Consider the following 112,777-nt stretch of genomic DNA (forward strand, 5'->3'; position numbering starts at 1 on the left):
GATCCTGACCACGGTCGGCATCGTCGCCTCGCTATTGTACGAATCCGCACGGTTCTTCAGCATCGTGCCGATCGGCGAATTCCTGTTCGGCACGCACTGGAGCCCGCAGGTGATCGACGCGCGCGATCCCGGCGCCAGCCTCGGCGCGGTGCCGCTGTTCTGGGGGACGTTCTTCATCGGCGCGGTCATCGCCATGGCGGTCGCGATCCCGTTCGGGCTAATGAGCGCGATCTACCTCACCCAATATGCCCGCGCCGCGACCCGCCGCTGGATGAAGCCGGTGCTGGAGATGCTCGCGGGCGTGCCGACCGTGGTCTACGGCTATTTCGCCGCCCTGACCGTCGCTCCCGCGGTGCGCGAACTGGGGCTGACGCTCGGCATCGCCAACGCCTCGTCGGAAAGCGCGCTGGCGGCGGGTGCGGTGATGGGGATCATGATCATCCCCTTCGTCTCGTCCATGGCCGACGATTCGATCGCCGCCGTCCCCGCCGCGATGCGCGACGGCAGCCTCGCGATGGGCGCGACCAGTTCGGAAACGATCCGCAAGGTCATCCTGCCCGCCGCCCTGCCCGGCGTCGTCGGCGGCATATTGCTCGCGGTGTCGAGGGCGATCGGCGAGACGATGATCGTCGTCATGGCGGCCAGCGGCGTCGCGACGCTCACCGCCAATCCCTTCGCCAGCACCACCACCGTCACCAAGCAGATCGTCGACCTGCTGACCGGCGAGGCCGAGTTCGACAGTGCCAAGACGCTCGCCGCCTTCGCGCTCGGGCTGACCCTGTTCGTCATCACGCTGGCGCTCAACGTCGTCGCGCTGACCGTCGTCAAACGCTATCGGGAAGCCTATGAATAGGACGCGCCAGCCGACCGACTGGAAGGGTGCGGCGGTCCAGCGCCGCACCCGCCGTCGCTATGCCGCGGAGCGCCGCTTCCGGTTGCTGGGCCTCGCCGCGGTATGGCTGTCGGCGGGCTTCCTCGCCTTCCTGCTCGCGAGCATGCTGTGGCAGGGCGCCAGCGGCTTCCGCCAGACCCGGGTTGCCCTGCCGATCGACCTCGCCGCGGCGAAGCTGGCGGTGACGCCGGCGCAGCTCAGGGGCCGCGGCGCCGACCTCGCGCTCGCCGGCGCCGGGCTGGAAGGCGTCGTCGATCGCGCCGCGACCCAGGCCTATGGCGGCGCCGGCACCGACCTGCTGTCGGACGGCGCATGGCTGGTCGTGCGCGACGCGATCAAGCGCGACCCCGCCATGCTCGACCGCCGCGTCACGATTGCCGTCCCCGTCGACAGCGCGCTCGACGTCGCCGCCAAGCATGACGGCAATCCGCAGGCCGAGGCGACCGTCGCGCGGCTGCAGGCGCAGGGCGTGCTCACCACCGGCTGGAACCTCGGGTTCCTCACCGCCGCCGATTCGACCGATCCGACCCGCGTCGGCATCTGGGGCGCGTTCAAGGGCTCGCTCCTCACCATGGCGGTGACGATCGGCCTCGCCTTCCCGATCGGCGTGCTCGCGGCACTCTACCTCGAGGAATATGCGCCGCGGAACCGCTGGACCGACCTGATCGAGGTGTCGATCAACAACCTCGCCGCGGTGCCGTCGATCATCTTCGGCCTGCTCGGCCTCGCGGTGTTCCTCGGCACCTTCCATTTGCCGCGGTCGGCGCCGCTGGTCGGCGGGCTGACGCTCGCGCTGATGACCATGCCCGTCATAGTCATCGCCGGGCGCAACGCGATCAAGGCGGTGCCGCCGTCGATCCGCGATGCCGCGCTGGCGGTCGGCGCCTCGCCGGTGCAGGTCGTGTTCGACCACGTCCTGCCGCTCGCGCTGCCCGGCATCCTCACCGGCACGATCATCGGCATGGCGCGCGCGCTGGGCGAAACCGCGCCGCTGCTGATGATCGGCATGCGCGCCTTCATCGCCGCGCCGCCCTCGCGCCTGACCGACCCCGCCACGGTGCTGCCGGTGCAGATCTTCCTGTGGTCCGACGACGTCGACCGCGGCTTCGTCGAGAAGACGTCGGCGGCGATCATCGTGCTGCTCGTCTTCCTGCTCGCGATGAACGGCCTCGCCATCTACCTCCGCAACCGTTTCGAGACCCGCTGGTGACCCACAAGATCTCTGCCAAGGACGTCAGCGTCTTCTACGGCGCCAAACAGGCGATCGATCACGTCTCGATCGACGTCGACCAGGACAATGTCGTCGCCTTCATCGGCCCGTCGGGCTGCGGCAAATCGACCTTCCTCCGCACGCTCAATCGGATGAACGACACCGTCGCCAATGCGCGCGTGACGGGCGAGATCCTGCTCGACGGCGAGGATATCTACGCATCGTCGATGGACGTCGTGCAGCTGCGCGCGCGCGTCGGCATGGTGTTCCAGAAGCCCAATCCCTTCCCGAAGTCGATCTACGAGAATGTCGCCTACGGTCCGCGCATCCATGGCCTCGCCACCGCGCGGGCGGACCTCGACCTGATGGTCGAGCAATCGCTGCGCCGCGCCGGCCTGTGGGACGAGGTGAAGGATCGCCTGTCGGACAGCGGCACCGCGCTGTCCGGTGGCCAGCAGCAGCGGCTCTGCATCGCCCGCGCCATCGCGGTCGATCCGGAGGTCATCCTGATGGACGAACCGTGCAGCGCGCTCGATCCGATCGCGACCGCGAAGATCGAGGAGCTGATCCACGGGCTCAAGGGCCGCTACGCGATCGTCATCGTCACCCACAACATGCAGCAGGCGGCGCGCGTCTCGCAGCAGACCGCCTTCTTCCACCTCGGCCAGCTGGTCGAGTTCGGCCGGACGGGCGACATCTTCACCAACCCGCGGGAGGAACGCACCCGCGACTATATCACCGGGCGGTACGGCTAATGGTAGATCATACGGTCAAGGCGTTCGACGCCGACATCGGCCAGCTGCGGGGTATGATCTCGCAGATGGGCGGGCTGGCGGAGGATGCGATCGCGCAGGCGATGAAGGCGTTGCAGCGCCCCGACCCGGCGCTCGCCGCACGCGTTCGCGCCGACGACAAGGCGATCGACGCGATCGAATCGGAGGTCGAGCGGCTCGCCGTCCGCATCATCGCGCTGCGTGCGCCGATGGCGGTCGACCTGCGCGAGGTGGTGGCGGCGCTGAAGATCGCCGCGGTGGTCGAACGCATCGGCGATTACGCCAAGAACATCGCCAAGCGCGTGCCGATGATAGACGGCGAACACCGGATCGAACCGATCTCGCTGCTGCCGTCGATGGCGCGGATGGCGAGCGACATGGTCCGCGCGGCGCTCGATGCCTTCGCGGCGCGCGATCCCGAGGCGGCGATGCGCGTCGTGGAAAGCGATGCCGCGCTCGACGATTTCTACGACAGCATCTTCCGTACGCTGGTGACCTATATGGTCGAAAATCCGCGCACGATCAGCCAGGTCGCCCACCTGCTGTTCGTCGCCAAGAACCTCGAGCGGATCGGCGATCACGCCACCAACGTCGCCGAGATGGTCTATTTCGCCGCAACCGGCACCCAGATGGCCGACCGCGATCGCGGCGGCGCAACTTCCGAGGACAAACGCTGATGGCACGCGCATCCATGCTGCTGGTCGAGGACGATGCCGCCCTCGCCGAACTGCTGATCTATCATTTCAAGCGCGAGGATTTCGAGGTCGCGCACACCCCCGACGGCGAGGAGGCGTTGCTGCTCGCCAAGGAAAAGGCGCCCGACATCGTCCTGCTCGACTGGATGGTCGAGGGGCTGTCCGGGATCGAGGTCTGCCGTCGCCTGCGCCGCATGACCGAGACGCAGAACGTGCCGATCATCATGCTGACCGCGCGCGGCGAGGAAGAGGATCGCATCCGCGGCCTCGAGACGGGCGCCGACGATTACGTCACCAAGCCCTTCTCGCCCCGCGAGCTCGTCGCCCGCGTCAGCGCGGTGCTGCGCCGCGTCCGGCCGGCGCTGGCGGGCGAGGCGCTGACCTATGACGACATCGAGATGGACACGGTCGGCCACAAGGTCCGCCGCTCGGGCGAGGTCGTGCCGCTGGGGCCGACCGAATTCCGCCTGCTCAAGCATTTCCTCGAACATCCCGGCTGGGTGTTCAGCCGCGAACGCCTGCTCGACGCGGTTTGGGGGCATGACAGCGACATCGAAAGCCGCACCGTCGACGTCCACATCCGTCGCCTGCGCAAGGCCATCAATATCGGCGACCGCCCGGATCTGATCCGCACCGTGCGCTCGGCCGGCTATTCGCTCGATTCGGGCGCATAATAGAATCGGGCGCGAAACGAAGGAGAAAACTTTGGCTTGGGGCGTTGGGCTGGGGCGCTGACGTATTTCAGTGCATGAGATTCCAAAGGAGACTCCGCGATGAAGCTCATCTTGCTGGCCGCCACGGCCCTGATCGCCGCCCCCGTCATGGCGCAGACGACCCCGGCGCCTGCCGACGCACAGACTGCACCGGCCGGAACGCCCGATCAGACCATGACGCCCGCACCGGCCGATCCCGCCGCAGCGCCGGCCGATCCGGCATCGGCACCGCCGCCCGCCGACGCCGCCAGCGCACCGGCACCGCAGGCGTCCGCGCCCGCGCCGATGGCGACCGGTTCGGGCACGCCGGCAGGCGGCTATGCCCCGACGGGCTCGGCACTGAGCGGCGGCACCCCCGGTGCGACGCTGCCCCCGGTCTTCCGTCCGGCGCCGACCCCGGATCAGGCCTATCCGGCCCCGGCACCGCTCGCGAAGTATCCGGTCTGCAAGAAGGGTCAGTACGACCAGTGCATCCAGCGCGGCGGCAAGTAAGCCCCGCGCATCGGCGGCCGGCATGACCGGTTGCCAGATGCCACTTACCGTTTAGGGAAAGGCGCTCCAACGATAGAGAGGAGCGCCTTTTTCATGTCCCCCATTCGCTTCGACGGCAAGGTAGCGATCGTCACCGGTGCCGGCGGCGGTCTCGGTCGCCATTACGCACTCGAACTCGCCCGCCGCGGCGCGCGGGTGGTCGTCAACGACCTGGGCGGTGCGCGCGACGGCACCGGCCATTCCGACGCCGCACTGGCGGTGGTCGAGGAAATCCGCGCGGCGGGCGGCGAGGCGATGTCGAACGGCGGCAACGTCGCCGACTTCGACCAGATGGTCGACATGGTCGCCGCGGCGAAACAGGCATGGGGCGGCGTGCACATCCTCATCAACAACGCCGGCGTCCTCCGCGACAAAACCTTCGCCAAGATGGACCCGGCCGATTTCGAATTCGTCGTCCGCGTCCACCTGCTCGGCTCCGCCATGGCGACCAAGGCATGCTGGGAGACGTTCCGCGAGCAGAATTACGGCCGCGTGCTGATGACCGCCTCGTCCACCGGCCTGTTCGGCAATTTCGGCCAGGCGAATTACGGCGCGGCGAAGATGGGCCTCGCCGGCCTTACCAAGACGCTGGCGATCGAGGGCGCCAAGAACGACATCCGCGTCAACACGATCGCCCCCACCGCGGGCACGCGCATGACCGAGGACCTGTTCCCCGCCGCCGCGTTCGAAGCCTTCGCGCCGGAAAAAGTCGCCCCCGGGGCGCTCTACCTCGTCAGCGAGGACGCGCCGACCAACGTCATCCTCGGCGCGGGCGCCGGCGCGTTCCAGGCCTCCTACGTCACGCTTACCCCCGGCACGCTGCTGACCGGCGACGATCTGTCGCCCGAGGGCGTCGCCGCGCATTGGGATGCGATCACCGACCGAACCGGCGAGATCGTGCCGAAGACGGGCGCGGAACAGGCGATGACGGTGGGCAAGCTGCTGCAGGGCGGCTGAGGTCGCACGGGGTGTATTGATTAAACAATACACCCCTGATACCCTCCCGGCGTCAACAGGGAGGATCACCATGTACAGCGAAAGCGACATCGATGGCGCGGTGACGGCGGGGGCGATATCGCCCGCCGCCGCCGCGGCGCTGCGCGCCCACGTCGCGACCAGCCAGGCGGCCCCGGCGGTCGACGAGGAGCATTTCCGGCTGCTCACCGGCTTCAACGACATCTTCGTCGGAATCGCGCTGGTGCTGCTGCTCGTCGCGGTCGGCCAGATCGGCATGGCGATCACGCCGGCCGCGGGCGGCGGGTTGGTCGCCGCCGCATCCTGGGGCCTCGCCGAATATTTCACCGCGCGCCGCCGCATGGCCTTGCCGAGCATCCTGCTGCTGATCGCCTTCGTCGGCGGCGTCGCGGGCGCGCTGTTCGGCCTAGTCGAGACGGTCGCGCCGCATATCGACGGCCGCGCCGGTGCACTGGCGGCGGCGGGGGTCGCCTTCGCCGCAGCGGGGGCGGCATGGCTGCACTGGCGGCGGTTCATGGTGCCGATCACCGTTGCCGCGGGGGCAGCGGCGCTGGTCGGAACCGCAATCGGCCTCGCGGTCGCCGCCGTTCCGACGATCGAGCAGGCGGTGTGGCCGCTGCTACTGGTCGGCGGCCTCGCGGTCTTCGCCACCGCAATGCGCTGGGACATGAGCGACACGCAGCGCCGCACCCGCCGCTCCGACGTCGCCTTCTGGCTGCATCTCGCCGCCGCACCGATGATCGCGCATTCGATCTTCCAGATGCTCGGCGTGTTCCGTGGCGAGATCGGCGCCGGCATGGCGCTGGTGGTGCTGGCGCTCTACGTCGGCTTTGCCGCGATCGCGCTGGCGGTCGACCGGCGCGCGTTGCTGGTCAGTGGCCTCGCCTATGTGCTGGCCGCGCTCTACGCGCTGTTCCGCAGCGCCGGCGCGATCGAGCTGGGCGCGGCGCTGACCGCCTTCGTCATCGGATCGGCGCTGCTCAGCCTGTCGGCCTTCTGGCAGCCCATGCGTCGCGCCGTAGTCACCACGCTGTCGCAGTCGCTGCGGCATCGCCTGCCCGCGGTGGCATAGACCCGACCGATCGGCGGCGGGCTTATCCCTGCCGCCATTTCGTCCACAGATGCCGCGCCAGCATCGCCGGCGGCATGCGCAGCCAGTGCGAACGGATATAGAAGACCAGCCGCGTCAGCGGGCGGATCGGCCGGCCCCAATCGTCGCGTGCGAGCAGGCGTCGCAGATAGAGCCGGTCGATCCAGCCCGGCGGCTCGACCGGTGCCGGCGTCCCGAACAACCGCCGGCTCAGCCGCAGCGCCCGCGCCATCTCGCGTGCCAGTCCGTGATGCCGCGCCCGCGCCGCCAGCCCGTCGCTGCCATGCTCCCCGATCAGGCAGTGGATATCCCACAGGTTGCGCAGCCCTCCTGCCAGATCGCCGTCCGCGAACAGATGCGCCGCCGCATGGACCGCCATGTCGTTAGGAGACAGCAGCGACAGGCCGTTGCCCAGCGGCTGCGCGTCGGCCAGCAGCGCCGGAGCGTCCGGCCGGATCCGCGCGGTCAGCGGCAGGATCGTATGGTGGACGTCGATCATCCGGTCGCGCTCGCGGTGGATTAGCGGCGGCAGTTCGTGCATCCAGCGACGGTAATATACATCGTCATAGGGATCGGCCTTCACCCCTTCCCATCCCGCCGCGAGCAGCGCCGCCTCCACCGCATCCAGCGTATCCCGCGGCACCAGGATGTCGAGATCGCCGATCGATCGCCCCCGCCCCGCCGACAGCCCGCCCGCGACGAAGGCGGTGCCCTTCAACAGCACTACCGCACATCCCAGCGGCGCCAGCGCCCGCCGAGCCATCTCCGCCTCCCACAAAGCGGCACGGCGGCCGTTCTCGGCGGCGATCCGGGCGTCCGCCAGCAGCAGCGCGACATCCTCGGGCAGCGGCAGTCCGTCGAGCCGATAGGCCAGCGTCCCCAGCAATTGCTCGGCACGGGCGGTGGTGATGAGCCCGATCCAGTCGGTATCGAGCGTCAGCGACTGCGGGTCGGCAAGCGCGCGAGCGAGGGTCAGAGCGTCCGCCACAGCGCCTCCACCTGCGCCACCGCCGCCGCGCCGGCGGGATAGTCGATCGCATGCGCCGGCACCGCCCGCACCAGCCGGGTGAGCGCGCCGAACCCCGCTTCGCCCATCGCGACATAATTGGTCGACGCCTGGGTGAGCCGGACGAACGCCTCGCTGGCGCGCACCGGAAGCGTCTCCGCCGCGAAGCCGTAACGGGGGAAGAGCAGCAGCGCCGGCCGTGCCGGTTCGTCCATCGCCCCCACCGCCAACCCGTCCGGCACCATATGGCGGATGTCGCCCTTAGGCGTCCCCGCGAGCAGTGGCCCAAAGCGCGCCTCCGGCTGCGCCGCCATCGCCGCCGCGATCCCCGCATTCTTGAGGCTGATGAGCCGGGGAAAGGCGTGGACGAGTCCGGACTCCGGATCGATCAGCGCGAATTCGTCGCCCATGAACCGCCAGCCCTTCGCCGCGAGCAGCGTCGCCAGCGTCGATTTGCCCGCGCCCGATTCACCCGTCATCAGCAATGCGCGCCCGTCGCGCTCGACGCAGGACGCGTGGAGCAGCAGGTAGCGCCGGCCACCGAGCGCCAGCTGCAGGTTCATCGCCATCTCCGCGGCGAGCAGCCCCTGCGCCAGCGGCAGCGGTGCCGCCTCCGGCAGGGTGTAGTCGCCAGCGATGCGGATCGACGGGCGCACCCAGCGCCGCCACGGTCGCGTCGCCTCCAGCCGGACGGTGAAATCGGGCAGGTTGGGCGAGGGATAATAACGGTATAATTCCCGCAGCTGGTCGATCGGCGCGCGCCAGTCGCTGCCGACGCGAAAGCCGATCGGTCCGATCCGCACCGAGAAGACGTGCCTCATGCTGCCTCGACCAGCCCGGCGACCATCAGTTCGTCGAGCCGCGCGGCCAGTGCCGCATCGTCCGCATCGGCAAGGTCGAACCGGTCCGACAGCCTCGCGAGCAGTCCGTCGAGGTCGAGCGGCGCGTCCGCCAGCGCCGTCAATATCTCGGGCGCGGGGCTGGCAAGCAGGTGCGTGATCCCCGACGGGCGATGGAATATTGCCGTAAACGAGTCGAGCTCGGCGGTGAGCAGCGCCTCGGCGGGCGGGGCGCGATAGCGCATGCCGTCAGGCGCGGGGCATCTGCAACGAGGCGAAGCAGGTGAAGCCGCCCTGCCCGCGCTGCAACCGGCGGATATAGCTGACATAGGCGCGGTTGCTGTCATAGGTCGTGCCGGGCAGCTGGCCGCCGGCGAGCGCGCGCTTCACCTCCTCACCCTTGAACGGGCGCGGAGCGGGCGGGAATGCGCCCTTGGTGCCGGGGGCGACGACCTTGCCGGCAGGATCGATGAAACGCCCCGCCCGCCCCAGGTCGGGCACCGGGATCTGGCAATTCATCACCGAACCGGCGGTTTGCGCCAGCGCCGGACGGATCGAGACGACCGCACCGGCCGTCACCGCGCCGAGCATCAGCACGCGGCGCCGGGTCGAGACAGAATCGTCCCCGGCTTGCGCTTCGTCCTGGCCGTCGATCGGCGTCGCGTCGTTCATGGCACCCCTGCTAGACGACGCTGAGTTTCACATTCGCTAACCACTGGCAAGCGCCGCAACGCGTGCCATCGCGAGACGACGGGCGCGCCCGCCGCCTCGCTATCGGCTTGGGATTACAGCACGAAGCGGCTGAGGTCGGTGTTGCGGGCGATCCCGGCAAGCTGGCGATCGACATAGGCGGCGTCGACGATCACGCTCTCGGTGCGATCCTCGGCGTCGAAGCTCACCTCTTCGAGCAGCTTCTCCATCACCGTCTGCAACCGCCGTGCGCCGATATTCTCGACCTGCCCGTTCACCTCGGCGGCGATGCGTGCGATCGCGGCGATACCGTCCTCGGTAAAGCTGACCTCCGCACCCTCGGTCGCCAGCAGCGCCTTATATTGCAGCGGCAGCGACGCCTTGGTGTCCGACAGGATCGCGATGAAATCCGCCTCGGTCAGGCCCTTCAGCTCGACGCGGATCGGCAGGCGCCCCTGCAATTCAGGCAGCAGGTCCGACGGCTTGGCGACGTGGAAGGCGCCGCTGGCGATGAACAGGATATGGTCCGTCTTCATCGGGCCGTATTTGGTCGCAACCGTGGTGCCCTCAATCAGCGGCAGCAGGTCGCGCTGCACGCCCTCACGACTGACCGATCCGCCACGCACGTCGCTGACCGCGATCTTGTCGATCTCGTCGAGGAAGACGATGCCGTTGGCCTCGGCATCCGCCAGCGCGGTGCGGCTGACCTCGTCCTGGTCGAGGCGCTTGTCCGCCTCTTCTTCGACCAGCTTGTCCCACGCCGCGCGCACGCCGATCTTGCGGCGCTTCAACTGCTGGCCGCCACCGAACGATTTCATCATCTCGCCGAGGTTTATCATCTGCGGCCCGGCGCCCGGCACCTCGAAGGGCGTTGCGGGCGCCTGTTCCAGCTCGATCTCGATCTCGGTCGCATCGAGGTGCCCGTCGGCGAAGCGCTGCTTGAAGCTTTCGCGCGTCGCCTGGCTGCTGTCCTTGCCGACCAGCGCGTCGAGCAGGCGCTTCATCGCGGCCTCCTCGGCCTTGTCCTTCACCGCGACGCGACGACGCTCCTTCTCCAGCCGGATCGCCTCCTCGACCAGATCGCGCGCGATCTGTTCGACGTCGCGACCGACATAGCCGACCTCGGTGAACTTGGTCGCCTCGACCTTGACGAACGGCGCATCGGCCAGCTTGGCGAGGCGACGGCTGATCTCGGTCTTGCCGCACCCCGTCGGCCCGATCATCAGGATGTTCTTGGGCGTCACCTCGTCGCGAAGGTCGGCGGACAATTGCTGGCGGCGCCAGCGGTTGCGCATCGCCACCGCAACCGCGCGCTTGGCGTCGGCCTGTCCAATGATGTGGGCGTCGAGAGCGGCGACGATCGCCTTGGGGGTCAGGTTCTGGTTCATGTCACAATCTCTCCCCTCCTGCGTGCGGGAGGGGTCGGGGGTGGGAAAGCAACGGGCGGCAGGGGAAGTGGACAGGGCCACTCCCGGCCCCTCCCGCAAACGGGAGGTGCGTTACGTATCGCTGTCCATCAATTCGATCGTGGTCCGGTCGTTGGTGTAGACGCAAACCTCGGCGGCGATCGCCATCGCCTTGCGGCACACCGTCTCGGCATCCGCCTCGTAATCGACCAGCGCCCGCGCCGCGGCGAGCGCGTAATTGCCGCCCGATCCGATCGCCGCGACGCCATTCTCGGGCTCCAGCACGTCGCCGTTGCCGGTGAGGATCAGCGTCACGTCCTTATCGGCGACGATCATCATCGCCTCCAGATTGCGGAGGAATTTGTCGGTGCGCCAGTCCTTGGCCAGCTCGACCGCGGCGCGCATCAGCTTGCCCTGATGCCGCTCCAGCTTCGCTTCGAGCCGCTCGAACAACGTGAAGGCATCCGCGGTCGCTCCGGCGAAGCCGCCGATGACCTGCCCGTCCGCGCCGAGGCGGCGGACCTTCTTGGCATTGGGCTTCATCACGGTCTGGCCCATCGAAACCTGGCCGTCGCCGATGACGACGACCTTTCCGTTGCGCCTGACCGAAAGAATGGTGGTGCCATGCCAGACCGGCATGGAATGTGAATCGTTCCCGCTCATGCCGCGCGATGTAGGGTGGCGGGTGGCGGGGTGCAAAGGGTGCGCTCAAGAGAGGGCGCGAAGTCGGTTGGATTCACGCTGGAGCCGCGGAACGGGTTTTGTTGCGCAGAGGTGCGGAGAGCGCGGAGGAGCGTCCAGCGGCACAACCGCTTACCGGCTCTCTCCTAGGTCGCGGTGAAGCGGGGAACCTGCCTGCGGCGCCGACCCTATGCGTCCTCCGCGCCTCTGCGCGCCAAAACCCACTCCGCGTCTCCGCGTGAGTCAGACCTTCTTCGCGCCCCCCACACGAACAAACCTACTCCACTCCCCGGGCCTTCCCCCACGCCCGGGCCGCGGTGTACCCCAGATAACCCGTCCCGAACAAAGCGTACAAAGGCTCCGGGATCGCCGCCAGATACGCCCCCATCCCCCGCGCCATCGCCGCCGCGGTCGCCGGGCTGATCGCGCCGATCACGCTCATCGGGATCGCCCACAACAGCAACGCGTACATCACGTAGAGGAACATCGGCCGCGCCCGCCGCACCCACGGATCGGGCGTCACGACAACCGCTCCGCCAGCCAGCCATACAGGAACGCCTCGTTCGCCGGCCGCCGTTCGGCGAGCGCGACATAATACTCCCCCTGCAAGGCATCGACCGCGCGCACCAGCACGCGCTCCCCCGCCGCCCCGCGCCGCGCGAAGAAGGCATCGAGCGCCGCCAGCGTCCGCGCGCCGATCGCCCGGTCGAGCACGAGGTCGGCATAATCGCTCGCCCCGCGGTTGAGCGCATTGAGCGCACGCTGGAGGAACCCGATCGCGACCGGAGTCCCCATGTTGACGCCGGTATCGAACATCTCGGCCGCCAGCAGGGGCGCGCGCGTCGCGATGCGATCGAACCCCGGCGCGCGCCAGTAGACGTTCTCATAGATCGCCGCCGCCACCGCTTTCGGCATGTCCCGGATCGGCCCGTGATAGCCGTTGGCGCGCGCGACCGCGACGGTGATCCCCCATCGCGTCGCCCCGCCGCGGTCCGCGGGATGATCGACATAGCTGCCCTCCCGCGCGATCAGCCCCTCGATCAATGCAGCCGGATTCATCGTCCCTTCCCCCCGTCGTTCCCGCGCGAGGGATCATGCCGCATGCGAATAGGACAGCGGATTCTGGTGAGCGGTCGGGAATGCCCGTCCCACAGACGGTTAGGCGCATCGGTGCTCGCCACCGGTCCATCACGCCGACCCGGCTGTTGCGCTGCAGCACGAACCGCGGTACCCCGTCGCCATTCGCAAGGACCCGGTGTAATTCCGGGTGGCTATTCCGGCCGCCGATCCGCCGGACAACATGAAACCGCGCCTGACATCCTCCCATCGCAGTCGCTGCGATGCCCGTTCGCGCGGTCCATGCGGACCTGTTCATGACCCTATCCCTCTCCCGCTACCGCGCCGAATGGTACAGCGGCGGCGCCAATGCCCGCCGTGACGTCCTCGCCGGCATGGTCGGCACCTTCGCGCTCATCCCAGAAGTCATTGCCTTCTCCTTCGTCGCCGGCATCGATCCCGAAGTCGGCCTGTTCGCCTCGTTCGTCATCGGCATCGTCATCGCGATCTTCGGTGGACGACCGGCGATGATCTCCGGCGCGGCCGGTTCTGTCGCGCTGGTCGCCGCCGCGCTCGTCCACAGCCACGGCCTGTCCTATCTGCTCGGTGCGACGATCCTTGCGGGGGTGTTCCAGATCGTCTTCGGGTTGTTCAAGCTGGACGTGCTGATGCGCTTCGTGTCGCGATCGGTACGCACCGGCTTCGTCAACGCACTGGCGATCCTGATCTTTTCCGCGCAGGTGCCGCAAATGGTGGGCGTCAGCTGGCATACCTACGCGATGATCGCTCTGGGCCTCGCGATCATCTACTTGCTGCCCCGCGTCAGCGATGCGATCCCGTCGCCGCTGATCTGCATCGTCGTGCTGACCGCGATCAGTATCGCCTTTCCGATGCCGCTGCACACCGTCGCCGACCTCGGGCGGTTGCCGGCGTCGCTGCCGCATTTCGCCCTCCCCGCGCTGCCGCTCGAATGGCGGACGCTGGGGATCATCGCGCCTTATGCGCTGGCGATGGCCGCGGTAGGCCTGCTCGAATCGCTGATGACCGCGAGGGTCGTCGACGACCTGACTGAGAGCAACAGCGACAAGGCACAGGAAAGTACCGGCCTCGGCCTCGCCAATGTCGCGGCGGGCCTGTTCGGCGGCATCGCGGGGTGCGGGATGATCGGCCAGACCGTCGGCAACGTCCGCTATGGCGGGCGCGGGCGGCTGTCGACCCTGGTCGCGGGCGTGTTCCTGCTGGTCGTGATGGTGCCGCTGCGGCCATGGGTCGCGCAGGTGCCGGTCGCCGCGCTGGTCGCGATCATGATCATGGTGTCGGCGAGCACCTTTTCCTGGGGCTCGTTGCGCGACCTCGCCCGGCATCCCAAAGTGTCCGGCGCGGTGATGCTGGCGACCGTCGCGGTGACGGTGGCGACGCACGATCTGTCGATGGGCGTCGCCGTCGGCGTGCTGATGAGCGGCGTGTTCTTCGCGTTCAAGGTGACGCGCCTGATGCAGGTCGCCACCGGCTATGACGCCGCCACGGACACGCGTACCTATGACGTGTCGGGTCAGGTGTTCTTCGCCAGTGCAGAGATCTTCGCCGACCGCTTCGACCTGCGTGATGTGGCCAGACGAGTACGGATCGACCTGACGCAGGCGCATCTGTGGGACATCACCGCCGTCGGCGCGCTGGAGGACGTGGTGTCCAAACTGCGTGCGCATGGCATTGCGGTGGAGGTGGTCGGGCTGAATGCGGCGAGCAGCGTGCTGGTCGACCGTCACGCGCCGCTGGTGCTGGGCTGATCCTGCGATAGCCCCTCCCCGTCGGGGAGGGGCTATCGCAGGATCAATACACCCGCTTCTTCGGCTTGATGTACTCGACGTCGTCGGTCAGCGTATAGTCGTGCACCGGACGGTAATCGATCGCCGTCGCACCGCCGACGCCGCCCCAGCCGGTGAAGGTCGTGATGGTGTGCTTCATCCAGTTCGCGTCGTCGCGATCGGGGTGATCCTCGTTCACGTGCGCGCCGCGCGATTCCTTGCGGTTCGCCGCCGAATCGATCGTCACCACCGCCTGCGCGACCAGATTGTCGAGTTCCAGCGTCTCGATCAGGTCGGTGTTCCAGATCAGGCTGCGGTCGTTGACCTGCACGTCCTCCATCTTGCGATAGATGCCCGTCATCAGCGACTGGCCCTCGGTCAGCAGCGCATTGTCGCGGAACACCGCGCAATGCTTCTGCATCGTGCGCTGCATCTCGCCGCGGATCTCCGCGGTCGGGGTGCTGCCGGCGGCGTTGCGGAACTTGTCGAGACGGGTCAGCGACAGCTCTTCCGAACCCTTGGGCAACGGGTTGTGCGTGCCGTTCGGCTTGCAGATGTCGGCGATCCGCTTGCCGGTCGCACGCCCGAACACCACTAGATCGATCAGGCTGTTCGAGCCAAGGCGGTTGGCGCCATGGACGGAGACGCACGCAGCCTCGCCCACCGCGAACAGGCCGGGGACGACCGTGTCGGGGTTGCCGTCGACCAGGTTGACGACCTCGCCGTGGAAGTTGGTCGGGATCCCGCCCATGTTGTAATGCACCGTCGGCGTCACCGGCAGCGGCTGGCGCGTCAGGTCAACGCCCGCGAAGATCTTGCCCGTCTCGGTGATGCCCGGCAGCCGCTCATGCAGCACCTTGGGATCGATATGGTCGAGATGCAGGAAGATATGGTCGCCGTTCTTCCCGACGCCGCGGCCTTCGCGCATTTCCATCGCCATCGAACGGCTGACGACGTCGCGCGAGGCGAGGTCCTTCGCCGACGGGGCATAGCGCTCCATGAAGCGCTCGCCCTCGGAGTTGGTCAGGTAACCGCCCTCGCCGCGCGCGCCTTCGGTGATGAGTACGCCCGCGCCGTAGATGCCGGTCGGGTGAAACTGGACGAACTCCATGTCCTGGAGCGGCAGGCCGGCGCGCAGCACCATGCCGCCGCCGTCACCCGTGCAGGTGTGCGCCGAGGTCGCCGAGAAATAGCAGCGCCCGTAGCCGCCGGTCGCGAGCACGGTATTGTGCGCGCGGAAGCGGTGGATCGAGCCATCCTCCATGCACAGCGCGACGACGCCGCGGCACTGGCCGTTCTCCATGATGAGATCGAGCGCGAAATATTCGACGTAGAAGTCGGCGTCGTAACGCAGCGACTGCTGGTAGAGGGTGTGCAGCATCGCATGGCCGGTGCGGTCGGCGGCGGCGCAGGTGCGCTGCGCGGGGGGACCTTCGCCCATGTTCTGCATCATGCCGCCGAACGGGCGCTGGTAGATGCGGCCCTCGTCCGTGCGGCTGAACGGCATGCCGGCATGCTCCAGCTCGTACACCGCGGCGGGCGCCTCGCGGACCATATATTCGATCGCGTCCTGGTCGCCGAGCCAGTCCGAACCCTTGACGGTGTCGAACATGTGCCACGTCCAGTGATCCGGCCCCATATTGCCGAGGCTGGCAGCAATCCCGCCCTGCGCCGCGACGGTGTGGCTGCGGGTCGGGAACACCTTGGTGATGCAGGCGGTCTTCAGGCCGTTCTGCGCGCATTCCATGACGGCGCGCAGGCCCGAGCCGCCCGCGCCGACGACGACGGCGTCATAGGTATGGTCGATGATCTTGTAGGCGGCGCTCATGCGGCGGCTCCGAAGGCGACCTTGAGGATCGCGAAAATGGCGGTCGCGGCGGTCGCGACGGTGAAGAAGTTGAGCAGCAGCATATAGGCGACGCGCTTCTCGCCGTGCTGGTAATCCTCGATCACCACCTGCAGCCCGAGGCGGAAATGATAGAAGACCGACACGATCAGCAGCAGCATCGGCACCGCCGCCCAGCTGTTCTGCAACCAGCTGTGGACGCTGGCATAGTCATAGCCCGGCATGCGTAGCAGGGCAAAAACGAACCAGAGCGTCAGGAACAGGTTGGAGCCCGCGGTGACGCGCTGGCGCCACCAGTGATGTGCGCCTTCCTTGGCGCTGCCGAGGCCGCGAACGCGGCCGATGCTGGTGCCCGAACCCATTACTTCATCCCCAGGTAGAGCCAGAAGGCCGCGGTCAGGACGAACCCGCCGGCGATCACGATCAGGCTGAACATCTTGTTGCGCTTCAGTTCGAAGGCGGCGCCCGCATCCATGACGAGGTGGCGGATGCCGTTCAGCATGTGCGTGAAGAAGGCATAGGTGACGCCGATGCCGACCACCCAGCCTATCACGTTGAGATTGCCCGCATCGGTGGTGAAAACGTCGCGGAACGTCGCATAGGCCTCGGCGCCCGACGCGATCGCGGCGAGCCACCAGACCAGCAGGACCGTACCGACGGTCGCCATGCCGGATCCGGTCGCGCGATGAAGGATGGAGACCAGCATATGCGGCCCCCAGCTGTAGTGGAGCTTCAGGAAGCCCGAAAAGAGATGCGGGCTGCGCGGACGCGCCGGTGTGCGGGATGCCATGAACGGTCCTCGGGCAAAATCGAATGCATTGCCTATTAGGCCGCCAGTGCTGCGATGCAACCCATCGCTTCGGCTTACCGCAGTGACCGCCGGCGGATCGCTTCTCTAGAACCCTTCGGGCAGGTCTATCGCGCCGACCAGTTCGCGATAGCGGGCGATGGCGTAGCGATCGGTCATGCCGGCGATGAAGTCGGCGATGTGGCGACTGCGCTGCGGCTCCTCGGTCGGCACGTCGACTGACCAGTCCGCGCTCATCGCCGTCGGATCGGCACGATAGGCGGCGAACAGCCCGCTGACGATGCCGTGCGCCGCGTCGGCGGCCTCGAGCTGGCGGGGGTGATGATAGAGGTTGGCGTACATGAAGCGTTTAAGGTCGCGCTCCTCCTCGCGCATCGCCGGCGAGAAGCCGCACAGCGCCTCGCCCGCCTGCCGGACGTCGTCCGCGCTGCCGACGCCCGATGCGGCGACGCGGCGGCGCGTCTCCTCGATCAGGTCGTTGACCATCGTGCCGATCTGGCTGCGGACGAGTTCGCTCGCCAGCCGCTTGGGCGCGACCTCCGGAAAGCGCGCGCAGGCCGCATCCCAGCCGCGCGCGACGATCGGCACCGCGAGCAGCTGGTCGAGCGTCAGCAGGCCGGCGCGCAGGCCATCGTCGATATCGTGATTGTCATAGGCGATGTCGTCGGCGATCGCCGCCACCTGCGCCTCGAGGCTGGCATGCGTCGCCAGATCGAGCGGGAACGCCGCGTCCGCTTCGCGCAGCGCCCAGCCGGGATGGCGGACGGGGCCATTGTGCTTGGCCAGTCCCTCCAGCGTCTCCCAGGTCAAATTGAGCCCGTCCCAGCGCGGATAGGGCCGCTCGATATGGGTCAGCGCCCGTAGCGTATGGCCGTTGTGGTCGAAGCCGCCGACATCGGCCAGCGCCACCTTCAGCGCGTCCTCGCCGGCATGGCCGAACGGCGGATGGCCGATGTCGTGCGCGAGGCACAGCGCCTCGGTCAGATCCTCGTTCAGCCCCAGCACGCGCGCGATCGTCCGGCCGATTTGCGCGACCTCGAGGCTGTGGGTCAGGCGGACGCGGAAATGATCGCCGTCGGGCGACATGAACACCTGCGTCTTGTGGCGCAGGCGGCGGAAGCTGATCGAATGGATGATGCGGTCGCGGTCGCGCTGGAAATCGTCGCGGGGGCCACGGACCGCGAGTGGCGCGGTCCCTGTCTGTTCCTCGTGAAGACGACCTTTGCTGCGCGCCGGGTTCGAGGCCCAGGGCGCGCGCACGCTCACTTGGCGGGCAATTTGGTCACGGCCTGCCCGGCGTCGCTGCTGAAGGTGAAGGCCGACACGCCCGCCTTGGCGAGCTGGTTGACGAAGCCGCGCGCCTCCGCATCGGTCTTGAACGGGCCGGTCAGCACGCGGTTGGTCGCGCGCAGCGGCGTCGACCAGCCGCCGCGGCTGCCGAAGACCGTCGGCGCCTTTGCCTTCACCGCGGCATAGGCCTTGGGCAGATCGCCTTCATAGGCGCCGCCCGCGACCTGCACCCAGATCCTCGCCGGATTGGCGCGCGCCGCCTTCTTCTCCTCGGCCGCCGCCTTGGCCTCGGCGAGCTTCTTTTCGTCGGCGAGTTTCTTCGCGGCGAGCGCCTTCCTGTCGGCGACCGCCTTGCGATCCGCGGCGCGTTTCTCCGCCGCGGTCTTGATCGCCAGCGCCTTTTCGGCGGCGGCGTCGCGTTCTTCCTTAGCCTTCGCCTCCGCCATGACCCGCGCGGCGGTGTCGACCGGCGGCACCGCGGCGACGGGCGCGGCCCGGATCGGCTCGACGACACCGAGTTCCGACGCCGGGATCGACAGGCCGGCAACGATCCGCGCAAGCACCGAATCGGCCTCGGCACGCGACGGCGGCGCGGTGAAGTTCGCGGGTGGCGCCGCAGGGGCCGGCGACACCGCCGCGACCTGAACCAGCGGCGTCGGCGCGATCACCGCAGGCGTCGGGGCGGCGGTGGTGACCGTCGGCTGCGTCGGCGAGGACGTGAAGCCCGGCGTCGGCGCGGCTGACGGGCGCGGCTGTGCGGGCACGGACTGGACGACCGTCGTTGCGGCGACCTGCGTCGGCGTCGCCGGGGCGATGACGGCGGTTGCGGGTGGCGGCGTAGGGGCCTTCGCCAGCACGGCGAGATTCGCGGCCTCGGCCGTGGTCGGTGCCAATGCCGGAGGACGGCTCGCGGGGTTCGACACGGGCAAGGGTGTCGGCGCGATGGTGGCGGGCAACGGATTCGACGCCGCGCTCACCAGCGTCACCGGCGCGGCGGATGCCGGCAGCGGCTGGACGCGCGCGAGTGCCGCGGTCGCCGCCTGATAGGAGGGTGCAGCCGGCGTCGGCCGCGATGGCTGCGTCGTCGTCGCGGCGAGCGCGACCGCTGACGCGGCAACGGATTCGCGACCGCCCCGACGCCTGCGATCCTTCCTGCCCGGCAGCGCCGCGGGCTGCACCGCCGCCAGCGCGACCGGCTGCTGTTCGGGCGCCAGCTGCGGCAAGTTCGGCGCCAGCCGCGCGTCGGCGAGCCGCTCGGGCGTCGCATGCACCTCGCCGAAATGCACGGCGAAGGCGCGGTCCGCGGCGGGCAGCGCGGGCAGGCGCTGGAAGAACGGCTGCAATCCCTGCGCCATGCCGACCGGCAGCATCGTCGTCGCGATCTTCTCGGCGCCGGCCTGATCGCCGCCCATCGCCAGCACGAAGGCGCGGATGCGCCACGCGCTGCGATCCGATTTGCGCAGCAGCGGATCGAGCTGTTCGAGCGCCGCATCGCGCTTGCCGGAAATGCCGAGCGACAGCGCATAACGCTTGACGATCTCGTCGTCCGGCCGCGCCTTCAGCGCCAGCCGATAGTCGCGCTGTGCCCGCTCCTGCTGGCCGATCAGGTCATAGGCGAGACCACGGTCGGCGGCGAAGCCGCGCGCGTCATAGCCCGCCGCCTCGGCCTGCGCGAAATAGCGCAGCGCCTCGCCAGGCCGTTCGGAGCGAACGAGGATCGCCCCCTCGCCCGCCTTGATCCGTGGATCGCTCGCCGACACCTTCTCGGCGCGGGCATAGAGCGAGGCGGCACCGCTGAGGTCGCCGAGCGACAGCGACAGGTCGGCCGCCGCGATCAACGCATTAAGATCGCGCGGGTTCGCCGCGAGCGCGCGCATCTGCTCGGCCAGCCGATCGGCATCGGTGGTGCCGGGCAGCGCCTGCACCACCTCCTGCGCCAGGAGGGCGGCGGGCGCACTCGCCGCCAGAAGAGCGGCGGGCGCCAGAAAAGCGGAGGTCAGGAAACGCATGGGGTCCCGGCGACTAGAGCCCAGCCAAGCCGAACCGGCAATGTCCGATTTGGCGTCGCGCGGTGAAACGGGGCTGGACGGCGACGAACATCGTTGCTGGCTCGGGCTGCGGGTTGGATCGACATGCGGCGTCCGCGGGCATGGAAGCCACGACGGCCGGACACGGTGACCAATGGATGCGCCCGTCACCCGAACGCCACCCTTTGGCCGGCATCGTCCCCTCCCCGACAGGGAGGGGTATACGCCGGTTTGAACCGCTGCCACCGCGCCAAAGCGGCGTAACGCCGCGCGGCGCGAAGGCAGCATCGACACGACTGCTCCTCCCCGCTCAGGGAGGGCTCGCGGTTTACTGGTTGTTCTGGCGGTGCAGGAAACGCGGGATGTCGATCGGCTCCTTGCCGTCGCCATCCGCCTCGTCGCGAGCCGGGCCGCGTGCGGCGTTCGACATGCGCTCGAACAGCGTGCCGCCAAGCTTTACCCGCGGCTGCGGTGCCGCGTCGGGGGCGGCTGCCTCGCTACCGGGGGCGATCCACGGCCGGCGCCCTTCGACGGCCGGTGCCGGGGCACGCGGGGTCGGTTCGTCGGCATAGGTCCTGGGCGGCTGCGGCACGATCGTCTCGGCGCCGAGCACCAGTTCGTCGTCCGCTGCATCCGCGGTCTGCGGCTGCGCATCGGCCTGTACCGCATCGGCCTTGTCGAGGTCGAGCGGTGCGGGGGCTGCGGCCGGCGGCGCGGCGAAGGACACCGACGGGGCGGGCGCCGCCGCTTCAGTGGCCGGGGCGCTGGGACGGAAGGAGGTGCTGTCGTCGGTCTTGCGGCCCATGCCGAAGCTGAACGACTTGGCCGCTTCCGGAGCGGGCGCGGCGGCACCGGGCTTGGCGTCCGAATCGATACCAGTGGCGACCACCGACACGCGGATGCGGCCTTCCAGCTCGGGGTTGAACGCCGAACCCCAGATGATGTTGGCATCGGGATCGACCAGGTCGCGGATATGGTTGGCGGCCTCGTCAACCTCGAGCAGGCGCATGTCGTCGCCGCCGGTGATCGAGATGATGACGCCCTTGGCGCCCTGCATCGACACGCCATCGAGCAGCGGGTTGGCGATCGCCTTCTGCGCCGCTTCCAGCGCGCGATTGTCGCCGCTCGCCTCGCCGGTGCCCATCATCGCCTTGCCCATCTCCTGCATCACCGAACGGACGTCGGCGAAATCGAGGTTGATGAGGCCAGGCATAACCATCAGGTCGGTGATGCCGCGCACGCCCTGCTGGAGGACCTCGTCCGCCATCTCGAACGCTTCCTTGAACGTCGTGTTGGCATTCGCGATCAGGAACAGGTTCTGGTTGGGGATGACGATGAGCGTATCGACATATTTCTGCAGCTCCTCGATGCCGCCGTCGGCGCTCTTGGCGCGACGATTGCCCTCGAAGCTGAACGGCTTGGTGACGACACCGACCGTCAGGATGCCCATGTCGCGCGCCGCCTTGGCGATCACCGGCGCCGCACCTGTGCCGGTGCCGCCGCCCATGCCGGCGGCGATGAAGCACATGTGCGCGCCCTCGAGCCGCTTGGCGAGATCGTCGATCGTCTCTTCCGCTGCGGCACGGCCGATCTCCGGCCGCGACCCCGCGCCGAGACCTTGGGTGATCTTCGCACCCAGCTGGATGCGGTGCGGCGCGATCGACGACTTCAGCGCCTGCGCATCCGTGTTGGCGACGAGGAAGTCGACGCCCTGCACGTCGGCGCGCATCATGTTGGCGATGGCGTTGCCGCCGGCGCCGCCGACACCGATGACGGCGATACGCGGGGTCAGCTCGTCGACCTCCGGAGTGATGAATTCGATGCTCATGACCTGACTTTCTCCGCCCCTACCGGTGAACGCGCCGGGACCTTGATTAACCTTTTGCCTCAACGACTCGCAACGTTCCACAGAAAACGGAGACGAGTCGTCGCGGACACTCAATAATTCGCGCGCGCCGCCTGGATCAGCTTGCGCATCATGCCCATGCCCTTCTGGCGATGAACGGTGGTTTGCTGCGGCGCCACCCCGCGCAGATCGATCGGATCGGTCGCAGCATAGAATGCCAGCCCCGCCAAGGTGGCGAACGCCGGTCCGCCATGCGCTTCGGGCAGAGCGGTCAGCCCGCGCGGCCGGCCGATGCGCACCGAACGGCCGAGCGCCTGCTGCGCATAGTCGGCGATGCCCTTCAGCTCGGCGCCGCCGCCGGTCAGCACGACCTGCCGCCCGACCGGGCCTTCGAACTTGAGGTGGGCCAGGGCTTTGCGGATCTCGTCCATCTGATGTTCGAGCCGCTGGCGGACGATGCCGATCAGCTGCGCCTTGGTGATCTGCATACCGCCATGGACGTCGTCCTCGGCGGCGATCGGCATCACCGGGATCATCTCGTGATTGTCGCGCGGAGACGCGTTCGCCGATCCGTGGAAGCATTTCATCCGCTCCGCCTGCGCCCGGCGGGTACCGAAGGCGCTGGCGATATCGTCGGTGATGTCCTGCCCGCCAAGCGGGATCGAATGCAGCCCGACCAGCATGCCGCCCGCGAACAGCGACACGTTGGTGATCCCCGCGCCGATCTCGACCAGTGCGACGCCCAGCTCGCGCTCCTCCTCGGACAGGCAGGCGAGCCCGGTCGCGACCGGCGAGGCGATGATCGACTTCACCTCCAGATGCGCCGAGCGCACGCACAGGTCGAGATTGCGCACCGGTGAGCCGTCGGCGGCGACGACATGGATGTGCACGCCCAGCCGGTCGGCGTGCAGCCCGAGCGGCTTCTTCACCCCGGTCAGCCCGTCGAGCGTGTAGAGCGCCGGCTGCGCATGGAGCACCATGCGGCCCTGCGGATCGATCGAATTGCGCCCCGCCGCGAGCAAGGCGTCGATGTCCTGCTGTTCGACGCGATGGCCGCCCAGCTCGAATTCGACCTCGGCGACGTCGCTGACGAGGCCGCCGGCCGAAAAGCCGACCCAGACGTTCTCGATGTTGATCCCGGCGATCCGTTCAGCCTGTTCCACCGCCTCGCGCACCGCCGCCTCGGTCGCCGCCATGTCGGCGATATAGCCGCGCTTGACTCCGCGGCTCTCGCGCTGGCCGGTGCCGAGCACGATCAATTCGCCGCCGTCGCCCTTTTGCGCGATCATCGCCGACACCTTCGACGACCCGATGTCGAGCGCCGTAATCAGCCCCTCCGGTGCAACCTTCGCCATCAGCCCTCAGCCCCCGCTTGAGAATCCGCATCCCCGGTCGAGGACGGCGGTGTCGTGACTTCGCTCGGGTCCGGCACGTTATGCGCCATGCTCGCCCCCGGTTTGCGTGCGACCAGCTTGCTCGGATCGCGCATGTCGAACCGGATCCAGCCGCGGCCGAGCAGCGGCCGCGCGCCGTCCAGCTCGGCGAATCTGAGGAGCGCCCCCGGCGCGCCGTCCTCGGGCAGCGCCAGCGTCTCGCCGCTGTCGAAGGTCAGGTCCCAGCGCCGGTTGCCGATCCAGGTCGCCGCCTTCACCCGCGGTTTCAGTGCCGGTGCGGCGGCGAGCAGCGCCTGATAGCCCGCCTCCTGCCGGTCCGCTCCCGGCCCGATCACCAGCGGCAGGTCGGGAATCGCCTCGGTCCGCACCGGCTCGAGCAGCACGCCGTCCTTGTCGATCAGCGTCAGCTGGCCGTTGTCCTGCCACACCGCCGCCGGGGTACGCTCGACGATATCGACCAGCAGCGTGTCGGGCAGCCGGCGCGAGACGTGCGCATCCGCGATCCAGCCGTAGCGCAACAGCTTCTCCCGCACCGACTCCAAATCAACGAGCGGCATCGCCCGGCTCTGCTGGTCAAGCGCCACCGCATAGACGCTCATCCGGTCCATCCGCTTGAGTCCGGTGACCTCGATCTGCTCGACGCGAAAGCCCGCCTGCCCCGCGCCCTCGGCGATCGCGGTGCCGATCATGCCGGGGATACCGATCCACGTCACCACCGCGAGCGCGCCGGCGATCCCCGCACCGGTGATCGTCCAGGTCGCCGCCTTGCGGACCGTATCCTCGCTGACCGGCACGGCGGCCATCGCGCGTTCGAACAGGCCGGCCTTGCGCACCGGCTGCTTGCGCCGCGCGCCCGGCCGCTTGGGCGGCGGCCCGCGCTTGATCGTGCGGCTCATCCCGCCTTCGCCTTCGCGTCGGCCAGCGCCTCGTCGACGATCGCCTGCACCAGCTCGGGATAGCTCATCCCCAGATGCCGCGCCTGTTCGGGAACGAGGCTGAGCGGGGTCATGCCGGGCTGGGTGTTCACCTCGAGCAGGAAGAGGCCGTCGACGTCGCGCTCGTCGTCCCAGCGGAAGTCGGAGCGCGACGCGCCCTTGCAGCCGAGCAGCCGGTGCGCCTCGAGCGCGAGGCTCTTGCACGCCTCGGCGATGCGATCGGGGATGTCGGCGGGGCAGACGTGTTCGGTCAGCCCGTCGGTATATTTCGCGTCGAAATCGTACCAGCCGTTCTTGGGCTTCAGCTCGGTGACGCCGAGCGCGCGGTCGCCGAGCACCGCGGTCGTCAGCTCGCGGCCGCGGACATAGGGTTCGGCGAGCAGTTCGTCGAACTCCGCCCACGGTCCCGCCACGTCGCGGCCGATCGGATTGCCGTAATTGCCGTCGTCGGTGACGATCGCCACGCCGACCGACGATCCCTCGTTGATCGGCTTGAGCACATAGGGGCGCTGCAGCGGATCGCGCTCGTGGATGTCCGCCGACCGGACGATGCGACCGCCCGGCATCGGAATGCCGGCGGGGACCAGCACCTGCTTGGTCAGCACCTTGTCGATCGCGATCACCGACGTGGCCAGCCCCGAATGCGTATAGGGAATGCCCATCAGGTCGAGCAGGCCCTGCACGCTGCCGTCCTCGCCGGGGGACCCGTGCAGCGCGTTGAACACCAGATCGGGCTGCGCCTCGGCCAGCCGCGCCGCGACATCGCGACCCATGTCGATGCGCGTCACGCGATGACCGAGCGATTCGAGCGCCGCGGCGCAGCCCTCGCCCGACATCAGCGACACTGGCCGTTCGGCGGACCAGCCGCCCATCAGCACGACGATCTGCAGGCCGCTCATGCCGTCACCCCGACCCGCTGGATTTCCCATTCCAGCGTCACCCCCGAATGCGCCTTCACTGTCTCGCGTACCTCTTCGCCCAGCGCCTCGATCTCCGCGGACGTCGCCGCGCCGAGGTTGAGCAGGAAATTACAATGCTTTTCGGATACCTGCGCGTCGCCGCGGGTCAAGCCGCGACAGCCGGCAGCATCGATTAGCGCCCACGCCTTGTGCCCCGCGGGATTCTTGAAGGTCGATCCGCCCGTTTTGCTCCGCAGCGGCTGCGACGCCTCGCGCTCGGCGGCGATCCGGTCCATCTCCGCGCCGATCGCCGCGGGGTCGGCCGGATGCCCGCGGAACGTCGCCGACACCACCACCGCGCCCTCGGGCAGCAGGCTGTGGCGATAGGTGTAGCCGAGCTCGGCCAGCGCCAGCGTCCGCCGCTCGCCCGACCGCAGCACGACGTCGCAATCGACCAGCACGTCCTTGACCTCGCGGCCATAGGCCCCGCCGTTCATCCGCACGAAGCCGCCGACCGTACCGGGGATCGAGCGCAGGAATTCGACCCCGCCGATCCCCGCATCGCGCGCGGACGAAGACACGAGAATACCGCTCGCCCCGCCGCCACAGCGCAGGGTGACGTCGCCCAGTCCCTGGACCTGCGCGAACGCCTTGCCGAGCCGGACCACGACGCCCGGCACGCCGCCGTCGCGGACGATCATGTTCGATCCCAGCCCCAGCGCCATCACCGGCACGGCGGGGTCGAGGTCGCGAAGGAACGCAGCCAGATCGTCGGCATCCTTCGGCTCGAACAGCCATTGCGCCGCCCCGCCCGACTTGAACCAGACCAGCGGCGCCAGCGCGGCTCCCGCGGTCAGGCGCCCGCGTACCGTCGGCAGCAAATCGAGCACGGCAGCGCTCACCAAGGCCCGACGCCCCACAATCGCGTCCACGCCTGAAACGCCGCCAGATTCGCCTCGGCCGCCTTGCGCGTCGCCTCCTGCGCCTGCACCATCGCCTCGCCCGCATTCGCCGCATGGCCGCCCGCGTCGAGCGACTGGCGCTGCGCGTCGAGCATCTGCTTCTGCAGCTTCAGGCTTGCATCGAACCAGTCGTTCATCGCCGTTCTCCGATCGCGGTCGCCAGCCCGGCGGCCCATCTGGTGATGTCGCCCGCGCCCAGGCAGACGATCATGTCGTTCGGCTGCACGGTCGCCGCCAGTTCGTCAGCGAGCCCGTCCGCATCGGCGACCGTCGCCGCGGAACGATGCCCGCGCCGCTTCAGCCCGTCGACCAGCGCCTGCGCATCGACGCCCTCGATCGGCACTTCGCCCGCGGCATAGACTGGCGTCACCAGCACGCGGTCGGCATCGTTGAACGCGGTCTGGAAATCCTCCATCAGATTGCCGAGTCGCGAGAAACGATGCGGCTGCACGACCGCGATCACACGCCCCTCCGCGCCTTCGCGCGCGGCGGCGAGCACCGCGCGGATTTCAACCGGGTGATGGCCGTAATCGTCGATGATCGTCACCGCCCCACCCTCGACCGGCACCTCGCCGACGTTGGTGAAGCGACGCTTGACCCCGCCGAACGCCGAAAAGCCCTGCTGGATCGTCGCGTCGGGAATGCCCAGTTCCAACGCCACGCCGATCGCGGCGAGCGCGTTCTGGACGTTGTGGCGGCCGGGCATCGGCAGCTCGATATTCTCGATCGAGCGCGTCGCGCCGTCCCGCGTCCGCACGATGCATTCGAAGCGGTTGCCGCCCGGCACCGGCGTCACGTTGACGCCGCGGACATCCGCCTGCGCGGAGAAGCCGTAGGTAACGACGCGGCGATCCCGCACGCGCGGCAGGATGTTCTGCACCTCGGCATGGTCGAGGCACAGCAAGGCCGCGCCATAGAAGGGGACGTTCTCGACGAATTCGACGAAGGCGTCCTTCACCGCATCGAAGCTGCCATAATGGTCGAGGTGCTCGGGATCGATGTTGGTGACCACCGCGATCGTGCCGTCGAGCCGCAGGAAGCTGCCGTCGCTCTCGTCCGCCTCCACCACCATCCAGTCGCTCGCACCCAGCCGCGCATTCGATCCGTAGCTGTTGATGATGCCGCCGTTGATGACGGTCGGATCGACCCCGCCCGCATCGAGCAACGCCGCGACCATCGACGTCGTCGTCGTCTTGCCGTGCGTGCCGGCGACCGCGACGGTCGATTTCAGCCGCATCAGCTCGGCGAGCATCTCCGCGCGGCGCACCACCGGGATGCGGCGTTCCAGCGCTGCCTCGACCTCGGGGTTCGAACGGGTGATCGCGGTCGAGACGACGACCACCGCGGCGTCCGCGACATTGTCCGCGGCATGGCCGATCGACACGGCGATGCCCTTGTCGCGCAACCCCTGCACGACATAGCCCTCGGCGACGTCGGAGCCCTGTACGGTATAGCCGAGGTTCTTCATCACCTCGGCGATGCCCGACATGCCGATGCCGCCGATCCCGACGAAATGAATCGGCCCGATGTCGGTCTGCACGCCGCGGATCATGCGCCCGCTCCTGCCAGTGCGGCCTTCGGTCGGGTCGGCTTGCCCACCGGCAGGCGCGACAGCGGCGCGTCGAGGCTCTCGACCAGATCGGCGAGGTCGCTCACCGCATTCGGCCGGCCGACGCTCTTCGCGCGGGTCGCGGCATTTTCCAGCGCGGCGGGGTCGAGGCCCAGTTTCTGCATCTGCTTGGCCAGCTCCACGGCGGTAAATTCGGGCTGCGGGATCGTGCGCGCGCCGCCCGCCCGGGTGATCTCGCGCGCGTTGACGGTCTGGTGGTCGTCGGTCGCGCCGGGCAGCGGCACGAGGATCGCTGGACGACCCGCCGCGGTCAGTTCGGCGATGGTCGAGGCACCGGCGCGCGCGATCACCAGATGCGCCCAGGCCAGCTGTTCGGGCATGTCGGGCAGATAGGTCGCAAGTTCGGCCGGAATCTGATGCTCGGCATATTTGGCACGCACCGCGTCGATATCCTCGATCCGCGCCTGATGCGTCACCTGCAACCGGCGGCGGAAGGTGACCGGCAGCATCGCCAGCCCATCCGGCACGACCTGGCTGAGGATGCTCGCCCCCTGGCTGCCGCCGGTGACGAGGACGCGGAAGATGCCGTCCTCCTCCAGCAGCGGATAGGGCTTGTTGCGCAGGGCCAGCACCGCCTCGCGGACCGGATTGCCGACGAGATGGACCTTGTCCGCCAGCTTCGCCGCCAGCCGTTCGGTCGCCTTGTACGAGGTCGCGATCGCGCCGACGCGGCCGGCGACCAGCCGGTTGACGCGGCCGAGCACCGCATTCTGTTCGTGCACCGCGGTCGGGATATTGTCGGCGAACGCCGCCAGCAGCGCCGGCATCGCCGGATAACCGCCGAAGCCGATGACCGCGGCGGGCTTGAACGTACGGTACAATTCGCGCGCCATCGCCCGGCCGCGCACCATCTCGCGCACCGCCGACGGCCAGCCGAGCGGCTTCTTCACCTGAAAGCGCCCTGCAGGCAGGACGTGCGTCTGGATGCCCTCGAACAATCCCGGAAAGCGCACGCCGCGCGCGTCGCTGACCAGTGCGACGCGGTGGCCACGCCGGGTCAGTTCCTCCGCCAGCGCCGCCGCGGGCACCATATGTCCTCCCGTACCGCCGGCGGCGAGGACGTAATGCTTGCTCAATTCGAACCCCATCTGACTACATACGGACTGCGCGTCAGGAACGGGTTGCGCCGGGTGAACGCCAGCAGCAAGCCCATACCGACTGACAGGGCGATCATCGACGACCCGCCATAGCTGATGAACGGCAGCGTCATGCCCTTCGACGGCGCGAGGCCGGTGTTGACCGCCATCGACACCAGCGCCTGCGTACCGAATTGCACCGCCAGCCCGGATGCGGCGAGCAGCTTGAACTCGTCCTGTTCGTCGAGCAGCTTGACGAACACCCGCACGACGATGGCGAGGAAGACGAGCGCGATGATCGCGCAGGCGATCAGGCCGAATTCCTCGCCGATCACCGAATAGATGTAATCGGTATGCGCCTCGGGCAGGCCGAACTTGGCGGTGCCGCCGCCGGGGCCGGTGCCGGTCCAGCCGCCGCTGGTGATCGTCGCATGCGCCGCATTGGTCTGGAAGTGATCGCTCGCCCCCTCCCCCTCGACACCGGGAAACAGGAAGGCGTCGATGCGGTTGCGCGCGGTGCTGTAGAACATATAGGCCGCGATAAGCCCCACCGGCACCATCGCGACGATCGCACCGAGGATCCGCATCGGCGTCCCCGCGATCATCAGCAGCGCTATCCAGACGGTGCAGAAGATCACCGTCTGGCCGAAGTCCGGCTGGAGCATCAGCAGCACCGCGATCACCCCGGTCATCGTGCCGGTGATGAGCACCGTCGGCAGTTCCGGGTCCTTTGCCTTCAGCGACAGCAGCCACGCCACCGTGACGATGAACAACGGCTTCAGGAATTCGGACGGCTGGAACGAGGCGAAGCCATAGCCGATCCAACGCCGTGCGCCGTTAATGCTGTTGCCGACGAACGGCGTCAGCGCGAGGCAGACGATCAGCACCGCCGCGCCGAGCAGCGCCAGCCGCCGCGCGAGCGGCACCGGCATCATCGAGACGCCGAACAGCACCGGCAGCGAGACGCCAACCCAGATCAGCTGGCGCCAGAAATAATAGAGCGGGGTGAACTTGTGATGCTCGCCCGAATAGCGGACTGCGGTCGCCGGGCTCGCTGCCGCCACCGCGATCAGGCCGATCGCGATCAGGAACAGCGTCAGCAGCAGCAGCATCCGGTCGATGTCCCAGAACCACGTGCCGAGCGGCGAGCTGTCGCCACGCCCGCCGCGCCGCTTCACCTTCGCGATCAGCGTATCGCCGGTCGGCTCCGCCATGGTTGCGCCATTCATGCGAGGGCCTCCACCGCAGCCCGGAATGCGGCCCCGCGATCCTCGTAATCGCGGAACTGGTCGAAGCTAGCACAGGCCGGCGACAACAGCACCACCTCTCCCGGCTGCGCCGCCGCAGCGGCGTGCGCGACCGCGGTGGCGAGGTCGCCCGACAGCGCGACCGCCGGCACCCTGCCGGTCAGCAGGTCGCGGAACAGCGGCCCCGCCTCGCCGATCGTATAGGCCGCGGCGACGCGATCGAAATAGGGCGCGCAGGCGTCGAGGTCGTCACCCTTGCGCTTGCCGCCGACGATCCAGTGGACCCGGCCGAATGCGCCAAGCGCGGGCGCGGTGCTTTCGGGATTGGTCGCCTTGCTGTCGTCGACGAAGGTCACGCCATCGCGGACGGCGATCGTCTGCATGCGATGCGGCAGGCTGGCATAGGTGGCGAGGCCGCGGTCAATATCGGCCTCCGCCACGCCCAAGGCCTTGGCGACCGCGATGGCGGCGAGCGCGTTCTGCGCATTGTGCGGGCCCTGCAGTGCCGGCCACCGGCTCTGGTCCATGCACACGCCCGGCGCGATCTTGGTCAGATGCTCGCCCCGCGCCGACAGCCCGCGTGCGATCTGCGCCGACGCCGCATCGCCGATCCCGATCACCGCAGCATGGGCAGCGGATTGCATCGCGAACAGCCGCGCCTTCGACGCGGCATAGGCCTCGAACCCGTCGTAGCGGTCGAGATGATCGGGCGTGATGTTGAGCAGCACCGCGACGTCGCAATCGAGGCTCTGCGTCAGGTCGATCTGGTAGCTCGACAGTTCGAGCACATAGACGCCGCCTTCGGGCAACGGCGCCTGTTCGAGGATCGGCAGACCGATGTTGCCGCCCATCAGCGTCGGCACGCCCGCGGTTTCGAGCAGATGATAAACCAGCGCCGTCGTGGTCGACTTGCCGTTGGTGCCGGTGATGCCCACCACCCTGTGCGCGGGCAGTTCGGCGCGGGCCTGCGCGAACAGCTCGATATCGCCGATCACCGGCACGCCCGCCGCCCGCGCCCGTTCGACCAGAGGATGCGTGTTGAGCGGCACCCCCGGCGATACGACGAGCCCGGCCGCGCCCTCCAGGTTCAGTTTGGCGAGGTCGTGGACGATGACGCCGTTGACCTCCGCCGCCCGCGCGCGCGCGGCGGGGTCGCTGTCCCAGGCGACGACATGCGCGCCGCTCTTCGCCAGCGCACGCACCGTCGCGAGGCCGGATCGGGCCAGCCCGAGCACCGCATAACGCTGCCCCTCGAAGGCTTTCGAGACGATCACCGCAACTTCAACGTCGACAGGCCGGCGAGCGCCAGCACCAGGCTGATGATCCAGAAGCGGATGACGACGGTCGGCTCGCTCCAGCCCAGCTGCTCGAAATGGTGGTGGATCGGCGCCATGCGGAACACGCGCTTGCCCGTCCGCTTGTAGAAGAACACCTGGATGATGACCGACAGCGCCTCCGCGACGAACAGGCCGCCGACGATGCCGAGCACGATCTCGTGATGCGCGACGACGGCGATCGTGCCGAGCGCGCCGCCCAGCGCGAGGCTGCCGGTGTCGCCCATGAACACCGCGGCCGGCGGCGCGTTGAACCAAAGGAAGGCAAGACCCGCCCCGATCACCGCGCCGCAGAAGATAGCGAGCTCGCCCGCGCCTGGGACGTGCGGGATGCCGAGATAGGTCGCGAACTTCACGTTGCCGGCGAGGTAGACGATCAGCATGAAGGCGACGCTGGCGATGATGACCGGCATCGTCGCGAGGCCGTCGAGCCCGTCGGTCAGGTTCACCGCATTGCCGAAGGCGACGATCGTGAACGCCGCGAACAGCGGGAAGAAATAGCCGAGGTCGAGGTACATGCGGTCGGTGAACGGCAGGTACAGGTGCGGCCCGTTCTGCCCCATGATGATCCACGACGCGATGCCGGCGATGGCGAATTCCAACAGCAGCCGGGTGCGCCCGGAAACGCCCGCGGTGCTCGCCTTGCGGACCTTGTCGTAATCGTCGAGGAAACCGATCGCGCCGAAGCCCAGCGTCACGAACAGGCACGACCAGACGTAGGGGTTGGACAGGTCCATCCAGATCAGGATCGCCAGCGACATGGCGGTCAAGATCATCAGCCCGCCCATCGTCGGCGTGCCGCGCTTGGCGAGGTGCGTCTGCGGCCCGTCGGCGCGGATCGGTTGCCCCTTGCCCTGCCGCACGCGCAGCCAGCCGATGAAGCGCGGCCCGATGATGAGGCCGATCAGCAGCGCGGTCGCCACCGCCGCGCCCGTCCGGAAGGACTGGTAACGGATGAGGTTCAGCAGCCCGGTGAAGCCCAGGTGCTCGGCGATCCAGTATAGCATTTACGTTCCGACCCCTTGCGATCCCCGATCGCCCTCACCGCGCGATCGCGACACGCCCGCCCGCGCGAGCCCCGCGACGACCCGCGACAACCCGACCCCGTTGGACCCCTTGACGAGCAATGCATCACCGGCGCGAGCCAGATCCTTCAGACGGCCGAGCGCAGTCGCAGCATCGGCCACATGCATGACTTCGACCCGCCCCTCAAGGGCCTGCGCCAGCGGCGTCATCGCTTCGCCGACCAGCAGCGCCGTTTCGACGCGCGCGGCAAGGATCGGCCCGGCCAAATCGGCATGATAGTCGGCGGAGGCGTCGCCCAGTTCGCGCATCTCGCCGAGCAAGGCGATATGCCGCCCCGGCTCCTCGGCGAGCACCGCCAGCGTCGCGCGCATCGAGGCGGGATTGGCGTTGTAGCTTTCGTCGATCACCAGCATGTCGCCGCCCGCCGCGGGCGCGAGGAAGCGCGCGCCGCGACCGGCGAGCCCGCCCATCTCGCCGAGGGCGAGGCCGGCGCGGGCGAGATCGGCACCCGCCGCATCGACTGCGGCGAGGACGGCGAGCGCGTTGGACACCCAGTGCATCCCCGGCTGCGACAGTGTGAACGACAGCTCCCGATCGCCCAGCTTCGCGGTGACGAACGATCCGCCCGACGGCAACCGCATCGCCTCGATCGCGCGCACGTCGGCCCCCTTGTCGAGGCCGAAGGTCACCGTGCGGGCGGCATAAGGCGCCGCCGCGGCGATCAGGCGGTCGCGGTGCGGGCTGTCATAGGGCACGATCGCGACGCCGCCCGGCTCCAGCCCGCGGAAGATCTCGCCCTTGGCGTCGGCGATCGCGCTCTCGTCGGCGAAGAAGGCGGTGTGCGCGGGCGCGATGGCGGTGACGATCGCGATATGCGGGCGGACCAGCCGGGTCAGTACGCTGAGTTCGCCGGCATGGTTCATGCCCATCTCGAACACGCCGACCTTCGTGTCGCGCGGCATGCGGGAGAGGCTGAGCGGCACGCCGGTGTGGTTGTTGTAGCTCTTGACCGAGCGATGCACCGCGCCGGGCAGCGAGCGGTCGAGCGCGACGAACAGCGCCTCCTTGGCACTGGTCTTGCCGACGGAACCGGTGACGCCGATCACCGTCCCCGTCATGCGTGCGCGGGCGGCACGGCCCAGGTCGTTGAGCGCGGCAAAGGTGTCGGCGACGCGGACGCCCGGATGCGCGCTGTTGGCCGAGACGATCGCACCCGCCGCGCCCTGCACGAACGCCTGGTCGAGGAACCGGTGGCCGTCGGTGCTCTCGCCGGTCAGCGCGACGAACAGGTCGTTCGCGCCGACCTCGCGGCTGTCGAAGGCGACGCCGTCGACGGCGAAGTCGGCGGATGCCACGCCATAGGTGGCGGCGGCAATCTCGCCGGCGGTCCAGAGGGTCACGCCGCGCACTCCCGCGCGACCGTCACGTCGTCGAACGGCAATTCCATGTCGCCGACGATCTGCCCTTGCTCATGCCCCTTGCCCGCGATCAGGACGATGTCCTGCGGCCCGGCCTGCTGCACGGCATGACCGATCGCCTCGCGCCGGTCGCCGATCTCGCGCGCATGGGGTGCGCCCTTCAGGATAGCGGCGCGGATCGCGGCGGGGTCCTCGGTGCGGGGGTTGTCGTCGGTGACGATCGCCACGTCCGCCTGCATCTGCGCGACCTGCCCCATCGTCTCGCGCTTGCCCGCGTCGCGATCGCCGCCCGCGCCGAACACGACGATGAGGCGGGCACCCGCGTGCGGCTTCAGCGCCGCGATCGCCGCCTCCAGCGCGTCGGGGGTGTGCGCGTAATCGACGTAGACCGGCGCACCCGACCGGGTGATGACCGCACGCTCCAGCCGCCCGCGCACCGGTTGCAGCCGCGCGAGATCGGCGACCGTCCGTGCGACGTCGCCACCGGTCGCGATCACCAGCCCGGCCGCGACCAGCGCGTTTGCCGCCTGATACCCGCCGATCAGCGGCAGCATCACCTGATAGGTCTGCCCCTCCGCCTCGATCGTCAGGCCCTGCCCGAGCAGCGTCGGGTCGCGCTCGACCAGCCGCAGAGTATGGCCGCGCTCGCCGACGGTGATCAGCCGGTTGCCGCGCGCCTGCGCCAGGTCGATCACCCGCCCGGCGTGCACGTCGTCCGCCCACACCACCGCGGTCCCCGCCGGGCTCAGCACCTCGGAAAACAGCCGCAGCTTGGCGGTCAGATAGGCGCCCATGTCGCCATGGTAATCGAGATGGTCGCGCGACAGATTGGTGAAGGCCGCCGCGGCGACGTTCAGCCCTTCGGTGCGATACTGGACCAGCCCGTGGCTCGACGCCTCGAACGCGAGGTGGGTCACGCCCTCGCGCGCCAGCCCGGCGACGTTGGACAGGAAGGTGACGACGTCGGGCGTCGTCAGCCCGGTCGTCACCCGCTCGTCCGCGGTGGTAACGCCCAGGGTGCCGATCGAGGCGGCATGCTGCCCCGCCATCCGCCACAATTGCCGGGTCATCTCGACGGTGGAGGTCTTGCCGTTGGTGCCGGTAACCGCCACCGCGACCGCCGGGAAGGGCGCGAAGAAGTGCGCGGCGAGTTGCGCGAAGCGTTCCCGCGGGTTCTCGGCATGGATCGCCACCGCACCCTCGACCGCGACGCCGGGTCGCGTCACCACCGCGACCGCGCCGGATCGCACCGCCTCGGCGATATAATCCTCGCCGTTCACCCGTACGCCCTGAAAGGCGCCGAAGACGGTGCCGGGGGCGACCTTGCGGTGATCGATCGCGAAGCCGGTGACGACCGCCTCGTCCTGGCCGCCGGTCAACGTCGCCAGCTTCATGCGCGGGCGCTCACTGGCCGGTCGGCTGGGTGCGGCTGGGGTCCTGCCACAGGGTCGGCACGATGTCCGACACGTCGATATCGCGCGTTGCATCGGGAACGACGCCCAGCATCGCGCCGACACGGCTGATCGTGCGGCCGACGACCGGCGCGGCGTTCCAGGCAGCGGTTTTCCACCCGAAGGTCTCCTTCGTTCCCAGCGGCGAATCGAGCATCGCCAACACGACATAGCGCGGCCCGTCCATCGGGAAGGCCGCGGCGAACGTCGCCACGTTGCGCGACCGGTCGTACCCGCCCGCGACTGCAGCCTCCGCCGTACCCGTCTTGCCGCCGACGCGATAGCCCGGCGCTTCGCCCTTGCGACCGGTGCCGCGCAGCACGATCAGCCGCAGCATCTGGCGCATACGCGCGCTGGTCTGTTCGCTGATGACGCGGCGGCCGACCGGCGCATGGCCCGGCGCGACCTTGAGCAGCGTCGCCGGACGCCACACGCCGCCATTGACCAGCGCGGCATAGGCGCTCGCCAGATGCAGCGGCGTCACCGCGATGCCATGGCCGTAGGCGGTGGTCATCGTCGTCGTGCGCGCCCAATAGGTCGGCAGCAGCGGACGCCCCTTTTCGCGCAGTTCGATGTCGGGCTTGGTGTCGAAGCCGAGCTTGCGGAACATCGCCTGCATCCGCTGCGGCCCGACCTCGTCGGCGACCCGCGCGGTCGCGATGTTAGACGAATAGATCAGCGTTTCCGCCATGTTGAGCCAGCGCTTGGGGTCGCCGCGCTCGTCGTGGATGGTGTAGCCGCCGACCTTCAGGGGGTGCGTCGCGTCGAAGCGGCGCGCGAACGACGTCACCACGCCGGTGTCCATCGCGGTCGCCATCGTGATCGGCTTGAACGTCGATCCCAGCTCGAACACGCTCTGCGTCGTGATGTTGCGCAGCTCTTCGCTGCCCGCCATGCCGACGCGATTGGGATTGAACGTCGGCAGCGACACCATCGCGATCACCTCGCCGGTGTTGACGTCGAGCACGATGCCGCCCGCGCCGCGCGCGGAGAAGGTCCCCATCGCCCGGCCGAGCTCGCTCTCCAGCGCCGCCTGCACGCGCGTGTCGAGCGACAGCGCCACCGGCTGCCCCGCCTTGGTCGGGTCGAGCAGCCGTTCGTCGAGCACCCGCTCCATCCCGCTCATGCCGTGGCCGTCGGTGGAGAGGAAGCCGAGCGCGTGGCTCGCCATCGTCGATTGCGGATAGAGTCGCTGCGTCTCGCGCGCGAAGACCAGCGCCGGCTCGCCGATCGCATTGACCTGCTCGACCAGCGCCGGGCTGGCGCGGCGCTGCAGGTACACGAAGCTGACGTTGCGGCTCAACTGGCCATAGAACCACGCCTGGTCGCCGCGATCGGGCATCAGCGCGGCGAGCCGGCTGGCGATCTCCATCTTGTCGCCGATGATCTTCTTGGGGTGAACCGCGATCGTCCAGGCGTCGATCGTCCGCGCCAGCGGCGCACCGTTGCGATCGACGATGTCGCCGCGCGCCGCCAGCGCCGCCACCCGCGCCTCGGCATCACGGCCCGACAGCGCGCCGAGCATCGCCAGCCGCCCGATGACCAGCGTCACCGCGGCGGCGAACAACATCAACAGCATCATCAGCCGCGTATGCGACGTCGCCACCAGCGCATGACGCTGGCTGGCGTTACGCCGCTGCGGCACCGGGCGGGCGACGATGACGGTCAACGTTTGCGGGCCTCCGCACGCGCGCTGCTCAGGATATCGCCGAGCGTGGTGTCGGACAGCAACTTCTTGTCGAGCATCGCCACCGCCTGCGGCCGGACCTTGGCGACCGCCGCCCGGGCGCGGGCCGCCTCGTCGAGCTTGGCGATCAGCGGCGCGCTCTTCGCGATCGTCGCGACGGTGATGACCGCGCGGCGGGCGGTCGGCATCGCTGCGGCGACCTGCACGGCGGCGGGGGCCGGCGTCGCGGCGGGGGCGACCGGATTGACCTTGGACAGCGAGGGGACGACGAGCGCGGCGGTCTGCATGCCGGGGGTGCCGGGCATGCCGATCTGCGTCACGTCGAGGCTGGCGAGCGCGGCCTCGTCGGTGACGAACTGGTGCGCGACGGGCGCGGCCAGCGCCAGCGTCTCGCCGTTCCACTTTTCGAGCTGGGCGAGGTTGGCACGCGTCTCGAACTCCGTCTCGAGCGCGCGGATGTCGCGCTCGGCGGCGTCGATCTTGCGATCCATGCCCTCCAGCTTCTTGCGCTCGGCAGCGACCTGCAGCGAGACCAGGTAGAAACCGAGGACGATGGCGACGCAGCCACCGAACCACCCGATCCCCTTGAACCGATACGCCGCCGTCATACGATCACCTCCGCCAAGTCGTTGTTGTCCCCGGAATGCCCCCAGGCGGGCGCCGCCGTCCGCCGCGCCGTCCGCAAGGTCGCCGATCGGGCGCGCGGGTTGCGCGCCACCTCCGCCGCGCCGGCGCGCACCGCCCGGCCGACCGCCTCGAAACTCGGCGCCACCGCCACGCTCGCCTGCGGCAGGTGCCGCGATCCGCCGGGCGTGTTGCCCGACCGGTCGCGCAGGAAGCGCTTGACCAGCCGGTCCTCGAGACTGTGGAACGTGACCACCGCGAGGCGGCCACCCGGCTTCAGCGCGCGCTCGGCCGCGGCGAGGCCGTCGACCAGCTCGCCCAGCTCGCGGTTCACATGGATGCGAATCGCCTGGAAGGTGCGCGTCGCCGGATCCTTCTTGTCGTGCGGACGGTGGCCCAGCGCCTTGCGGACGACATGCGCCAGTTCGCCGGTGCGGGTGAGCGGCCGCGCAGCGACGATCGCGCGCGCGACGCGGCGCGACTTGGGCTCGTCGCCGTAATGATAGAGGACGTTGGCGATCGCCTCTTCGTCGGCGGTGTTGAGGAAGTCCGCCGCGCTCGGCCCCTCCTGCGCCATCCGCATGTCGAGCGGACCGTCGGACTGGAACGAGAAGCCGCGCTCCGCCTGGTCGAGCTGCATCGACGACACGCCGATATCCATCGTCAGCCCGTCGACCGGCCCGTCCAACGCCGCCTCCAGCGCGGAGAAGTCGCTGTGGACCAGCGTCAGGCCGGGGATGTTCGCCGCACGGCCGGCCGCGATCGCGTCGGGATCGCGATCGAAGGCGACGACCTGCGCCCCGGTGGCGAGGATCGCGCGGGTATAACCGCCGGCGCCGAAGGTCGCGTCCACCATCGTCTCGCCCGGGGCGGGGGCGAGCGCGGCGATCACCTCGTCGAGCAGCACGGGGACGTGGGGGGCTTCCGTCGTCGAAGGACCGGTCACGGGGTCGTTCACAGCGCGATCCCCTTGTCCTGGCAGTAATAGCGGCAGGCGGCGACCATCTGCGGCGCGATGCCCGGCGTGGACAGCAACGTCTTCGGGTCCCAGATCTCGATATAGTCGAGCGTCCCCCAGAAGAAGGCGTGCGCGCCGATATTGGCATAGAAGCGCGGAAAGCCGGGCATGATGAACCGGCCGGAACCATCGAACGGCACCGCTTCGCCATTGGCGCCGCCGCGCTTGATATTATGGTCGACCTTGCCGTCCGGCCCGCGCGACAGCGCGACCCGTTCGTTCAGTTCGCGCTTCAGTTCGGCGATATAGGCGGGATCATAGGCGATAAGGCAGGGCTGATCCTCGTGAGCGGCGATGATGACGGTGCCGCCGTCCTTGCCGTCGGCGCGGGGCGCATTCTCGGCGAGCGTGTGGCGGAGCGCATTGGGGATGGCGACCCGGCCCTTGTCGTCGACAAGAGCAAGTCCACTGCCCTGATAATCGCCCCTTTCCGACACGCCCGTCTCGCACCCTGACGCGCACGGCTCACCGCTTCGGGAAACAGCCTGTCGCTGCCTCTCGACGCCTTGCGAAAACGCAAATCGGTGATGCCTGCCCCGTTGTTAGCCGTTGGTATCAACAGCCCATCGGGGAAGCAACGGGATTTTTGGGGATGGTCGGGGAAATCGCGCCCGGACGAGGCCTATCCCGGCGATGACTGCCCTCGCCTCGATACCGGGCGCGAACCGTCCGAACCCCGGTGACGCACGGATTCGGGACGGCCGAACGGCGCAATCCCCGGATTTCCCCGGCGACCAATCATTTTGCGGCCTGGGCGTTGCTGGTGGAGGGCGCGACGCCAAGCTCGGCGAGCGGTTCGCCCGAGCCGTCCGCCGCGGCCGCGGCCACGCTGGCATTGGTCATGGCGATGTTGGCGACGACGTCGGCCTGCGCCGATCCGGCGATCGCGATCGGCCGCTCGCGCGTCGCCGATCCCAGGATCGCGCTGGCGACCGCGATCAGCAGCACCACGGCGACAAGGCCGATCACGCCGACCTTGATCCGCTGCATCGTCTGGTGAGTGTCTCGCACGGCTCTCATCTTGCCGCACGGCTGTAACGCTTCGTCACCCGTTTGTCGAATGACGGCATGATCGCGACTCAGGACAAGCCCTTGGCCGCCCGCCATTCCGGATCGTAGAGTGAGGACAGGTAACGGAATCCGGTGTCGCACAGGATCGTCGCGATGCGCTTGCCCGGTCCCAGATGGCGGGCCAGCTGCACCGCGCCGGCGACGTTGATCCCCGACGACAGGCCGAGGCACAGCCCCTCCTCGTCGAGCAGGCGGCGCACCCAATAATAGCCCTCCTGATCGGAGATGCGGAATTGCGTGTCGATCGGCGCGCCCTCCAGATTGGCGGTGATCCGCCCCTGCCCGATCCCTTCGGCCACCGACGACCCTTCCGACCGCAGTTCGCCGTGCGCATAATATTCGTACAGCGCCGCACCATGCGGATCGCTCAGCGCGATGCAGACGCTTTCGTCCTTGGCCTTCAGCCCCAGCCCGACGCCCGCGATCGTGCCGCCGGTCCCCGCCGCGCAGGTGAAGCCATGGATGCGGCCGTCCATCTGCTGCCAGATCTCCTCCGCGGTGCCGACGATATGCGCGCGACGGTTGGCGACATTGTCGAACTGGTTCGCCCAGATCGCATTGTCGCGCTCCTCGGCGATGCGGCGGCTGGTGTGCACGAAATGGCACGGGCTCGCATAGGGCGCCGCCGGCACCAGCACCAGTTCTGCACCGAGTGCTCGCAGCGTATCCATCTTCTCGCGGCTCTGCGTCTCGGGCATGACGATGATCGTACGATAGCCCTTGGCATTGGCGACCAGCGCCAGACCGATACCCGTGTTGCCCGCCGTCCCCTCGACGATCGTGCCGCCGGGATGCAGCACGCCCCGCGCCTCCGCATCCTCGACGATCGACAGCGCCGCGCGATCCTTCACCGACGCGCCGGGATTGGCGAACTCGCACTTGCCGAAGATGTCGCAGCCGGTCGCCTCGCTCGGCCCCTTCAGTCGGACGAGGGGGGTGTTGCCGATCAGGGCGAGCGTATCGGGGGTCGTATGCATCTGCGCTAGATGGCGTGCGTCGTCGCCAGCGGCAAGCAAAGCCGCGCTTCACCCCGGCAAAGTTTCCGCTCCCGTTCACCGCATTTTGCGACACAGTCTCACATAGATCGGCCATTCGCCTTGACGCTCCGTGCTGCATGCGCGAACGTCCCGCCGCTATGAAGAGCCCTCTCCTCCTCTCCGCCGCCGCCGCGCTTCTCGCGCTGGCTGCCTGCAACTCCCAACCGGCCCAGCCCGACGTCCTCGATTCGAACCCGGATCCGATGGCGACCGAGCTGGCGAACCGCGCCCCCGTCGAGCTGCCGCCGGCGATCAAGGCCGACAAGACCTTCCGCTGCAAGGACAACAGCCTGCTCTACGTCACCCTGTTCCAGGGCGACAAGCAGGCGTTCGTGAAGACCAGCCCGACCGGCGCCATCAACCGCCTGACCGCCGAAAAGGCCGGCGATCCGCTGACCGCCGAGGGCGGCTGGAAGCTGACCGGCACGGCGTCGAACATCACCATCACGCAGCCCGGCAAGCCGTCGCAGACCTGCAAGTCCTAACGCATCCGGTTTCCGGGTGACGACGGGCCGGCGGAGCGATCCGCCGGCCTTATTTCATGTCCGCCGTTTCCGCGCGTGCCGCATTGCGGCATCGCGGCCGAAACGGTACGATCGTCCGCATGGCGACGATCGCGATCTACAGTTCGAAGGGCGGCGTCGGCAAGACGACGCTGGCCGTCAACCTTGCCTGGTGCGCGGCGGCCCTGTCGCAGCGACGCACGCTGCTGTGGGATCTCGATCCGCAGGCGGCGAGCAGCTGGGTGGTCGGCCGCGAACCCGCCGGCGACCAGGCGCGCGCCCTGTTCACCAAGGACAGCAAGGCGTCCGCCCATGCGCAGCCGACGATCATCCCCGGGCTCGACCTGATCCCCGCCGACGCCTCGCTGCGCACGCTCGACCTGCTCCTCCACGACATCGGCAAGCGCCGGCGGCTCGGCCGGCTGATCGAGCGGATCGGCGACTATGACCATGTCCTGCTCGATTGCCCGCCCGGGCTCACCGAGACGAGCGAACAGGTGATCCGCGCCGCCGACCTGATCGTCATGCCGGTGATCCCCTCGCCGCTGGCGCAGCGCGCGGCGGACGAGGTGCTGCGCCACCTCGGCGGCAAGGTGCCGGTGCTGGCGGTGCACATGATGGTCGACCGGCGCCGGCGCCTCCACGCCGACGCGATCGCCGCGCAGCCCGACTGGCCCGCGATCCCGATGGCGAGCGCGGTCGAGGCGATGGCCGAACACCGCGCGCCGGTGGCGACCTTCGCACCGCGCTCCGCCGCCGCCACCGCCTTCGCCGCGCTCTGGACCGCGATCGAGCGCCGCGTGGCGTAATCCCGCGCGGCGGCCTTGCCATCGCCGCGACCGGACGCCACGTTCGCCGGACGATGGACATGCTCGATCCGCAACTCGTGCTCGGTGCCTATGCGGTGGGCGTGTTCCCGATGGCCGACCATCGCGACGCGGGCGGCGTCTATTGGGTCGAGCCGCGCACCCGGGCGATCCTGCCGATCGACGGGTTCCGCCTGTCGAAGTCGCTGCGCAAGACGATCGGCCGCGACCGCTTCCGCGTCACCGCCGACACCGCCTTTGAACGGATCATCCAGCTGTGCGCCGAAAGCGCGGAAGATCGGCCGGAAACCTGGATCAACACCGACATCGAGCGGGTGTTCACCACTCTCCACCGGCTGGGCTTCGCGCATTCGATCGAATGCTGGGAGGGCGAGGAACTGGTCGGCGGGCTCTACGGCCTCGCGCTCGGCCGCGCCTTTTTCGGCGAATCGATGGTCAGCCGCCGCACCGATGCCTCGAAGGTCGCGCTCGCCTGGCTGGTCGCGCGGCTGAAGGCGGGCGGTTTCACCCTGCTCGACTGCCAGTTCATGACCGACCACCTCGCCTCGCTGGGCGCGGTGGAGATCGACCGCGCGGATTATTGCGCGTTGCTGGCCGGGGCGCTGGACGGCGGAGCCGGTTCGGCTGCCGCATCGGTGCGATCCGCGGCAGGGACGGGGGATTTCTTCGCACTCGAACGACCCGCCGCATCGCCACCACCGGCTCCTACCGAGGTCGTATCGGGGCCGGTCGCCGGCCAGGACATCGTGCAGCTCTTGGTCCAGACGTCGTAGACCGGGTGCTGGACGACGTTGAGCGCCGGCCGCTCGCGGAACAGCCAGCCCGAGAAGGCGCGCCGCCAGTGCCGGTCGCTGCCGCGGACGTCGAGCTGGACGAAAGCGCCGGTCAGCTGGTCCTGCTCCCAGGGCGCGGTATGTTCGCACGCGCGCAGGCGGACGATCGCATCGCCGACCCGCACCGCCTGCCCCGGCTTCAGCGTCAGGTCGCGGCTGACGCCATTGCGCTTGTTGAGCAGCCCGACCACCGCGACCCGCTCCGCCATCGGCGTCCCGCCGGTCGGCAGCGCGACGTCACTCGACGCGATCGTCTCGATCGCCTCCGCCGGCGCGACGTCGCCCGGCGTCAGGTCCTGCGCGACGACGCCTTGCCCGCCCGTGTCGGTGCGATGCAGCGCGCGATAACCGAGCACCCCCGCCACGACCAGCGCCACCAGCAGCACGCCGGCGGCGAGCCAGCGCTTCATCACCCTTCGGGCGTCCACGCCTCGTAATCGCCGGTGGCGGCGGCACGCTTGCCGCCCTTTTCCAACGAGCCCGAGGGGCGATAGGCGAGCGGCGTGCCGGTCATGTTCGGCACCGCCGGCTTCTGCCACGCACGCACCGGCGGCAGCGCACGATCGGGCACGTCGTCGATATGATGGTGCAGCCAGCTGAACCACACCGGCGGCACGCGGCTGGCGTCGTTCGCGCCCTCGTAGATCACCCAGCGACGGACCCGGCCGCCGCCGTCCTTGCCGCCTTCGTAATAGACGTTGCCGAGCGCGTCGGTACCCATCTGCTTCATGCCGCGCAGGCCATAGAGCATCGTGCCCCAGGATGCGCCGGACCACCAGGTGAACGGATTGAGGTTGATGCCCATAATGCCCTGCGCTTACCCGTCTCGCGCGCGCCCTTCAACCGGGGATCGACGCGATCGTTTCGGGTGGATGGCGTGGGGGACGGAAAGCCGACGTGCGGCAACGAGCTGGACGCCATCAATACGCCGGAGGAGACGATCCGGTTTTGTCGTTTCCGGTCGTGGGATGACGCGTCGGCGCCGTATCGAGACGAATCAGACGGCACGGTGTAGGACATAGCGAATGGGCCGCGGCTGCATTCCCTGAATCGGAGGCGGCGATATCGGCACGGTGGCGCCGGACACGGTGGCGTCTGAGCCGTTCGCCCCGGGGGATGTCGAGGCGCGTTGGCGGAGATGGCGCCATTGGGCTGGCGACGACGGCACATTCGTAAGCGAGATAACCCTACACAGCTTAAAGTATGTCCGGCCACGCCCAACAGCGGACATTCCGCACCCGCCCACTCACGGACATTCGCACGACTATAGCAGCAGCCACTTGACGACGCCCGCGCCGGTAAAAAGCACCAAAGCGCAGCCCCACCATGGGATGGGGCTGCCGTCGTCATATTCTCCGAGATCCACATACCGGCGCACCTCCTTCCTCTGACGTGCCCCGTATGCATCGTCGCGGGAGCGAATGTCAGCGTCGTCAAGGTAGTGGTGCACAGCCTCCGGCGTGGCGTCGATTGGCAGTTTCCGCTGAAGCTCGCTTGCTAGCCGTTCCACTTCAAGCCAATCGGTAGGCTCTCGCTCTTCAACAGCAAGGATGACCGCCAATCGGCTGCGTAGCTCGTCCATCTCCACGCCTTTAGACTACCGGAGCGGGCACTTGATGCAACGTCCGTCCTCCACCGGAAGCGAACGGTCCGCTTCCGCCCACAACCAGGCATTAAGCTTCCCCCCTTACGGGAAGCAAAACAACTGGGGAGCGGCGAGTGGACCTTTCAGGACGAAGTATCGCGCTGGCAGCTGTTATCGCGCTTCTGCCGGCCTGCTCATCCAAATGGCCGTCGGATCGTTTTCCCGCAGGGCTGGAAGTGAAGCGGACGCTGTTTGCCGGCAGTGGCGGCGGGTTTCGAGAGACTTGCGAGGCCATGATCATCGAGATTACTGACAGAGCTGCCAGCCGCACGTTCCCACTAAAAACGTCAAAGAACGGTGTTGAGTTGAAGGCGCCCACTGGCTGGAAGAAAACACCTATCGCCACGGATGGAGAAAAAACGTTCTACAAGAGCGCGTTCGGCGGCTGCACCGATAGTGGCGACGAACCGCTCGGCGACCTGCCGGGTTGGCTGAAACGCCCCGGCGCTTTCTACAAGGTGATTAACGGCGGCGAAGGCGTTGCGATTATCGTCCCCCGAAGCAAGTTGGCGGGTTTCTACTACTTCGGCTGACAGGGGAGCGGCTTATGTCCGCTTCCCCCCAAAGAGCGGATGAGCAGTTCACGACCACCTCCAGACGTTTCCGCCCCCCAAATGACGATGCCTGCAACGCCATCACGCCGTGACCCTTAGACGAGTGCCGCTACTTCGCCCACGTCACCCGGTCGCCCTCGGCGATGCCGAGTTCGGCGGCGCGGCCGCCGACGATCTCGAGGACTGCGGCGACGGGTTCGCGGGATTTCACCTCGGTCGAGGAATAAGGGACGGTGTTCTCGGCGATCGTCGCGATCGTGCCGTCGGCGCGGATGAAGAGGATGTCGAGCGGGGTGGGCGTGTTCTTCATCCAGAAGCTCGCCTCGCGCGGGGCGCCGCCGCCGGCGGGATAGGGATGGAAGAGCATGCCGCCGTCGGGCGTCAGGTCGGTGCGGTACATCAGGCCCTGCGCCTGCTGCGCCGCGGTCACCGCGCGTTCGACCAGGAAGACATGGCTGCCACCCGCCCCGGCGATCGTCACCGGCAACCGCGTGCTGGCGTCCGCCGCCTGCCCGGCATTGCCGCCGTCACCGCCCGAACAGGCCCCGGTCGCCATCAGCAGCAGCGCCGCGGCCGTCGCCGCCCCCACCGCCTTCGCCGTCCTCGCCGCCCCCGCCGTCGCCATCATCGCCGTCACCCGCTCAATCCTGTTCGACGCTCACCGCCAGCGGTCCCTTGCGCCCGTCGACGATGCGCGCGCGCAATCGCTGTTCGGGTTCGATGGCGGCGATGCCGGCGCGGCGCAACGTCTCCATGTGCACGAACACGTCGCTGTCGTCGCGGTCGCGGACCAGAAAACCATAGCCCTTCAGCCGGTTGAACCATTTGACCGCGACGCCCTCATAGTCGCCGGCAGCATCGATCAGCGTCACCGGATCGATCCGGTCGGTGACGCGCGGCGGCCGCACCGGCTCCTCGACCGCGTTGCTGAGGTCGATCGCGACCACCTCGCGCGCCTGATAGCCGCGACCGCGCTGCACCGACAGCGTCTCGACCCGCGCGCCTTCGGGCAGGCTGCGGCGGCCGTGCGGTTGCAGGACGGAAAAATGGATCAGGACGTCGCCGACGCCGGCGTCGTCCGCCACCGCGAAGCCGAAGCCGCGGGTCACGTCGAACCATTTGATGACGCCCGACACGGCGACCACGCCCTGGTCGTCGCCGTCCGGCGCGCGTGTGGCGGCAGTGGCGCCGGGCATGACCCCGTCGTCCCGCTCGTCGCCCTCCCGTTGCGGCTCGCTACGCATGACTCTACCCCTGTTAACGCTACGCTAGCACGGTTCGTCGCTGCTGCAATTGCGAAAGGACTGTTTACTCCAATTCATCCAGTTCTTCTTCGCTTTGCGCGACGACGATGCGGCGCGACCGTTCGAAACCATGGCCGGCGCGCAGCATCGCGGCGAGTTGCTTGTCGCGTACCGCCCGGTCTTCGGTCGGCATCCCGAACGGCCCGATCCGCTTGCGCCGGGCGAAGGCGATCGCGGCCTCCCCGGCGCGTTCGGCGATGGCGGGCGCGAGGTCGTCGGCGTCCGCCTGCTCGATATGCGCCTGGCGCAGCGCCATCGTCACCCGCCGTGCGCCCAGCCCCTTGCGACCCAGCGCGGCGGCCTTGCTCTCGGCGTACAGGCGGTCGTCGACATAGCCGAGATCGGCCATCCGCTGCGCCAGCGCCCGGGGGTCGGCGACCTCGCCGTACCAGCCGCGTTCGCGGATCTTGCGCCCCAGATAGTCGGCGAGCTTGCCCCGCGTCGTCGCGAACCGCTCGACGTAGCGCAGCGCCAGCCGTTCGAGGGCGGCGGCGTCGAGCGGCGGTGGAGGGCGGCGTTCCTGCCTCATGGCCATGTTGTTGCCACACTGGCACCGGATTTAGAACGTCGATCGCGCGTTATAGCGCAGGATGACGACAGTCGCGGGTCGCGACGAGTGAACAGGAATATGTGATGACCGAGCAGTCTGCGCCTTCGCTGACGCCCACGCCCACGCTGGACAAGCTGCCGCGTCGCTACGCCGACTTCACGACGCTGGGCGAGGCGCTGGACTATGCGGCGCAGGGCGTGCGCGGCCTCAACTTCCACGACGCGCGCGGCACGCTCGCCCGCCCCTATCCGTTCGCCGAGCTGCGCGCCGACGCCGTCGCCATGGCGCATCGCCTGATCGCGGCGGGCGTGCAGCCCGAGGATCGCATCGCGCTGGTCGCCGAAACCGGGCCGGAATTCGCCGCCCTGTTCTTCGGCACCGTCTATGCCGGCGCGTGGCCGGTGCCGCTGCCGCTGCCGACCTCGTTCGGCGGGCGCGATTCCTATATCGAGCAATTGCGCGTCCAGCTGGCGAGCTGCGACCCCCGGATGCTGATCTTCCCGCCCGAACTGGCGGCGATGGCGGCAGAGGCGGCGCGCCTCGCCGGAACCGAGGGTATCGACTGGTCCGAATTTGCGACGCGCGAGGCGGCGGCGGTCGCGTTGCCGCAGGCGGACGGTCAGGCGATCGCCTATCTGCAATATTCCAGCGGATCGACGCGGTTTCCGCACGGCGTCGCGATCACGCATCATGCGCTGCTCAACAATCTGGCGGCGCACAGCCACGGCATGGAGATCGCCGCCGACGGCACCGATCGCTGCGTCAGCTGGCTGCCCTGGTATCACGACATGGGCCTCGTCGGTTGCTTCCTGTCGCCGATCGCCAACCAGGTATCGACCGATTACCTGAAGACCGAGGATTTCGCCCGCCGCCCGCTGGCGTGGCTCGACATGATCTCGCGCCACGACGGTACGACGCTGAGCTATTCGCCGACCTTCGGCTATGACATCTGCGCGCGCCGTATGTCGTCGCAGACCAAGGCGGGCGACCGCTTCGACCTGTCCCGCTGGCGGGTCGCGGGCAATGGCGCGGACATGATCCGCCCCGACGTGATGCAGGCGTTCGTCGACGCCTTCGCCGACGCCGGGTTCAAGGCAAGCGCCTTCCTGCCGAGCTACGGCCTTGCCGAGGCAACGCTGGCGGTGTCGCTGATGCCGCCGGGCGAGGGCATCCGGGTGGAGCTGGTCGAGGAAACGCAGCTGTCGGGCGGCGGCGATTCGCTCGCCGCCAACGACGGCCCGCGCCCGCAGCGCTTCCGCGCGATCGTCAATTGCGGCAAGCCGGTGCGCGACATGGCGGTCGAGATCCGCGAGGAGGACGGCACCCCCCTGCCCGAGGGCGCGATCGGCAAATTGTGGTGCAAGGGGCCGAGCGTCATGGTCGGCTATTTCCGCGACGACGCCGCGACCGAGGCGTGCATGGCGGACGGCTGGCTCGACACCGGCGACATGGCGTACATGTCGAATGGCTACATCTACATCGTCGGCCGCGCCAAGGACATGATCATCGTCAACGGCAAGAACCACTGGCCGCAGGACATCGAATGGGCGGTGGAGCAGCTGCCCGGATTCAAGGCGGGCGACATCGCTGCCTTCGCGATCACCACGCCGGGTGGCGAGGAGACGCCGGCGGTGCTGGTCCAGTGCCGCAGCAGCGACGCGTCCGAACGCCAGCGGCTGCGCGAGGAAATCCGCGAGCGCGTACGGTCGGTTACCGGGATGAACTGCGTGATCGAGCTGATCCCGCCGCGCACGCTGCCGCGCACCAGCTCGGGCAAGCTGAGCCGGGCGAAGGCGCGCAACCTGTACCTGAACGGCGACATCAAGCCCTACGCCATCGCCGCCTGATCGGCAGGCAGCGCCGGATCGGACGTAAAAGCCGGCGCGGCTAACCATCCATCAACCTCGTGGCAGTAGATCCTGCCGCGTGAGCAAGACCTTATCGCCCGCGTCGGATCCCCATGCGATCCATTTCCTGCAATTGCTCGGGCTGCGCGACGGCGCGGATGCGGCGCAATGGGCGCGCATCCGCTCGACGCAGCTGGATGCGGGCCGGCGCCCTGCCCTGTTCCTGCTTGCCGCCAACCTGATCGGTGCGGCGGCGACGGTGTCGCTGTTCGCCGCGCAGGTGGGGCATGCGATCCTTGCCGGCTGGGCGGCACTGGTCGGGATCGTCTCGGTCACCGTCGCGATCCGCCGGCTCGGCACGCGCCATCGCGACGGCGGCTATGCGACGCAGGACGATGTCCGCGCGACCGTGCTGGAGGGGCTGGCGCTGGCGGTCGCCTGGTCGATCCCGTGCCTGGTGTTCAACACGCACCCGGGATCGAACGCGGCCTATGTCCTGTGGATGATCCTGTCGGTGCTGATGACCGCGGGCGCGGTGGCGATGGCGCCGCTGGCGCTGGCGACGATCGCCTTCGTCGGTGGCGTCGGGCTGACCGTGACCGGCAAGCTGGTGACGGTGGGCAGCTATGCCGCCGCGGCGGCGACGTCGCTGTTCACGGTCATGCTGATCGTCATCTGCCTCAACCGCGCCCGCTCGCTGGTCGTGATCCGCGCGAGCCAGATGGCGCTCGGCGAGCGCGACGAAACCGTCAGCCTGCTGCTGCGCGAATTCGAGGCGACCAATGCCGACTGGCTGTGGGAAACCGATGCCGCCCGGCGGATCGTCAAGGCCTCGCCGCGCTTCGCCTATGCCTGCGGACTGGATCCGATCACCATCGAGGGCCGCCCGTTCCTGCAGGTGCTCTCAGGCCCGGCGTGGGATACCGGCAATTTCTCCGCCGGCCTGCGCAACCTCGCGGACAAGCTGAAGACGCGCGAAAGCTTCCGCGACTTGCGGCTGCCGGTCGATGTCGGCGGCGACGAGCGCTGGTGGGAACTCGCCGCCAGCCCGCGCTTCGATGAAAAGGGGACGTTCTGCGGCTTTCGCGGCGTCGGATCCGACGTCACCGAACAGCGCGCCTCTGCCGACAAGATCAACCGGATGGCGCGCTTCGACACGCTGACCGGCCTGCCCAACCGGCTGATGGTCAACGAGACGTTGGTCCGGGCGATGGCGGATGCGGACAAATGGGGTGGCCGCTGCGCGTTCATGATGATCGACCTCGACCGGTTCAAGGCGGTCAACGACACGCTCGGCCATCCGATCGGCGACCGCCTGCTCAGCCGCGTCGCCGAACGGCTCGGCCGATTGATGAGCGACAACGAGACGTGCGGGCGGCTCGGCGGCGACGAATTCGCCGTAGTCATGCGCGACGCCACCGACACCACCGCGGTCGAAGGCCTTGCGCAGCGCATCATCGAGACGCTGTCGCGCCCCTATGAGGTCGATGCGCACACGCTGTACATCGGCGCGTCGGTCGGCCTCGCCATCGGCCCGCGCGACGGGCGTACCGCGGAGATGCTGATCCGCTCCGCCGACCTCGCCCTCTATCGCGCCAAGGATGCCGGTCGCGGCGTCTACCATGCCTATGAGCCCGAGCTGCACGTCCAGGCCGAGGAGCGCCGCGTGCTGGAAATGGCCTTGCGCCAGGCGCTCGAGAAGGGCGAAATGCATCTCCATTACCAGCCGGTCGTCGACGCCGGTTCGGGGCGGCTCAAGGGGTTCGAGGCGCTGCTGCGCTGGACGAGCCCGCTGTTCGGCAATGTTTCGCCGGCGAAGTTCATCCCGCTCGCCGAGGAGGCGCGGCTGATCCAGCCGATCGGCGAATGGGTGTTGCGCACCGCCTGCGCCGAGGCGGCGAACTGGCCGTCCGACGTCCGCGTCGCCGTCAACGTGTCGGCCGACCAGTTGCAGAACCCGAGCTTCGTCGCGGTCGTCACCTCGGCGCTGAGCAACGCCTGCCTGTCGGCGGAACGGCTCGAGCTGGAAGTGACCGAAAGCGTGTTCATGCACGAGGGGCTCGGCGCGACCAAGGTGCTGGAGCGCATCCTCGACCTCGGCGTGCGGCTGAGCCTCGACGATTTCGGCACCGGCTATTCCTCGCTCGGCTATCTGTCGCGCACCCGCTTCTCGTCGATCAAGATCGACCGCAGCTTCGTTCAGGGTGCGTCCAAAGGCGTCAAGGAAGCGATCGCGATCATCCGCGCCGTCGTCGCGCTGGCCCAGAGCCTCGGGATGGCGACGACGGCGGAGGGCGTGGAAACCGAATCGGAGCATCGCATGGTCCAGGATCTCGGCTGTACCAAGGTGCAGGGCTATTATTTCGGCCGCCCGCTGCCGGTCGAGGAAGCACGCGCGCTGGCGGCGCGGCAATGGGGCACCAGCGCGGCGGCGTGAGGATCGGAACCGGCTAATCCGCGTCGCTGGCGCGATAGGCGGTCACGGTCTGGAGCTGTCCGGTGATGTAGACGATGTCGGTGTCGATCACCGTTCCCGGCGGCACGGGGATCGGCTTGCCCGGCCGCAGGATGATCTTTCTGTTCCCTTTCTTGTCCTTGTCATAGCTGCCGATCGTCTCGCCGGCCTGATTGCCGATGCCGATCAGCGCCTTGCGCGGACCGTCGAGCTCGTTCATCGCCGCCTCCAGTTCGGCCAGGCTGCACGATGCCGCGAACGCCTTGTGCTTGATCATGGGAACGTCACTCCGGTTGCCGTGCTGATCCTGCCCATCAGCGCCTTCATTTCGTTGCGCGTGCAGTAGGTCGCCTCGACCGTGTCAGTGATCGCGTCGAGCGTCGGGACGGCGGGCGATGCGACATCGGTACCGACCATCTTGCCGATCGAGATCAGCGTCTGATCGTCGGCGGCGGTGCCGGGCTTGAGCTTGGCCAGGCCGCTCGCAAGATCGTCCCAGTCGCCGCCGACGCCCTTGTCAGGACGGCTGCATGCCGGCGTGACGTCGGTGTACAATTCCTCCGCCTTGGCCACCTCCCGGTTCGCCGATGCGGTGATCTGGCCGATCGCACCATCGATGCTGGCGCTGTTCTGGTAGGCGAACAGATCGGCGATCGCCTGCACGAGCGAATAGTCCGCAACGTCCTTGGCCAGCCCGGCGAGGATCGGCGCCCGTGCCGCGATCCGCCGCGCCTCGATACTGGCCATGATCGCCGGCAAGGCGCGTTCGAAATACACTTCCTTGCTCACCGCCGCCTTGGTACCGGTCAATCCGGCGCCGCCGGCGGACAGAATGTTGGCGAGCGGTGTGGTGACCACCGATCCGGCACCGGTCAGCGCGAGCACACCCAGTTCGAGGCCGAGGTTCGCACTCTTGGACTGGGCCGACAGCTTGCCGCGAAATTCATAATAGCGCGCGTCGATCGCGGCGAGATGGACCGTGATGAAGGCGTCGCGATACGCACGCGTTGCCGAGCCGTTCTCTACCCGGCTCGCCGCCTCTTCGAGCCGGTAGCTGCTGATGTCGGCAAGCGCGACGATGCCCTTCAAAGGCATTACCGGCCGCGGCGCACCGGAAAACGACGCACAGCCCGAAGATAAGGCAACGACACCAAGGGCTAAGCCCAGTCGATGCCGTATCGAAAACAGATAAACCATAGAACCCCCGCCCCTCCGACTCGATAAAGTCGTGGCGGAGGGTGGGGCGTTACTCTGCTATTGGCAATCGATCTTGAAGAGCCGCCCGTTCAGACTGCTCCGATACGGACGATCCTCAGTAATGAATGGCGCGTCCGTAAGCACCCAGCACGCTCTCGTGCATCATCTCGCTGAGCGTCGGATGGGCGAACACGGTTTCCATCAGTTCACGCTCGGTGGTTTCGAGCTGACGGGCGATAACATAGCCCTGAATCAACTCGGTAACTTCCGCGCCGACCATGTGCGCGCCAAGCAATTCGCCGGTCTTGGCGTCGAACACGGTCTTGACGAAGCCTTCCGCCTCACCGAGCGCGATCGCCTTGCCGTTGCCGATGAAGGGGAATTTGCCCGCCTTCACCTCATAACCGGCTTCCTTGGCCTTTGCCTCGGTAAAGCCGACGCTGGCAACCTGCGGGCGGCTGTAGGTGCAGCCGGGGATGTTCCACGTCTCGAACGGATGCGGGTCCTGGCCGGCGATCTTCTCGACGCAGACGATGCCTTCGTGGCTCGCCTTGTGCGCCAGCCACGGGGCACCGGTGACGTCGCCGATGGCGTAGATGCCCTCGACGTTCGTGCGGCCATAGCCGTCGACCTTGATGTGGCCGCGGTCGGTTTCGACGCCCAGCGCCTCGAGCCCGATATTCTCAGTGTTGGGCACGATGCCGATCGCGACGATGGCGTGGCTGAATTCGGTGCTGGTGACCTTGCCGTCCGCCCCCTTGATCGCCGCGGTGACGCCATTGGCGCCGCTTTCCAGCTTTTCGAGGCCCGATTTGGTGAGGATCTTGATCCCCTGCTTGGTCAGCGCCTTGGTCATGAACTCGCTGACCTCGGCATCCTCGACCGGCAGGATGCGGTCGAGCATTTCGACGATCGTGACGTCGGCACCCATGTCGTTGTAGAAGCTGGCGAATTCCACGCCGATCGCACCCGATCCGATGACCAGCAGCTTGGTCGGCATCACTTCGGGCACCATCGCGTGGCGATAGGTCCAGATGCGCTTGCCGTCGGCCTTGGCGAACGGCAGGTCGCGGGCACGCGCGCCGGTGGCGACCATGATATGCTTCGCCTCGAGGTCGATCGTCTTGTCGCCCTGCTTGACCTGCAGCTTGCCCCCGGACTTGCCGGCCCCGGTGAGCGCGCCGACGCCCTCGAAGACCTGGACCTTGTTCTTCTTCATCAGACCCTTGACGCCGGCATTGAGCTGGCCCGCGACCTTGCGGCTGCGATCGACGATCTTGCCGAGGTCGAAGCCGACATTGTCGGCCTTCAGCCCGTAGGCGTCGGCATGGGTCATGTAATGATAGACTTCGGACGTGCGCAGCAGCGCCTTGGTCGGGATACAGCCCCAGTTGAGACAGATGCCGCCCAGGCGCTCGCGCTCGACGATGCCGACCTTGAGGCCGAGCTGGCTAGCCCGGATCGCCGCGACATAGCCGCCGGGGCCGGAGCCGAGGATGAGGAGGTCGAAGGTATCAGCCACGTTGCGAGGTCCTTACCGGGGGAGGTTCAACACGAATGTCAGGAGAGCGGCGCGACCCGGCGGGGTGCGCGGTTTTCGTCGGTGGCGACGAAGATGAAGCGGGCCTGCGTCACCTTGCAGGCGTCGTTGGCGTGGCGGGCGCGGCGCCATGCCTCGACCTCGATCGTCATCGAGGTGTTGCCGACCGCGGTCAGCCGCGCATAGACCGACACCTCGTCGCCGACCAGGACGGGGGCATGGAACTTCATCGCATCGCAGGCGATCGTCACCGCCCGGCCGCCGGCATGGCGCGAGGCGACCGATCCGGCGGCAAGATCCATCTGCCCCATCAGCCAACCGCCGAAGATGTCGCCGTAGGGGTTGGCGTCGGCGGGCATTGCGGTGACGCGGATCGTCGGTGCGACGTCGGGCAGAGCCGTCATGCGCGCCTCCGGTCGATCGCGCGGGCGCGGCGCAGCGGACCGACGCCCATCAGCACCGTTGCCAGCATCGCCGCCGCACCGCACCACCAGATCACCTCATAGCCCAGCGGATAGGACCATGCCGCCGCCCAGGTCATCGCCGCGGCCGCGACCAGCCCGGCGACGATGTGCAGCAGTTCGACGGTTGTCCGCGCCACGCCTGCCTCAGGCGAGCATGCCGAGCGGCCGCTCGACCAGCGCCTTGAACACCTTCATCAGCTCGGCCCCGTCGGCCCCGTCGATCGCACGGTGATCGAAGCTGCCGGTCGCCGACATCACGGTCGCGACGGCCAGCTCGCCGTCAACGATATACGGCCGCTTCTCACCGGCGCCGATCGCCATGATCATGCCCTGCGGCGGATTGATGACCGCTTCGAACTGCTTGATGCCGAACATGCCCATGTTGCTGATCGACGCGGTGCCGCCCTGGAATTCCTCGGGCTTCAGCTTGTTCTCCTTGGCGCGGGCCGCAAGGTCCTTCACCTCGTTCGAGATCGCCGACAGGCTCTTGGTATCCGCACCGACGACGATCGGCGTGATGAGGCCCGACGGCGTCGATACCGCGACCGAGATGTCCGCGCGCTTGAAGCTGATGAGCTGGTCGGGCGTGAACATGACGTTGCACTTGGGCACCGCGATCAGCGCCTGCGCCAGCGCCTTCACCAGCATGTCGTTGACCGACAGCTTGACGCCACGGCTTTCCAGCGACGCGTTGAGCTCCCCGCGCAACTTCAACAGCGCGTCGAGCTGGATATCCACCGTCAGGTAGATGTGCGGCACCGTCTGCTTCGATTCGGTCAGGCGGCGCGCGATCGTCTTGCGCATGTTGCTGAGCTTGGTCGCCTCGTGCGGGATGTCCGGCACGGCAGCGGGCTTGGCGGCGGGCGCCGGTGCGGCCGCGGCGGTCGGGGCCGACTCGCTCTTCGCAGCCGCCGGTGCAGCCGCGCCGGGCTTCGCACCCTCGACGTCCGCCTTGACGATGCGGCCATTCGGACCCGACCCGCTCAGGCCGGACAGCTCGATACCCTTTTCGGCGGCGAGGCGGCGCGCGAGCGGGCTCGCCTTGACGCGATCGCCAGACTGAGCCGGAGCCGGGGCCGCGCCAGCATCGGCAGGCTTGCCGTGATCCTCCGCCTCGGTCACGTCGCGCTGGGCGGGCTTCGCCTCGTCGCCGGTCGCGTTGGGGTCCTTCGGATCGGGACGGCCCTTGAATTCGGGATCGGCGAGTTCGGGCGTCTCGCTCTTCGCCGGCGCCCTGACCGAGGATGCGTCCTCGCCCTCTTCGGCCAGGATCGCGATAACCGCGCCGACCTTCACATTGTCCGTGCCTTCGGCGATCAGGATCTTGGCGATCACGCCTTCGTCCACCGCCTCGAATTCCATCGTCGCCTTGTCGGTTTCGATTTCGGCCATGATGTCACCGCTCTTGACGGTGTCGCCTTCCTTGACGAGCCACTTGGCGAGCGTACCCTCTTCCATCGTCGGCGACAGCGCGGGCATCTTGATCTCGATCGACATGCAGGTCCTCTTGCCTGGGGAGCAGGTCGCTCCCTTCGCGCCCTACGCGCGGGGGGTCAAGCCTTGCACGGGCCGAAGGCGCGGACCACGTAACGGAAAAGGGGCAAAACATGCGCATATACCTCGTGGTGGTCGACGACAGTCCGGAAGCGGAGATCGCGCTGCGCTTCGCCGCACGCCGGGCGGTGAAGACCGGCGGCGGCGTCGAAATCCTGACCCTGATCCCGCCGCAGGAGTTTATCGCCTTCGGCGGCGTGCAGGCGACGATCGAGGAAGAGGCGCTGCTCCACGCCGAAGGGCTGGTGTCCGCCGCGGCGGGGACGCTGGTCAGCGAATCGGGGCTGAAGCCGTCGATCACCGTGCGGCAGGGCGACGGGCCGAAGATCATCCGCGAGATCATCGCCGCCAACCCGGACATCGCCGCGCTGGTGCTGGGCGCCGCGCCGGCGGGATCGCCGGGTACGCTCGTCACGCATTTCGCCGGGTCGGACGCCGGTGCCCTGCCCGTCCCGGTGATGATCATACCGGGATCGCTGACCCGCGAGGCGATCGACCGTCTGAGCTGACGCGCGGTCGGCGCAGGACAATGAAATCGTTTGCATTTTCCCGTATGCGGATCGTATAATCTTGCATGTCCACCAATCTTTCGCCGCCGATGCCCTACATCCGGGCGCTCGACCTGCTGACCCGCGCGCTCAGCACGCTGGACGACCTCGACGAAGGAATCGCCGCCGCGCAGCTGAGCGGGGTCATCGATCTAGTCGCGGCGCGGCTCGGCGACCAGAGTCGCTGCACGCATTGATCGGCTAAATCAGGGGCTTGAGCGGACGGGCGCGACGCGCCACACCGCCATGCCATGCTGATCCTCCCGCTCCTCGCCGCCGCTGCCGCCACCGCCGCGGCCCCCTCCCCCGATCCCGCCCGATTGAAGGCGAGCGTCACCGCGCTGGTCGGCTTCGGCACGCGGCACACCCTGTCGTCGACCACCGATCCGAAGCGCGGCATCGGTGCGGCGCGCAACTGGGCAGCGAAGCAGTTCGAGGCGATCGGGCGCGACTGCGGTGGCTGCATCAAGGTCGAACGGATCAGCCGCAGCTTCACCGGGCCGCGCGCACCCGGTGGCGTCGTCGTCGAGGACGTGCTCGGCATCCAGCGCGGCCGCGATCCCGACCGCGTTGTCATCATCGGCGGGCATATCGACAGCCGCGTCACCGACGTGATGGACGCGACCAGCGACGCGCCGGGCGCCAACGACGATGCGTCGGGCGTGGCGCTGGTGCTGGAAACCGCGCGGCTGCTGTCGAAGCGCCGGTTCGATGCGACGATCGTCTACGTCGCCTTCTCCGCCGAGGAACAGGGGCTGTGGGGGGCGGAGCTGCTCGCCGACACCGCCGCGACGCGGGGCTGGACCGTCACCGCGATGCTCAACAACGACATCGTCGGCAATTCGATCGGCCAGGGCGGCGTGCGCGATGCGGGCCGCGTCCGCGTCTTTTCCGAAGGCATCCGCGCGGTCGAGGACATGCCCGGGCAGCAGCGTCGCCGCGGCGAGGGCGGCGAGGACGACGGCCCCAGCCGCGCGCTCGCCAAGACGATCGACGGCATCGCCGATGCGATCCCCGGCGGCTTCGACGTGGTGATCGACCGCCGTCCCGATCGCTTCGGACGCGGCGGCGACCACGAACCGTTCCTCAAGCGCGGCTATCCCGCGGTGCGATTCTCGGTCGGCGCGGAAAACTGGGATCGCCAGCATCAGGACCTGCGTACCGAGAACGGAACGGTCTATGGCGACACGATCGAGGGAATGGATTTCGCCTATCTGGCGAAGGTGACGGCGATCAACGCCGCAACGATCGCCAGCCTCGCCGCCGCCCCCGCTGCCCCTGCGAACGTCACCCTGGTCGGCGACCTGTCGCGCGATACCAAGGTAAGCTGGACGCCAGTGCCGGACGCGGCGGGCTATCGCATCCGCTGGCGTGCCAACGACACCGCGGCCTGGGCCAAATCGCGCGACGTGCAGGGCAGCGAGGCGGTGGTGCGGGAGGTGCCGGTGGACGATACCTTCTTTGCGGTGTCGGCGCTGGCGGCGGATGGCAGCGAGAGCCTGCCGACGTTCGGAGGGCGGGCGGCGCGGCGTTAGTTGGGTTTGCGCGAGGATGGGTTCACGCGAAGACGCTAAGCCGCGAAGAAGGGGGATTCACGCGGAGACGCGGAGACGCGGAGGACGCAGAGATCATTTGGCGCAGCGCAGCTGCTTTCTATCAGGCCGCAGTGGCGAGCGCAGGATGAGATTGCCTGCGGCGCAACATCCTCTGCGCCTCTGCGCGAATCTTTGCCTTTTCTTCTCCGCGTCTCCGCGTCTCCGCGTGAATCCCCTTCTCCGCGGCTTCGCGTGAACCTGAAAACCTCTCGGCATCACAAAGATCAGTCCGCCGGCAACGCCCCGCCGTTCCCCAGCCATTCCTCCAGCGTATCGGGGATGGCCCGCGGTGGCGGGGGTGGCAACGGCGCGGCGCGGCCGAAGCCTTCGGTCAGCAGCTTAGCGACGAGGCGGTCGCGGAGCTGGACCGAGCGTTCGCCGATCACGACCGCGATCAGCCGGCGATCGCCGCGTTTGGCGGACGCCGCCAGCGCGAAGCCGGCCTCGGCGGTATAGCCGGTCTTGAGGCCGTCCGCGCCCGGATAGGCGCCGAGCAGGTGGTTGTGGTTCTGCACCGTCCGCCCGCCCCAGCTGAAGCTGCGTGTCGCGAAGACCGCATAGCGCCGCGGATGGTCGCGTTGCAGCGCCAGCGACAGCCGCGCCATGTCCTGCGCGGTGGTCAGGTTTGCGCCCGGCAGGCCGGTCGAATTGGTGAAAGAGGTATCCTCGAGGCCAAGCGCGCGCGCCTTGGCGGTCATCATCCGGGCGAACCGGTCCTCGGTCCCGCCAACCGTTTCGGCAAGCGCGACGGCGACGTCGTTCGCCGACACCACCGCGACCGCGCGGATCGCCTGGTCGACCGTCATCGTCGCGCCCGGCGCCAGCCCGATGCGCGACGGCGGCTGCCGCGAGGCATAGCGCGAGATCCGCACAGCATCGCCGAGCCGCAGCGTCCCCGCGTCGAGCGCGTCGAACGTCAGGAACAAAGTCATCATCTTGGTAAGCGAAGCAGGCCGCCGGACGATCCCGGCGTTTGCCGCATACAGGATGCTGCCGTCGCTTGCATCCATCACGATCGCCGACACGGGCCGCGTCACCGCGTCCGCCGGCGCGATCGGCGCGGCCAGCCCCGCCAGCAGCAAGGCCCCGCACCCGCGTTGGAACGTGCGGCGCGACAGCATCGTCATACCCGACCGGCCGTGGTTACTGCGGCGTCTGGTCGTTGCCCGCCGGCGCCTCGTCGCGCGACACGCGCGAGGTCATGCCGGTGGCGTCGGCATCCTCGATCATCTGCGCATCCGGCGCCACCGGCGCTTCCGGCGGCACGTCGATCGCGGCGGTGTTGGCGTCGACCGTCGGCGGCAGCGTCTCCGTCGGCTCGGCCGAGGGCGGCGCATCGGGCGTCGCCTCGTCCATCGGCGCCTGCTCCGTCATGTTCTCGTCGAGAGGCTGTTCGGGCTCGGACCGCGAACAGGCCGCCAGCAGCAGCAATCCGGCGGCCAGCGCCGCCCCGGTCTTCATCATACGCATACGCATCACGCTCCCTTTCACCGTGCCGCGATCATCTGGCTCGCCGAGCGCGCCTCGATCTTCGCCGCCAACGTTGCATCCCATCCATAGGGATCGTCACGGAAATTCATCTGGCCGTTGCCGCTGGCAAAAGCGGTCCAGTAGAGCAGGTAGACCGACACCGGCTTCATCAGCCGCGCCCGCACGGTATCGCCCTTGTCGACGGTCGCGGCGATCGCCTCCGGCGTCCAGGCGGGATCGCCCTTCAGCAGCAGCTGCGCAAGGTCGGCGGGCTTTTCCAGCCGGACGCAGCCGTGGCTGGCGAGCCGGCTGAAGCTCGCGAACTTCGCCCGCGACGGCGTGTCGTGGAGGTAGACCGAGAAGGCATTGTCGAAGTCGAACTTGTAGCGGCCGAGCGCGCTCTGGTCGCCCGCCTTTTGTTGCAGGCGGGTGCCATCGATGACGCGGAAGCCGTTGCGCCGGAAATAGCCGGGACTCTTCTTTTCCTTCGGCCACAGCTCCTTGGTCGCGATCGAGGTCGGCACGTTCCACGGCGGGTTGATGACGACGCTGTGGATGGTCGAGGACAGCATCGGCGTCTCGTCGCCCGGCCGTCCGGTGACCGCGCGCATCGACATCACCGGCTGGTCGCCATCGAACACCGTCAGCACCGCGGCGGCGATGTTCACCTGGATGCGGTCGCGCGGCAGGTCCTGCGGCAACCAGCGCCAGCGCTCCATATTGGCCATGATCTGCCGCACCCGCGCCTGCGCCGGCACGTTGAGCGCCGCCAGCGTCTGCGTCGACACGGTGCCGGTCGGGTTGAGGCCGTAGCGACGCTGCGCACGGCGGACCGATTCGAGCAGTTTCGCGTCGAAATTGCCGGTGGCGGCGACGTCGGTGTCCTCGACCGCCAGCCGCTTGCGCAGCGCGAGCACGCGCGGTCCGCTCGCGCCCATGCCGAGGTCCGGCCCGGCGGCGAGTGCCGGCCAGCCGCCCGCGGCGGCGATGCTGCGATAGCGTTCCAGCCCCGCCTTCAGCCCGTCATAGCCCGAATAGGGCGGCGGCAGCGCGGCGAACCATGCGGCGATCCGGTCGCGGCGCACCGCATCGGCGAAGCCGGGCAGCGGATCGAAGGTCGGCGGGCGCAGGCCCCAGTCGCGCTGGAAATCCGCCTCCGCCAGCCGTCCGGCATGGACCGCACGGGCATGGTCGAGCGCGTCGCGCACCAGCCGCTCGCGGGCGGCGGCGTCCATCGGCTGCGGCGCGGCAAGGCTGAGCCCCTGCGCCAGCGTGTCCCGCGACAGCAATGTCGCCAGCTGCGTCGCCTGCGCGTCGGTCAATTGCGGCAGCGGGATCGTCGGGACGACCACCGGCGGCGCCACGACGGCGGACGGCGGCACCGGAATCGGCACCACCTGCGCCGTCGCCGGCATCGCCGGCAGGAGCATGGCGGCCATCGCCACCGTCGCTATGGTTCGTGTCATGCTGTTCCCCTGGACGGCCCCGCTCGAAGCGCCGGGCCATCGCACCGTTCACCTCGCTCTAGGCTGAACGGACCGGTGCTGACTACCTTTGCGAACAGGATTTTTTGGCCTCAATAGCCCGCATAGTCGCTGAACTTGGTGATCGTCGGGTCGAACTTCAGCACCACCTTGCCGGTCGCGCCGTGGCGCTGTTTGGCGACGATCATCTCGGCGAGGCCATAGACTCTTTCCATGTCGCTCGCCCATTTGGCGTGGTCCTCGAACACCTTCGCCTCGTCGCCCTCCATCGGGCGCTTGGGCTCGCGCTGCGCGGTGTAATAATCCTCGCGGAACACGAACCAGACCATGTCCGCGTCCTGCTCGATCGAACCCGATTCGCGCAGGTCGGACAGCATCGGCCGCTTGTCCTCGCGGCTTTCGACCGCGCGGCTGAGCTGCGACAGCGCGAGCACCGGCACATTCATGTCCTTGGCCAGCGTCTTCAATCCGCGCGAGATTTCCGAAATCTCCTGCACGCGATTCTCCTTCGACCCCTTGCCGCCGCTGGTCAGCAGCTGGAGATAGTCGACCACGACCAGCCCGATCTGGTTGTTGTGGCGGCGCTGCAGGCGGCGGACGCGGGTGTGGAGGGCGCTGATCGACAGGCCGCCGGTATCGTCGATGAACAGCGGCAAATTCTCGAGCTCCGCCGCCGCCGCGGCGAGCTGGCCGAATTCGGCCTTGCTGATCTTGCCCATGCGCAGGCTTTCGGAGCTGATCTGCGACTGTTCGGCGAGGATACGCGTCGCCAGCTGGTCGGCACTCATCTCGAGGCTGAAGAAGACGACCTTCGCCCCCACCGATTCGCTCGGCGGGATGCCGTCGGCCATGTCGCGCATCCAGCGGCGCGCGGCGTTAAAGGCGATATTCGTGGCGAGCGACGTCTTGCCCATGCCGGGACGGCCGGCGAGAATCATGAGATCGGAATGGTGCATGCCACCGATCTTGGCATTGACGCTGTCGAGGCCGGTGGTGACGCCCGACAGGTTGCCGCCCGAATTGAGCGCGCGTTCGGCCATCTTGACCGCCATCGTCGTCGCCTGCGCGAAGCTCTTGGTGGCATTCTCCGCGCCGCCGTCGCCCGCGACCTTGTAGAGTTCCTCCTCCGCCGCCTCGATCTGCGCCCGCGGATTGACCTCTTCGGAGGTGTCCATCGCGCGTTCGACCAGCGTCCGCCCGACGCTGACCAGCGCCCGCAGCATGGCGAGGTCGTAGATCTGCGTCGCGAACTGGCGCGCGCCGATCAGACCCGCGCCAGACCCGGTCAGGCTGGCGAGATAGGACGGCCCACCGAGTTCGCGCATGCCCTCGTCGGCCTCGAACATCGGCCGGAGCGTCACCGGCGTCGCCAGCATGTCGTTGGCGCGCAGCGTCTTGATGGCGGCGAAGATGCGGGCGTGAACGGGTTCGTAAAAATGCACCGGCTCCAGCCGGTCGACCAGATCGTCGGCGAGTCGGTTGTCGATCATCATCGCGCCGAGCATCGCCGCTTCGGCCTCGACGTTGCGGGGCAATTGCAAGGGTTCGGCGGGAGCCGCCGGAGTCGGGAATGCGAGTGTGGCCATACCGCTCGCTATACCGCTCGTGGACCTTCGCCGACAAACTCGGAATTGTCGTGGACGGGCTAGACCTATATCGGACGACGATGGCCGACCCGCGGATCATCGACATCACCCTGGACGAGCACAGCATCGGCTGGCGCTCGGCCGACGTCGAGCAGGAACGGCGGATCGCGATCTTCGACCTGCTGGAAGGCAATCACTTCGCGCCGCAGCGCCAGCATGCCGACGGTTATGCCGGGCCGTACCGGATCAAGCTCGAATCGGCGGAGGGGCGGCTCGGCATCCACATCCACCGCGAGGACGACAGCCATCTGGAGACGCTGGTGCTGGCGCTCGGGCGCTTCCGCCGGTCGATCAAGGACTATTTCGCGATTTGCGACAGCTATTATCAGGCGATACGCGCCGCCACCCCGCAACAGATCGAGACCGTCGATATGGCACGTCGTGCCGTCCACAATGATGCCGCAGACCTGCTGCGCGAACGGCTGGAGGGCAAGATCGACGTCGATTTCGATACCGCGCGCCGGCTGTTCACGCTGATCTGCGTCCTGCACCTGCGCGGCTGATGGCCTACGGACTGTTCAAAGCGGCGGGCGTGCTCGTCGGCGCCGGGCTGCTCGGCATCGCCGGCTGGAGTTTCGCGACCGGATGGCATCCCGCGCCTAGCCAATATCCGTTGCAGGGCATCGACCTGGGCGAAAATCCCGGCGCGATCGAATGGGGGACGGTGCGCGCGCGCGGTGCCGATTTCGCCTATCTGGTCGCGACGTCGGGGGCCGACCGCCGCGATCCGGGGTTCGAGGCGAACTGGGCCGCGGTGCCCGAGGCGGGGCTGCGGCGCGGCGCGGTGCATCTGTTTTCCTTGTGCCAGCTGGCGGCGGATCAGGCGAATGCGTTCAATGCGTTCGTGCCGCGCACCGACGACGCTTTGCCGATGGCGGTCGACGTCAGCTATCGCGCCGATTGCACCGCGCGGCCCGACCGCAACGTGCTCGCCGACGAAGTGCGCAACTTCATCCAGATGGTCGAGACGCATACCCGCAAGCCGGTGTTGCTGCGCATCACCAAGGCGGTGGACAAGGATTACCAATTGTCCGCCGCGATCGACCGGCCGGTCTGGGCGATCGGCAATCTTTTCCCGCCGAGCTATGCCGCGCGGCCGTGGCGGATGTGGCGCGCCAGCGACATCCGCCGCATCGACGGCATCGAAGGCTCCGTAAACTGGAACGTCGTAGCGCCATGACCGAAGACACCACCCGCCTGATCCATGCCGCGCGCGAGGCGGCGACGCGCGCGCATGCGCCCTATTCGCGCTTCGCGGTGGGGGCGGCGCTGCTGATGACCGACGGCAGCCTCGTCACCGGCGCCAACGTCGAGAATGCCAGCTACGGCCTGTCGCTGTGCGCCGAGACGGTGGCGATCGCCACGGCGAGCGCGGCGGGGCGGCTGCGCGAGGTGGTCGCGGTCGGCGTGATCGGCGGCGCGATGGACGCAAACGGGCGCGCCACCGGCACGACCCCGGTCAGCCCGTGCGGTCGCTGCCGGCAGGTGCTCAACGAGGCCGCGCAGCTCGGCGGCCGCGACATCGCGGTATATTGCGGCGCGGCGGAGGGCGATGCGGTGGCGAGCTATCGCCTGTCCGAACTGCTGCCGCAGGCGTTCGGACCGGCGGATCTGGGGATCGGCTGACGCAGCCGGTGGGCGGCAGTCTTTTCCCCTGTCCGTCGTTGCGAGCGGAGCGAAGCAATCCAGAGCCACACGCGTGATGCTCTGTATTGCCGCGTCGCTACGCTCCCCGCAATGACGATTCAGGGCGGCGGGCGGAGGTCTTTTCCCCTGTCCGTCATTGCGAGCGGAGCGAAACAATCCAGAGCCGCACGCGTAATGCTCTGGATTGCTGCGCCGCTGCGCTCCTCGCCATGACGATTCAGGCCGGGGTCGTTCCGCCCTGCCGGTCCGCCGTGGTCAGTTGCACCGGCACGTCGGAGCCGGGCGCCAGACGCGCTTCGTCTTGGTCCGTGCGCGCGGCTTGCGGGTGTAGGTGACGGCGTCCTCGTAGATTTCGGTCGTGGTGGTCGTCACCACCGGGGCGCTCTGCACCACGACCGTCGTGGTCGACGCGCCGGGGTAGAAATAGCCGCCGCGATAATAGCCGCCGGCGCCGCTGGTGGTGGTGACCGTCGTCGTGCCGTCGGCCGAACGCCAGCTCGGTCCGCCCGGGGCATAGCCGACCGGTGGCGGCGGCGGCGTCATCGGGGCGACCGGCACGCCATGGCCGCGGTCGTAGACCGGCGGCGGCGGCGGGGCGCGGCGATCCTCCGCCCTGTCGATCGCATAGCCGGCGGCGGCACCGACGCCCGCGCCGATCAGCGTCCCGCCGAGGCGATTGCCACGGCCGGCGATCAGATTGCCCGCGACGCCGCCGACGGCCGCACCCGCCACCGCACCGCCGACGCCATCGTCGCGCCGGTAGCCACGATCGTCATAGCCGCGATCGTCATAACCCCGGTCATCGTAGCCGCGATCGTCAACGCCACGGTCATCATAGCCGCCGTCGGCGTAGACGCGGTCGTCGCCGGCATCATAGCCGTCGTCGTACCGGTCCCAGTCGATGCCGTCGCGCGTGTCGTAGACCGAGCCGCGCGCGTCGACGAGCACCGCATCGTCGTAATAGCGGATCCAGTTATAGCCGGCGGACGGCTGGGTCAGGCCGTAGGACTGCCAGTCGCTGATGTAGAAGCGCGGGGCGACCCAATAGGTCGGCAGCGCATAGCCGCGATACGGCCGGCGATAGGCGCTCCAGCCCCCGGGAGCGTTGGCGCCACCCCACCAGCGGCCACCGACCTTGCTGCCCCAGCGCGGCTGGCCGGGGTGGACCATCGGCGGGCGGGCGTTGCCGTTCCAGCCTGCGGGCCGGCCGGGCTGCACCGTCGGGCGCTGGCCGGGATAGCCGCCGCGCTGCCACGTCTGCGGCTGCCACGGTCCGCGCGGCTGGATCGCCGGCGCGGGCGCGATGGCCTGCCGCGGCGCCGGATAGCTTGCGCCGGGGCGCATGCCGCCCGGGCCGTGCGCGACGACGCGCTGCTGCGCATCGGCACCACCGGTCGCGGCCAGCGCCAGCCCCGCAGTCGCGATCAACCAGGTCCGCATCGTCTTCTCCCTGTTCCGGCGCGCGCCCCCTCGCGCCGACGGTTAACATCGTGTTGACGATTGGCTTATCACTTGGTTCCTGGAGTCGCCAGCGGACCGCTGTCCCCTTTTGGATCAGCCGAGCCGCGTCGCCAGCAGTGTCGCAAGTGCCTCGCAACCCACGGCATCCTCCGCATCGAACCGCGCCGGTTCGGGACTGTCGAGGTCGAGCACGCCGATCAGCGCGTCGCCGCGGACGATCGGAACGACCAGTTCCGACCGGCTCGCCGCATCGCAGGCGATATGGCCGGGAAAGGCGTGGACGTCCTCGACCAGTTGCGTCGCGCGGGTCGCGGCGGCGGCGCCGCAGACGCCCTTGCCCACCGGAATGCGGATACAGGCCGCCTTGCCCTGAAACGGCCCGAGCACCAGTTCGTCACCGACCAGCCGGTAAAAGCCGGCCCAGTTGAGGTCGGGCAGATATTGCCAGACCAGCGCCGCGGCGTTCGCCATGTTGGCGATTCCATCGGGTTCGTCCGCAGTCAGCGCGTCGAGCGCCGACAGCAGGTCGCGATACAGGTCGGCCTTCGAGCCGGCGGAGATGTCGAACTGGTACATGGCGGGCGATGTAGGCGTGGTGCCCGCCTCAATCCAGCCGCACCTTGCCGCGCCCGGCCTTGACCGTGCTGCGCCCCTTCTTCTCGTCGACGCGGCGTGCCTTCGCCGATCGGCTCGGCTTGGTCGGGCGGCGCGTCTTGGGGACGATCGTCGATTCCTGGATCAGCGCGACCAGCCGCTCGCGCACCTCGCGCCGGTTCATCTCCTGCGAGCGCGATCCGTCGCCGCGCAGCGTCAGCACGCCGTCCTTGCTGAGCCGCGATCCGGCGAGCACGCTCATCCGCTGCTTGACCATGTCGGGCAGGCTGGGCGAGCCCCAGACGTCGAAGCGCAGCATCACCGCGCTGTCGGTGGTGTTGACGTGCTGGCCGCCGGGGCCGGACGCGCGGGTGAAGCTCTCCTCGATCTCGCGGTCGTCGATCGCGATCGATCGCGTCACCTGAATCAGCGGCATGTGCGCGCCGCCCCGGTCACGCCGCCTCGGCGGCCGATGCGATCCCCGGCCAGTCCCCGAAGCGCGCCGGCAGCGGCGCCTCGGCGACGATCGGGTCCTTGTTGGCGCGCGGTATCGTGAGCGCGGCGGCGTGCAGCATCATGCCGCCGGGTTCGCCGGCGCCGTAATGCGGATCGCCGAGCACGGGCAGCCCCAGCCCGGTGGCGGCATGGACGCGGATCTGGTGCGTGCGCCCGGTCGCCGGGCGGAACTCGACCAGCGCGTGCCCGTCGCGCGTCGTGACGACGCGCCATGCGGTGCTCGCCGCCTTGCCGTTCGGATCGGCGACGATCCGCCAGCCCTCCTCGCGCGTGCTCACCTTGCCGAGCGCGAGGTCGATCACGCCCTCCGCCTCCGCTGGCACGCCGGCGAGGATGGCGAGATAGCGCTTCTCCACCTCGCCGCGCTCGAACGCCTGCTGGAATCGGGCATGCGCCTTGGGGTTGCGCGACAGCAGCAGGCAGCCGCTGGTGTCGCGGTCGAGCCGGTGCACCGCGGTCGGCCAGCGCTGGAAGCCGAACTTCAGCGAATCGAGGTGGTTTTCCAGACTGAGGGAGCCGTCGCGCGGCTTGTCGACCGGCAAGCCCGCGGGCTTGTCGATGACCAGAGCCTCGCCGTCGATGAACAATACGCGGTCGCCATGCATGCGAAACGCCTTGCCACTCCCCGCCCCTTCGCGCCAGAGCCGTTGCATGCGCCGCGTCCTCCCCCTGCTGCTCGCCGCGATCCTCGCCACGCCCGTCGAGGCGCAGCTGTGCGCCGGGGCCACCGCGAGCATGGCGAGCGACGGCCGTGTCTACGGCCATCTGCCCTATGGCGATGCCGCCCCGTCCGATCTGGTCCCCGCGCCCGCCGGCTTCGCGCTCAACGCCTGCATGGTCCGGCGCGACATGATCCCCGACCTCGAACGGCTGCTCGCCGCCGCGCAGGGCGATGCGGCGGTGATCGGGCAGCTCCGCGGCCTTTCCTGCCACCGGTCGATCATCCGCCAGGCCAACGTCTTCTGCCGCGAACATCCCGACACGGACGGCAACCCCGACGCGACGCGCGCGATCTCGGTCGCGCCGCCGGGGCATAGCGAACATTCCACCGGCTATGCGATCGACTTCGCCGTCCGCCCGGCCAACGGCTGTCCCGATGCGGAGGCGTGCATGGCGGCGACCCCGGCCGCGCGCTGGCTGGTAGCGAACGCGCCGCGCTTCGGTTTCGAGATGTCGTTTCCGGGCGGCAACCGCCAGACCGTGAAGTGGGAACCGTGGCACTGGCGCTGGGTCGGGGCGAACGCGAGCGCCCCCGGCGCCGCCCGCGCGCGGTTCCTGTTCGCCCGGGCGCGCGACCAGTTTCCCGCCGATCCGGCGGTCGACCGAATCGTCGTCACGGTCGCGTCGGTGACGCCGCTGGTGTACGTCGCGGTGCCGCCATGGACGGAGCCGAAGAAGAGACGGCGGCGCAGATAAGGAGCCGGACGATGTTCATGGACTTCCGCGACCAGCCGCCCCCGCCCCGCTGGGAACCGGCGCCGCGCCGCCCGTCGCTCACGCCGCGCGAACGCACGGCGGTGAAGGCGATCCTGCTGTTCAACGTGGCGATGCTGGTCTGCGGCCCGCTCGCCGGCGCGACCCTGTTCCAGGCGATCCCCGCGCTGTTCCGGTGATTACCGGCGGATATACCTGAAATACCACACCTCATGCCCCTGCCGGCGCGCCTTGCGTTCGTAGCGGGTTTCGGGCCAGTCGGCGGGGCGGGTGAGGAAATCGGCGGGCCCGGCGGCGGTCCAAACGAAGTCGCGGCGCTGATTCATCACCATCATCGACCAGCGGCAATAGGTCGGGTCGTCCGTCCCCAGCCGGAACTCCGCGCCCGGCTTCAGCTTGGCGGCGATCGCGTCGAGCGGGCCATGGTTCATCATCCGGCGCTTGGCGTGGCGCGCCTTGGGCCAGGGATCGGGATGGAGCAGGTAGACGCGCGAGAGGCTGGCGTCGGGCAGGCGCTCCACCACCTCCAGCGCGTCGCCCATGTGCAGGCGAACGTTGATGAGGCCACCGTCGCGAATATGGCCGAGCGCGCCGACGACGCCGTTGAGGAACGGCTCGCAGCCGATGAAGCCGGTGTCGGGGCGCATCGCCGCCTGCCCGGCGAGATGTTCGCCGGCGCCAAAGCCGATCTCGAGTTCGAGCGGACGCGCGTCGCCGAACAGCACGCCGGCGTCGAGCGGCCCGGTGTCGGGGACGCTGAGCGGCGCCAGCGTGTCCTCGACCAGCGCGGCCTGTCCGGTACGCAGCTTGTGGCCCTGACGACGGCCGTAGAGGCGGCGGATGGTGGCGGGATCGTTCATGGTGGCGCGCCCTAGAACACTTGGCCGGACAGGGAAACGGCACATTCGTCGCGCCGCGGCGGAGCAAAGCGGTGCGGGGTCCGTTGCACTGCCGTAATGGCCGATCCGACCCCCACCGCGCATGACGACGACGACGATCTGAAGGCGGCGGACGCCAAGGAACTGCATCGCGCGGTGCGTCAGGAGGGCGAGGAGGAATTGCGGCGCCCGGCGGCATCGCTGTTCTGGTCGGGGCTCGCGGCGGGGATCGCGATCACCGTATCGCTGCTGACCGAAGCGGCGCTGCATGCCGCGCTGCCCGCGGCGCCGTGGCGCGAGCTGGTGGTCGGGGTCGGCTATCCGGTCGGGTTCCTCGTGGTGATCCTCGGCCGGATGCAATTGTTCACCGAGAGCACGATCACCGCGATGCTGCCGCTGGCGACGCGACCGTCGCGCTGGGCGCTGGCGCGGACGGTGCGGCTGTGGGGCATCGTGCTCGCCGCCAACCTGCTGGGGACGGCGATCGCCGCGCTGGCGATGGCGGGCGGCGCGCTGGGCAGCGACGCGATCCGGGAGGCGGCGCTGACCCTGTCGGCCGGGATCACCGAATTGTCGGCGGGCCGGACCTTCGTCAATGCCGTCCCCGCGGGGTTCATGATCGCGATCCTCGCCTGGGCGCTGCCCAATGCGCGCGAACAGAGCGTGCCGGTCATCGTCATCGTCACCTATGTCCTCGCCATCGCCGGGTTCAGCCATTCGATCGTCGGATCGGCCGAGGCATTCCTGCTGCTGTTCGCCGGACGGACAGACGTGTGGCAGACGGTGGCGGAACTGATCGCGCCGGCGGTGCTCGGCAATCTGGTCGGCGGTGCGGGCATCTTCGCCCTGCTCGCCCATGCGCAGGTACGCGGCGAGATGCCGCAGGGAGACGATAGTTGAGCAAGAAACCGGGCAAGGCGAAGAAAGCCGCCAGGACATTGGCCAGGGCCGACCGCGAGGCGACGCACGATGCCGCGCGCCACCGCGACGCGGCACCGGTCCGGGTCGCGGGGTTCCTGGGAGAGATCGCCGATCAGCCGCAGCTGATCGCGGTATCGACCGCGACGATCGCGGCGGGGCTCGTCGGGCGCCGCGCCGACCTCGTCCGCGGCGGCGTCCGGATGCTCGCCGCGCACCTGCTTGCCACTGCGGTGAAGACGGCGATCAAGCACCGGTTCGACCGCGCCCGGCCGAGCAAGGCGCTGGACGACGGCCACGCCCGCTTCGAGCGCGGCGAGAGCCACGATCACCAGCTGAATTCCTTTCCCTCCGGCCATACCGCCGGCGCGGTGGCGGTGGCGCGCGCCGCCGCGCGCGAGATCGACGGCGCCGCCCTGCCCGCCGCGCTCGGCGCTGGCGCGATCGCCGCGATCCAGCCGGCGGCCGGCAACCATTACCTGTCGGACGTCATCGTCGGCGGCGCGATCGGCTGGATCGCCGAGGCGGTGGTCGACGCGATGATGGAGCAACTGCCGCGCCTCGAGAACAAGGCGAAAACGGACATTTCCGCCTGAGGCGGGCCTGACCCGGCCGGAAATTTACCTTCGCCTTACTATCTTCTGGCAAGAATGGCGGCGGAGACACCTATGCCAGACTTATCCGAACCAGCGCGGGAGAAGCGCAACAGCGTGATCGTCCGCGCCGCGGTCGCCTTTCCCGGCGGCCTGCCCAACGAACGGCGCGTACGCAACCTGTCGCGCTCGGGCGCCTGCGTCGAACATGCCGGCGAACTGGCGGCGGGCGCGACGGTCCAGCTGCAGATGGGGACGATCACCGATCTCGCCGCAGAGGTGATGTGGGTGACCGAGCGGCTCGCCGGCCTGCGCTTCGCCGAGCCGATCGACCTGGACGAGGCGCGCAAGCCGCGCGGCATCGGCACGACGCCGAAGGCGGGCTGGATCGCCGAGATCAACGACGCCTATCGCCGCTGAGCGACGCGGATCGGGCCGAATGCAAAACACCCTCCCCCGCCGATCGGCGAAGGAGGGTGCGATGTCGAACCCGCGATCCATGCCGGGCGATCTGCGCCGGCGGTAGACGTCAGGCCACGGCGGCCTTCAGACGATCGACCAGATCGGTCTTTTCCCAGGTGAACAGGTCGCCCTCCGGCTCACGGCCGAAGTGACCATAAGCGGCCGACTTGACGTAGATCGGCGCGTTGAGCTTCAGATGCTGGCGGATGCCCTTGGGCGTCAGGCGGACGAGCTGCGGCAGCACCTGCTCCAGCTTCGCCTCGTCGACGGTGCCGGTGCCATGCGTGTCGACATAGACCGACAGCGGCTCGGCGATGCCGATCGCATAGCTGAGCTGGATCGTGCAGCGCTTGGCGAGACCCGCAGCGACGACGTTCTTCGCCAGATAGCGCGCGACATAGGCAGCCGAGCGGTCGACCTTGGTCGGATCCTTGCCGCTGAACGCGCCGCCGCCGTGCGGGGCCGCGCCGCCGTAGGTGTCGACGATGATCTTGCGGCCGGTGACGCCGGCGTCGCCGTCCGGTCCGCCGATCTCGAACGCGCCGGTCGGGTTGATATAGACCTTGGTGTCTGCGGTGACGAAGCCATCGGGCAGGATGCCGGTAAACACGCCGGTGACGTAGTCCTTGAGGACATCATACTTGGCGGGATCGGCATTCTCGCCCTGCAGGCAATAGCCGACCTTGTGCTGGGTCGAGACGACCAGCGCGACCGCACGGGTCGGCACGCCATTCTCATATTGCAGCGTCACCTGGCTCTTGGCGTCGGGCTCGAGGAACGGCGCCTTGCCCGAATGGCGGTCGGCCGCCATCGTTTCGAGGATTTTGTGGCTGTAATAGAGCGTCGCCGGCATCAGGCCCGGCGTCTCGTCGGTCGCGTAACCGAACATGATGCCCTGGTCGCCCGCGCCCTCGTCCTTGTTCGACCCCTCGTCGACGCCCATGGCGATTTCGGCGGACTGGCCGTGCAGGTTGTTTTCGAAGCGGAAGGTTTCCCAGTGGAAGCCCGACTGTTCGTAGCCGATGCGCTTCACCGTCGCGCGGACCGCCGCCTCGATCTCGGCGAGCGCGCCATCGGCCCAGGCGCCGTTCTCGTACACGCCCTTACAGCGAATCTCGCCCGCCAGCACGACGAGGTTGGTCGTCGTCAGCGTCTCGCACGCGATGCGCGCCTCGGGGTCCTTGGACAGGAACAGATCGACGATCGTGTCGCTGATCTGGTCGGCGACCTTGTCCGGGTGACCTTCGGAAACCGACTCGGACGTGAAGATGTAGCTGCTGCGCATCACTGCCTCATAACGATATAAAGAAACCTTTATATGACCTCCCTAACGTGCGCGGCGGCGGATGGCAATCGCGGCGATCAGGAAGGCGAGGCCGACGATCAGCGCCGCCCAGTTGCCGATTCGGCTGAACGGCGTCGGCGGCAGCGCGGGCGGCATCGGTAGCTCGATCGCGCCCGCGGTTTCGTGCGGCACGGTGGCGAGCAACGTGCCGTCGGCGGCGATCACCGCCGAGATGCCGGTCGGCGTCGAACGCACGATCGGCAGCCCTTCCTCGATCGCACGCATCCGCGCCTGCGCCAGATGCTGCGGTGGCCCCCAGCGCCCGAACCAGGCGTCGGTGGAGGGGTTGAAGATCATCTGCGGCCGATGCGCCCGGTCGACGACCTCGCCCGAGAAGATGATCTCGTAACAGGTCTGGAACCCGATCGCGCCGAAGCCGGGAACCGCGAGCGTGCGCGGCCCGGGTCCGTCGTCGAAGTCGAAATCGCCCGGCACCAGCCGCGCGATGCCGATCGGGCGGAGCAGCCACGGCATCGGCAGATATTCGCCGAAGGGAACGAGGTGCGCCTTGTCGTAGCGGCCGACGATCCGGGCGCGGCTGTCGATCGCGACCACCGCATTGGCGGCACCCGCGACGTCGCCGGCCGCATCGAAGCGCAGCGGCGTATGCCCGGTGAGCAGGATGTCGCGGGGGCCGAGCAGCTGTGCGAGCCGCCAGCGGTTGAACAGCGGGCTCTGCCCGTCATAGATCCAGCGCGGATAGCCGCTTTCCAGATAGTCGCGCATCACGCCCTCGGGCCACAGCACCAGCCGCGGGCGCGGCCCCGGGCGGCCGGACTGGCGGATCAGCGCGGCGAGCATCCGTTCCTGATCGTCCTGCCCGCGCGCGTCCTGCCCGATATTCGGCTGCACCACGCGCAACAGCGGCGCGTCCGGTGCGGTGGCGGGAGCGCGCGTCCACGGCGCGGAGATCGCGGCGAGCACCAGCACCGCCGCCAGCCCGGCGGGCAGCCGCCAGCGCCGCCGCGACAGGAGCAGCAGCGACACCGCCATGAGCAACGTCACGCCCGACAGCGCATAGGTGCCGATCCACGCCGACAGCCGCGCGACGCCGATCACCGGCAGCCAGATCACGCCGATCGGGTCCCAGGCATAGCCGGTGAACAGCGTCGCGCGCAGATATTCGCTGCCGATCCACGCCGCCGCGAAGACGAGCGCATAGCCGGCATCCGGCCGCCGGCTTCGCCCGAACCGCCAGCCGATTCCCGACACCAGCATCGGGAACACCGCCAGATACAGCGCCAGCCCGACCGCGGCGAAATAGCCGAGCACCGGCGGCATCTTGTCCTGGAAGTCGAAGGCGTGCTGGAACCAGTTGTTGTTGATCGTGAAATGCCCGACGCCCCAGCACCAGCCGATCCACAGCGCCCGCCGCCCCGTCGGCGCGGCATGGACCAGCGCAGCAAGGCCGGCGAGCCCGGCAAGGGTCAGCGGCCAGAGCTGCAGCGGCGCGAATCCGGTCGCGGCGAGCGCACCGAGCAGGAGCGCGACCAGCGCGGGACGGCGGGAGAGGAGAGCAGGCATCGCAGCGGCCTGTAATGCGCCCGCGGCGCAATGTCCCGCGCTGCGATTTGGCGCGCTGCGGGAGACTCGCCCGTGCGGGTGCTGCTTCCCACCCCTCTGTTCCCCGGCGAAGGCCGGGGCCCAGTTGGGCGAACGGTTGCGATAACGGCCGATGACCTTCCCAACTGGGCCCCGGCCTTCGCCGGGGAACCGTGGGGAGGTTGGGGATCGCCCCCCCCGTCCGCACAGGCTGGCATCCATCCGCGCCCCGCCCTATCTCCACGGGCATGACGCTGCGACCGTTCCACCTCGCCTTTCCGGTCCACGACCTTGCCGCCGCGCGCGCCTTCTATGGCGGGACGCTCGGATGCGCCGAGGGGAGGTCGAGCGACCAGTGGATCGATTTCGACCTGTTCGGGCATCAGATCGTCGCGCATCTCGATCCCGCCGCACGGGCCGTCGCAGTCGAGAATGCGGTCGACGGCCATGCCGTCCCCGTGCCGCATTTCGGGGTGGTGCTGACCATGCCCGACTGGCAGGCGCTGAGCGCGCGCGTCGCCGCCGCCGGCGTGCGCTTCGGCATCGCACCGCACATCCGCTTCGCGGGACAGGCCGGCGAGCAGGCGACGATGTTCTTTTACGACCCCTCCGGCAACGCCCTGGAGTTCAAGGCGTTCGCCGACGACGCGATGCTGTTCGCGACCACAAAGGATCCTGCATGAGCGCCCCCATCGACATCAACATCCCCCATCAGCTCGGCAAGCAGGCGGTCCGCGACCGGCTGGACGGCGGGGTCGGCAAGATCGGCCGGATGATCCCCGGCGGCGCGCAGGTCGATCATCGCTGGGAGGCGGATACGATGCATTTCACCGTGCAGGCGATGGGCCAGTCGATCGGCTGCCGCGCGACGGTGTCCGACACCAACGTCCATGCGATCGTCGACCTGCCGGGCTTCCTCGGCCTGTTCGCCGGGAAGATCCGCGACGTGATCCAGCAGGAAGCGCCCAAGCTGCTGAAGTGACGGCGGGCGGCGCGGCCGGCGCGCGCGCCTATCCCATGTGACGCTTGTCGAGCTTTCGCGCGAGCGTTCGGCGGTGCATGCCGAGGCGCCGGGCGGCTTCGGAGATGTTGAAGTCGACGTCGGCCAGCGTCTGGTGGATATGCTCCCATTCCAGCGTCTTGATCGAGGTCGGCGGCGCCGTGGCGATCGTCGCGTCGGCATCGCCGTCGACGCGCGCGAACGCCGCCTCGATATCGTCGGTGTTGGCGGGCTTGGTCAGGTAGTTGGTCGCGCCGAGCTTGATCGCCTCGACCGCGGTGGCGATGCTGGCGAAGCCGGTGAGCACGACGATCTTCATCGCCGGATCGAGCGCGTGCAGCGCCGCGACGCAGGTCAGCCCCGATGCGCCGCCCAGCCTGAGGTCGACCACCGCATGATCCGGGCGGAAGTCCGCGACGCGCGCCTCCAGCCCGTCGGGTCCGGGCAGGGTCGCCACCGCATAGCCGCGCCGTTCGAACGATCGCGCCAGCGTCCGGGCGAAATTCGCATCGTCCTCGACGATCAGCAGACGGCGATCACCGGTCATGCCGCAGCCTCCAGCGCGAGGCTGGCGAGCGGCAGCCGCAGGACCGTCTCCGCGCCGCCGCCCGCCAGATTGCGCGCCTGCAGCGTGCCGCCCAGCGTCCGCAGCACGTTGGTGGCGAGGAACAGGCCGAGCCCCGCGCCGCGCCGGTCCTTGCTGCTGTTGTACGGGCGGCCGAGCTGCGCGAGCACCGCGGCGGGGAAGCCGCTGCCGTCGTCGTCGACCGTCAGCACCAGCATCGTCTCGTCCTGCACGCCGTCCAGCGTCGCCGTGAGCGCGATCGCCGTCGCCCCGGCTTCCGCGGCATTGTCGAGCAGATTGACCAGCGCCTGCCCCAGCGCGCGATCGGCGACGATCGGCCGGTCCTCGCCCAGCCGGTCCGCGAAGGCCACGCTGCCCGGCCATGCCGCGACGATCCCCGACAGGAAGCGGCGCAGCGTCGTCCGCTCGGGCGCCTCGCCGGTCACCTCGCCGGCAGCGAACAGGATGCCCGACACGATCGCCTTGCAACGCATCACCTCGGCCTGCATCTCGTCCACCTCCGCCGCCAGTCGCGGTTCGTCGCGGATCGCCGCCTCCCCCTTCCAGTCGCCGAGCAGCACCGAGATCGACGACAACGGCGTGCCGAGCTCATGCGCGGCGCCGCTCGCCAGCAGGCCCATACGGACGATATGATCCTCCTCCGCCGCGCGCTGGCGCATCGCGGCGAGGTGCGAATCGCGGCTGCGCAGATTGGCGGCGATACGGGTGACGAACAGCACCAGCAGCACCGCGGCGAGCACGAAATTGCACCACAGGCCGAGCACATAGGCGGGCGACAGGCTGGTCGCGAGCCACGGCGGCAGGTCGAGCGGCGGGCTGACCAATGCGACCAGCGCGAAGGCGGTGGCGGTGAGCCCGACCAGCGCCCAGCTCGACCAGGCGTGGAGCAGCACCGCGCCCATCACCACCTGCAACAGATAGAGCGAGACGAAGGGATTGGCGGCGCCGCCGCTGAGGTGGAGCTGCACCGTCAGCGCGACGACGTCGCAGGCGAGCGCGCCGAACAGCTGGAAATTGGTCACCGGCCAGTGCGGATGGCCCAGCCACGTCATGACGTTGAGCATGACCAGCGCCGCCAGCACCACCGCCATCGGCGCGATCGGCAGGCGGATGCCGAAGCCGTAATGCACCGTCAGGATCGTCGCGAGTTGCCCGCCGACCGCGAGCCAGCGCAGCAGCACCAGCTGGCGCATGTTGCGCGCGGCCGCATCCTCGGGCGCGGGCGGCGGCAGGCGGGTGGGGTGCGTGGCCATCGCCGCCGGTGTAGGCGCGATTCGGGGAGAGTGCGACACCCCTCGCGCGGGCATGCGCGCCATTCGCCATCGTGGCACGGCAATCCAGTGCCGCGCCGCGGGCGGCACTGGATTGCTTCGCTGCGCTCGCAACGACGAGGGGTGGTTACTTCAACTTGGCGGCCGTCTCGGCGATGCGCTTGCCCTGGTAGCGGGCGCCGGCCAGCTCTTCCTCATGCGGCTGGCGCGAACCGTCGCCGCCGGCGATCGTCGTCGCACCGTACGGCGACCCGCCGCGGACCTCGTCGACGCCCATCTGGCCCTGGAAGCCATAGTCCAGTCCGACGATCGTCAGGCCATGGTGCAGCAGGTTGGTGATGATCGAGAACAGCGTCGTCTCCTGCCCGCCATGCTGGCTGGCGGTCGAGGTAAAGGCGCCGCCGACCTTGCCGACCAGCGCGCCTCTCGCCCAGAGCCCGCCGGTCGTGTCCCAGAAGCTCGCCATCTGGGCCGGCATGCGGCCGAAGCGGGTCGGCGCGCCGACGACGATCGCGTCATATTGCGCCATCGCGTCCGGTCCCTCGATCACCGGATGGGCGGTGTCGGTCTTGAAGTGCGCAGCCTTGACGACCTCGTCCGGTGCGGTTTCGGCGACGCGGCGGATGTCGACTTCCGCTCCGCCGGCGCGCGCGCCCTCGGCGACCGCGTCCGCCATCTGTTCGATATGGCCGTAGGAGGAATAATAGAGCACCAGAACCTTGGTCATGCGAGCGTCTCCAGATCGTGTCGGGGCCAAGATGGGCGTGGCCGACCATCGCGTAAACGGAAACGATGGAAACCGATCGTTTCTGCGCTAGGTTCCGCGGCGCTGCGTGGAGGACGAGGATGCGATTACCCGATCTGGAAGCCTGGGCGATCTTCGCCGCCGTGGTCGAGCATCGCTCGTTCAGCGGTGCGGCGGAGGGGATCGGGCTCAGCAAGGCGACGGTGTCGAAGGCGATCACCCGGCTGGAGGAGCATATCGGCCAGTCGCTGTTCCACCGCACCTCGCGCCGGCTCGCGCTGACCGAGGCGGGCAAGCCGCTGGCGGAGCATGCGCAACGCATCCTCGCCGAGGCGCGCGCCGCCGAGGAGGCCGCACGCGATGCGGCCAGCGCGCCGACCGGCCGCGTCCGGCTGGCGACGCCGATGAGCTTCGGGGTCAGCAACGTCGCGCCGCTGCTCGCGACCTTCCTCGCCGCGCATCCCGGCGTCGAGATCGACCTGCATTGTTCGGATGCGCGCGTCGACATCGTCGCGGAGGGGTTCGACGTCGCGCTGCGCATCGGCGACCTGCCCGACAGCAGCCTGCGCGCGCGGCGGCTGTGCGATATCACCACCTATCTGGTCGCGGCGCCCGCCTATCTGGCCGCGCACGGCACGCCGCAGCACCCCTCCGACCTCGCCCGCCACCGCGTCCTCGGCTATTCGAACGTGTCGGGGCCGTGGCGATTTCAGCATCCCGACGGCAGCGACCTGTCGATCAAGCCCGAGGGGCCGCTGACCGCGAACAGCGGCGAGGCGCTGCTGCCGACGCTGCTCGCCGGGCTCGGCATCGCGCGCCTGCCCGGCTTCATCGTCGGGCCGCACATCTCCAGCGGCGCGGTGGTGCCGATCCTCGAGACATGGGCGCCGGCGCCGATTGGCCTCCACATCCTCACCCCGCCAAGCGCCTTGCGCCCGGCGCGGGTCGAGGCGCTGATCGCCTTCCTCTCGGCGACGTTGCGCGATCCCTGCGCCGCTCAGGACTGACCGGCGCGCGCCACCTGGAATCCGGCGAAGGACTGGCTGACCGGCATCAGCTCCAGCCGGTTGATGTTGAGGTGCGGCGGCAACGTCGCCACCCACAACATGGTCGCGGCGATATCCTCCGCGGTCATCGGATCGGCGCCCTTGTAGAGCGCATCGGAGGCCGCCCGGTCGCCACCGGTGCGCACCGTGGTGAACTCCGTCTCGACCATGCCCGGCTCGATCGAGGTGACGCGGACGCCCTTGCCGTGCAGATCGGCGCGCAGGCCGAGCGAGAATTGCTCGACGAACGCCTTGGTCCCGCCATAGACGTTGCCGCCGCTGTACGGATAGGTCGCGGCGACCGACGACAGGTTGATGATCGCGCCGCGCCGCGCGACCAGCCCGGGCAGCAGGCGGTGGGTCAGCGCCACCAGCGCGGTGACGTTGGTCGCGATCATCGTGCGCCAGTCGTCGAGGCTTGCCTCCTGCGCCGGCTTCGTCCCCAGCGCGAGCCCGGCATTGTTGATGAGCAGGTCGATGTCGCGCCAGTCGTCGGGCAGGCCCGCCAGCGCCGCGTCGACTGCGGCATCGTCCGCGACGTCGAAGGCGAGCGTGTGGACCGCATCCGCGCCGAGGCGATCCTGCAACGCAGCGAGCCGGTCGGCGCGGCGGCCGGTGGCGATCACCCGCCAGCCCGCGCCGACGAATTCCTCGACCGCGGCGGCGCCGATGCCCGATGTCGCGCCGGTGATGAAGGCGGTGGCTGTCATGGTGTCTCTCGCTCGCATGGAGTTCGCCGCCTACCAGACGGACCGGTCATTTCAACTCACGCAGCCAGATCGACCGGAAGCTGATCGGCGCGCTGGGATCGCCATGGTCCTGCAGCTTGATCGGCGCGGGGCCGTGCGCGGTGTAGCGCGGGGCGCCGATATAGGCGGTCTCGCCGGTCAGCGCATAATGGTCCTGCACCAGCACGCCGTTCATCAGGACGGTGACATAGGCGGGGCTGACCAGCTTGCCGTCGGCGGCGAACACCGGCGCGGTCCAGACCACGTCGTAACTCTGCCATTCCCCAGGCGCGCGGGTCGGGTTGGCGAGCGGCGGGGATTGCTTGTAGATGCTGGCCGCCTGGCCGTTGACGTAGGTTTTGTTGCGATAGCTGTCGAGGATCTGGAGTTCGTAGCCGGCATCGCCGTCGCCGGTGGAGGCGAGGAACAGCCCGCTGTTGCCGCGCCCCTGCCCCTCGCCGACGATCCCGGCGGGCACGCGCCATTCGAGGTGCAGCTGATAGTTGCGGAACGCCCTCTTGGTCTGGATGTTGCCCGTTCCCTTGCGCACGGTCAGCACGCCGTCCTTGACCGTCCAGCCCGCCGGTCCCTTGTCCTTGGTGCTGGCCCATTGGTCCAGCGAGGTGCCGTCGAACAGCACGATCGCGTCCGACGGTGCAGGCACGGGCGGCGTCGCCGGGACGACGACGACCGGCGGCACGGGCTGCCAGACCTCGGTATCCTGCGGCTTCGCGCCCGACTGGGCGAGCAGGAGCATCGAACTGATAATATAGGGTGCGATCATAGCGACCATCCTTTGCGATACTCCCGATCGAGGAAGCGGTTGGCGTCGGGGACGTTGGTGATCCGGCCGGACGCCCCGTCATAGTCGATCGGCTGGTCGGCGCGAAGCGCCACCATGCCTAGGATCATCGTTTCGTTGAGCGGCACCGCCACCGCGAAGGGCGAGGAGATCGCCTCTTCCCCGCGGATCGCGCGGATCCAGTTCATCTCATGCCCGTCGCGCCCGCCGAGGATGCGCGCCAACGACACCGGCACCGCCGCCGCGCGCGCCGCGACGCCATCGCCGATCAAAACCGGTTTTTCCCCATAGGTGTTGTGCATCAGCATCCCCGCCTCCCCAACGTACAGCACACCGCCGTCGGGGTTCATCCGCGCGGTCGCCGGCATCGCTTCGGGCGTCGGCGGCATCAGCCCGCCGTCATACCAGGTCATCGTCACGGGCCCGCCCTTCGCATTGCCGAAGCGATAGGTGGTGACGGTGGCGAGCGGATAGCTGCCGAGGTCGGCGGGCGGCTTGCCGTCCCAGATATCGTCGTCGCCGCCCCAGCGGCTGTGCCGCGTCTCGATCCGCGTCGGCAGGCCGGGATCGAGCGCCCAGACCGGAAAATCGATCAGATGCGCGCCCATGTCGCCGAGCGAGCCGACGCCGAACGGCACCCAGCCGCGCCAGTTGAAATGCGCATAATCTGGGTGATAGCCCCAGTCGACCGGCGCCGGCCCCAGCCACAGGTCCCAGTCGAGGCCGGCGGGCTTCGCCACCGCCGCGGGGCGTGGCTCGCCCTGCGGCCAGACCGGCCGGTTGGTCCAGGCGTGCACCTCGCGCACCCGCCCGATCGCGCCGCCGCGGATCAGCTCGACCACGCGCCTGCCGTCGTCGCCGGAATGGCCCTGATTGCCCATCTGGGTCACGATCCGGGGATTGCGGCGCGCCAGATCGAGCAGCGTGCGGCCTTCGCGGACGGTATAGGTCAGCGGTTTCTGGACATAGACGTGCAGGCCCCGCTCCATCGCCGCCTTGGCCGCGAGTGCGTGGTGATGGTCGGGCGTCGCGATCACCACCGCGTCGATATCCCTGCGGCTGTCGAACATGCGGCGATAGTCGGCGAAGCGGGCGGCGCGGTCATAGGCCGCCTTCAGCGCCTGGCGGTCGGCGCGTACCGCGCCCTTCGCATCGGTGAGCGATTTCGCGACATGGTCGAAATCGACGTCGGCTGCGGCGACGATATTCTGGCCGGTGAGCTTCGCCATGTTCTGCGCGCCCATGCCGCCGGCGCCGATCACCGCGATATTGACCCGGTCGCTCGCGGCGATGCGCCGCGCAAGTGCGGTGCCGGGCATCGCCAGCGTTCCCGCCGCCGCCGCGCCGCCCAGCCAGTCGCGACGCGTCATGCCGTCGCCCGGTCCGCTCACCTGTCGCATCGTCGCAGCTTCTCCCGTCGTCGTTGATCCCTGCCCTGTCGCGGCATCGTATGTCCCGGCGTCGTCTTCAGGCCGTCCGGCCGAAGGAGGGCGGCCGGTCCGCCTTCGCCGCACCGAAGGTCGATGGCTTCGCCCCCATCGTGAATTCCAGTTCGCCGCCGCGGACGAGGTCGGCATGGCCGATCCAGTTCCGGGTCCACGCCCTGCCGTTCCAGCGGACCGACTGGACATAGGGGCTGTCGGGCGCATTGCCCTTCGCGGTCACGCGCAGCGTCCGACCGCCGCCCAGATCCACCTCCGCCGCGTCGAACAGCGGCGAGCCGAAGACATAAACCGCGCTGACCGGATCGACGGGATAGAAGCCGAGCGCGGAGAGGATGAACCACGCGCTCATCTGCCCGCAATCGTCGTTGCCGATGACGCCATCGGGGTCGGCCTTATACATCTCGGTCAACAGCCGCCGGACCATCGCCTGCGTCTTCCACGGCGCGCCGGCATAGGCGTACAGATAGGCGGCATGCTGGTCGGGTTCGTTGCCATGCGCATATTGTCCGACCAGCCCCGAAATGTCGGGCGGCGCATTGCGGGGCAGCGTCGATGGCGCGCTGAACAGGGCGTCAAGTTTCCGGACGAAGCCGGCATCGCCGCCGAACAGCGCGATCAGGCCATAGACGTCGTGCTGGTTGAGGAAGGTCGCCTGCCAGCCGTTCGCCTCCGTATAGTCGCGATATTTGTCGGGCGCATGGCCGAGCTGGATCGGGTCGTACGCCTGCCACCAGTTGCCGTCGGCGAAACGCGGCCGGGCGAAGCCGATCGCGGGATCGATGACGTTGCGATAGTTGAGGCTGCGCCTGCGCAACGTCGCGGCATCGTCGCGCGCTCCCGCCGCATCGGCTAGCACCGCCATCGCCCAGTCGTCATAGGCATATTCCTGCGTCCGGCTGACCGATTCCCACACCTTGTCGGCGGGGACGAAGCCGAGGTCGTAATAGAAGCCGCGGCCGAGCGTGCTGTCGATATCGGGGAAGTCGCGGTCGAAGGCGCGGCGGCGGATCTGCGGCCAGGCGGCGGCATAATCCGCCTTCACCCCCTTCACGCATGCCTCGGCGAGCACGGACACGCCATGCCAGCCGATCATGCAGGCGGTCTCCACCCCCTGCAACGGCCAGACCGGCGGCCCGGCGGGGCTCTGCACGGTCTGGCGGACGAGATCGCGGGTCAGCAGTGCCGCCTTGTCGGGTTGGACGAGGTTGAGCAGCGGATGCAGCGCGCGATAGGTGTCCCACAGCGAATAGGTGCTGAACGCCGCCTCGCCCGACGGCACCGTATGCACCTTGCGGTCGAGCCCGACGTAGCGGCCGTCGCGATCGGTGAAGAGCGTCGGCGACAGGAAGGCGTGGTAGAGCGCGCTCGCCATGATCGTGCGCTGTTCGGGCGTGCCGCCGGTGACGCGGGCGCGGTCGAGCTCGCCCTGCCAGCGGCGCGCTGCCGCACGGCGGACGGTGTCGAAGCGCCAGCCCTGCGCCTCGCCGGCCAGCGCCGCCTTCGCGCCGGCGACATCGACCGCCGAGATGCCGGTCTTGACGAGGATCGGTTCGCCGCCCGCCTGATCGAAGAAGAACGCGACCTTGAGCCGGTTGCCGGCGATGCCGGTGGCACCGGCCGCGGCGGGCGCATCGTCGTCGCCGAAGAACTGCACCCGGTCCGGCCGGCGCGACAGCTGCATCGCGAAATGGATGCGCCGCCCCTTCGCCCAGCGATGGACGCGGCGACTGCCGGTCAGCAGCCCGTCGGGTGACAGCGCCAGCGACGCCTCGTCGATCAGCGTCCCCTTGTCCCACACGTCGAGGATCATGTGCGCGAAATCGACCAGGATATGCGCTGGCCCCTGCGGGAAGGTGTAGCGGTGGTGGCCGGTCCGGTCTGTCACGGTCAGTTCGGCGAGCACGCCCGATTCCAGCCGCACCCGGTAATAACCGGGCTCCGCCAGTTCGTCGGTGAAGCGCTGGCGATAACCCTCGTCCGGCTTGCCGAGCGCGCCCGGCCTGAGCTGCAGCGGCCCGCGCGTCGGCACGACCAGCACGTCGAGCATGTCGCCGATGCCGGTGCCGGACAGGTGGGTGTGGCTGAACCCCATGATCGAGCCGTCGTCCTGATGATAGCCCGAACAGGCATCCCAGCGGCTGTTGTCGGTATCGGGACCGAGCTGCACCATGCCGAACGGCAGCGTCGGGCCCGGATAGGTGTGGCCGTGGCCGCCGGTGCCGACGAACAGGTCGGGCCTGCCCGCGGCCGGTGCCTGCGCCGGGGCCGCGGCTGGCATCGCGCCGGCGATCCCGGCAAGTCCGGCGCCGGCGATCACCTGACGGCGGTTGGCAAGGGTCATCGTCGTGTCTCCGTCATCGCCATTCAGAACCGGCCCGCGAGCAGCGCGGGTTTACGCCGTTCGAGGTCGAGGATCAGTTCGCCGAACAGGCCGTTGGCCCAGGCGAACCAGCTGCGCGTGAACTTCACCGGATCGTCCTTGTGGAAGGATTCGTGCATGAAGCCAGTGCCGCCGTGCGTCGCCTTCAGCCACGACAAGCACTGGCGGATCACGGCATCGTCGTCGCTATGCATCGCATGGGTGATGATCGACATCGGCCAGATCATGTCGAGGCCGATATGCGGGCCGCCGATGCCGTGCGCCGCCCGGCCGGCGAAGAAATACGGATTGCGGTCGCTCCACGCCAGCGCGGCGGTGCGCCGGAACAGCGGATCGGCGCGGTCGGCGGCCCCGAGCAGCGGCAGGCCGGACAGGCTCGGCACGTTGGCGTCGTCTATGAAGATGGCGTTGCCGAAGCCGTCGACCTCATAGGCCCAAACCTCGCCGCCGCGCCCGTCGGGCATGCGGCCATGCGCGGTCAGCGCCGCCTCGACCTCGTTCGCCAGCGCCTCGCTGTCCGTCGCCGCCGCGGCATCGCCGCGCGCCTCGCGCTGCACCGTCGCCAGCATGCGCAGCGCGGCGACCGCGAACAGGTTGGAGGGAATCAGGAACGGGTAGAGGCAGGCATCGTCCGAGGGGCGGAACATCGAATGGATCAGCCCGACCTTGCGCGTCGGCGCACCGAACCCCTCGAACATCAGCGTCTCGGTCGGCGAGACGTTGAGTCGCTGGAACCGATAGCTGCCCTTGCCCTGCTTGCGCTGCTGTTCGCGAAAGGTCGCCACCGCGCGGCGCATCGCACGCGCCCACAGGTCGTCGAACGGCCCGGTGTCGCGCGTCGCGGTCCAGTAACCGTGCGCCAGCCGCATCGGATAGCAGAGCGAATCGATCTCCCACTTCCGCTCCGCGACGCCCGGCTTCATCTCGGTCTGGTCGGTGCGCGCGCCCAAATTCGACCGCGCGGTTGGGTCGTACATGAAGGCATTGGCATAGGGATCGATCAGGATGCAGCGCGCCTGCCGCGCGATCAGCCCGGCGAACAGCCGGCGCAGCGCCGCATCCTTCGGCGCGAGATGGACGTAGGTCTGCAATTGCGCGGAGCTGTCGCGCAGCCACAAAGCCTCGATATCGCCGGTGATGACGAAGGCGTCGGGCCTGCCGTCGACGGTGCCGAGCCGGACCGTGGTGTCGAGCGTGTTGGGGTAGCAATTCTCGAACAGCCAGGCGAGTTCGGGATCCGCGATCTTCGCCTTCACCCGGACGATCTCCGCCTCGACCGCGGGGCTGGTGAAGCGGCGCGCCGCGGGCGGCGGCCGCCGGGTCGGCGGCGTCGTCGCGGCGGTCGCGGCGCGCGGCACGGCGGCGGCGATCGCGAGTGCGGCGGCCCCGGCCATCACGTCGCGCCGGGCGGGGTTCGTCATATCCTGCTCCATCGTCAGCGCGCGGCGACCGGGGCGCTCATCGAAAAGGGCGCGTCGCCCTTTGCGCTGCCCCAGCTGCGATTGGGCGTCGGCCCCATGACGAAGCGCAGCGTGCCGCCCTGCTGAAGCGCCGCCCGCGCCAGCCACGGCTTGTCGTGCCTCTTGCCGTTGAACGTCGCCGACTGAATGTAGACGTTGCCGGGGCCGTTGTTGACCGCCTCGATCGTCAGGATTCTGCCACCCGGCATCGTCAGCCGGACGTTGCGGAACAGCGGGCTGCCGATCGCATATTGGCCGACCGCGGGCGTCACCGGATAGAAGCCGAGCGCCGAGAAGACGTACCACGCCGATGTCTGGCCATTGTCCTCGTCGCCGGGATAGCCGTCGGGCGTCGGCGCGTAGAGCTTCCTCATCACGTCGCGGACGTGATATTGCGTCTTCCACGGCGCGCCCGCCCAATCGTACAGATAGGTCATGTGCTGGATCGGCTGGTTGCCATGCGCATATTGGCCCATGTCGACGATCTGCATCTCGCGGATCTCGTGGATCGTCTGCCCGTAATAGCTGTCGTCGAAGATCGGCGGCGTGGTGAAGATCGAATCGAGCCGCTGCACGAACGCCGCATCGCCACCCATCAGATCGGCGAGGCCCTGCACGTCCTGCATCACCGACCAGCTGTAGTGCAGCGCATTGCCCTCGGTGAAGGCATCGCCCCATTTGTACGGATTGAACGGCGTCGACCAGCTGCCGTCCCGGTTGCGGCCGCGCATCCAGCCGCTCTGCGTGTCGTAGAGCTTGCGGTAGTTCTGCGCGCGCGTCGCATAGAGCTGCGCATCCGCGGTCTTGCCGAGCGCCGCCGCCAGCCGCGACAGCGAGAAATCGGCGGTCGCATATTCCAGCGTCCGCGCGGCATTCTCGTTGATGCCGACGTCATAGGGGACGTAGCCGAGCCGGTTGTAATGTTCGACGCCCTCCCGGCCGACCGCGTGGACGACATTGCCCTTCCGGTCGACGGGCCGCCCTTCGGACGTGGTCGAGTTCTTGACCATCGCCTCGTACAGCGTCGCGACGTCGAACCCGCGCACGCCGTTCAGATAGGCGTCGGCGATCAGATTCGCCGAATTCGACCCGATCATCACATCGCGGTGCCCGGGGCTGGCCCATTCGGGCAACCAGCCCGATTCCCGGTAGGTGTTGACCAGCCCCTGCATGATCTCGCCGTCCCGCTCGGGATACATCAACGCGAAGAAGGGGAAGACGGCGCGCCACGTGTCCCAGAAGCCGTTGTCGGTGTAGAGCACGCCCGGATGGACCTTGCCGTCATACGGGCTGTAGTGGACCGTCTGCCGCTGCGCATCGACCTCATGGAACATGCGCGGGAATTGCAGCATGCGGTAGAGCGCCGAATAGAAGGTGCGGCGGTTGTCGATATCGGGATCGGTCACCTGCACGCGGTCGAATTCGCGCTGCCAGATCGCCTTGGCCTTCGCCCTGGTCGCCTCGAACCCGTCGCGGCCGATCTCGCCGCGCAGATTGCGCTCGGCCTGATCGAGGCTGATGAATGACGAGGCGACCTTCACGCCGACCTGTTCGCCCTTGCGCGTGGCGAAGCTGACCACCGCGCCGACGTGATCGCCCGCGCGCGTCGGCGTCGCGGCGAGCTGGCCGTTGTCGTCCCAGGTCCGGCTGACGGTGAAGTCGCGGTCGAATTCGGCGACGAAATAATTGTGGAAGTTGGCCGGCACGCCGCCATGGTTGTTGCGGACATAGCCGGTGATCCGCCGCCGTGCCGGGTCGATCGACACCATCGATCCGCCGGCATAGCCGTCGAGGATGATGTGCGCGTCGTCGCTCTCGGGGAAGGTGAAGCGGAACTGCGCGGCGCGCTCGGTCGGCGCGACCTCGGCGGTGACGTCGTAATCGGCGAGATAGACCTTGTAGGCGTACGGCCGCGCCTCCTCCGCCTTGTGACTGTACCAGGACGCGCGCTCGTCCTCCTTCACCTTGAGTGCGCCGGTCGTCGCCATCAGCGAGAAGGCGGCATAATCGTTCATCCACGGGCTCGGCTGGTGCGTCTGCTTGATGCCGCTGATCCGGTTGGCGTCGTAGGTGTAGCCCCAGCCGCTACCGGCCTTGCCGGTCACCGGCGTCCAGAAGTTCATGCCCCACGGCACCGCGACCGCCGGATAGGTGTTGCCGTAGGACAGCGTATAATCGGAATCGGTCCCCATCAGCGGATTGGCGAGGTCGACGGAGGGCGTCGCCCCTTCCCGCGCCGCGGCAGCCCCTTCCCGCGGCGCGGCGGCCTGCCCCAGCACGGGTGCCGGCGCCATCAGCGCGACCGACGCCGCCATCGCCACCGTTCCGCGCCATGCGCTGCCCCGTCTGCTGCTCACATCCTGTCCCCTGTTGGTGTCGTGCGCGGTGTTCCGATCGGCCGCGGTGCCACGCCGGCGTCGGTCATCACCACCGGTTCGATACGGCCATCGGCGGCGAAGCGCATCCGGTCGATCGCGATCTGGCGGTGCTCGCCGCGGTCCGTGTCGAGCGGGCGGCGGTGATAGGCGATGTACCAGTCGTCGGTCCCCGGCACGTTGACCACCGAATGATGCCCCGCCCCGCGTGCGATGCGCAGGTCCTGCGACAGGATCTTGCCCCTCGGCGTGAACGGCCCGGTCGGCCCGGGCGCGGTCGCATAGGCGACGCTATAGTCCGGGCCGGTCCAGCCGCCCTCCGACCACATCAGATAATAGGTGCCGCGCCGTTCGATCATGAACGATCCCTCGACATAGCCGGGGGGCGTCACCTCCTTGTAGAGCGTCCCGTCGGCGAACGGCACGATCCGCCTGAGATCGGCGCTGAGGCGGACGACGTTGCAATGCTTCCAACCGCCGTAGAATAGATAGACCTGCCCGTCGCGATCGCGGAACGCGAAGGGGTCGATCGGTTGCGCGCCATGGTGGAACGCGCCGATCAGCGGCTTGCCCAGCGCATCCCTGAACGGGCCGCCGGGCCGGTCGCTGACCGCGAGGCCGATGCCGCCGACCTCGGCATCGCTCTGGATGTCGTTGGCGCTGAAGAACATGTAATAGCGCCCGTGCGCCGCGATCACTGACGGCGCCCAGATCGCATAGGCCGCCCAGTCGGCATTGCGCACATCGAACACATGATCGTGCTTCGTCCAGTGGACGAGGTCGGGGGAGGAGAAGGCGTTGAAGAAGGTCTGCATCCCGTAGGACGGCCGTACCGTCCGGCGCTGCCGCGCCTTGACCTGCGCCGCCGAAAAATGCGGCGTCACGTCGGGCGTGCCGGCATGGTCGGAATAGGTCGGGTAGATCCAGTAGCGCCCGGCGAAGACGCGGATCTCGGGATCGGCATACCAGCCCGGCACGATCGGGTTGGACGCGCTCGCGAGGCTGCACGCCATCAGCGCGCCCGCCAGCATCGCGCCGCGCCGCAGCCGGCGCCACACGCCGCCGGACGTGCAGGATCGATCGCGCCGCGCGGGTCCCATCGGGGGGAGGAACGGGATACGCCGGGCCATCAGAAGTTGAACGACACGCCCACATAGGCGCGGCGTCCGAAATAGTTGCGATAGGTGAAGCGATCCTTCGTATCGTTGCCGAGGTGCCGGCGCTCCTCCGACTTGGTCAGGTTGATGACCGAGGCGGTGAGGTTAAGCCGGTCGGTCAGGGCGAAGGCGGCGTTGAGGTCGACCTGTTCATACGGGTCGGTATATTCGTTGAGCCCCGATTGTAGTCCGCCGACGACCTCGCCGCGCCGGTTGTACGAGGCGCGCAACAGGACCGGGCCGCGTTCGTAGAAGAGCGATGCGTTGACCTGCGTCTTGGCGCTGCCGACCAGTGCCGACGATCCCACCGTCTGCCCGTCGAGCGACACGTCGGCGACCGAGGTGTCGTTATAGGTGAAGTTGACCTGCGCCCCGAGGCCGAACGGCAGCGTGTGCTGCGCATAGAGTTCGATACCCTGCGACCGCGCGTTCGAACCGTTGGCGACGGTCGAATAGGGCTGGATCAGCACCTGTTGCCCGGCGACCTCACGCGTCACGTCGAGCACCAGCGGCACGACGAAGTCGGACACGTCTTTGCGGAACAGCGTCGCGCCGAGCACCGAACCGCGGCGGAAATACCATTCGATGCCGAGGTCGTATTGCCACGCGGAGAAAGGGTTGAGCTCCGCATTGCCGCCGCTGCCCGACCAGCCGGCGAACTCGCCGAACTGGCCGCGGTCGAAGGCATAGGCGTCCGTCCGGAAGGTCAGCGAGCGCTGCGAGCCGAGGTCGTTGAACGACGGCCGCGCGATCACCTTCGCCACCGCGGCGCGGACCAACAGGTCGGGCGTCACCTCGTAGGAGGCGTTGAAGCTCGGCAGCCAGTCGGTGTAGGTCTTGGACTGGTCGGCGCGGGTGTTGACGATCGTCTCGCGCACATTGAGCGGCAGCACCTGGCAATTGCCGTCGGGGCCGAGCGGACGGTTGGGGTCGGTCGGGCCGTTGGGACCGTTGACGCAATAATCGTTGAGATATTGCAGGCGGTCGGAGGTGTTGCCCGATTGGCGCGTATTGGCCACGCGCAGGCCGACGTTGCCGCGGAAGCCGCCGGTTTCAAAGTTGAGCTGCGCATAGCCCGCCCACACCCGCTCGCCCAGATCGTAGACGAAATCGGGCTCGTACACCCGCACCGCCGGACCGTAGGTCGTGTTGAGATAGCCGAGATACCGCTGGAAATCGATGCCCGGCACGACGTTGGCGTCGAAACCGCCATTGATGTTGCCGATCGGCTTTTCATAGAAGAACTCGGGCCGCGCGACCGCCCCCGCGGCGGTATCCTGATAGCGCAGCTGCGTTGCCGCATCGGCATACCAGTCGTTGCGCCCGGTTTCGCGATGGATGCTGAGGTCGCGCCACTTGCCGCCGATCTGCACCGATTTCAGGACACCGTCTAATCGGCGCGTCAGGTCGAGCTGGACGTAGCGCTGGCCGATGTCGCTGTTGACGAAGCTGGAGCCGGTCGAGCCGACGTCGATCTGCGCGATGCCGTTACGGATGTTCTGCTGCAACTCGGGCGAGAATGCGAAGCTGGCACCGCCGTTCGCGATATCCCAGTTGCTGACGAAATTGCCGTTGCGCTCCTGTCCGGTCACGGTCAGCCGCGGCTTAGCCGCGACGCTGAAGCGGACCGACGGACCGCCGCTCGCCTTGGTCTTGCCGAGTTTCAGCACCGCATCGAAGCGATCCTGGCTATAGCGCACTTCGGTTTCGAAGGTGTTCGAGGTCTGCTTCTCGCGGCTGAACGTGCCCGCGATCTGCGGCGTTTCCATCGTGCACGGCGGCGAACGCGTCAGGCAGCCGGTTCCCGCCTGCGGCACCGCGAAGCCGGCGGACTGGAAGATCGTGCCGCTCCTGTCGAACGTCGCGCCGGTGAAGAAATCGCCATAGCCCCATTCCGGGATCTTGAGCACGTTCGAGGTGAAGTTGCTGGTATAGCCGAAACGGAAATAGTTCGACGTCACCGTGACGTTGTCGAACGGGCGGAACTGCGCCGTCGCCTGGATGCCGTACCGTTCGCGTTCCTGGTCGAAGACCTCGGCGTTGACCGACTGCGGCGCCCAATAGCCCGAATAATGCGTGCCATCGCGCGCGGTGACGCCCTGCCCCGGCCAGTAGGAGACGGCATCGTCGTTGGCGAGCGGGTTGCCCTTCACGTCCGTCGCCGGGGTGATGATATTGCCCTGCGCGTCGCGGTCGCTCCACCAGCGCCAGCTTTCCGTCGCGCTGCGCAATTCGCGGTTGGTGCGCTTCTGCCAGACGCCGCCGAGCAGCAGGCCGAACGTCTCCTCCTTGTTCTTCCACGAAAGCTGGCCACCGAGCTGCGGCTCGAACTTGTCGGTGGTGTCGGCATAGGTGCCCTCGGCCGAGACGAAGCCTGACCAGGCGGGGACGTCGAACGGGCGACGCGTGTTGAGGATGATCGTGCCGCCGACGCCGCCCTCCTCCAGCCGCGCCTCGGGCGATTTGTAGACCTCGGTGCTCGCGATAAAGTTCGACGGCAGCAGCACATAGTTGAACGAGCGCTGCGGATCGCCACTGTCGGCACCGGCGAGGAAATTGCCGTTGAGCAACGTCAGTGTCAGGCCCGGTTGCAGACCGCGGATGCTGACCCGGCTGCCCTCACCGCCATCGCGGGTGATGACCACGCCGGGGACGCGTTGCAGCGCGTCGGCGACGTTCTTGTCGGGGAACTTGCCGATATCCTCGGCGGTGATGACGTCGACGAAGGCGTTGGCCTCGCGCTTCTGGTTGAGGCTCTGTTCGATCGAGCGGCGATAGCCGGTGACGACGATATCCTCCTGCCCCGTATCTGCCTGGCTGGCCCCGTCGCCCTGCACTGCCGCATCGGCGGGCGTCGCCGGGGCGTCGGCCGGGGGCTGCGCCATCGGGGCGGGAGACTGGGTCGCCGGGGCGGGCGCCTGTTGCGCCCGGGCGGTGCCGGCGAGCGTCGCGGCGAGGCTGACCGTCGCCAGCAGCAACGGCAGCGCGCGGCGGCGATGCGGCATGAACGAAGGCGCGGCGGTGCGTGCGGTCATCGGACGATCCTCTTCCTCGCGAGGGCATCTGCCGGCCCTCGCTTACCCCTGCGATGGCGTGCCGGCCCCCGCTGGATGGGAGCGTCCGGTTGTCCGGATCGCGACGACGCGCTGCCTGAATGCCGCTATCTGCCAATTGCAAAAGCAAATTGTCAAATAGATTGTGGCAGCAACCCTCACGTGTTCACGCACGTGCCGCGCCGCGAACAATGGCGTATTTTCCAATAGATATGGCCGTCCGGGTGGCGCTCACGCGCTATGGCAACATGCGCCGCGACCGCGGGCCTGCAACCATAGGTCAGCAATACTTTGTTACCGTCGGTAGGTGGTCAATCCGCCAGCACGTCCGCCCCGGCGCCCGAATCCTTCCAAAGGGCCCCCGCCTTGGGCAGCAGGAAATGGCTGAACGGCAGGATCGCCGCGCCCACCGCCGGCGCGTCCTCCGACAAGGCGGCACGGCGGACGGGCGCGACCGCCGGCGCCGCGGTCGCGTCGCGGATCAGCGCATTCACCCGCTCCGCCAGTTGCTCGACCAGCCGGCTTGGCAGGCGGCCGCCGATCAGCACCACCGCAGGATCGATCAGGCAGTTGATCGCATCGAGCGGTGTGCACAAGGTCCGCGCTGCCTGCTCGACCCAGTCGTCCAGGCAGGCGCCGACCGCCGGTTCCCACACGGGCTGGTGCAACACCTGCCCGATCGCGAAGCCGGCGCGGGCGAGGTGCGCAGCGAGGCCGGACAGCGACACCGACGCCTGCACGGTGTCGCGCCCGCTGCCCGCGGTCATGAACCCCAGTTCGCCGCTGCGGCCATGGACGCCGCGGACATAGGCGCCATCGGCGACGAAACCACCGCCGAGCCCCGACGACACGAGGATGTAGAAGAAGCTGTTGTAGCGCTGCCCGAGCCCCAGTTGCATCTCGCCGGTCGCGGCGGCGGCGGCGTCGTTCTCGACGAAGACCGGCAGGCGCAGCGGTTCGTCGAACAGCGCCGCCATGTCGATCCCGTCCCACGCCGCATAGGCGGCCGGGCGGCCGGGCAGCGCGACCCGGCCGAGGTCATCGGGCCGCGCGACGCCGATGCCGACCAGCCGGGCAGGATCGACCCCGGCCTCCGCCAGCAGCGAACCGACCGACCGGCGGTACAGGGCGCGGACGTCGTCGGGCAGGGCGAAGGCGGTTTCCGCCGTCGTGCGCGCGAGGGTCTGCGCGGCGAAGTCGACCAGCACGATCGTGATGTGATCGCGATCGATGTTGACGCCGATCGCGTAACAGGCGTCGCGACGGACGACGAGCTTGGTCGGCGGCTGGCCGCGCCCGCCGCGGCGCTGGCCCGCCTCCTCGATCAGTCCTTCCTGCAACAGCCGGCGCGCGATGTTGGCGATCGCCGGCCCGGTCAGTCCGGTGATCCGCGCCAGATCGAACCGGGTCAGCGATCCGCCGAGCCGGATGGCGTGCAGCGTCACGCGCTGGTTGTGATCGGCGGCGCGTTCCAGATTGGTGCCGGACAGGCGCGGCGGCATGCGGCGGGTCATGCCGGGCGGTCGCCGGCGGGGGTGCGCGGCGCGCGCGCCTCGCGCCGCCTGTCATGCCCCCGGATCGCCACGCCAGCCGCCTCCCGATCTGCTTGTTTGAATTGAGCAATTTGATAGTCTAATCCTCTTCCCCGGTCTTGCAAGAGCGGCGTCAGCCGGCCGGGAACCGGCCGAACAGGCAGAGGAGCATGCGCATCGTGATTCACCGGACATCGGGTGGGACGGGTGATGGGAATGCGACGGGGCGGGCATCCGCCGGCATCGCCCGGCGCGCGACCGTGTCCCGCCGCGCCATCGCCATCGCCGCCGCCCTGCTCGGCACCCTCCCCGCCACCGCCGCCGCCGCGCAACAGGGGCCGTCATCGGCGGCGCGGCCGAGCGACGCGGTCGATCCCTTCATAGGCACCGGCGGCGAGGGCCATACCTTTCCGGGCGCGGTCGCACCGTTCGGCATGGTGCAGCTGTCGCCCGATACCGACACCTCCTGCGTCATCCGCAGCTGCTACGGCCATGCCGCCGGCTATCGCTACGACGACCCGACGATCGTGGGGTTCAGCCACACCCATTTTTCCGGCGCAGGCCATTCCGATCTGGGCGACGTGCTCGTCATGCCGGTCGCGGGCGAGGCGGTGCCGATGGACCCCGGCACGCATGCCGCGCCCGGCTACCGATCCGCCTTCCGCCACGCCACGGAGGTTGCCAGCCCGGGCTATTATGCGGTGACGCTCGACGGGCCGCAGGTGCGCGCGGAAATGACCGCCGGGACGCGGGTGGGCGTGCACCGCTACCGCTTCCCGCAGGGGAAGGCGGCGCATCTGATCGTCGACCTGCGATCGTCGCTGTACAATTATCCGGGCAAGATCCTGTGGTCGGGGCTGCACCTGCGCGCCGACGGCGTGCTCACCGGCTTTCGCGAGACGCGCGGCTGGGCGCCGGGGCGCAAATTGTTCTTCGCGATGCGCTTCTCCGCAGCCCTGGTCGGCCACGCGCTGGTCAACCGCGAGACGGACGTGCCGTACAAGGGCTTTCAGGGCCCCGGCCGCGGCAGCGACGCGCTGGCCGAGAAGCTCGGCCGGGCGCTGGAGGCGCGGCTCGACTTCGGCACGCTCGACGCGCCGCTGGAGGTGAAGGTCGGCCTGTCGGGCGTCGACGAGGCGGGAGCGCTCGCCAATCTCGACAGCGAACCGGGCGACTTCGACGCGGTGCGCGCCCGCACGCGCGACGGCTGGGACACGGCGCTGGGGGCGGTCCGCTTCGACGCCGACGGGCCGATGCGGCGCATCTTCGCGACCGCGCTCTATCACAGCCTGCTCGCGCCGAGCGTGTGGAGCGACGCCGACGGCCGCTATCGCGGGCCGGACGATCAGGTCCATCGCGCGGACGGCTTCACCGTCCGCTCCACCTTTTCGCTCTGGGACACGTTCCGCGCCGAACATCCTCTGCTGACGCTGATCCAGCCCGCGCAGACCACGACCGACATCGTCCGTTCGCTGCTCGCCAGCCAGCAGCACAGCCCCGACGGCATCCTGCCGGTCTGGCAGTTCGCCGGGCGCGAGACGTGGACGATGATCGGCTATCATGCCGTCCCGGTGATCGCCGACGCCTATATGAAGGGTATCGGCGGCTTCGATACAGAGGCGGCGCTGCGCGCAATGGTGGCGAGCGCGGATCATGCGGCCTATGGCGGGCTCGGCGAATACATCCGCCGCGGCTACGTGCCCATCGACAAGGAGCCGGAGGCGGCGTCGAAGACGGTCGAATATGCCTATGACGACTGGACGATCGCCCGCATGGCCCGACGGATGGGCAAGGCCGACATCGCCGCCCGGTTCGAAAAACGCGCCGGCAACTGGCGCAACAGCTTCGACGCGCGCTCGGGCTGGCTGCGCGCGCGGCTGTCGAACGGCACGTTCCGCACGCCGTTCGACCCGACCACGATCAACTACGGATCGGACTATACCGAGGGCAATGCCTGGCAATACAGCTGGTTCGTGCCGCAGGACCAGGCCGGGCTGTTCCGCCTGCTCGGCGGCGATGCCAAATCGATCGCCCGGCTCGATGCGATGTTCGACCACGACAATTCGAAGCTCGACTACAGCCATGCCGAGGATATCGCCGGGCTGATCGGCCAATATATCCACGGCAACGAACCGAGCCACCACGTCGCCTATCTCTACAGTTACGCCGGCGCGCCATGGCGCACGCAGGAACGGCTGCGCCAGATCGTCGCCAGCCAATATGGCGCGACCCCGGCGGGGCTCAGCGGCAACGACGACCTCGGCCAGATGTCCGCCTGGCTGGTGTTCACGGCGCTCGGTTTCTACCCGGTCGCGCCGGGATCGAACGAATATGTCATCGGCCGTCCGTTCCTGTCGCGCGCGGCGATCGCGCTGCCGGACGGCAAGCAGTTCGTGGTCCGGACCGACGGGCTGTCGGAAGCCAATCCCTATATCCGCTCGGTGACGCTCAATGGCCGGCCGCTGACCCGCAGCTATCTGCGCGACGACGAGATCCGGCAGGGCGGCGAGCTGCATGTCACGATGGGCGCACAGCCCGACACGGCGTGGGGCAGCAGCGCGGGCGCCCGCCCCTTCTCGCAATCGACGGCGCGGCCCGCCCCCCGGTGACGGAGATGCCCCGCACCGGTTCGGCGCCGCGCCGCACGCGTCGTTCCCGATCGATATCGGCCGGGCACTGGTGTAGGAGCGCGGCCATGGCCGCCGATCCCGGGCGGCCGCGATACGGATCCGGTTGACCCTATGGCCCGCAAGCATTCCAAACACGGCCCCTATGATGCGGATCAGGGCGATGCGGACGACGCACCCGCGGCGCTGGCGGCACCGTGCTGGCTGTGCGGCCGGCCGACGGGCAAGACCATCGTCTGGCACCATCCCGTCCCCAAGAGCCGCGGCGGTCGCGATGTCGTTCCCATGCATCCGATCTGCCAGCAGACGGTGACGGCGCATTTCACCAATTCGGAGCTGCAGCGCCATGGCATGGACGTGGAGGGCCTGCTGGCCGATCCGGCGGTGCGCAAGTTCGTCGACTGGGTCGCGAAGAAGGACCCCGATTTCACCGCCACCATCACCAAGAAGCAGCGCTGAGCGACGCGGGGGGACGTAGCCCCCCGCCCCCTATCGCATCACCGCCAGCGCCGCGACCGTCAGGGTGCGGATGCCCGAGCGTATCGCCGCCTCGTGATCGGGCGCGAAGAAGGGCGAATGGTTGCTCGGCACCGTCTGCCCCTTGGCCGCGAACCGCGCCAGCGTCGCGGCGTCATAACCGCCGATCGTCATGTAGACGGACGGAACGCCCGCCTCGACGAAGGCCGAATAATCCTCGCTCGCCGACCAGCCCGGCTCCGATGCCGGGACGTGGCGGATCGTATCGGGACTGGACGCGGCCAGCGCCGCTGCCACCTTCGCGCCGAGCGCGGCATCGTTGACCACCGCTGCGGTGCCGTGGAGCCATTTGACCGTCGGTTCGGGCGCGGCGGCCATCGCGGCGGACGCCTTGGCCACCCGGCTGACACCGTCGAGCAGCAGCGTGCGCACTGCGGGCGTGAACGAGCGCAGGCTGAGCTTCAGCACCGCCGTATCGGGGATGATGTTGCCGACGGTCCCCGCCTGGAACGCGCCGACGGTGACCACGCCGAACGTGCCCGCGTCCTTCTGCCGGCTGATGACGGTCTGCACGTCGGTGACGAAGCGCGCGCCCATCACGATCGGGTCGATCGTCGCGCTCGGCATCGATCCGTGGCCGCCGCGGCCGTTGAAGGTCACCTCGACCGAATCGGAATTGGAGCTGACCACCCCGTCCTTGACGATCACGGTCCCCGTCGGCTCCGATCCCACATGCACGGCGATGCCCGCATCGGGTTTCGGGAAGCGCGTGAACAGACCGTCGGCGATCATCGCCTTCGCGCCCTTGACCTGCTCCTCGGCCGGCTGCGCGACGAACATCAGCGTGCCGTGCCATTGCGCCTTCATCGCCAGCAGCGCCTGCGCCGCGCCGATCCACGCGGTCATATGGACGTCATGCCCGCAGCTGTGCGCGACGAAGCTGGTCTTGCCCTCGAAACTCGCCTGCGCGCGGCTCGCATAGGGCAGGCCGGATTTCTCCTCCATCGGCAGGCCGTCGAGTTCGGTACGGACCAGCAGCGTCGGCCCTGCGCCGTTGCGGTAGAGCGCGACAAGGCCGGTGCCGCCGACCTTCTCGGTCACGGTGAAGCCGAGCGTGCGCATCCGGGCCGCCAGCACGCCGGCGGTACGGACTTCCTGAAACCCCAGCTCGGGATGCGCGTGCAGGTCGCGGTACAGCGCGTCGAGCTGCGGGTAGCTCTTGACCACGCTCGCATCGATCGCCTGACCGGTCGGGTCGGCGCTGGCGGCGGCGGCCGGCAGGAGGAGCGACGCTGCCGTGAGCAGGGTGCGGATCGCCATGCCGCGGCTCAAAAGAAGTGCAACGAGTCGAAGGCGACGCTGACCGTCTGACCCGGCGCCCGCGCCGCTCCGATTTCGACCTGCACGATAGCATCTCCCTTGAACGCGATACCCGGCTTATCGCCACGCGAAACCGGCGTCAGCATCGTGAAGGGAATTTCGATCGCCGTCCAATCCGCCGTCCCCGTCACCGGCGCGGACCAGCTGCCCGCCAGCCCGTTGAGCTTCAACAAGAATGGTCCCGCCCCTTTCATGTCGAAGCGCACGCCGCGATAGCCGCGCACGTCGACCGGCTGGACCGATCCCCGCGTCAGCGGCACCGCGACGCCGGCATAGGCGTCGCCCTTCATCGCCATGCGCGCCGACAGCTGCAGCGCGTGGCCGCCGTCGCCGCGTGGCACGATCTGGCTGATCTCGACGGTGCGATCCATGCCGCCGTCGCCGGTTTCCAGCCGCAGCGTGTCGAGCGTGCTGCGACCGTCGGGCCGCTCGAAATCGTCGATCGTCGCCGGCACCGTCACCGCCGGCAGATAGCTGGCGCGATTGCCCGCGGGCAGCGCCGGGGCGCCCGGGCCATGGACCAGCCGGCCGTCGATCACGACCTGCGACAGCTTGCGGATATCGGCGATCCGTTCCCAGGGCCGGCCGTCGACCAGGATGATGTCGGCGCGCTTGCCCGGCGCGATCGTGCCGCGGTCGCCGTCGAGGTTCATGATCTCCGCACTCGACCGCGTGCCGGCGACCAGCGCCTGCGTCGGGGTCAGGCCGGCGCGGACCAGCAGTTCCAGCTCGCGCAGCGTCGATGCGCCGTGCGGCGTTCCCGGCATGCCGGCATCGGTCCCCAGCCCGATGCGCACGCCGGCATCGTACATCACCTTCACATTGTGCAGCGCATGGCCGAACTTGGCGACGCTCTGCCGGTAGCGCGCGCTCGCGGGATCCTTCGGGGGGCCGGCCTTGTCGGGCTCGTAGACCGCCAGCGTCGGTGCCATCGCCATCTTCGCCGCGACGATTGTCGCGAGCGTCGCCGGGTCGATGTCGCGATCCTGCAGTCCGTGTGCCAGCGCGTCGATCTTGGCGCGTGCCGCGACCCCGCCGCGATCGACGGTGACCGTGTGGGTCAGCACCTTCCACCCGGCCTGATGCGCACCCTCGACCAGTGCGCCCAGCGTCCATTCGTCCATGCTGGTATTGTCCGGCGCGACGCCATAGCGCCAGCCGTCGGTGAACGCCTTGATGAGGTCGGGTTTGTACGGCTTCAGCCGCTCGACCGCGGCTTTCGCGGCTTCGGGCGTGTTGACCCAGATCGTCGTCGACTGATCCGCCCAGTCCGCGCCATGCCCCCCGGGCGTGCTGACCCGCGCGGCGAAGTTGACGTGCGGCGCGGCCAGCGACGCCAGCCATTGCCGGCGCGGTGCATAGCTTTCCGGCTGTTCGTGGAAGTCGTTCACCGTGGTGACGCCCGCCTGCACATAGGCGGTGGCGATCTGCGGCGTCGTCGCGGGGACGCCCGCCGGGGTCCAGTGGGTGTGGAGGTCGAACAGGCCGGGCAACAGCGCCTTGCCGCGCGCGTCGATGATGCTGGCGCCGGCGGGCGGCGCGACGTCCGGGCCGACCGCGACGATGCGGCCATCCTCGACCAGGACGTTCGCGCGCCTTGGGGCGGCGCCGGTGCCGTCGAACACCGTGGCGCCGACGATCGCCAGGCGCCGGGGCGCGGGGGCCGGCGTGGCGGCGGTGGTCAGGCCGGCAATCAGCAGGACGATCCCGACGCGCAGCGGCAATGCGGCGCGGCGATCAGGCGAAGCGATACGGGTCACGAGGCATCCTTGCTTGCAGGGGATAGGGGCGTCGTCAGCCAGTCGTCCTCGTCGCTGCCGATCGGCGCGCCCGGCGGCACCTCCGGCGGCGGCGCGATCGGCTCGGCGAGACGCTGCAACTGTTCGACCGGCCCGGTCAACAGCGCGGCGAGATAGGCGCAGGAATCGGTTTCGATCCGGTCGCCGGCACAGCCACGCAGCCGTGCGCCGAACCGGGTCGCGGCACCGCGCGCGGCGGCGATCGCGGTCGACGACAGGCGCTTGTCCTGCAACAGCCCGGCGAGCCGGGCGACGTAGCGGCCGCGCACCCGCCGCCGAAGCTCCGCCGCCCGTCCCTGCCCCGCCGCGGTCGGGCCGAGCGCGGCGCCGATCCGCTCGAACAATTCATCCACCGACAGCTGCTGCGGGTCGACGCGCTGCTGCTCGATCAGCCGGTTGAGCCGCTCGGGATCGAGCAGCGCCTCGAACGTCACGTCCGCCGCCGCCTCGGCCGCGCCCGGCAGGTCGAACGGCGCCGCGGTCCGCGACGGCAGCAGCTCGATCTCATACTGGATGTCCGGCGTGCCCGACTGGACCGACGACAGCACCGCCAGCAACGCGTCGGGCAGGTCGAGCTGGTCTGGCGACAACGTGCCGATCAGCGCGGTCAGCGCCGCGCGCTGGCGGGCAGCGGGAACGACCGCCGCGCGTTCGTGGCCGTCACCCTTCACCGCATAGCCATAATCGACACCGCCGATCAGCTTCGACGCCGCGGTCACCTGATAGCGATGGTAGAGGTAGATCGGCACGATCATCCGCCGCAGATCGGCCGCCGGCGCGCCATCGGGCAGGTTGCGCAAGCCGAACCGCGCCAGCGCGATCCGCCGCACTGCCAGCACGTTGGCGAGTTCCGCGACGGCGTCCTCGCCATTGTCCCACATATTGCCATAGGGCTGGGCATCGCCCGCCCCGCGCGTGTCGCCGTCGGACACGAAGCGATAGCCGCGCGCCTGCCCCTCGCGCGCCAGCCCGTCCAGCCAGCGCGCCTCGTCCGCACCTTTCGGCGCCGTGCCGTAGAGCCAGCGGATCGCGAACCGGTCCCACGTGCCGACCCCGGTGGCATAGGCATCGGTCAGGTCCAGCCCGCCGTCGCGCACCCGGATCAGCGGTGCGGGATAGTCCATCACCGACGCCCGGTCGGCATAGCTGCTGCCCGCGAAATTGTGTGCCAGCCCCAGCGCGTGCCCGACCTCGTGCACCGCCAGCTGGCGCAAGCGCGCGCGGACCAGCCGGATCGGATCATCCGCCGCGCCGCTATTCTCCCGCTCCGCCCCGACCAGCCCCTCGAAGATCATCTTGTCCTGCCACGCGCGCAGCGAGCCGAGCTGGACGACGCCGCGCACGATCTCGCCCGTGCGCGGATCGACGATGGTCGATCCGGTCGACCAGGCGCGCGTCTCGCGATGGACCCAGGCGATGACGTTGTAGCGCGCGTCCATCGGGTTGACGCCCTCGGGCAGCAGCTCGACGCGGAACGCATCGCTGTAGCCCGCGGCGTCGAACGCCTGCGCCCACCAGCGCGCGCCCTCGATCAGCGCGGTGCGGATCGCCTCCGGCGCGGCGCGATCGACGTAGAAGACGATCGGCTTCACCACCGGCGATCGCGCCGCCCCGGGATCGCGCCTGGTCAGGCGAAAGCGGCGGACCAGCCGGGTGACGATCGGCCGGTCGAGCGCGGTCGCATAATCGTTGCGGATCACCTGTACCGAGGTGCCGGTGCGCGGATCGTGCGCACGCGGCGCAAAGCCGTCGTCGGGCAGGCGGATGAAGCTGTGATGCACCGCCACGGTGATCGCGCGCGCATCGGGCACCGCGCGACGGATCGCGGTGCCGGGCTCGTCGGTCTGGAAGGTCAGCACCGACTGGAATTCGACATTGTCGGGAAAGGCCGCGCTCTGCCGCGGATCGACATAGCTCAGCGTCGGCGCAAGGCGGTAGGTACCGGCCTTGCCCTGTTTCAGCCGGCCGGCGATGTCGAGGCCGTCGCGCAGCAGGAACCCGGCGATGTCGACCGCGGTGCCGCCGCCCGGCTCGTCGACCGCCTCGCCCGCCCAGATAGTGGACGGGGCGAAGGAGGATTCCACCGCTTCCTCCGCACCCCGCTCCCCGTTCAGCGCGCGGAAGCGGGTGTTCTCGAACGACAGCAGCACGCGTTTGCCGAGCCGGCGAAACACCAGGATCTGCGTCTGCCCCAGCCACGCGCGATCGACGCCGATGTCCTTCGCGCCCAGGCCGGCGGCGATCGACGGCGTGTAGAGATAGCGGCCGATCACCCCGTCCGGCCCCGCCGCGGGCAGGCGGATCACCTGCCTGCCGCCGTCCCGGTCCGCGACGACGCCGAACAGCGTCCCCTGCGCCGCGGCGGGAGCGGCCACCACCGTCGCCGTCCCGAGCAGGACCGCTAGAACCAGACCGCGCATCCGCATCAGAACTTGTGCCGGATGTTCGCGTACCAATAGCGGCGGACCGGCGTATAGAGGATGCCGAGATAGCCGTCCGACGACAGCGACGGCTTTTCGTCGGTCAGGTTGCGCACCCCCAGCCGGATCGTCGTGCCGGCGAGCGACCCGCCGGTGAAGGCATATTGGCCGAACAGGTTGCCGGTGATCTGGTCGTCGACGATCCACGGCGCGCCGGCGGAATCGATCAGCCCGGTATCCTCGACGCTGCCGATATATTGGGTGAAGGCGCCGATCGTCACGTTCTTTAGCGACCAGGTGAGCGCGCCCGACCATTTCCACGTCGGCCGGGCGGATTGCCGCCGCAGGTCGCCGCCGCCGGTAATGCTGGTGCCGGCGTTGATCTGGCCGGCGTCCCGCGCCGCCAGCAGCGCCGCGATGCCGGGCGACGGGTCCTGATAGAATTTGATGAGATGCGCGACGTTGAACGACAGGTTGAAATTGCCGACGCCGGTGTCGCGCAGGTTGTAGATCGCGTTGAGATCGACCCCGCGCACCGTCTGCGGCAGCTGGTTGACGTAACGGTCGGTGACGAACAGCACCTGCCCCGCCGGCGCCAGCCCGGTGCCGGTGAAGGCCGCGATATCGTCCCCGGTCGGCGCGGCGCGGACGACGTTCGGGTTGGTCTGCCCCGACTGGCGCAGCAGATAGTCGAGGATCAGCGCATTGCCTTCGCCGAAGATGCCGACCAGCCCCTTCTGCTTCACCTGCCAATAGTCGCCGGTCAGCGTCAGGCTGCCGAGGCCCGAGGGCAGCGGCGGTTCGAGCACCGCACCGAACGACAAGGTCGTCGCCCGTTCCGGATCGAGATCCGGGTTGCCGGAGCGTTGCGCGGTCGTCGTCTGCGACCGGGCGCAATTGGCGAAGCTGCTGATCCGCCCCGCGCGCAGGTCCGCCTCGCAAAAGGCATAATCGGTGCGCGTGTTGGTGCGGGTGACCAGCGCGGCGTTGGTCTGTTCGAGGTTGGGCGCGCGGAACGATTTCGCCCATGATCCGCGCAGGCGGATGCCGCGGACGATGTCCCACGCACCCGCGACCTTCGGCACGGCGATGCTGCCGAAATCGCTGTAATCCTCGAACCGGCCCGCGATCTGGAAGTTGAGGCTGCGGATCAGCGGCACGCCCATCTCGGGCGAGATCGCCGGGATCGCCAGTTCGCCATAGGTCGCGAAGACCTCGCGATGGCCGCGCGTGTCGGGGTTGATGCTCGAATTAGCGAAATCGCCCGCCACGACGCGGGTCAGCGGATCGGTGTAGGTGATCGTGCCGTCGATACGCGCATCGCGATCGTCGAGCTGCGTCTCGCGCCGCGCCTCGATCCCCGCGGCGAAGCCGACGTCGCCGGCCGGCAGGGTGATGAGGTTGCGCTTCGACACGCGGAAGTCGAACGTCGCCAGCGTGGATTTGGTGCGCCGCGTCAGGCTTTCGCGGATCGCATCGATCGTCGATTGCCGGTTGGGCGTCGCATCGCCGATCGACGGCCTGTCCAGCGTGCCGCCGTTGAAGACGTTATAGGCGTCGGGCGTCGACAGGCCGAGGTAATAGGCAAGCTTGGTGCGCGAGATATTGTCGCTGACGTCGCGGACGGTCGCTTCCGAATAGCTGCCCGCGGTTTCCCAGTCGAAGCCGTTCCAGCTGCCGCGCAGGCCGAACAGGCCGCGATATTGCTGGTTGGTGACGTCGACCTTGATGTTGCCGAAATCGGAAAACGAATAGTTGCGGATCGTCACCGGCAGGCCGGCGGCGGGCACGTTGGTGCCGGGGATGCGATTGGGATTGGCGGTGCCGTCCGCGAAGGTCGCGGCGCCGAACGGGTTCCAATAATTGCTCGCCGGCACCGTGATCGGGATCGACGTCAGCGTCTGGATCGGGCTCTGCTCGGCATGCGTCTTGCCGCGATAATAGCCGCCCTCCCAGAAGGCGGTGACCGAATCGTCGAGGTCGAAATGGCCGGTCAGGAACAGGTTGATACGATTGAGCGACGGGATCACCGACGTCCGTTGCGCCGCCGTATCCTGCCGCAGGTCGCGGTCCGCGCCCGCGGTCGACAGCGCGCCGTCGTCGATGCACAGGCCGTTGCCGATCGCGCGCTGGCATCCTGCCGAGGTGGTCGGCTGGATGTGGAACAGGCCCGACGCGCTGGTCAGCGCGGTCGTGCCGGCGCGGATCGTGCCGAAGCTGGCGGGCGTCTGCGCCGACAGCCACGGCGTCGTCACGCTGCGCGAATCGAGCGAGGTCGCGCCCTCGAACCGGGTGCCGACGAACAGCGCACGCCGGTCGGACGAGGCGGTGAAGGATTGTTCGGTGCTGTCGAGGCCGGTGCCGCGATCGTAATTCGCGAACAGGGTGACGTTGCCGCGCCCGCCGGCGAAATTGGTGCCGAACACGCCATTGGCGTTGAATTCGCGAAAGCCCGTGCCCTCGGCGCCGCCATATTGCACCGACATGTCGCCGCCGCTGTAATCGGTCTTGAGCACGGTGTTGACCACGCCCGCGACCGCATCGGCGCCATAGATGGCGGCGGCACCGTCGCGCAGCACCTCCAGCCGTTCGAGCCCGTTCACCGGAATCGCGTTGGAATTGTAGGTCAGCACCGGCACCAGCTGGGTGTTCGCCTGGCTGGTCGGATGCGCGACGACGCGGCGGCCGTTGAGCAGGACGAGCGTGTTGCCGATGCCGAGGTTGCGCAGATTGATCGAACCGACGTCGCCGCGCGCCGAATTGCTGCTGCCCGGCAGGTACGAACTGTTGAAGGTGACGTCGCCGAATTGCGGGACCGAGCGGAACAGCTCGTCGCCCGACACCGCGCCGGTCGCCGCGATCTCGCGCTGGCCGATGACGGTGACGGGCAGCGCGTCGTTGACCTTGGCACCGCGGATCTGCGAGCCGACCACGACGATGTCGTCGGGCGGCGCCTGATCCTGCGGCGCATCGCTCGCGGGCTGCGTCTGATCGGTGGCCGGTGGCGCCTCGGGCGTAGCGGTCTGGACGAAGGACGGGGCGGCGGAAATCGTCCGCAGCCGCGGCGCCGGGTCGCTGGTCAGCGCGACGACGCCGCCCGCCATCGACGCGACGCGCAGCGGCGTGCCGCGCAGGATCCGCTGCAGCGCGGCCTCGGCCGGATAGCTGCCGACGACCGCATCGGCGCGCAGCGCGCTGACGCTCTTCGACGGGAAGAGGACGCGATAGCCCGATTGCCGGGAGAAGGCCTGCAACGCGCCGCCCACCGATTGCGCGGGGATGTCGAACTGCACGCTCCGCACCGCCGATTGCGCGACGCCCGCCTGGACGCAGCCTGCGGCGGTCAACACGAGTGCGCTGACGCGGACGGCCAATGCCGTTCTGCTGAACCTGGTCTTCATAATCCCCCGTCGCCTGAAATCTGCGATGTCCCTGCCGAGAGAGACGAACGGCCCCGCGAAACCCTCACCGTCCGACGTCATAAAAAAGCAATTAAATGGCTCGACAGCCCCCGCGTTTGTCGCTTTCATGCGGGCCGCGGAGAGGATCGGCTACCCAGGGGGAACGGGTTTGAGCGATCGCGATCAGAAGCTGGAATGGTTCAAGGCGGTGATCCTGCCGCAGCAGGCATTGCTGCGCCATCGTCTGCGCCGCGTGATCCGCGACACGCAGGATCTCGACGATCTGGTCGCAGAGGTGCTCGCACGGACCTTCGCCTGCGCCGACTGGCGCGCGATCCGCCACGGCCTCGCCTTCCTGACCCGCACTGCCTACAACATGCTGATCGACCAGCAGCGGCGCGAGGTGATCGTCTCGTTCGACTATATGGCCGATCTGGACGGGTTGCAGCGCAGCATCGATACCGACGGCATGCTCGACGCACGCGACACGCTGCGCCGGCTGGAAACGATCATCGCCACCTTGCCCGCGCAGGCGCGGCGCGCCTTCGTGCTGCGCCGGGTGCAGGGCCATGCGATGACGGAGATAGCGGATATCATGGGGATATCCGTCTCTACCGTAGAGAAGCATCTGACCAGGGCGCTGACGCTCGTGACGGCGGCGATGACGGAGCAGGAGGATCATGGGGTTACCCGGCATGGCGCCGCCGACGCACGACAGGACGGCGATTCAGGCCGAGGCCGCGGCGTGGGTCATCCGGCTCGATAGCGCACCTGCCGACGACGTCCGCGCCGCGGCCGATGCCTGGATCGACGCCTCGCCGCATCACGCCGTCGCCTTCGCCGCCGCATCGCTGGCGTGGGAGACGGCATCGCGGTCGCGGGTGCGGGAGGCTCCGGAGATGGAGGGCTGCGCGCTGGAGGACGCGCCTGCCGATCCGCCGACGGCGATCGCGGCATCCAACAACGCGCCGACCGACGCGCGCCGTCCGGTGACACGGCGCGGTGCGGTCGGACTGCTCGCCGCCGCCGCGGTCGGCAGCGTCGGGCTAGGCCTGTCGCGCTACGCCGACCTCATGCCCGACCGGCATCGCACCGGCCGCGGCCAGCAGAGCCGCACCCGGCTGGCGGACGGGACATCGATCGCGCTCAACACCGATACATTGCTCGACACCCGCCTCGACGGGTCGGAACGCCGGGTCCGCCTGCTCGCGGGCGAGGCGATGTTCGACGTCGCGCGCGATGTGCGACGGCCGTTCGTCGTCGACCTCGGCACCGCACGTATCCGCGTGCTCGGCACCCGCTTCAACATCCGCCGCCTGCCCGACCGGATCGAGTTGACGGTGACGCACGGACTGGTGTCGGTCCTGTCCGGGAACGGCCAGTCGGTGCGCGCCGCCGCCGGCGACACCGCGCTGATCCGGCCCGACATGCTCGCGACGACGCGGCTCGACGACGGCTCGATCCTGCGTCGGGTCGCGTGGCAGGACGGCTATATCGAGCTGGACGAGGACACGCTCGAACAGGCGGTCGATGAATTCAACCGCTATCGCGAACGGCCGATCGTGATCGTCGATCCGCGCCTCACCCCGCTGATGGTGTCCGGCCGGTTCGGCGTGCGCGAGAGCGCGGCGTTCCTGACCGCGCTGACCGCGAGTTTCCAGATCCGGGTCACGCCGGTGTCCGACGGATCGATCGCCCTCTCCCGTAGCTGATGCCGGCCGCCGCCGCCCTCGCCTTTCCCCGCATTCCGGAGTCTCCCCGATGAAGCGTCGCCTGCTGCTCACCGCCGCCCTGCTGTTGCAGGCGCTTCCGGTCCACGCCCAGACCGCGCCCGAACGCTTTTTCAAACAGCCGCCGGGGACCGATTACTATCTCGCCAACTACACCGAATATGCCGCCTATCTGCAGCGGCTGGCGGGCGAATCGGATCGCATCAAGCTGGTCGACATCGGCCGCACCGCAGAGGGGCGGACGCAGTGGATGGCGATCGTGTCGTCGCCGGCCAACCTCGCGCGGCTCGACCATTTCCGCGACATCGCGGCGCGGCTGGCGCGCGGCAAGGGCGTCGATGAGGCGGAGGCGCGCCGCCTGTCTGCCGAGGGCAAGGCGATCGTGTGGATCGACGCCGGCATGCACGCGACCGAGACGGTGACCTCGCAGGGGCAGATCCAGGTGCTCCACCGCATGCTCAGTCAGACCGATGCCGAGACGATGCGGCTGCTCGACGACTGCATCATCCTGTTCGGCCACGACAATCCTGATGGGATGGAGCTGGTCAGCAACTGGTACATGCGCCACGCCGACCCCAAGGCACGCGAATTCGCCACCCTGCCCCGGCTCTACCAGAAATATGTCGGCCACGATAACAACCGCGACAGCTACATGGCGGCGATGCCGGAGACGGAGAACGTCAACCGCGTGCTGTTCCGCCAATATTACCCGCAGATCGTCTACAACCAGCACCAGACCGGGCCGGAGGGCATGGTCGTGTTCGTCCCGCCGTTCCGCGATCCATTCAACTTCAACTACGACCCGATCGTCATGTCGCAGCTGAGCGAGGTCGGCTTCGCGATGCATTCGCGGCTGATCGCGGAGGGCAAGCCGGGGTCGGGCAGCCGCAGCGCCGCGCGCTATTCGACGTGGCACAATGGCATGGAGCGCTCGGTCGCCTATTTCCACAACAGCATCGGGCTGCTGACCGAGATCATCGGCGGGCCGACGCCGACCGAGATCCCGCTGGTCCCGGCGACGCAGCTGCCGCGTGGCGACGAGATGCTGCCGGTCGCACCACGGGCGTGGCATTTGCAGGATTCGCTCGATTACCAATGGACGCTCGACCGCGCGGTGATCGACTATGCCGCGCGCAATCGCGAACGGCTGCTGTTCAACATGTGGCGAATGGCGACGAACAGCATCGAACGCGGCAGTCGCGACAGCTGGACGATCACGCCGGCCAAGGTCGATCGCCTGGTCAATGCCGCTCCGCTCAAATCGAAAGACGGCGAGGCGCGGCCGGGCGGTCCCAAGAAGGTCGACCCGGCGCTCTACGCATCGCTGATGCAGGCGCCGGCCGAGCGCGACGCGCGCGCCTATATCCTGCCCGCGCTGCAGCGCGACATGCCCGCGACGATCACCTTTCTCAACGCGCTCATCAAGAACGGGGTCGAGGTCGAGCGCGCGGACGCCGCCTTTCAGGCGAACGGGCGGACCTATCCCGCCGGATCGTATCTGGTCCGCACCGCGCAGGCCTATCGCCCGCACATCCTCGACATGTTCGAGCCGCAGGACCATCCCCACGACACAGAATTCCCGGGCGGCCCGCCCAAGGCGCCCTATGACGTCACCGGCTATACGCTCGCCTATCAGATGGGCGTGACCTTCGACCGCAGTCTCGATCCGGTCACCGGCACCTTCTCGACCCTGGCCGACGTCACCGCGCCGCCGCCGGGGACGATCCGGGGCAGCGGCACCGCCGGCTGGATCGTCGGGCACGAGAGCACCAACGGCTTCATCCTGACCAACCGCCTGCTGAAGGCGGGGGCGAACGTCGCGTGGATCAGGCCGTCCGTCACCGTCGCCGGCGAAGCCTTCGCGCCCGGCGCGATCTGGATTCCCGCCTCCGCCACCAGCGATGCGATCGTGCGCCGCGCGGTGACGGAACTCGGCCTCGACGCCACGGCGGTCGATGCGGCACCGGCGGGGGAGACGATCGCCCTGCGTCCGGTGCGGATCGGGCTGGTCGATCGCTACGGCGGGCTGATGTCGGCGGGCTGGACGCGCTTCATCCTCGAAAAGTTCGAATTCCCGTTTCGACAGGTCTTCCCCAAGCGGCTCGATGCCGGCGACCTCGGCAAGGATTTCGACGTCCTGCTGTTCACCGACGATGCGATGGCGCCGTCGGGCGCCTGGGGATCGGACCGTGCGCCGCGCCAGCCGGCGGTGGAGGACACGCCCGCCGAGTACCGCGACCAGCTCGGCCTCACCACCGATGCGAAGACCGCGCCGGCGGTGACCGCCTTCGTCCGCAACGGCGGCGCCGTGGTCGCGATCGGCAGTTCGGGGCGCTTCGCCGACCTGATGGCGACCCCGCTCAAGCCCGCGCTGACCCGCGAAGTCGACGGCAAGCAGGCGATGCCGGAAACGAACAGCTTCTACATCCCCGGCTCCATCCTTCGCGCCCGCCTCGACAACCGCCAGCCGCTGGGCTTCGGCCTGCCCGACCGGGTCGACGTATTCTTCAACCAGTCGCAGCCCTTCGTGCCGAGGGGCTCCGGCGCCGGCTATGCCAGCGTCGCCTGGTTCGAGGGGCGCGACACGCTGCGCAGCGGCTGGGCGGTCGGGCAGGAAAAGCTCGCCGGGACGATCGCGGTCGCCGACGTCGACGTCGGGCGCGGCAAGCTGTTCCTCATGGCGCCCGAGGTCGCGCAGCGCGCGCAATCCTATGGCACCTTCCCCTTGCTGTTCAACGCTTTGCTCTATGGCGGCGCGGCCGGTCGCCGCTAGGCGATAGCGGTGGCGACCACGACCTGCCACCGCCGGCGCGCACGGACCGGCCGGACCCGCCACGACCGGCCCGTCTCGCGCAGGAACCGGGTCTGGATACGACGCGAATGCTGCGCGAAATCGTAGAAGTCGATGCGATGATGCGCGAGGATCAGCCGGCCGCCGGGGCGCAGCACGCCGGCGACGTCGCGGGCGACCTGCGCCATGTCGCGCGGCGACAGGTAATAGAGCAGCTCCGCGACGATCACGGCATCGTAGACCGGCCGCGGAAACGCCGCGGGCAGCGCCAGCCGCACCGCCTGCGCGCCGCGATGCCCCGCGATCGCCGCCGCGGTCAGCCGCGTGCCCTCCTCCGTCCCCTCGGTCGCATCGAGCCGCAGCGCGCGCGGCGCGAGCGCGGCGCTGTTCGAGCCGTTGCCGCTGGCGAGTTCGAGCACGCGCCCGACCGGCCCGGGCCCCAGCGCGTGCAGGATCGCCTGCCGCTTGACCGCCTCGTCCCGGTTGCTGAACGTGCCCCACGGATCGTCGTCGGTCGCGAACTTGTCGGCGAAACCACTGAGGTCGATCGCGGTCATCGCCGGACCTCCACGAAGGCTTCGAGGGGATGACTGAACGCGTCCAGTTCGTGCCGGGCGATCGCGAAACCCGTGGGGTCATCGTGGATCGCGCCCAACTGCGTGGCGTGGACGCGGATCAGCGAACGCTTGGCCGCCGATCCACCGCGCATCGCCACAGTCTGCGCGCGCCCGCGCGCCAGCGATTGCGGCGGCCACACCTGATAGGCGAGCCGCCGCGCGCCACCGCGCAGCCTGTGCAACGCCGCGGCGACGGCCTGATGATCGGGATGGGCGTCGCCCGCGGCGGGGCCGACGATCAGGTCCACGCCCGGTCCGGCGATGCGGCGCAGCGCGAGTGTGCAGCCGGCGACGTCGGTCCCCACCGCGCCGTCGGGCAGGCCCAGACAGCGCACCGCATCCGCCGAAATGCCCAGACGCCGCAACGCGCGACGCGATTCGCGATAGCGTTCGGCGACCAACCGCCTGCGCGGCCAGCGGCGGCTCGCGGGATGCGAAGCGGCGCCGTCGCTGACGATCGCCACCGTCACCCGGCATCCCCGCCGGACCAGCGCGCCGATCAGCGCGGCCGCCCCGATGATCTCGTCATCGGGGTGCGGCGCCACCACGACCGCATGGCGCGGCCGTCCCAGCCGGAGCGTCACAGCGATGGCGCGAGCTGCCCGCTCGCGACCGCCGCACCGACCCGCAGCCGCTGCGCATCGGGCGCGGGCTGGCGCAAATAGACCGACAGATCGGTGAGCATCGCCGACAGCGGATGATCGAGGAAGTGACCGGCGAGGCCGACCGCCTGCTGCGCGACCGCGATGGCGCGTTCGGCGGCATCGGCGACCGCGATCCGGCTCGCCGCGACCCGGACGAGGCGCGCGTCGTTGCGCTCGTCGAACCAGTCGGTCGCGGTGCGGCGAACGATGCTCGCCGCGGCATCGCTCAGGCAGAACAGCTCGGCAAGGCGCGCGGCCTGGAAGGGATCGCCGGCGCGACCGGTCGCGACCAGATGATCGCGCGTCCGGTCGCCCAGGCCCGCGATGCCGCCGGCATGGACCGCGACGAAGCGCAGCGCGCCGCCGCTGAAGAACGGCTCGCGCGCATAATCGTCTGGCGCGCCGATCGTCGCATCGTCGCCGATCGCGGCTGCCGTCCAGCGCACCCGATGCGTTTCCGATCGCTGCATGCCCGTCGTCCGCCACCAGTCGCGATCGATCGCGGGCGGCACCGCCGCGAGGTCGAGCAGCAGCAGGCGGGTGCCGTCCGCCGCCTGCGCGGTCACCAGCGCATGCGTCAGCACGCCGGCGCCCGAGGCATAGCTCTTGCCGCCGTCCAGCATGCCGTCGGCAAGGATCAGCGGCGCGTCGGGCAAGGCGGCGTTCCACACGCCGAGCGTCGCGCCCGCCGCCAGCGCCGCGAGCAGCCGCTCGCGCTGTGCCGGGCCGGCATAGCGTCGCGCGATCTGCACCGCATCGACATGCCCTTCGAGCAGCCGCCCGAGCGGCAGGTCGCGCCGGCCCGTCTCGTACAGCCGGGTCAGGATCGCGAGCGATGCCGCCGCATCGTCCGGGTCGCGCGGCGGCGCGCGGTCCCAGCCCGCGTCGGCGATCGCGGCGCGCAACGCGCTGCGCAT

Annotated in this window: 106 protein-coding genes, 2 pseudogenes and 1 other annotated feature (2 of these 109 cut by a window edge); of the genes and pseudogenes, 34 read left to right on the top strand and 74 right to left on the bottom strand. The window is 69.0% G+C overall.

Going from position 1 to position 112,777, the window contains the following annotated elements; translation table 11 throughout:
• The 8 genes from pstC to AC1RTO_RS11995 all read left to right on the top strand — a co-directional run.
• Positions 1–853: the 3' portion of a phosphate ABC transporter permease subunit PstC gene (gene pstC / locus AC1RTO_RS11960; RefSeq protein WP_493161063.1), read on the top strand. Its footprint begins 524 nt before the window's first position; the window shows 853 of its 1,377 coding nt (coding positions 525–1,377); its start codon lies beyond the left edge, outside the window; it ends in the stop codon at positions 851–853.
• Positions 846–2,102 carry a phosphate ABC transporter permease PstA gene (pstA, locus tag AC1RTO_RS11965; protein ID WP_493161064.1) on the top strand — a complete coding sequence of 419 codons (1,257 nt, stop codon included), beginning with the start codon at positions 846–848 and terminating at the stop codon, positions 2,100–2,102. The genes pstC and pstA overlap by 8 nt, the downstream gene beginning before the upstream one ends.
• Entirely contained in the window at positions 2,096–2,857 is a 762-nt protein-coding gene (gene pstB, locus AC1RTO_RS11970) for a phosphate ABC transporter ATP-binding protein PstB (RefSeq protein WP_493161208.1), read from the top strand. Before pstA ends, pstB begins: the two co-directional genes overlap by 7 nt.
• On the top strand, positions 2,857–3,552 hold the full coding sequence (gene phoU / locus AC1RTO_RS11975) for a phosphate signaling complex protein PhoU (protein ID WP_493161065.1): 696 nt from the start codon (positions 2,857–2,859) through the stop codon (positions 3,550–3,552). The genes pstB and phoU overlap by 1 nt, the downstream gene beginning before the upstream one ends.
• Positions 3,552–4,244, top strand: coding sequence for a phosphate regulon transcriptional regulator PhoB (gene phoB, locus AC1RTO_RS11980; protein ID WP_254289388.1), 693 nt, complete (start codon positions 3,552–3,554; stop codon positions 4,242–4,244). Before phoU ends, phoB begins: the two co-directional genes overlap by 1 nt.
• A gap of 99 nt (positions 4,245–4,343) precedes the next feature.
• Positions 4,344–4,775: a hypothetical protein gene (locus AC1RTO_RS11985; protein ID WP_493161066.1), complete on the top strand. Its 432-nt coding sequence runs from the start codon at positions 4,344–4,346 to the stop codon at positions 4,773–4,775.
• A 93-nt stretch (positions 4,776–4,868) separates the two neighbouring features.
• Positions 4,869–5,771: an SDR family NAD(P)-dependent oxidoreductase gene (locus AC1RTO_RS11990; protein ID WP_493161067.1), complete on the top strand. Its 903-nt coding sequence runs from the start codon at positions 4,869–4,871 to the stop codon at positions 5,769–5,771.
• Between the two features lie 70 nt (positions 5,772–5,841).
• On the top strand, positions 5,842–6,861 hold the full coding sequence (locus AC1RTO_RS11995) for a hypothetical protein (protein WP_493161068.1): 1,020 nt from the start codon (positions 5,842–5,844) through the stop codon (positions 6,859–6,861).
• Between the two features lie 22 nt (positions 6,862–6,883).
• Here the strand turns inward: AC1RTO_RS11995 and AC1RTO_RS12000 are convergent, their stop codons facing one another.
• From AC1RTO_RS12000 to AC1RTO_RS12035, 8 genes and pseudogenes are all read right to left on the bottom strand, one after another.
• Positions 6,884–7,867: a nucleotidyltransferase domain-containing protein gene (locus AC1RTO_RS12000; RefSeq protein ID WP_493161069.1), complete on the bottom strand. Its 984-nt coding sequence runs from the start codon at positions 7,865–7,867 to the stop codon at positions 6,884–6,886.
• Positions 7,852–8,706 carry an HprK-related kinase A gene (locus tag AC1RTO_RS12005; protein WP_493161070.1) on the bottom strand — a complete coding sequence of 285 codons (855 nt, stop codon included), beginning with the start codon at positions 8,704–8,706 and terminating at the stop codon, positions 7,852–7,854. The genes AC1RTO_RS12000 and AC1RTO_RS12005 overlap by 16 nt, the downstream gene beginning before the upstream one ends.
• Positions 8,703–8,969 (bottom strand): HPr-rel-A system PqqD family peptide chaperone, encoded by a 267-nt coding sequence (locus tag AC1RTO_RS12010; RefSeq protein WP_493161071.1) that lies wholly within the window; start codon positions 8,967–8,969, stop codon positions 8,703–8,705. Before AC1RTO_RS12010 ends, AC1RTO_RS12005 begins: the two co-directional genes overlap by 4 nt.
• Positions 8,970–8,973: 4 nt before the next feature.
• On the bottom strand, positions 8,974–9,396 hold the full coding sequence (locus AC1RTO_RS12015) for a hypothetical protein (protein WP_493161072.1): 423 nt from the start codon (positions 9,394–9,396) through the stop codon (positions 8,974–8,976).
• Positions 9,397–9,509: 113 nt separating this feature from the next.
• Positions 9,510–10,802, bottom strand: coding sequence for an ATP-dependent protease ATPase subunit HslU (hslU, locus tag AC1RTO_RS12020; protein ID WP_493161073.1), 1,293 nt, complete (start codon positions 10,800–10,802; stop codon positions 9,510–9,512).
• 111 nt (positions 10,803–10,913) lie between these two features.
• Complete coding sequence (gene hslV, locus AC1RTO_RS12025) at positions 10,914–11,459, bottom strand: ATP-dependent protease subunit HslV (protein WP_230781641.1); 546 nt, start codon at positions 11,457–11,459, stop codon at positions 10,914–10,916.
• 319 nt (positions 11,460–11,778) lie between these two features.
• Positions 11,779–12,015, bottom strand: a pseudogene (locus tag AC1RTO_RS12030) (3TM-type holin); the annotation flags it as partial.
• Between the two features lie 5 nt (positions 12,016–12,020).
• Positions 12,021–12,560 (bottom strand): glycoside hydrolase family 108 protein, encoded by a 540-nt coding sequence (locus AC1RTO_RS12035; RefSeq protein WP_493161074.1) that lies wholly within the window; start codon positions 12,558–12,560, stop codon positions 12,021–12,023.
• A 186-nt stretch (positions 12,561–12,746) separates the two neighbouring features.
• Positions 12,747–12,802 (top strand) — a sequence feature (sul1 is cis-regulatory element that is thought to sense ions involved in sulfur or methionine metabolism; They are found in Alphaproteobacteria).
• Between the two features lie 72 nt (positions 12,803–12,874).
• Between AC1RTO_RS12035 and AC1RTO_RS12040 the strand changes: the two genes are divergently transcribed.
• Positions 12,875–14,344, top strand: coding sequence for a SulP family inorganic anion transporter (locus tag AC1RTO_RS12040; protein ID WP_493161075.1), 1,470 nt, complete (start codon positions 12,875–12,877; stop codon positions 14,342–14,344).
• Between the two features lie 43 nt (positions 14,345–14,387).
• On the opposite strand, the gene sdhA is transcribed toward AC1RTO_RS12040, so the two are convergent.
• From sdhA to AC1RTO_RS12160, 24 genes are all read right to left on the bottom strand, one after another.
• Positions 14,388–16,190, bottom strand: coding sequence for a succinate dehydrogenase flavoprotein subunit (gene sdhA, locus AC1RTO_RS12045; protein WP_493161076.1), 1,803 nt, complete (start codon positions 16,188–16,190; stop codon positions 14,388–14,390).
• The gene (gene sdhD / locus AC1RTO_RS12050) at positions 16,187–16,570 is read right to left on the bottom strand and encodes a succinate dehydrogenase, hydrophobic membrane anchor protein (RefSeq protein WP_293873080.1); all 384 of its coding nucleotides are present in this window, start codon (positions 16,568–16,570) and stop codon (positions 16,187–16,189) included. Before sdhD ends, sdhA begins: the two co-directional genes overlap by 4 nt.
• Positions 16,570–16,998 carry a succinate dehydrogenase, cytochrome b556 subunit gene (gene sdhC, locus AC1RTO_RS12055; protein ID WP_493161077.1) on the bottom strand — a complete coding sequence of 143 codons (429 nt, stop codon included), beginning with the start codon at positions 16,996–16,998 and terminating at the stop codon, positions 16,570–16,572. The genes sdhD and sdhC overlap by 1 nt, the downstream gene beginning before the upstream one ends.
• A 105-nt stretch (positions 16,999–17,103) precedes the next feature.
• On the bottom strand, positions 17,104–18,282 hold the full coding sequence (locus tag AC1RTO_RS12060; protein WP_493161078.1) for a deoxyguanosinetriphosphate triphosphohydrolase: 1,179 nt from the start codon (positions 18,280–18,282) through the stop codon (positions 17,104–17,106).
• On the bottom strand, positions 18,279–20,315 hold the full coding sequence (locus tag AC1RTO_RS12065) for a tetratricopeptide repeat protein (RefSeq protein WP_493161079.1): 2,037 nt from the start codon (positions 20,313–20,315) through the stop codon (positions 18,279–18,281). Before AC1RTO_RS12065 ends, AC1RTO_RS12060 begins: the two co-directional genes overlap by 4 nt.
• A gap of 346 nt (positions 20,316–20,661) precedes the next feature.
• A complete protein-coding gene (gene ftsZ / locus AC1RTO_RS12070; RefSeq protein ID WP_493161080.1) occupies positions 20,662–22,161 on the bottom strand; it encodes a cell division protein FtsZ in 1,500 nt (499 codons plus the stop codon).
• 110 nt (positions 22,162–22,271) lie between these two features.
• Positions 22,272–23,534, bottom strand: a complete 1,263-nt coding sequence (gene ftsA / locus AC1RTO_RS12075; RefSeq protein ID WP_293873090.1) for a cell division protein FtsA — start codon at positions 23,532–23,534, stop codon at positions 22,272–22,274.
• Positions 23,534–24,469, bottom strand: a complete 936-nt coding sequence (locus tag AC1RTO_RS12080) for a cell division protein FtsQ/DivIB (protein WP_493161081.1) — start codon at positions 24,467–24,469, stop codon at positions 23,534–23,536. The genes ftsA and AC1RTO_RS12080 overlap by 1 nt, the downstream gene beginning before the upstream one ends.
• On the bottom strand, positions 24,466–25,407 hold the full coding sequence (locus AC1RTO_RS12085; RefSeq protein ID WP_493161082.1) for a D-alanine--D-alanine ligase: 942 nt from the start codon (positions 25,405–25,407) through the stop codon (positions 24,466–24,468). The genes AC1RTO_RS12080 and AC1RTO_RS12085 overlap by 4 nt, the downstream gene beginning before the upstream one ends.
• Positions 25,404–26,309, bottom strand: coding sequence for a UDP-N-acetylmuramate dehydrogenase (gene murB, locus AC1RTO_RS12090; RefSeq protein WP_493161083.1), 906 nt, complete (start codon positions 26,307–26,309; stop codon positions 25,404–25,406). Before murB ends, AC1RTO_RS12085 begins: the two co-directional genes overlap by 4 nt.
• Positions 26,306–26,506: a hypothetical protein gene (locus AC1RTO_RS12095; RefSeq protein WP_493161084.1), complete on the bottom strand. Its 201-nt coding sequence runs from the start codon at positions 26,504–26,506 to the stop codon at positions 26,306–26,308. Before AC1RTO_RS12095 ends, murB begins: the two co-directional genes overlap by 4 nt.
• A complete protein-coding gene (murC, locus tag AC1RTO_RS12100; protein WP_493161209.1) occupies positions 26,503–27,918 on the bottom strand; it encodes a UDP-N-acetylmuramate--L-alanine ligase in 1,416 nt (471 codons plus the stop codon). Before murC ends, AC1RTO_RS12095 begins: the two co-directional genes overlap by 4 nt.
• On the bottom strand, positions 27,918–29,087 hold the full coding sequence (gene murG / locus AC1RTO_RS12105) for an undecaprenyldiphospho-muramoylpentapeptide beta-N-acetylglucosaminyltransferase (RefSeq protein WP_493161085.1): 1,170 nt from the start codon (positions 29,085–29,087) through the stop codon (positions 27,918–27,920). Before murG ends, murC begins: the two co-directional genes overlap by 1 nt.
• A complete protein-coding gene (locus AC1RTO_RS12110) occupies positions 29,072–30,304 on the bottom strand; it encodes an FtsW/RodA/SpoVE family cell cycle protein (RefSeq protein ID WP_493161086.1) in 1,233 nt (410 codons plus the stop codon). Before AC1RTO_RS12110 ends, murG begins: the two co-directional genes overlap by 16 nt.
• Positions 30,301–31,596 (bottom strand): UDP-N-acetylmuramoyl-L-alanine--D-glutamate ligase, encoded by a 1,296-nt coding sequence (gene murD, locus AC1RTO_RS12115; RefSeq protein WP_493161087.1) that lies wholly within the window; start codon positions 31,594–31,596, stop codon positions 30,301–30,303. The genes AC1RTO_RS12110 and murD overlap by 4 nt, the downstream gene beginning before the upstream one ends.
• Positions 31,593–32,663 carry a phospho-N-acetylmuramoyl-pentapeptide-transferase gene (gene mraY / locus AC1RTO_RS12120; RefSeq protein WP_493161088.1) on the bottom strand — a complete coding sequence of 357 codons (1,071 nt, stop codon included), beginning with the start codon at positions 32,661–32,663 and terminating at the stop codon, positions 31,593–31,595. The genes murD and mraY overlap by 4 nt, the downstream gene beginning before the upstream one ends.
• Positions 32,664–34,082 carry a UDP-N-acetylmuramoyl-tripeptide--D-alanyl-D-alanine ligase gene (locus tag AC1RTO_RS12125; RefSeq protein WP_493161089.1) on the bottom strand — a complete coding sequence of 473 codons (1,419 nt, stop codon included), beginning with the start codon at positions 34,080–34,082 and terminating at the stop codon, positions 32,664–32,666. It abuts the gene before it with no gap.
• Positions 34,079–35,494 carry a UDP-N-acetylmuramoyl-L-alanyl-D-glutamate--2,6-diaminopimelate ligase gene (locus tag AC1RTO_RS12130; RefSeq protein ID WP_493161090.1) on the bottom strand — a complete coding sequence of 472 codons (1,416 nt, stop codon included), beginning with the start codon at positions 35,492–35,494 and terminating at the stop codon, positions 34,079–34,081. Before AC1RTO_RS12130 ends, AC1RTO_RS12125 begins: the two co-directional genes overlap by 4 nt.
• A gap of 10 nt (positions 35,495–35,504) precedes the next feature.
• Positions 35,505–37,220 carry a peptidoglycan D,D-transpeptidase FtsI family protein gene (locus AC1RTO_RS12135; RefSeq protein ID WP_493161091.1) on the bottom strand — a complete coding sequence of 572 codons (1,716 nt, stop codon included), beginning with the start codon at positions 37,218–37,220 and terminating at the stop codon, positions 35,505–35,507.
• Positions 37,217–37,846, bottom strand: a complete 630-nt coding sequence (locus tag AC1RTO_RS12140; protein ID WP_493161092.1) for a hypothetical protein — start codon at positions 37,844–37,846, stop codon at positions 37,217–37,219. The genes AC1RTO_RS12135 and AC1RTO_RS12140 overlap by 4 nt, the downstream gene beginning before the upstream one ends.
• Positions 37,843–38,820: a 16S rRNA (cytosine(1402)-N(4))-methyltransferase RsmH gene (gene rsmH / locus AC1RTO_RS12145; protein ID WP_493161093.1), complete on the bottom strand. Its 978-nt coding sequence runs from the start codon at positions 38,818–38,820 to the stop codon at positions 37,843–37,845. The genes AC1RTO_RS12140 and rsmH overlap by 4 nt, the downstream gene beginning before the upstream one ends.
• Positions 38,817–39,317, bottom strand: coding sequence for a division/cell wall cluster transcriptional repressor MraZ (locus tag AC1RTO_RS12150; protein ID WP_493161094.1), 501 nt, complete (start codon positions 39,315–39,317; stop codon positions 38,817–38,819). Before AC1RTO_RS12150 ends, rsmH begins: the two co-directional genes overlap by 4 nt.
• A gap of 301 nt (positions 39,318–39,618) precedes the next feature.
• The gene (locus AC1RTO_RS12155) at positions 39,619–39,891 is read right to left on the bottom strand and encodes a hypothetical protein (protein ID WP_493161095.1); all 273 of its coding nucleotides are present in this window, start codon (positions 39,889–39,891) and stop codon (positions 39,619–39,621) included.
• A gap of 68 nt (positions 39,892–39,959) precedes the next feature.
• The gene (locus AC1RTO_RS12160) at positions 39,960–40,928 is read right to left on the bottom strand and encodes a cysteine synthase A (RefSeq protein ID WP_493161096.1); all 969 of its coding nucleotides are present in this window, start codon (positions 40,926–40,928) and stop codon (positions 39,960–39,962) included.
• Between the two features lie 158 nt (positions 40,929–41,086).
• On the opposite strand from AC1RTO_RS12160, the gene AC1RTO_RS12165 reads away from it, so the two are divergent.
• From AC1RTO_RS12165 to aat, 3 genes are all read left to right on the top strand, one after another.
• Positions 41,087–41,473, top strand: a complete 387-nt coding sequence (locus tag AC1RTO_RS12165; protein ID WP_293873122.1) for a hypothetical protein — start codon at positions 41,087–41,089, stop codon at positions 41,471–41,473.
• A gap of 119 nt (positions 41,474–41,592) precedes the next feature.
• Positions 41,593–42,300, top strand: coding sequence for a ParA family protein (locus AC1RTO_RS12170; protein WP_493161210.1), 708 nt, complete (start codon positions 41,593–41,595; stop codon positions 42,298–42,300).
• Between the two features lie 53 nt (positions 42,301–42,353).
• Entirely contained in the window at positions 42,354–43,091 is a 738-nt protein-coding gene (gene aat / locus AC1RTO_RS12175) for a leucyl/phenylalanyl-tRNA--protein transferase (RefSeq protein WP_493161097.1), read from the top strand.
• Positions 43,092–43,126: 35 nt separating this feature from the next.
• Here the strand turns inward: aat and AC1RTO_RS12180 are convergent.
• The 3 genes and pseudogenes from AC1RTO_RS12180 to AC1RTO_RS12190 form a co-directional block, all read right to left on the bottom strand.
• Positions 43,127–43,561: pseudogene (locus AC1RTO_RS12180) on the bottom strand (DUF2155 domain-containing protein); the annotation flags it as partial.
• Positions 43,561–43,956 (bottom strand): NADH:ubiquinone oxidoreductase subunit NDUFA12, encoded by a 396-nt coding sequence (locus AC1RTO_RS12185; RefSeq protein WP_493161098.1) that lies wholly within the window; start codon positions 43,954–43,956, stop codon positions 43,561–43,563. The gene AC1RTO_RS12185 and the pseudogene AC1RTO_RS12180, both read right to left, overlap by 1 nt.
• A 459-nt stretch (positions 43,957–44,415) precedes the next feature.
• On the bottom strand, positions 44,416–44,733 hold the full coding sequence (locus tag AC1RTO_RS12190) for a hypothetical protein (protein WP_493161099.1): 318 nt from the start codon (positions 44,731–44,733) through the stop codon (positions 44,416–44,418).
• A gap of 137 nt (positions 44,734–44,870) precedes the next feature.
• On the opposite strand from AC1RTO_RS12190, the gene AC1RTO_RS12195 reads away from it, so the two are divergent.
• Positions 44,871–45,329: a hypothetical protein gene (locus AC1RTO_RS12195; protein ID WP_493161100.1), complete on the top strand. Its 459-nt coding sequence runs from the start codon at positions 44,871–44,873 to the stop codon at positions 45,327–45,329.
• A 130-nt stretch (positions 45,330–45,459) separates the two neighbouring features.
• On the opposite strand, the gene AC1RTO_RS12200 is transcribed toward AC1RTO_RS12195, so the two are convergent.
• The 3 genes from AC1RTO_RS12200 to AC1RTO_RS12210 form a co-directional block, all read right to left on the bottom strand.
• Entirely contained in the window at positions 45,460–45,978 is a 519-nt protein-coding gene (locus AC1RTO_RS12200; RefSeq protein ID WP_493161211.1) for a DUF192 domain-containing protein, read from the bottom strand.
• Between the two features lie 13 nt (positions 45,979–45,991).
• Positions 45,992–46,594, bottom strand: a complete 603-nt coding sequence (locus AC1RTO_RS12205; RefSeq protein ID WP_493161101.1) for a cold-shock protein — start codon at positions 46,592–46,594, stop codon at positions 45,992–45,994.
• A gap of 64 nt (positions 46,595–46,658) precedes the next feature.
• Positions 46,659–47,189 (bottom strand): regulatory protein RecX, encoded by a 531-nt coding sequence (locus AC1RTO_RS12210; RefSeq protein ID WP_493161102.1) that lies wholly within the window; start codon positions 47,187–47,189, stop codon positions 46,659–46,661.
• Positions 47,190–47,287: 98 nt separating this feature from the next.
• Between AC1RTO_RS12210 and AC1RTO_RS12215 the strand changes: the two genes are divergently transcribed.
• Together AC1RTO_RS12215 and AC1RTO_RS12220 are read left to right on the top strand one after the other, a co-directional pair.
• Entirely contained in the window at positions 47,288–49,051 is a 1,764-nt protein-coding gene (locus AC1RTO_RS12215; RefSeq protein WP_493161103.1) for a fatty acyl-AMP ligase, read from the top strand.
• Between the two features lie 79 nt (positions 49,052–49,130).
• Complete coding sequence (locus AC1RTO_RS12220; RefSeq protein ID WP_493161104.1) at positions 49,131–51,488, top strand: putative bifunctional diguanylate cyclase/phosphodiesterase; 2,358 nt, start codon at positions 49,131–49,133, stop codon at positions 51,486–51,488.
• Between the two features lie 13 nt (positions 51,489–51,501).
• Here AC1RTO_RS12220 and AC1RTO_RS12225 read toward each other — a convergent pair whose 3' ends face one another.
• The 6 genes from AC1RTO_RS12225 to AC1RTO_RS12250 all read right to left on the bottom strand — a co-directional run bounded on the left by AC1RTO_RS12225 (position 51,502) and on the right by AC1RTO_RS12250 (position 56,204).
• Positions 51,502–51,783, bottom strand: a complete 282-nt coding sequence (locus AC1RTO_RS12225; protein WP_493161105.1) for a hypothetical protein — start codon at positions 51,781–51,783, stop codon at positions 51,502–51,504.
• Positions 51,780–52,601: a hypothetical protein gene (locus AC1RTO_RS12230; protein ID WP_493161106.1), complete on the bottom strand. Its 822-nt coding sequence runs from the start codon at positions 52,599–52,601 to the stop codon at positions 51,780–51,782. Before AC1RTO_RS12230 ends, AC1RTO_RS12225 begins: the two co-directional genes overlap by 4 nt.
• A gap of 217 nt (positions 52,602–52,818) precedes the next feature.
• Positions 52,819–54,225 carry a dihydrolipoyl dehydrogenase gene (gene lpdA, locus AC1RTO_RS12235; RefSeq protein ID WP_493161107.1) on the bottom strand — a complete coding sequence of 469 codons (1,407 nt, stop codon included), beginning with the start codon at positions 54,223–54,225 and terminating at the stop codon, positions 52,819–52,821.
• Between the two features lie 38 nt (positions 54,226–54,263).
• Entirely contained in the window at positions 54,264–54,647 is a 384-nt protein-coding gene (locus tag AC1RTO_RS12240; protein WP_493161108.1) for an acyl-CoA thioesterase, read from the bottom strand.
• A complete protein-coding gene (locus tag AC1RTO_RS12245; RefSeq protein WP_293873142.1) occupies positions 54,644–54,844 on the bottom strand; it encodes a hypothetical protein in 201 nt (66 codons plus the stop codon). The genes AC1RTO_RS12240 and AC1RTO_RS12245 overlap by 4 nt, the downstream gene beginning before the upstream one ends.
• Before the next feature lie 7 nt (positions 54,845–54,851).
• Positions 54,852–56,204, bottom strand: a complete 1,353-nt coding sequence (locus AC1RTO_RS12250) for a pyruvate dehydrogenase complex dihydrolipoamide acetyltransferase (protein ID WP_493161109.1) — start codon at positions 56,202–56,204, stop codon at positions 54,852–54,854.
• Between the two features lie 110 nt (positions 56,205–56,314).
• On the opposite strand from AC1RTO_RS12250, the gene AC1RTO_RS12255 reads away from it, so the two are divergent.
• The 3 genes from AC1RTO_RS12255 (at position 56,315) to AC1RTO_RS12265 (ending at position 58,344) form a co-directional block, all read left to right on the top strand.
• The gene (locus AC1RTO_RS12255; protein WP_293873146.1) at positions 56,315–56,770 is read left to right on the top strand and encodes a universal stress protein; all 456 of its coding nucleotides are present in this window, start codon (positions 56,315–56,317) and stop codon (positions 56,768–56,770) included.
• Between the two features lie 65 nt (positions 56,771–56,835).
• Positions 56,836–57,006 (top strand): hypothetical protein, encoded by a 171-nt coding sequence (locus tag AC1RTO_RS12260; RefSeq protein WP_493161110.1) that lies wholly within the window; start codon positions 56,836–56,838, stop codon positions 57,004–57,006.
• 54 nt (positions 57,007–57,060) lie between these two features.
• Positions 57,061–58,344: a M20/M25/M40 family metallo-hydrolase gene (locus AC1RTO_RS12265; protein ID WP_493161111.1), complete on the top strand. Its 1,284-nt coding sequence runs from the start codon at positions 57,061–57,063 to the stop codon at positions 58,342–58,344.
• 284 nt (positions 58,345–58,628) lie between these two features.
• Here the strand turns inward: AC1RTO_RS12265 and AC1RTO_RS12270 are convergent, their stop codons facing one another.
• The 4 genes from AC1RTO_RS12270 to AC1RTO_RS12285 form a co-directional block, all read right to left on the bottom strand.
• A complete protein-coding gene (locus AC1RTO_RS12270; protein WP_493161112.1) occupies positions 58,629–59,531 on the bottom strand; it encodes a D-alanyl-D-alanine carboxypeptidase family protein in 903 nt (300 codons plus the stop codon).
• 16 nt (positions 59,532–59,547) lie between these two features.
• Positions 59,548–59,880 (bottom strand): hypothetical protein, encoded by a 333-nt coding sequence (locus tag AC1RTO_RS12275; protein ID WP_493161113.1) that lies wholly within the window; start codon positions 59,878–59,880, stop codon positions 59,548–59,550.
• A gap of 11 nt (positions 59,881–59,891) precedes the next feature.
• Positions 59,892–61,313 carry a L,D-transpeptidase family protein gene (locus tag AC1RTO_RS12280; protein ID WP_493161114.1) on the bottom strand — a complete coding sequence of 474 codons (1,422 nt, stop codon included), beginning with the start codon at positions 61,311–61,313 and terminating at the stop codon, positions 59,892–59,894.
• Positions 61,314–61,450: 137 nt separating this feature from the next.
• A complete protein-coding gene (locus tag AC1RTO_RS12285) occupies positions 61,451–62,944 on the bottom strand; it encodes a replicative DNA helicase (protein ID WP_493161115.1) in 1,494 nt (497 codons plus the stop codon).
• Positions 62,945–63,024: 80 nt separating this feature from the next.
• Between AC1RTO_RS12285 and AC1RTO_RS12290 the strand changes: the two genes are divergently transcribed.
• From AC1RTO_RS12290 to AC1RTO_RS12300, 3 genes are read left to right on the top strand one after another with little or no spacing between them, the layout of a single operon-like run.
• Positions 63,025–63,507 (top strand): UPF0262 family protein, encoded by a 483-nt coding sequence (locus tag AC1RTO_RS12290; RefSeq protein WP_493161116.1) that lies wholly within the window; start codon positions 63,025–63,027, stop codon positions 63,505–63,507.
• The gene (locus AC1RTO_RS12295; protein ID WP_493161117.1) at positions 63,507–64,184 is read left to right on the top strand and encodes a GH25 family lysozyme; all 678 of its coding nucleotides are present in this window, start codon (positions 63,507–63,509) and stop codon (positions 64,182–64,184) included. The genes AC1RTO_RS12290 and AC1RTO_RS12295 overlap by 1 nt, the downstream gene beginning before the upstream one ends.
• Positions 64,181–64,630 carry a cytidine deaminase gene (locus AC1RTO_RS12300; protein WP_493161118.1) on the top strand — a complete coding sequence of 150 codons (450 nt, stop codon included), beginning with the start codon at positions 64,181–64,183 and terminating at the stop codon, positions 64,628–64,630. The genes AC1RTO_RS12295 and AC1RTO_RS12300 overlap by 4 nt, the downstream gene beginning before the upstream one ends.
• 276 nt (positions 64,631–64,906) lie before the next feature.
• Here AC1RTO_RS12300 and AC1RTO_RS12305 read toward each other — a convergent pair whose 3' ends face one another.
• From AC1RTO_RS12305 to AC1RTO_RS12320, 4 genes are all read right to left on the bottom strand, one after another.
• Complete coding sequence (locus tag AC1RTO_RS12305; protein ID WP_493161119.1) at positions 64,907–66,091, bottom strand: RcnB family protein; 1,185 nt, start codon at positions 66,089–66,091, stop codon at positions 64,907–64,909.
• 114 nt (positions 66,092–66,205) lie between these two features.
• Positions 66,206–66,688 carry a GAF domain-containing protein gene (locus tag AC1RTO_RS12310; RefSeq protein WP_493161120.1) on the bottom strand — a complete coding sequence of 161 codons (483 nt, stop codon included), beginning with the start codon at positions 66,686–66,688 and terminating at the stop codon, positions 66,206–66,208.
• A 28-nt stretch (positions 66,689–66,716) separates the two neighbouring features.
• Complete coding sequence (gene arfB / locus AC1RTO_RS12315; protein ID WP_493161121.1) at positions 66,717–67,142, bottom strand: alternative ribosome rescue aminoacyl-tRNA hydrolase ArfB; 426 nt, start codon at positions 67,140–67,142, stop codon at positions 66,717–66,719.
• Between the two features lie 16 nt (positions 67,143–67,158).
• The gene (locus tag AC1RTO_RS12320; RefSeq protein ID WP_493161212.1) at positions 67,159–67,827 is read right to left on the bottom strand and encodes an RluA family pseudouridine synthase; all 669 of its coding nucleotides are present in this window, start codon (positions 67,825–67,827) and stop codon (positions 67,159–67,161) included.
• 46 nt (positions 67,828–67,873) lie between these two features.
• On the opposite strand from AC1RTO_RS12320, the gene AC1RTO_RS12325 reads away from it, so the two are divergent.
• Both AC1RTO_RS12325 and AC1RTO_RS12330 read left to right on the top strand, forming a co-directional pair.
• Positions 67,874–68,638: a M15 family metallopeptidase gene (locus tag AC1RTO_RS12325; RefSeq protein ID WP_493161122.1), complete on the top strand. Its 765-nt coding sequence runs from the start codon at positions 67,874–67,876 to the stop codon at positions 68,636–68,638.
• A gap of 11 nt (positions 68,639–68,649) precedes the next feature.
• Positions 68,650–68,835, top strand: coding sequence for a hypothetical protein (locus AC1RTO_RS12330; RefSeq protein WP_493161123.1), 186 nt, complete (start codon positions 68,650–68,652; stop codon positions 68,833–68,835).
• On the opposite strand, the gene trmB is transcribed toward AC1RTO_RS12330, so the two are convergent.
• Positions 68,836–69,516, bottom strand: a complete 681-nt coding sequence (gene trmB, locus AC1RTO_RS12335) for a tRNA (guanine(46)-N(7))-methyltransferase TrmB (protein WP_493161124.1) — start codon at positions 69,514–69,516, stop codon at positions 68,836–68,838.
• Between the two features lie 96 nt (positions 69,517–69,612).
• Here trmB and AC1RTO_RS12340 point away from each other — a divergent pair, with 96 nt between their 5' ends.
• From AC1RTO_RS12340 to AC1RTO_RS12350, 3 genes are all read left to right on the top strand, one after another.
• Positions 69,613–70,434 carry a formate/nitrite transporter family protein gene (locus AC1RTO_RS12340; RefSeq protein WP_493161125.1) on the top strand — a complete coding sequence of 274 codons (822 nt, stop codon included), beginning with the start codon at positions 69,613–69,615 and terminating at the stop codon, positions 70,432–70,434.
• A complete protein-coding gene (locus AC1RTO_RS12345; RefSeq protein WP_493161126.1) occupies positions 70,431–71,048 on the top strand; it encodes a phosphatase PAP2 family protein in 618 nt (205 codons plus the stop codon). Before AC1RTO_RS12340 ends, AC1RTO_RS12345 begins: the two co-directional genes overlap by 4 nt.
• A gap of 72 nt (positions 71,049–71,120) precedes the next feature.
• Positions 71,121–71,465, top strand: a complete 345-nt coding sequence (locus AC1RTO_RS12350) for a PilZ domain-containing protein (RefSeq protein WP_493161127.1) — start codon at positions 71,121–71,123, stop codon at positions 71,463–71,465.
• 109 nt (positions 71,466–71,574) lie between these two features.
• On the opposite strand, the gene metK is transcribed toward AC1RTO_RS12350, so the two are convergent.
• Positions 71,575–72,792, bottom strand: a complete 1,218-nt coding sequence (gene metK, locus AC1RTO_RS12355; protein WP_493161128.1) for a methionine adenosyltransferase — start codon at positions 72,790–72,792, stop codon at positions 71,575–71,577.
• Positions 72,793–72,834: 42 nt separating this feature from the next.
• Entirely contained in the window at positions 72,835–74,376 is a 1,542-nt protein-coding gene (gene lnt, locus AC1RTO_RS12360) for an apolipoprotein N-acyltransferase (protein WP_493161129.1), read from the bottom strand.
• Between the two features lie 266 nt (positions 74,377–74,642).
• On the opposite strand from lnt, the gene AC1RTO_RS12365 reads away from it, so the two are divergent.
• Positions 74,643–75,077: a VOC family protein gene (locus tag AC1RTO_RS12365; RefSeq protein WP_493161130.1), complete on the top strand. Its 435-nt coding sequence runs from the start codon at positions 74,643–74,645 to the stop codon at positions 75,075–75,077.
• Positions 75,074–75,376 carry a polyhydroxyalkanoic acid system family protein gene (locus tag AC1RTO_RS12370; protein WP_493161131.1) on the top strand — a complete coding sequence of 101 codons (303 nt, stop codon included), beginning with the start codon at positions 75,074–75,076 and terminating at the stop codon, positions 75,374–75,376. The genes AC1RTO_RS12365 and AC1RTO_RS12370 overlap by 4 nt, the downstream gene beginning before the upstream one ends.
• 28 nt (positions 75,377–75,404) lie before the next feature.
• Here AC1RTO_RS12370 and AC1RTO_RS12375 read toward each other — a convergent pair whose 3' ends face one another.
• The 3 genes from AC1RTO_RS12375 to wrbA form a co-directional block, all read right to left on the bottom strand.
• Positions 75,405–75,941: a response regulator transcription factor gene (locus tag AC1RTO_RS12375; RefSeq protein WP_293873338.1), complete on the bottom strand. Its 537-nt coding sequence runs from the start codon at positions 75,939–75,941 to the stop codon at positions 75,405–75,407.
• Positions 75,938–77,233, bottom strand: a complete 1,296-nt coding sequence (locus tag AC1RTO_RS12380; protein WP_493161132.1) for an ATP-binding protein — start codon at positions 77,231–77,233, stop codon at positions 75,938–75,940. Before AC1RTO_RS12380 ends, AC1RTO_RS12375 begins: the two co-directional genes overlap by 4 nt.
• Before the next feature lie 145 nt (positions 77,234–77,378).
• Positions 77,379–77,978: an NAD(P)H:quinone oxidoreductase gene (gene wrbA / locus AC1RTO_RS12385; RefSeq protein WP_493161133.1), complete on the bottom strand. Its 600-nt coding sequence runs from the start codon at positions 77,976–77,978 to the stop codon at positions 77,379–77,381.
• Between the two features lie 119 nt (positions 77,979–78,097).
• On the opposite strand from wrbA, the gene AC1RTO_RS12390 reads away from it, so the two are divergent.
• The gene (locus AC1RTO_RS12390) at positions 78,098–79,003 is read left to right on the top strand and encodes a LysR family transcriptional regulator (protein WP_493161134.1); all 906 of its coding nucleotides are present in this window, start codon (positions 78,098–78,100) and stop codon (positions 79,001–79,003) included.
• On the opposite strand, the gene AC1RTO_RS12395 is transcribed toward AC1RTO_RS12390, so the two are convergent.
• From AC1RTO_RS12395 to AC1RTO_RS12435, 9 genes are all read right to left on the bottom strand, one after another.
• A complete protein-coding gene (locus AC1RTO_RS12395; protein WP_493161135.1) occupies positions 78,994–79,752 on the bottom strand; it encodes an SDR family NAD(P)-dependent oxidoreductase in 759 nt (252 codons plus the stop codon). The genes AC1RTO_RS12390 and AC1RTO_RS12395 overlap by 10 nt on opposite strands.
• A 46-nt stretch (positions 79,753–79,798) precedes the next feature.
• Positions 79,799–80,554: a 3-keto-disaccharide hydrolase gene (locus AC1RTO_RS12400; RefSeq protein ID WP_493161136.1), complete on the bottom strand. Its 756-nt coding sequence runs from the start codon at positions 80,552–80,554 to the stop codon at positions 79,799–79,801.
• Positions 80,551–81,963, bottom strand: coding sequence for a Gfo/Idh/MocA family protein (locus tag AC1RTO_RS12405; RefSeq protein WP_493161137.1), 1,413 nt, complete (start codon positions 81,961–81,963; stop codon positions 80,551–80,553). Before AC1RTO_RS12405 ends, AC1RTO_RS12400 begins: the two co-directional genes overlap by 4 nt.
• Positions 81,964–82,039: 76 nt before the next feature.
• The gene (locus tag AC1RTO_RS12410; protein ID WP_493161138.1) at positions 82,040–84,358 is read right to left on the bottom strand and encodes a GH92 family glycosyl hydrolase; all 2,319 of its coding nucleotides are present in this window, start codon (positions 84,356–84,358) and stop codon (positions 82,040–82,042) included.
• Between the two features lie 23 nt (positions 84,359–84,381).
• Positions 84,382–85,818 (bottom strand): glycoside hydrolase family 125 protein, encoded by a 1,437-nt coding sequence (locus AC1RTO_RS12415; protein WP_493161139.1) that lies wholly within the window; start codon positions 85,816–85,818, stop codon positions 84,382–84,384.
• Positions 85,819–85,832: 14 nt separating this feature from the next.
• The gene (locus AC1RTO_RS12420) at positions 85,833–88,172 is read right to left on the bottom strand and encodes a GH92 family glycosyl hydrolase (RefSeq protein ID WP_493161213.1); all 2,340 of its coding nucleotides are present in this window, start codon (positions 88,170–88,172) and stop codon (positions 85,833–85,835) included.
• A gap of 38 nt (positions 88,173–88,210) precedes the next feature.
• Positions 88,211–89,362, bottom strand: coding sequence for a glycoside hydrolase family 43 protein (locus AC1RTO_RS12425; RefSeq protein WP_493161140.1), 1,152 nt, complete (start codon positions 89,360–89,362; stop codon positions 88,211–88,213).
• Positions 89,362–92,424, bottom strand: a complete 3,063-nt coding sequence (locus tag AC1RTO_RS12430; RefSeq protein ID WP_493161141.1) for a TonB-dependent receptor — start codon at positions 92,422–92,424, stop codon at positions 89,362–89,364. Before AC1RTO_RS12430 ends, AC1RTO_RS12425 begins: the two co-directional genes overlap by 1 nt.
• 329 nt (positions 92,425–92,753) lie before the next feature.
• Positions 92,754–93,956 (bottom strand): ROK family transcriptional regulator, encoded by a 1,203-nt coding sequence (locus tag AC1RTO_RS12435; protein ID WP_493161142.1) that lies wholly within the window; start codon positions 93,954–93,956, stop codon positions 92,754–92,756.
• Between the two features lie 278 nt (positions 93,957–94,234).
• Between AC1RTO_RS12435 and AC1RTO_RS12440 the strand changes: the two genes are divergently transcribed.
• Both AC1RTO_RS12440 and AC1RTO_RS12445 read left to right on the top strand, forming a co-directional pair.
• Positions 94,235–96,583, top strand: coding sequence for a GH92 family glycosyl hydrolase (locus tag AC1RTO_RS12440; protein WP_493161143.1), 2,349 nt, complete (start codon positions 94,235–94,237; stop codon positions 96,581–96,583).
• Positions 96,584–96,715: 132 nt separating this feature from the next.
• Entirely contained in the window at positions 96,716–97,060 is a 345-nt protein-coding gene (locus tag AC1RTO_RS12445; RefSeq protein WP_493161144.1) for a hypothetical protein, read from the top strand.
• Positions 97,061–97,090: 30 nt separating this feature from the next.
• Here the strand turns inward: AC1RTO_RS12445 and AC1RTO_RS12450 are convergent, their stop codons facing one another.
• Genes AC1RTO_RS12450 through AC1RTO_RS12465 form a run of 4 tightly spaced genes read right to left on the bottom strand, consistent with a single transcriptional unit; the run spans position 97,091 to position 106,078 of the window.
• Positions 97,091–98,398 carry an amidohydrolase gene (locus AC1RTO_RS12450; RefSeq protein ID WP_493161145.1) on the bottom strand — a complete coding sequence of 436 codons (1,308 nt, stop codon included), beginning with the start codon at positions 98,396–98,398 and terminating at the stop codon, positions 97,091–97,093.
• Between the two features lie 8 nt (positions 98,399–98,406).
• Complete coding sequence (locus AC1RTO_RS12455; RefSeq protein WP_493161146.1) at positions 98,407–100,218, bottom strand: amidohydrolase family protein; 1,812 nt, start codon at positions 100,216–100,218, stop codon at positions 98,407–98,409.
• On the bottom strand, positions 100,215–102,632 hold the full coding sequence (locus tag AC1RTO_RS12460) for a zinc-dependent metalloprotease (protein WP_493161147.1): 2,418 nt from the start codon (positions 102,630–102,632) through the stop codon (positions 100,215–100,217). Before AC1RTO_RS12460 ends, AC1RTO_RS12455 begins: the two co-directional genes overlap by 4 nt.
• A gap of 50 nt (positions 102,633–102,682) precedes the next feature.
• Positions 102,683–106,078 (bottom strand): TonB-dependent receptor domain-containing protein, encoded by a 3,396-nt coding sequence (locus AC1RTO_RS12465; protein ID WP_493161148.1) that lies wholly within the window; start codon positions 106,076–106,078, stop codon positions 102,683–102,685.
• A 169-nt stretch (positions 106,079–106,247) separates the two neighbouring features.
• On the opposite strand from AC1RTO_RS12465, the gene AC1RTO_RS12470 reads away from it, so the two are divergent.
• Genes AC1RTO_RS12470 through AC1RTO_RS12480 form a run of 3 tightly spaced genes read left to right on the top strand, consistent with a single transcriptional unit; the run spans position 106,248 to position 110,581 of the window.
• Positions 106,248–106,844, top strand: a complete 597-nt coding sequence (locus AC1RTO_RS12470; RefSeq protein WP_493161149.1) for an RNA polymerase sigma factor — start codon at positions 106,248–106,250, stop codon at positions 106,842–106,844.
• Complete coding sequence (locus AC1RTO_RS12475) at positions 106,759–107,790, top strand: FecR family protein (protein ID WP_493161150.1); 1,032 nt, start codon at positions 106,759–106,761, stop codon at positions 107,788–107,790. Before AC1RTO_RS12470 ends, AC1RTO_RS12475 begins: the two co-directional genes overlap by 86 nt.
• Before the next feature lie 49 nt (positions 107,791–107,839).
• Positions 107,840–110,581 (top strand): M14 family metallopeptidase, encoded by a 2,742-nt coding sequence (locus tag AC1RTO_RS12480; RefSeq protein WP_493161151.1) that lies wholly within the window; start codon positions 107,840–107,842, stop codon positions 110,579–110,581.
• Here the strand turns inward: AC1RTO_RS12480 and AC1RTO_RS12485 are convergent.
• The 3 genes in view from AC1RTO_RS12485 to AC1RTO_RS12495 are tightly spaced (each overlapping or abutting the next) and all read right to left on the bottom strand, a layout consistent with a single transcriptional unit that may run on beyond the window.
• Complete coding sequence (locus AC1RTO_RS12485; RefSeq protein ID WP_493161152.1) at positions 110,578–111,156, bottom strand: class I SAM-dependent methyltransferase; 579 nt, start codon at positions 111,154–111,156, stop codon at positions 110,578–110,580. The genes AC1RTO_RS12480 and AC1RTO_RS12485 overlap by 4 nt on opposite strands.
• A complete protein-coding gene (locus AC1RTO_RS12490; protein WP_493161153.1) occupies positions 111,153–111,800 on the bottom strand; it encodes a PIG-L deacetylase family protein in 648 nt (215 codons plus the stop codon). Before AC1RTO_RS12490 ends, AC1RTO_RS12485 begins: the two co-directional genes overlap by 4 nt.
• Positions 111,797–112,777, bottom strand: the 3' portion of a protein-coding gene (locus tag AC1RTO_RS12495) for an acyl-CoA dehydrogenase family protein (protein ID WP_493161154.1). It continues 9 nt past the right edge of the window; 981 of the gene's 990 nt are visible here — the last part of the coding sequence; its start codon lies beyond the right edge, outside the window; the stop codon is at positions 111,797–111,799. The genes AC1RTO_RS12490 and AC1RTO_RS12495 overlap by 4 nt, the downstream gene beginning before the upstream one ends.

The sequence above is a fragment of the Sphingomonas sp. GW821-FHT10F09 genome, assembly GCF_058809195.1.

Coding starts and splice junctions, on each gene's coding strand:
- AC1RTO_RS12430 (WP_493161141.1), bottom strand. CDS start 92,424: ATGACCGCACGCACCGCCGCGCCTTCGTTCATGCCGCATCGCCGCCGC.
- mraY (WP_493161088.1), bottom strand. CDS start 32,663: ATGCTATACTGGATCGCCGAGCACCTGGGCTTCACCGGGCTGCTGAAC.
- AC1RTO_RS12015 (WP_493161072.1), bottom strand. CDS start 9,396: ATGAACGACGCGACGCCGATCGACGGCCAGGACGAAGCGCAAGCCGGG.
- aat (WP_493161097.1), top strand. CDS start 42,354: ATGGACATGCTCGATCCGCAACTCGTGCTCGGTGCCTATGCGGTGGGC.
- AC1RTO_RS12300 (WP_493161118.1), top strand. CDS start 64,181: ATGACCGAAGACACCACCCGCCTGATCCATGCCGCGCGCGAGGCGGCG.
- AC1RTO_RS11990 (WP_493161067.1), top strand. CDS start 4,869: ATGTCCCCCATTCGCTTCGACGGCAAGGTAGCGATCGTCACCGGTGCC.
- ftsA (WP_293873090.1), bottom strand. CDS start 23,534: ATGGCGAAGGTTGCACCGGAGGGGCTGATTACGGCGCTCGACATCGGG.
- lnt (WP_493161129.1), bottom strand. CDS start 74,376: ATGCCTGCTCTCCTCTCCCGCCGTCCCGCGCTGGTCGCGCTCCTGCTC.
- AC1RTO_RS12260 (WP_493161110.1), top strand. CDS start 56,836: ATGTCCACCAATCTTTCGCCGCCGATGCCCTACATCCGGGCGCTCGAC.
- AC1RTO_RS12185 (WP_493161098.1), bottom strand. CDS start 43,956: ATGGGCATCAACCTCAATCCGTTCACCTGGTGGTCCGGCGCATCCTGG.
- AC1RTO_RS12005 (WP_493161070.1), bottom strand. CDS start 8,706: ATGAGGCACGTCTTCTCGGTGCGGATCGGACCGATCGGCTTTCGCGTC.
- AC1RTO_RS12370 (WP_493161131.1), top strand. CDS start 75,074: ATGAGCGCCCCCATCGACATCAACATCCCCCATCAGCTCGGCAAGCAG.
- AC1RTO_RS12340 (WP_493161125.1), top strand. CDS start 69,613: ATGGCCGATCCGACCCCCACCGCGCATGACGACGACGACGATCTGAAG.
- sdhA (WP_493161076.1), bottom strand. CDS start 16,190: ATGAGCGCCGCCTACAAGATCATCGACCATACCTATGACGCCGTCGTC.
- ftsZ (WP_493161080.1), bottom strand. CDS start 22,161: ATGAGCATCGAATTCATCACTCCGGAGGTCGACGAGCTGACCCCGCGT.
- AC1RTO_RS12040 (WP_493161075.1), top strand. CDS start 12,875: ATGACCCTATCCCTCTCCCGCTACCGCGCCGAATGGTACAGCGGCGGC.
- AC1RTO_RS12205 (WP_493161101.1), bottom strand. CDS start 46,594: ATGCGTAGCGAGCCGCAACGGGAGGGCGACGAGCGGGACGACGGGGTC.
- AC1RTO_RS12420 (WP_493161213.1), bottom strand. CDS start 88,172: ATGGCGGCGTCGGTCGCGCTGATGGCGCCGGCACCCGTGCTGGGGCAG.
- sdhC (WP_493161077.1), bottom strand. CDS start 16,998: ATGGCATCCCGCACACCGGCGCGTCCGCGCAGCCCGCATCTCTTTTCG.
- wrbA (WP_493161133.1), bottom strand. CDS start 77,978: ATGACCAAGGTTCTGGTGCTCTATTATTCCTCCTACGGCCATATCGAA.
- AC1RTO_RS12450 (WP_493161145.1), bottom strand. CDS start 98,398: ATGGCGATCCGCACCCTGCTCACGGCAGCGTCGCTCCTCCTGCCGGCC.
- AC1RTO_RS12395 (WP_493161135.1), bottom strand. CDS start 79,752: ATGACAGCCACCGCCTTCATCACCGGCGCGACATCGGGCATCGGCGCC.
- AC1RTO_RS12160 (WP_493161096.1), bottom strand. CDS start 40,928: ATGCATACGACCCCCGATACGCTCGCCCTGATCGGCAACACCCCCCTC.
- AC1RTO_RS12255 (WP_293873146.1), top strand. CDS start 56,315: ATGCGCATATACCTCGTGGTGGTCGACGACAGTCCGGAAGCGGAGATC.
- AC1RTO_RS12080 (WP_493161081.1), bottom strand. CDS start 24,469: ATGAGCCGCACGATCAAGCGCGGGCCGCCGCCCAAGCGGCCGGGCGCG.
- AC1RTO_RS12475 (WP_493161150.1), top strand. CDS start 106,759: ATGGGGTTACCCGGCATGGCGCCGCCGACGCACGACAGGACGGCGATT.
- arfB (WP_493161121.1), bottom strand. CDS start 67,142: ATGCCGCTGATTCAGGTGACGCGATCGATCGCGATCGACGACCGCGAG.
- AC1RTO_RS12130 (WP_493161090.1), bottom strand. CDS start 35,494: ATGAAGCTGGCGACGTTGACCGGCGGCCAGGACGAGGCGGTCGTCACC.
- AC1RTO_RS12350 (WP_493161127.1), top strand. CDS start 71,121: ATGCCAGACTTATCCGAACCAGCGCGGGAGAAGCGCAACAGCGTGATC.
- AC1RTO_RS11985 (WP_493161066.1), top strand. CDS start 4,344: ATGAAGCTCATCTTGCTGGCCGCCACGGCCCTGATCGCCGCCCCCGTC.
- AC1RTO_RS12390 (WP_493161134.1), top strand. CDS start 78,098: ATGCGATTACCCGATCTGGAAGCCTGGGCGATCTTCGCCGCCGTGGTC.
- AC1RTO_RS12435 (WP_493161142.1), bottom strand. CDS start 93,956: ATGACCCGCCGCATGCCGCCGCGCCTGTCCGGCACCAATCTGGAACGC.
- AC1RTO_RS12200 (WP_493161211.1), bottom strand. CDS start 45,978: ATGATGGCGACGGCGGGGGCGGCGAGGACGGCGAAGGCGGTGGGGGCG.
- AC1RTO_RS12170 (WP_493161210.1), top strand. CDS start 41,593: ATGGCGACGATCGCGATCTACAGTTCGAAGGGCGGCGTCGGCAAGACG.
- AC1RTO_RS12110 (WP_493161086.1), bottom strand. CDS start 30,304: ATGAATGGCGCAACCATGGCGGAGCCGACCGGCGATACGCTGATCGCG.
- AC1RTO_RS12140 (WP_493161092.1), bottom strand. CDS start 37,846: ATGACGGCGGCGTATCGGTTCAAGGGGATCGGGTGGTTCGGTGGCTGC.
- AC1RTO_RS12065 (WP_493161079.1), bottom strand. CDS start 20,315: ATGCGTTTCCTGACCTCCGCTTTTCTGGCGCCCGCCGCTCTTCTGGCG.
- AC1RTO_RS11995 (WP_493161068.1), top strand. CDS start 5,842: ATGTACAGCGAAAGCGACATCGATGGCGCGGTGACGGCGGGGGCGATA.
- AC1RTO_RS12305 (WP_493161119.1), bottom strand. CDS start 66,091: ATGCGGACCTGGTTGATCGCGACTGCGGGGCTGGCGCTGGCCGCGACC.
- AC1RTO_RS12215 (WP_493161103.1), top strand. CDS start 47,288: ATGACCGAGCAGTCTGCGCCTTCGCTGACGCCCACGCCCACGCTGGAC.
- AC1RTO_RS12400 (WP_493161136.1), bottom strand. CDS start 80,554: ATGATCGCACCCTATATTATCAGTTCGATGCTCCTGCTCGCCCAGTCG.
- AC1RTO_RS12270 (WP_493161112.1), bottom strand. CDS start 59,531: ATGACGATGCTGTCGCGCCGCACGTTCCAACGCGGGTGCGGGGCCTTG.
- AC1RTO_RS12380 (WP_493161132.1), bottom strand. CDS start 77,233: ATGGCCACGCACCCCACCCGCCTGCCGCCGCCCGCGCCCGAGGATGCG.
- AC1RTO_RS12010 (WP_493161071.1), bottom strand. CDS start 8,969: ATGCGCTATCGCGCCCCGCCCGCCGAGGCGCTGCTCACCGCCGAGCTC.
- pstA (WP_493161064.1), top strand. CDS start 846: ATGAATAGGACGCGCCAGCCGACCGACTGGAAGGGTGCGGCGGTCCAG.
- AC1RTO_RS12295 (WP_493161117.1), top strand. CDS start 63,507: ATGGCCTACGGACTGTTCAAAGCGGCGGGCGTGCTCGTCGGCGCCGGG.
- AC1RTO_RS12320 (WP_493161212.1), bottom strand. CDS start 67,827: ATGCATGGCGACCGCGTATTGTTCATCGACGGCGAGGCTCTGGTCATC.
- AC1RTO_RS12375 (WP_293873338.1), bottom strand. CDS start 75,941: ATGACCGGTGATCGCCGTCTGCTGATCGTCGAGGACGATGCGAATTTC.
- AC1RTO_RS12290 (WP_493161116.1), top strand. CDS start 63,025: ATGGCCGACCCGCGGATCATCGACATCACCCTGGACGAGCACAGCATC.
- AC1RTO_RS12240 (WP_493161108.1), bottom strand. CDS start 54,647: ATGACGGCTCTGCCCGACGTCGCACCGACGATCCGCGTCACCGCAATG.
- hslV (WP_230781641.1), bottom strand. CDS start 11,459: ATGCCGGTCTGGCATGGCACCACCATTCTTTCGGTCAGGCGCAACGGA.
- AC1RTO_RS12165 (WP_293873122.1), top strand. CDS start 41,087: ATGAAGAGCCCTCTCCTCCTCTCCGCCGCCGCCGCGCTTCTCGCGCTG.
- AC1RTO_RS12190 (WP_493161099.1), bottom strand. CDS start 44,733: ATGGACGAGCTACGCAGCCGATTGGCGGTCATCCTTGCTGTTGAAGAG.
- AC1RTO_RS12410 (WP_493161138.1), bottom strand. CDS start 84,358: ATGACCCTTGCCAACCGCCGTCAGGTGATCGCCGGCGCCGGACTTGCC.
- trmB (WP_493161124.1), bottom strand. CDS start 69,516: ATGAACGATCCCGCCACCATCCGCCGCCTCTACGGCCGTCGTCAGGGC.
- AC1RTO_RS12280 (WP_493161114.1), bottom strand. CDS start 61,313: ATGGCCGCCATGCTCCTGCCGGCGATGCCGGCGACGGCGCAGGTGGTG.
- hslU (WP_493161073.1), bottom strand. CDS start 10,802: ATGAACCAGAACCTGACCCCCAAGGCGATCGTCGCCGCTCTCGACGCC.
- AC1RTO_RS12230 (WP_493161106.1), bottom strand. CDS start 52,601: ATGCCTTTGAAGGGCATCGTCGCGCTTGCCGACATCAGCAGCTACCGG.
- AC1RTO_RS12325 (WP_493161122.1), top strand. CDS start 67,874: ATGCGCCGCGTCCTCCCCCTGCTGCTCGCCGCGATCCTCGCCACGCCC.
- AC1RTO_RS12480 (WP_493161151.1), top strand. CDS start 107,840: ATGAAGCGTCGCCTGCTGCTCACCGCCGCCCTGCTGTTGCAGGCGCTT.
- AC1RTO_RS12095 (WP_493161084.1), bottom strand. CDS start 26,506: ATGAACGACTGGTTCGATGCAAGCCTGAAGCTGCAGAAGCAGATGCTC.
- AC1RTO_RS12225 (WP_493161105.1), bottom strand. CDS start 51,783: ATGATCAAGCACAAGGCGTTCGCGGCATCGTGCAGCCTGGCCGAACTG.
- AC1RTO_RS12285 (WP_493161115.1), bottom strand. CDS start 62,944: ATGGCCACACTCGCATTCCCGACTCCGGCGGCTCCCGCCGAACCCTTG.
- AC1RTO_RS12485 (WP_493161152.1), bottom strand. CDS start 111,156: ATGACCGCGATCGACCTCAGTGGTTTCGCCGACAAGTTCGCGACCGAC.
- AC1RTO_RS12365 (WP_493161130.1), top strand. CDS start 74,643: ATGACGCTGCGACCGTTCCACCTCGCCTTTCCGGTCCACGACCTTGCC.
- metK (WP_493161128.1), bottom strand. CDS start 72,792: ATGCGCAGCAGCTACATCTTCACGTCCGAGTCGGTTTCCGAAGGTCAC.
- AC1RTO_RS12085 (WP_493161082.1), bottom strand. CDS start 25,407: ATGAGCGGCCTGCAGATCGTCGTGCTGATGGGCGGCTGGTCCGCCGAA.
- murG (WP_493161085.1), bottom strand. CDS start 29,087: ATGGGGTTCGAATTGAGCAAGCATTACGTCCTCGCCGCCGGCGGTACG.
- AC1RTO_RS12035 (WP_493161074.1), bottom strand. CDS start 12,560: ATGAATCCGGCTGCATTGATCGAGGGGCTGATCGCGCGGGAGGGCAGC.
- phoB (WP_254289388.1), top strand. CDS start 3,552: ATGGCACGCGCATCCATGCTGCTGGTCGAGGACGATGCCGCCCTCGCC.
- AC1RTO_RS12330 (WP_493161123.1), top strand. CDS start 68,650: ATGTTCATGGACTTCCGCGACCAGCCGCCCCCGCCCCGCTGGGAACCG.
- AC1RTO_RS12275 (WP_493161113.1), bottom strand. CDS start 59,880: ATGCGTATGCGTATGATGAAGACCGGGGCGGCGCTGGCCGCCGGATTG.
- AC1RTO_RS12415 (WP_493161139.1), bottom strand. CDS start 85,818: ATGACGAACCCCGCCCGGCGCGACGTGATGGCCGGGGCCGCCGCACTC.
- AC1RTO_RS12265 (WP_493161111.1), top strand. CDS start 57,061: ATGCTGATCCTCCCGCTCCTCGCCGCCGCTGCCGCCACCGCCGCGGCC.
- AC1RTO_RS12465 (WP_493161148.1), bottom strand. CDS start 106,078: ATGAAGACCAGGTTCAGCAGAACGGCATTGGCCGTCCGCGTCAGCGCA.
- AC1RTO_RS12425 (WP_493161140.1), bottom strand. CDS start 89,362: ATGGCCCGGCGTATCCCGTTCCTCCCCCCGATGGGACCCGCGCGGCGC.
- phoU (WP_493161065.1), top strand. CDS start 2,857: ATGGTAGATCATACGGTCAAGGCGTTCGACGCCGACATCGGCCAGCTG.
- AC1RTO_RS12310 (WP_493161120.1), bottom strand. CDS start 66,688: ATGTACCAGTTCGACATCTCCGCCGGCTCGAAGGCCGACCTGTATCGC.
- AC1RTO_RS12445 (WP_493161144.1), top strand. CDS start 96,716: ATGGCCCGCAAGCATTCCAAACACGGCCCCTATGATGCGGATCAGGGC.
- AC1RTO_RS12210 (WP_493161102.1), bottom strand. CDS start 47,189: ATGGCCATGAGGCAGGAACGCCGCCCTCCACCGCCGCTCGACGCCGCC.
- sdhD (WP_293873080.1), bottom strand. CDS start 16,570: ATGGGTTCGGGCACCAGCATCGGCCGCGTTCGCGGCCTCGGCAGCGCC.
- AC1RTO_RS12250 (WP_493161109.1), bottom strand. CDS start 56,204: ATGTCGATCGAGATCAAGATGCCCGCGCTGTCGCCGACGATGGAAGAG.